The organism is Pseudarthrobacter sp. J1763, assembly GCF_050490295.1.
In the GTDB taxonomy this organism is placed as follows: domain Bacteria; phylum Actinomycetota; class Actinomycetes; order Actinomycetales; family Micrococcaceae; genus JBNPEO01.
The window spans coordinates 1-115,343 of the sequence record NZ_JBNPEN010000008.1 but is presented as its reverse complement, the minus strand read 5'-3'; the positions used below and the strand labels follow the sequence as shown (position 1 = coordinate 115,343).

Below are 115,343 nucleotides of genomic sequence, written 5' to 3'. Positions count from 1 at the left end.
AACTGGGTTTCCTCCAGCCACACGGGCTCTGCAGTCCGTAGAGGAGATGGCCATGGCTGGCACTTCCAACAGGCTGACGTCTTGACGACCAAGGTTATGGAGTTCGTGTCCGGGCCGTGTGACTCCCACAAAGTGAGCCAAGTTCCACAACTCGTTGACGTCTTTCCAAGACAAAATCTGCGCCATTGCGTCTGCTCCAGTGATAAAGAACAGGTCCGCGTCTGGCCGTAAACGGGACAAATCCCGCAAAGTGTCAATGGTGTACGTGGGGCCAGGGCGGTCAATGTCCACCCGACTTACCGTAAAACGTGGGTTTGCCGCCGTAGCAATCACGGTCATCAAATAACGGTGCTCGGCTGGACTTAAGTCCTTTTTGACCTTTTGCCAAGGCTCACCGGTAGGAACAAAAACTACCTCGTCCAAGGCAAACTTGGCTGCAACCTCGCTGGCTGCCACCAAGTGACCGTGGTGGATGGGGTCAAAAGTTCCACCCATTACACCTAGGCGAAAGCGGCGTTGTTGCTCTACCACTGGGGAAGCTCAGTGGCCGTGGTGTTCGTTGTGGTTATTGGGGTGCTGACGGTGCGGATCCTCGGATTCCTCCACAACATCATGGCGGTTACCCAAGTTCGTGTAGGAGAGGGTCACAAACATCATCACCAGCAGTACTGCGAACATGCAGATTCCAAAAACCCACGGTTCAGCCAAAAGCGGTGCAGGCTCTTCGTGGGCAACTTCTGCGGCAGCCAGGACGGTAGTGGCAAGCTGAGTCAACATTTTGACCCCTTCTGTTCCAAGAACTTCATTGGGCGCGCTAGCAACCCGGACACTTCATGCAGTCCACAAGCAGAGTGCGTTCCGCTCAAGAGACGTCTCCCATGTTACCGCGTGCTCAGGCGCGGATTTGGCCCTCACCTTGGACTATCCACTTTGTTGTGGTCAATTCACCCAAACCCATAGGGCCACGAGCGTGAAGTTTCTGCGTAGAGATGCCAACTTCCGCGCCTAAACCAAGTTCACCGCCGTCCGTGAAACGCGTAGACGCGTTAACAATCACGGCTGCCGAGTCGATCTCTGCGATGAATCGTTCAGCGTTGGCCAGATCGTTGGTCAGAATTGCTTCAGTGTGTCCAGTGGTCCAACGCCGAATGTGATTCAGCGCTTCATCCATGGAATCAACCATTCCCACGGCGAGGTCCAGATCCATGTATTCGGTGCCCCAATCGTCGTCGTCCGCGGGACTCAAGTCATTCCCCGCAGGCAACAAAGGCATCACGCGTTCGTCCACGTGCAGTCTTACACCGGCGGCGCGCAAGGCACGAGCTACGGCGGGGAGGACCGTGGAGTCTTGGTGCACCAGCAGCGTCTCAACCGTGTTGCACACGCTGGGACGCTGAGTTTTGGCGTTGAGGAGTATCTCCACAGCCATATCCTCGCTAGCCGAGGCATCAATGTAAATATGGACGTTGCCCTCCCCCGTTTCAATCACAGGAACTGCGGCATTTGTCACCACTGACTGAATGAGTTCGCGGCCACCTCGAGGAATCAACACATCAACCCGGCCCCGGGCCCGCATCAAAACGTCAGCGCCGGCGCGGCCGTACTGATCCACGGATTGAACAGCATCGGCAGGTAGTCCCACCGAGTCCAAAGCCTCACGCAGCACGGATACCAGCACTTGGTTGGTCTGCGAAGCAGCGCTACCACCTCGCAGGATCACGGCGTTGCCTGATTTTAGAGCCAAGCCAGCAATATCTACCGTCACGTTAGGACGTGCCTCGTAGATAGCTGCAACTACACCTAGGGGAACATTAACCTGACGCAAGCGCAGGCCGTTAGGAAGAGTCTGGCCACGCACCACGTTTCCTACGGGATCGGGCAGACCTGCAAGGTTTTCCAGGGCCGCAGCCAACGCTTTGATGCGGTCAGTGTTTAGGCTCAAACGGTCCAGCATGGAAGCGGAAATCCCCTTGGCTTTGCCGTTTTCAACGTCTACGGCGTTAGCTTCCAGGATGGCCGGTGCTGCCTCCACAATGCTGGCTGCAACTGCCCGCAAGCCCTTGTCTTTCCATGCCCGGTTGGCCCGTGCCATACGCCGACCAGCCAGCCGTGAACGGTCCGCGATGGCGTGTACCGCTGCCTCCAACTGCACTGGATCCAAAGCGCCGGGCAGCTCAGAGCTATCTTGACGCGATGAATCTAGGGAAATGTCAGCAGTTGTCATAACCCAAGTTTAGAACAAAGCGCAGTCTAGAGAACCACCAGGTCATCAACATGAACAACTTCGCGTTGATATTCCGGACCAATGCTTTCCGCAAGCTCCATAGTGGAGTGGCCCAGCATTTGGGGAAGCTCGTGAGCCGAATAATTGACCAGCCCACGAGCAACCACTTCGCCGTCCTTGCTGGCCAACTCAACTGGGTCGCCAGCTTCAAAGTCCCCAGTGACTGCAACAATGCCAGCCGGAAGCAAAGACTTGTGCCTATCGCGGATCGCGCGGACGGCGCCGTCGTCCAAGGTGAGGCGCCCACGAACGGATGCCAAGTGGGCAAGCCAGAGCAAACGGATGGGTTTGCGCGAGCTACTTACGGCGAACCACGTTCCAACATCCTCCCCAGCAAGGGCGGCACGAGCATTTGCCGTGGAGGTCACCAGGGCGTTGATACCGGATCCAGCGGCGATACTTGCTGCCTCGATCTTGGTTGCCATCCCACCGGTACCAACGCCTGCGGCGCCGGTTTTGCCGATGACCACTTCTGCAAGATCCTCGTAGGAATCAACACGCTCAATACGTTGCGCGCCGTCCTTGGGTGGGCCATCGTAAACGGCGTCTACGTCTGAGAGCAGCAAAAGGGCATCAGCACGGACCAAGTGCGCTACCAAAGCAGCAAGCCGGTCATTGTCACCAAATCGGATCTCATGAGTGGCCACCGTGTCATTCTCATTGACCACCGGAACTACACCAAGGTGCAGCAGCCGGTTGAGCGCACGGAAGGCATTGGCGTGCTGCGTGCGGCGAACTAGATCCTCGGCCGTCAAAAGAACTTGACTGACGTTGATTCCGTGCGCGCCGAAGGCATGGGTGTACTTGGCCATAAGCCGGCCCTGCCCCACGCTCGCCGCTGCTTGCTGGGTAGCAAGATCGCGGGGCCTGCGGACTAGGCCAAGCGGCGCCAAGCCCGCGGCGATGGCACCAGAAGAGACCAAAATGATTTCGGCTCCCGCATTTTTGCGTTCCGCGAGTGCGTCCACCAGCGCGGTCAGGGCAGATTCGGAAATACCACCCTTGATACTGGTCAGGGAGGACGAACCTACCTTAACCACAATGCGGTTGGCCGCAGCTAAAACTTCTCGGCCTCTGAGGCCCTGAGGACTAGTGCTCATCCCCGTCGGCAAAATCGTCATTGTCCAGTGCGCTCTCGGTCAACGGTGCAGGTGTACGACGGCGGTTCGTGGACTCCGTCCAAATTCCCGCCCTACGCTCGGCTTCTAGCTCAGCACGTGCTGCCGCCTTCGCGTCACGACGTTCGATCTGCTCTTCACGCTTCTGTGAACGGGTGGGGCGATCGCCAATGTCGGCAATACGAACGTCAGTACCGCGAGGTGCGGCAAGAAGTTCTGCACCGGCCATCATGGTGGGCTCCCAGTCGAAGACAACGCCGTCGTCTTCACCAATAACCACTGTGTCACCAGGGGTGGCACCCATCTTGAACAGTTCAGTTTCAATACCGAGCTTGGCCAGACGGTCACCCAAGTAACCAATAGCTTCTTCGTTGGTGAAGTCAGTCTGCTTGACCCAGCGCACAGGCTTGTCGCCCAATACGCGGAACAACGGCTCGAGGTTCTTCTCTTCACGACGGATCTTAAAGCCAGACTCGTTGACTGCGCGCGGGCGCAATACAGGTGCCTGAACCTTGGGCGGCGCAGAAGCTAGTGCATCCCGAGCGGCCTGAACGATCTCTGCCATGGCAAAGCCCAGTTGACGCAAGCCTTCGTGACTGGTGGCCGAGATTTCAAATACCCGGTAGCCCTTGGCTTCAAGCTCGGGGCGAACGAACTCTGCCATGTCCTTACCGTCAGGCAAGTCAACCTTGTTCAGAGCAACAAGCTTGGGGCGTTGATTGAGGGGAATCACTTCGCCGTCTGCGCCTGCGTAGCTCATGTCTACGGCGTAACGGTCAAGCTCTTGTTCAATGGTTGCCAAGTCGCTGAGCGGATCGCGGTCAGCTTCAAGCGTTCCGCAGTCCAGAACGTGTACCAGTGCAGCGCAACGCTCAACGTGGCGCAGGAAGTGGTGTCCCAATCCCTTTCCTTCGCTGGCGCCTTCGATGAGGCCCGGGACGTCTGCAATGGTGAAGCGAACGTCACCCGATTGGACCACGCCCAGGTTCGGGACCAAGGTAGTAAAGGGGTAGTCGGCAATCTTGGGCCGGGCCGCGGACATCGCAGCGATCAGGCTGGATTTACCGGCCGAGGGGAAACCAACCAACGCAATATCTGCAATGGATTTGAGTTCTAGAACGATGTCTCGAGCGTCGCCCTCAATACCCAAGAGTGCAAAGCCGGGCGCACGGCGCTTTTGTGATGACAGCGAAGCGTTACCCAAACCACCCAGACCGCCTGCTGCGGCCATGTATTCGGCGCCAATACCTACCAGGTCAGCGAGTACTTCGCCGTCCTTGTTTTTGACTACCGTGCCGTCTGGTACGGGCAGGATGAGCGTCTCACCGCTCTTTCCGCCGCGCCAGTCACCCATACCCGGTCCGCCGTTGCTGGCGTGACGGTGGGGTGCGTGGTGGTAGTCCAAAAGCGTTGTGGTTTGGCCGTCAACGCGAAGAATCACGTCACCGCCATCGCCACCATTACCGCCGTCGGGTCCGCCCAAAGGCTTGAACTTTTCGCGGTGGACGGAAACACAACCGTGGCCGCCGCTACCGCCGGATACGTGAAGTACTACCCGGTCTACAAAGCTGGCCACGTGGATCTCCTCAATGCTCTAGAACTCAATACCCTGCGGGCACCTTGTTCGATTCTAATGCTGTTAAAAGCACAGTGGAGCGGACCCGAGGGCCCGCTCCACTGGCAAAAACTATTTATTACTCTGCGGCAGCAGCAGCAACAATGTTCACTACGCGACGGCCACGGCGAGTACCAAACTCAACCGAACCTGCCTCGAGTGCGAACAGGGTGTCGTCGCCGCCACGTCCCACACCGGCACCCGGGTGGAAGTGGGTGCCACGCTGGCGAACGATGATTTCGCCTGCAGAAACAACCTGGCCGCCGAAGCGCTTTACACCCAGGTACTGGGCGTTGGAGTCACGACCGTTGCGAGTGGAGCTCGCGCCTTTTTTATGTGCCATTTGAAATGCCTACCTTTACGACTATGTGAAAACCTGGAAGCAACCCGAAAGTTACTTGATACCGGTGATCTTTACCTTGGTCAGTTCCTGACGGTGACCTTGGCGCTTCTTGTAGCCGGTCTTGTTCTTGAACTTCTGAATGACAATCTTCGGGCCACGGAAATCTTCTAGGATTTCAGCAGTAACCGTAACCTTGGCCAGGTCAGCTGCAGCAGTGGTGAGCTTGTCACCATCTACCAAAAGCAGTGCGGGCAGCTCAATGGTGCTACCTGCTCCACCGGCGACGCGGTTAAGGGTTACGTAGTCTCCAACGGAGACCTTCTCTTGGCGGCCGCCGGCGCGGACAATCGCGTACACCACTTGGGAACTCACTTCTCTCGACGTTTCTTACTAAAGTTTGCGTGAAGGATCTGCATTGAATGCTGTTGACCCTTGCTGTGCCTCAACGCCGTGGAACTCAAAAGAGCTCCGTGTGGGAATCCGTGGATAAATACCACCAGGATCAAACCCAAGTGTTGGCGTAAGCACCGAAGAACTAGAATACGCTAATTCCGCTACTCGCTGCAAATGAGGCTGGCTTCGACACGCTTCCCGTGGTAGACACCACATTCTTTCCGGACCTAATCCGTTGGCCGAAGCCAACTTTCATCCGAGTGCACGTCGAAACCGCGCTTGACTATTCTAGCCTGACTCTATGGCCAGAAACCTATCCGTGGCGGCGTGGCGCGTCGAAGAATTCCACCTCATACTGGCAAGCCGCCGCAAAAGCAGTCTTCATAGCTTCCCGCTCGGGCGCTGAAGCACGAACTGCAGCCTCATCCGCCAGAGTAATTGCCGTCCGGGTTGCCTCGGCAAATTCCTCATCCGCATAATTCTTTAACCATTGGGCATAGGGATGTGTGGCCGGCTCCCCCGCATCACAAAATTGTGCGTAGAGTACTGCGCCCACCTCGGCATAAAGCCAGAAACACGGCAGAACTGCCGCAACCACCACGGGATAGTTGCCCTGGGCAGCAGCCGCATCCAAATGATCCAAATAGGTCTGCGTTACGGGCCCGGGTGGGGTGATACCGATTGGAGAGCCGACGAAACCACCATCTGCGTAGGAGGACAACCAGTTGCGGTGAAGTTCTGCTTCGACCTCAATGCACTGAGCAGCCGAATGAGCCCAGAAGTCTTTTGCCCCTTGGTGTGGCGCAAGCTCGCTGGCTCTTTGCAACACCCGTGAATACCCGTTGAGGTACAGGGCGTCTTGCGAGAGGTAATAGGCGAAGTCTTTGGCACTCAAGGAACCATCGCTGAGCTCCTTGATGAAGCCGAGCTTGTAGATGGCACTCAAGGACTCCGCTGCGAGCCGCCACCACTCACGAGCGTGCTCCCCCGCCGTCCCGTTCGGTGTTGACGTGGGTTGATGACCGCTCCAAGCCTGGCCATTCCATAGGGCGTGAAAGTGGTTCACCGGTCCGTGGCCGCTCCCAACGTTGAGCTGGTCGGCACTTTCAAGGGCGTCAACCAGCCATGATTTGGCTTCCCGAACAGAAAGTACCCAATCCTGCGTGGAGACAAAGATGGTGGCTAAGGCTGAGGAGAGGGAGCATCCGGTCCCGTGGGTGTTGCGAGTATCTACCCGCGCCGATTCAAAGAGCACCACCTCTTCGGCAAGAAAACCAACGGTGTTGATTAGTGCGTCAGGGCATACCGGACCGTCCAAATGGCCGCCTTTGACCAGCACCGTAGAACCCAGTTCTGCAGCTAAGCGCTTTCCTTGCTCGAGGGCCTCCGCCCACGATTGCACCACAGGCTCGCCTAAAAGCGCTGCCAGTTCAGGAATATTAGGGGTGATCAAATCCGCCAACGGTAAAAGCTCACGCATGGCTGCTTCGGCGTCCGGATCCAATAGCCGGTCACCGCTGCTGGCCACCATAACAGGATCCAGTACGACGACGGCTGGCTGCGTTCTCGTCAACCAAGCAGCGACCGTACGGATCACCTCAGCGTTGCCGAGCATCCCGATTTTGACGGCGTCAACGTCAATGTCAGCGGAAATCGATTCAAGCTGTTGATTCAAAAAAACTGTTGGTGGCACGTGCACACCCTGAACACCTCGAGTGTTTTGTGCCGTGAGCGCGGTGATCACAGCCATTCCGTAGCCGCCGTTGGCTGCAATACTTTTGAGATCTGCTTGAATTCCTGCCCCGCCCGAAGGGTCTGAGCCAGCAATGCTTAACACCCGTGGAATCCGCTGTTGCCCATTGTGTGCCGTCTCAGGCGTCGAGGCAGGATGATCCGTTAGGGCAAAGTGGTGCGGAAAAATGCTGGGCTGAGTCAATTCTGTTGCCATTCCGTGGAACCCCTTCAAGATTTGCCCCCAATCTATAGCAAAAGAGGAGCACCCCTAGCAGGGATGCTCCTCTTGTGACGCTAGCTCAGAACCAGCCCCGAACCTCTAGAGTTCCGAGCCCTTAGAGTTCAGAGGCCCTAGAGTTCAGAGGCCGGGACACCAACACCCAAGATCACCGGTGCTTGCTTAGCCGGCGCTTGAACGCTTTTGGTGAGCTCTTGAGCTTCAGGTGCCTTAGCTTCGTGAGTTCCGGAGCTTGCTGGTGCAACATTGCTCTGGAGCTCGACGTTTGTTTCCAACGCTGCGCCCTGTGCACGGCTTGCGCTACGGCGACGACGTCCACGACTGGTGCTGCTACCAACGGGTGCTGCCACAGCTGTAGCCGGTTCGTCAGTAGCTGCTTCGACGTCTGCCGGTTCAGTGGCCGCAGAGTCATTACCGCCAAGCGTAGCGAAAGCTGCGTTGAGCACGTCCAAACTCAGAGCCGGTGCAGCACTGACTGCCGCTGCCGTGCTTGTTGCCACCGGAATGACTACTTCTTCACCGTCAAAACGAAGCACAGCGCGAGCGGCACCTTCGTTCTCCACAGCTTCCGTGCCCTTCTCAGCGCTTGTCGCCTGAGTAGCGGCAGTCGCGTCGCTCTCATCAGCGTCGGCGCTATGAGCGTCCGCGTTATGAGCGTCGGCGCTCTGGGTATCGTCGTTATGAGCATCCTCGTTATGAGCATGGGCTGCGTGAGCTGCAGCGGCGATGTTAGCCAGCGCGTGGCGAACCGCTTCAGCCTTAGCCTGGCGATCCTCGTCAAACTCTTCTTCAACCGCTACCGGGTTCGCCGGGATCAGTTCGAGCTGCTGCTGTTGCTGCTGCTCGCCTGCCACGTTTCCACCCTTGCCACGACGACGGCGACGTTCGCTCCGTACGCTGGGCTGCTGGTTTTCCGAGCGGCTTTGATCCCGATTCTGCTCACGGTTTTGATCACGCTGGGCCTCCCGGCTGTGATCCCGGTGCTGGTGATCAGCGGACGAGGTGCTGGAACGGCGGTGTTCAACGGGTTCGTCGTGAGTAACCACACCACGACCGTCGCAGACCTCGCACTGCTCACCGAATACCTCAAGCAAGCCTGTGCCCATACGCTTACGCGTCATCTGCACTAGGCCCAATGATGTCACTTCGGCCACCTGATGCTTAGTCCGGTCCCGGCCCAAGCACTCAACCATACGACGCAGCACGAGGTCGCGGTTAGACTCCAAAACCATGTCGATGAAGTCGATCACAATGATTCCACCGATGTCACGCAGGCGAAGCTGACGAACAACTTCCTCAGCGGCTTCGAGGTTGTTCTTTGTCACCGTTTCTTCAAGGTTTCCGCCACTGCCGGTGAACTTACCAGTGTTGACGTCCACCACGGTCATGGCCTCGGTGCGGTCAATGACCAAGGAACCACCAGAGGGCAAAAAGACCTTACGGTCCAGAGCCTTGTGGATCTGCTCATCAATGCGCCATGCGGAGAAAATGTCCCGGTCCTCGGTCCACTTTTCCAAACGACCCACCAAATCCGGCGCCACGTACGTAACGTAGGCCTCAATGGTGTCCCACGCTTCTTCACCGGAGACGATCAACTTGGAAAAGTCCTCGTTGAAAACGTCACGCACTACCTTGATGGTGAGGTCAGGTTCGCCGTAGAGCAGTTCAGGAGCAAGGATCTTGGTGGAGGTGGCTTGTGACTCGATACCTTCCCACTGAGCGCGCAGACGATTGATGTCATGCGTGAGCTCTTCCTCAGAAGCACCCTCAGCAGCCGTGCGAACAATAACGCCCGCGTTTTCCGGCAAACGGTCCTTCAGAATGCGCTTGAGACGGTTACGCTCAACGTCCGGGAGCTTACGGGAAATGCCCGTCATTGAACCGCCCGGCACGTACACCAAGTAGCGGCCCGGCAGCGAAATCTGGCTCGTCAGTCGAGCACCCTTGTGCCCTACCGGGTCCTTGGACACCTGAACTAAAACGGAATCGCCGGACTTCAAAGCATTCTCAATGCGGCGAGCTTTTCCTTCGAGATGAACTGAATCCCAGTTGACTTCGCCTGCGTACAGGACAGCGTTACGGCCACGTCCAATGTCCACAAATGCAGCTTCCATGGACGGCAAAACATTCTGCACGCGGCCCAAGTAAACGTTGCCAATCAGCGAGTCCTGCTGCGTTTTGGAGACAAAGTGCTCTGCCAATACGCCGTCTTCGAGGACGCCGATTTGAATCCTGTCGTCGCGCTGACGAACAATCATTTGGCGGTCTACGGATTCACGGCGAGCCAAGAACTCGGCTTCCGTGATGACTTGGCGGCGACGGCCAGTCTCGCGAGACTCCCGGCGACGCTGCTTCTTAGCTTCCAAACGAGTGGAACCCTTGACACTGGTAACCCGGTTTGACGGTGCAGACTCAGTGACGGCACGCGGAGCACGCACACGGGTCACCGTGTTGGGCGGATCGTCGTCTCCACCACCGGTCAACTCAAGATCCTGGTCACCGCGGCGGCGACGCCGACGCCGACGTGAGGTCACGCCGTCGTTATTGCTGTCGTTGTCCGGCTCAACCTCTTCCTCGTTGGGATCCTCAGACTCGTCCGTGTCCGGATTCTCAGAGGATTCGTTCCGGGAACCACCGCGGGAGCGGTTGCGGCGGCTACGGCTACGACGACGACGGCGTGAACCGGCGTCGCCCTCTTCCTCGTCGAGGTCCTCAGCTTCATCAATGTCGGCACTGACCTCGGCGGGGGTGCGAACAACCACGCTCAAGTCAGGGGCCTGGAAAATCACCGAGCTCGCCGAGACGGGCTCCATAAACAGCGAAGTAATAGACGGGGCAGGTTTCTCTTCTGCCGGAACTGCTCCGTCCTCCGTGGTGACAGACGGCGCAGCTTCCTTGACCTCAGGTGTTGCCGTTCCAGCTGGCTGGGTTTCCTCGGTGAGCTGGGGTTCTTCGGCTGGGTGGGAAGCTGCCTCATCGGTGACTGGCTTTTTGCTGCGCGAATTACGTGAGGTGTTGCGTCCTGAATTTCGGCGACTAGCTCCTCTGGTGGTGGCTTCAGCAACCGGTGTTTCAGACACAGTTGCATCAGACACAGGTGCTTCTACAACAGGGGCTTCAACGACGGCGGCTGAAGCTTCAGGCTCTGAAACTTCAGGCGCAGCGGCTTCTACAGTGGCTGCTGCGCGGCTGGCGCGTTGGCGGCTAGCGGCCGGTTGGGCCTTCATTTTGGTGGTGCGGGTGCGGCGGGCCGGGGCAGCAGTTGCGGCTTCCGACGTCGAACTTTCTACCTGCACTGGTTCCACTGGCGCTGCTTCAGTGGTTGGCTGAGCCGCTGACTCACCCGGAGCAGCTGCTTTACGTGTCCGGCGAACTGGTGCTTTGCGGGTCCGTTTGGGCGCTGGCTCGGCGGTAGCTTCCGCTGCATTCGTTACAGCGGCCGGTGTAGCGTCGATTGCTTCGCTGGCGTCAGCTTCAGAGGTACTAGTGGCTGCTGCGGCTGGCTTGCGGCGGCTACGCGTGGGGCGCTTTGCGGGCGCTTTGGCTGATTCATTGGTATCAGCGTTGGTGTTTTGCTGTGGTGCTGACGTTGATTCGTCATTACCCGTTGTTATTTGGTCACTGTCCATAGTGGCAATACTCCTGCCCCGGTAGCCGCCCCACAGCCAGCGCCCCATAGGGCCAATAATTGTCAAAACCCGCAGGCGTTAACGGAAGTCAGTGGTTTGTCTTTGGGTTCGCACCATCATCTGGGTGCGGCAAGTCCCTAAGACCGTCAATCGCATCACAACCCGCCATGTCACGTGTAGCAAACTTGCCACGTGCTATAGCCAGGTGCCGCCTGATGGCTATCAGGTCCGTTGCTAAATCCAGAGGATTCGCGTGCGGACCGATTCTTCATCAGCAGTCTTCTTGACGTATTGCCGGACTGGAGACCGAGTGTGGATCGGTAACCAGACAAGCACATTCTCTCACAAGCCGAACGCTTCAGCGCGTCACGGCACGGTAGCCGGCGCCCTAGCCCAGAACACTATTCAGGGAAGTGCCCATCTACGGGCGCTACAATCACCGAAGGTAATCCCAACGAAGGACGAATAACCCATGCCCTCCCCAGCACCACAAACCATTCCCACCATGACTCGAGACAAACCGTTTGCTTGGCTTCTCCTGATCACCGGAATCGTCGGATGGATCGCCTCGGGCTGGTTGGTCTTGGAGAAGCTCGAAGTACTCAAAGACCCTAACCACATCACAGCGTGCGACGTTAGCCCTTGGGTTTCCTGCGGCCAGGTGATGAAGACGTGGCAGAGCTCATTGTTCGGCTTCCCCAACATGTTTATTGGGATTGTGGCTTTTGCCATCATCATCACCACCGCCATGGGGATTCTGGCCGGAGCCAAGTTTACGCGTTGGTACTGGCTTGGCCTTCAAGCTGGCGTAACGCTTGGATTCATCTTTGTTTGCTGGCTCTTTAGCCAAGCGCTCTACGTAATTGGAATTCTCTGCCCGTTCTGCATGGTGGTCTGGGCCATGATGATCCCCATGTTTATTTGGGTGACCACCCGGAACCTGATACACGGCGTGATCCCCGCACCTGCCGCGCTGACCAAGTTCCTCGGCGAATGGGGCTGGGCCGTTGTGGTACTGCTGTACGTCGGTGTTATTGCCGCTGTGTTCTTCCGATTCATCGCCGTCTTCATCGGCACCTCCGGCTACTGAGCCAAGAACTTCATAAACAAAAAAGCTGTGGCCGGGGACAACCCGGCCACAGCTTTTTAGTGGAAAGTTTTAGGAGAACCAGATGCCGATCTCGCGCTCGGCTGACTCTACTGAGTCCGAGCCGTGAACCAAGTTCTGCTGGACCTTCAGGCCCCAGTCGCGGCCAAAGTCACCACGAATGGTGCCCGGCGCTGCTGTGGTTGGATCAGTGGTTCCCGCCAAGGAGCGGAAGCCTTCAATAACGCGGTGGCCTTCAAAGATCGCTGCCACTACCGGGCCGCTGAGCATAAATTCAACAAGCGGCTCGTAGAACGGCTTGCCTACATGCTCCTCGTAATGCTGCTCCAACAATTCGCGGCTCGCGTTGACCTTCTTGAGCTCCACAAGGGTGTAACCCTTGGCCTCGATGCGGGCCAGGATGGCGCCGCTCAGGTTGCGTGCCACACCGTCGGGCTTGACGAGTACTAGTGTGCGTTCAATGCTCACAATCGCTCCAAAAGTTGGGTTTGGGATATCAACAAAAGCTTACGTGCTTTCAGCCACTTCTTGCTTAGCTGGCTGCGGTTCCGCCGGGTGCTACGTCGCGATGTTCGGCATCCCACGCGGCCTGCTCACGCTCGCGTTGGGCGTTCTCAGTGTCAATCCGGATGCCCGTCCGAATGCCGTACCACCATGCCACAGCAAACAGAACACCCACCACAAACATCATTGGCTCAACAAAGCCGGTGAGAATCAACACCACTTGAAGCAGCCACCCCAGCGCAACGCCCCAGGGCTTACTCAAGAAAGCACAAGCCACCACCATAATCACGGCCACAGCAATACCAACCGTGAGGATCAAAGCGGGGTTGAGTTCATTGCGCTTGAAACCAAACACCACAAGCGTGGCAAAGAACGCCACAAACGCCTCAAGCAACAACACGGTAGAGGCAAACATCACTTTGGTGGAACGCCGTTTTTTAGGCATTCCGGGGCGCCACTCGCGCTGAGCCTTGGTCAACTTAGCCATAACCTATTCCCCTGCCTTGGCGAGGAGCATCCTAGCCTCAGCAACTAGCGTGATTGAACCAGTGACCAACACACCGCCAGCCAAATCCTCATTGGATTCAGAGCGTTCAACAGCCCACTCAATAGCATCGTCCAAAGACTCAGCAATCTTGACGTTCTCTTCACCAAAGCCAAGGTCAATTGCCAATTCAGCGAGTTCCCCGGCCGGAATCGCACGCGGTGAGGTGGACTGTGTAAAGCAGATCTCGCCCAATAGCTCGCCCAAAGACTCACGCAATTGCTTGAGGATTTCCTCGGCATCCTTCTCGCGCAGAACACCCAAAACCACCACTAGCTTGCTGAAGCTAAAGGCCTCCGTGATGGCCTCTGCACTAACTCGAATTCCTTCAGGGTTATGGGCAGCATCCACGATGATGGTTGGAGCTGTGCGAACAACTTCTAGACGCCCTGGAGAAGTGACGTTTGCAAAGGTTTCCGCCACAATCTCAGCATCCAGTTCACGCTCTCCGGCACCAAAAAACGCTTCAAGGGCGGCAACGGCCACCGCAGCATTTTGCGCTTGGTGCGCACCATGGAGTGGCAGAAGAATGTCTTGGTAGCGGCCAGCGAGGCCTTGGATGGAGAGCACCTGACCACCAACGGCGATCTGGCGGGACTCCACCCCAAACTCAACACCTTCAAAGCGGAACGGGACGTCCACTTCCCGCGCTTTTTCCAAAAGCACTTGGGCTGCTTCAACGTCTTGAACGGCGCTAACCAAAAAACCACCAGGCTTGATGATGCCAGCCTTCTCAAGGGCAATGTCCTGCGTAGTGTCGCCCAAAAGATCGGTGTGATCCAAGGAAATTGGTGTGATCACCGAGACTTGGCCATCACCAACGTTAGTAGCGTCGGTGATGCCGCCAAGACCCACCTCAATAACGGCCACATCAACCGGCTGATCGGCGAAGATAGCGAAGCCCAGAATGGTAACGCATTCAAAGTAGGTGAGTTTCGGCTCGCCCTTGCCATCCAATTCGGCATCAACAATGTCCAAATAGGGGTGAATCTCATCCCAAATTCGCACAAAGGTTTCATCGGCTACCGGCTCGCCATCAATCGAAATGCGCTCCGTCACTTTGGCCAGGTGCGGACTCGTGTACCGTCCAGTACTCAAGCCATGCGCACGCAAGCCGGATTCGATCATGCGGGCCGTAGAGGTCTTTCCATTGGTGCCCGTGACGTGGATGATCGGGAATGCCTTGTTAGGCTCACCCAAAACCTCCATGGCCCGGAACAACGGAGCCAAACGCGGCTCCATTTTGTTCTCCGGGGCACGGCTCAACAGTTCTGCGTAGACACTCTCTACTGAGAATTCGTCGCTCATACCTTTACCTTCTCCACTACAACGTGCGCGTCACTTGCATCAGAGCTGTTGGAAGAATCCGCAACAACCAGCTCCCACTCCTCGGTGAGAGTCTCAACCTTGACCAACTCAGCGTTAGATTCAAGCGCTGCGATAACTGCTGCAGCGGCTGTCACAGTGGTGCGGATCCTGTCGCTGACGTTGAGGTCAGCATCCTTACGGGCCTGTTGGATTGTGCGAACCATGTCACGAGCAAGTCCCTCAGCTTCGAGCTCCGGGGTCAGCTCGGTGTTCAGCACCACGAAGCCACCACCGGGCAGTACTGCAACTGCTTTGCCCGAACCCTCACCAGCGCCGGCCACCACCGTTTCTAGCGTGTACTCCTGCGGTTCAAGTTCCAAACCACCCGAGGTAACAACACCGGCGTCGGACACTGACCAGTCCCCCGACTTGGAACCCTTGATGGCGAGCTGAACGTTTTTGCCCAAACGCGGGCCCGCGGCCCGTGCGTTCACCACCAGTTTCTGCTCGATCCCAAACTCTTCAGGGGAGGCAGTCTCCGCGTCCAGAAGCTTGACCGAACGGATATTCAACTCTTCCCCGACGACGGAGGCAAAGTCGCCCAGTGATGCAGCGTTGGGTGCCACCACAGTGAGTTCCTGGAGCGGCAAACGAACGCGCAACTTCGCGGCTTTTCGCAAGCTCGAACCAACCGAACAGATCTGCTGGATGCGGTCCATAGCCTGGACCAAGTCAGGCTTGGCCGGGAACAAATCAACGTTGGGCCAGTCCGTGAGGTGAACCGAACGGCCACCGGTGAGTCCACGCCAGATCTCCTCAGTCACCAGCGGCAACAGCGGGCCAGCAACACGGCACACGGCTTCCAGGGCCGTGTACAAAGCGTCAAAGGCGTCAGTGCTCTCGTCAAAGAACCGCTGACGGCTACGGCGCACATACCAGTTGGTCAGCATGTCCAAGTAGCTTCGCAGGGCATCACACGCCCCTGAAATGTCGTAGCTGTCCAGAGCCTCGGTGACATCGCGGACTAGGTCCCCGGTGTTGGCCAACAGGTACTGATCCATCGTGTCTTGGTAGCCGTCGTAGCGCAGCTTAGCCTCGTAGCCAGCGCCACCATTGGCAGCGTTGGTGTACAGGGTAAAGAAGCTGTACACGTTCCACAGCGGCAAGATCACTTGACGAACACCGTCGCGGATACCCTGTTCGGTCACTACCAAGTTGCCGCCACGCAGGATGGGGCTGGACATCAAGAACCAACGCATGGCGTCTGAACCGTCACGGTCCAGAACCTCTGAAACGTCAGGGTAATTCCGCAAAGACTTGGACATCTTCTGACCGTCGGAACCCAGCACAATGCCGTGGCTGATGACATTGCGGAAAGCTGGACGGTCAAAGAGCGCAGTGGAGAGGATGTGCAGCATGTAGAACCAGCCGCGAGTCTGTCCGATGTACTCCACAATGAAGTCAGCCGGGTTGTGAGAATCAAACCAATCTTGGTTCTCAAAGGGATAGTGCACTTGGCCGTACGGCATGGATCCGGAATCAAACCACACGTCCAGTACGTCCTCAACACGACTCATCACGGACTGACCTTCTTCTGGCGTGCGCGGGTCATCCGGGTTGGGGCGAGTCAGCTCGTCGATGAAGGGACGGTGCAGATCGGGCTGGCCCTGGTGGTTGAGCGGGATCCGGCCAAAGTCAGCTTCGATCTCAGCCAAAGAGCCGTACACATCGGTGCGCGGGTACTCCGGATCAGAGGACTGCCACACGGGGATGGGGCTGCCCCAGAAACGGTTACGGCTAATTGACCAGTCGCGGGCGTTGGCCAACCACTTGCCGAACTGGCCGTCCTTGACGTTATCCGGGATCCAGTTGATCTCCTGGTTGAGCTCCACCATACGGTCCTTGAAAGCCGTGACGGAGACGTACCACGAGGACACCGCGCGGTAGATCAGGGGGTTACGGCAACGCCAGCAGTGCGGGTAGGAGTGCTCGTAGCTGGCCTGGCGTACCAAACGGCCTTCAGCGCGCAGCAAAGCGGTGATGGGTTTGTTGGCCTCGAAGACCTGCAAGCCCACAATCTCGGCAAGCGGGCCGTTAGCAAAAAGTGGCAAGAACTTTGCGCCCTCATCTACCGAGAGCACCACCGGAATGCCAGCCTCTTCACAGACCTTCTGGTCATCTTCACCATAGGCAGGAGCCTGGTGAACAATACCCGTACCGTCGGTGGTGGTGACGTAGTCAGCCACGAGGATCCGCCAAGCGTTCTCGGTGCCGTACTTCTCGGTGTCCGCGAAGTCGTTCCACAGTGGTTCATAACTGATTCCGGCGAGGTCTGCACCACGGTGAGTTGCCGTCACGGCGGCAGTCGCGGCAGCGCCGTCGTCGTACCCCAAATCCTTGGCGTAAGCGCCCAGCAAGTCAGCGGCGATCAGGAACTTAGCGTCAGCTGCAACAGCGGAGGCCTTAACACCGTTGGGGCCGGCCGGCACCACTACGTAATTAACCTCAGGCCCGACGGCGAGGGCCAGGTTGGTAGGCAAGGTCCAGGGTGTGGTGGTCCAGGCCAAGGCGAGAACCCCTGCGAGCTCTTGGGAGAGCGCCGAACTACCAGCCTTGAGCGGGAAAGTCACTGTGACTGTCTGGTCCTGACGGTCCTTGTAGACGTCGTCATCCATCCGCAGCTCGTGGTTGGACAGCGGTGTCTCGTCCTTCCAGCAGTACGGAAGGACGCGGTACCCGTTATACGTCAGTCCCTTTTCGTGGAGCTGTTTAAATGCCCACAACACGGACTCCATGTACTCAACATTGAGTGTTTTGTAGTCGTTTTCGAAGTCAACCCAGCGGGCCTGGCGGGTGACGTAGTTCTTCCATTCATCCGCGTACTTCATCACTGAGGAACGGCAAGCATCGTTGAACTTGTCGATGCCCATGGCCACGATCTGGGTTTTGTCAGTCATACCCAGTTGCTTCATGGCTTCGAGCTCAGCAGGCAAACCGTGGGTGTCCCAGCCGAAGCGTCGCTCCACCCGGCGGCCTCGCTGAGTCTGGTAGCGGCCCACGAGGTCTTTGGCGTAACCGGTCAAAAGGTGACCGTAGTGAGGCAGGCCGTTGGCGAAGGGCGGGCCGTCATAGAACACAAACTCGTTGGTTCCAGGAGCTTCCCCGTCCAGTTGTGCAGGGCGCTGATCGATACTCGCTTGGAAGGTGCCGTCTTGGTCCCAGTACTTGAGGATCCGCTCTTCGATGTGCGGGAACTTCACTGAGGTGGACACGCCTGAAGCGTCGGGGGAAGTGGTGGCCTTGGGATACTTTGGCATCTCTAACATCCTGGTATGAGCAACGTGACTGACAGGATGCAAGGACGAATTTGTTTCTCAGCACTTGGCCAAAATACAGAACCGCGGTACCACCTCGCTTACCAAACGTGCGCCCCGGGGGAAGCGCGTTTGGCCGCTCATTATCTGCTGTAACGGGCTTACCCGTCCGGTTCTACTGACATCCACGCATAAAAGATGTTCTGGTGTGGTTGTGTTCTTCCGGAAGCTCACCGGTGATGGCCGGGTCAATGCTTGTATTACTAGTCTAACGGCTAGCTAGGATTTGCGGATCACCTTGTGATTGGCGGCTTGTGCCACCGGCCGGATGGTGATCAGATCCAAGTTGACGTGGTGCGGCAAAGACACAGCGTGCTCAATAACTTCGGCAACGTCGTCCGCGGTCAGTGGCTTATCCACGCCGGCGTAGACTTTCGCGGCAGCACCGGCGTCACCCAAGCGGTTGAGCGAAAATTCCTCGGTCTGCACCATACCTGGCGCAACTTCAATCACGCGCACGTTGTGCTCGGCTTCTTCGAGGCGCAACGCACCGGTCATGGCGTGCTCAGCGAATTTGGCGGCGTTGTATCCGCCGCCACCCTCATAGGCTGACTGCGCCGCAGTTGAGGTGAGGTTCAAAACGGTGCCCTCGCCGTTTTCACGCAGCATCGGCAAAAACGCACGTGTGAGCTTCATGGTGCCCACCACGTTGACTTGGAACATCCATTCCCAGTCTTCCGTTTTCGCGTTGGCAACACTGTCAACGCCGCGGGCACCGCCGGCGATGTTGACCAAAGTATCAATTCCTCCCGCTTCGGTGACCTGTGCCAGCAAAGCTGCAATTCCGGCGTCGTCAGTAATGTCCAGACTTACGGGAACGGCGCCGGTTTCAGTGGCCAGCGAAGCGAGACGTTCTGCGCGGCGCGCTACAGCGAAAACGCGCCATCCGGCAGCGGTGAGACGGCGGACTGTGGCCTCACCAATTCCCGTGCTTGCACCGGTTACTACTGCCGCTCTACCGCTTGCTGCCAAAGTCATGATGCAAGCCTAGCGCGCAAGAATTCACTCAAAACAATTGCATGGTTCACGTCTGGATTTTTTGCCCCATATAACAACGTCACGTGCTCACCGTTGCGGACATGCGCCAGGAGAAGGTCGACGGCGGCACTCTGCTCCGGAGCTTGACTCAACTCGTGCAAGTACTGGCTTTTGAAATCAGCGAAGCGATCCTGCATGTGAGCGAATTCCTTGCGTAGCAGTGGTGACGGCGCAATCTCCTTGAGCCAGAGATCGAGTTTGGCGCGTTCCTTACTCACGCCGCGGGGCCAAAGCCTGTCTACCAAAACCCGCGTTCCATCCTCATCCGCGGCGGGCTCGTAGACACGCTTAACCACCAGTTCTTGGCCCAAGTCACTCATGTTCGGATGCTACTGCAAATGGCGGCTACAGAACATGAAAGAATTGACCCATGGCTGAAGACACGCAGGGTACAGACACGCCCACCACCGCCCCTATCAATGTTCCAGACAAGCCCGCTTTGGAGGGTTTGGAGACCAAACTTTCTCAGCGTTGGCTGAGCGAAGGAACGTACAACTTCGACACCGAGACCACGCGCGAGCAGGTCTACTCGATTGACACTCCCCCGCCAACAGCATCAGGTTCACTCCACGTGGGCCACATGTTCTCTTACACTCAGACGGACGTGTTGGCTCGCTTCCAGCGAATGAACGGCAAAAACGTTTTCTACCCGATGGGTTGGGATGACAACGGTCTGCCTACTGAGCGCCGCGTGCAGAACTACTACGGTGTTCGTTGCGATCCTTCAGTGCCCTACAACGCCGACTACCGCCCGCCCGCGGTCGCTGCGAAGAACCAGCGCGACTTTGATGTGGTGTCCCGCCGAAACTTCATTGAACTGTGTGAAGAGCTCGCCGTTGAGGACGAGAAGATCTTCGAGAACTTGTTCCAGACTTTGGGGCTTTCCGTGGACTGGAAGCTCACTTACCGCACCATTGATGATGTCTCCCGTGCTGTGTCTCAGCGCGCTTTCTTGGCGAACCTGAGCACTGGCGACGCTTATATGGCTGAAGCCCCCACGTTGTGGGACGTGACGTTCCGCACCGCTGTGGCTCAAGCTGAGCTGGAAGACCGCGAAGTTGCTGGCGCTTACTACCGCTATCCGTTCTTCACCGAGGACGGCGAGAAGATCTTCATCGAGACCACTCGCCCGGAGCTCCTCGCGGCTTGTGCTGCATTGGTTGCCAACCCGGATGACGAGCGCTACAAACCGTTGTTCGGCAAAAAGGTCACCTCACCGATCTTCGGCGTAGAAGTAGAAGTATTGGCTCACCCGCTGGCCAAGGCGGACAAGGGTTCCGGCATAGCCATGGTGTGTACCTTCGGTGACCTGACCGACGTCACCTGGTGGCGCGAACTTCAGCTGCCCACACGCGCCATTATGGGCCGCGACGGCCGCATCATCGCCGAGGTTCCCGAATGGATCACTGAGCCTGCTGGACGCGAGGCTTATGCCTCAATTGCCGGTAAAACCGCGTTCTCAGCCAAGGAAGCTGTGGTTGAACTCTTAACCGCTGCGGACCTGCTGGACGGGGAACCGAAGAAGATTATGCACCCGGTGAACTTCTTCGAAAAGGGTGACAAGCCGCTCGAAGTGGTTACCTCGCGTCAGTGGTACATCCGCAATGGTGGCCGCGACGAGGACCGCCGCGAACGCCTCATTGGCCGTGGCGAGGAGATCGATTTCCGCCCGGCCTTTATGCGTTCACGTTACGAAAACTGGATCTCCGGCCTCAACGGTGACTGGCTAGTTTCCCGCCAGCGCTTCTTTGGTGTTCCCGTTCCAGTTTGGTACCCGCTGGATGCTCAGGGTAACCCGAACTTCGATAGCCCCCTTGTCCCCAGCGACGAGATGCTTCCCGTGGATCCCGCTGCCGACGCAGCTCCCGGTTATACCGAAGATCAGCGCAACGCACCCGGTGGTTTTATTGGCGACGCAGACGTGTTGGACACTTGGGCAACGTCATCCCTGACACCGCAGATTGTGGGTGGCTGGAGCCGCGACGAAGAACTCTTCTCCAAGGTTTACCCCTTCGATCTGCGTCCTCAGGGCCACGACATCATCCGCACCTGGCTGTTCTCCTCCGCAGTGCGTGCCGATGCTTTGCAGGGCTCGGCTCCGTGGAGGCACGCCGCCATCTCCGGCTGGATCCTGGATCCAGACCGCAAGAAGATGTCCAAGTCCAAGGGCAACGTGGTGGTTCCTACGGACGTGCTCAACGAATACGGTTCTGACGCTGTCCGTTACTGGGCAGCCTCGGCCAAATTGGGGGCGGACACCGCTTACGAGATTGCACAGATGAAGATTGGCCGCCGCTTGGCGATCAAGCTCCTGAACGCTTCCAAGTTTGTGCTGAACCTGGGCGCCACCGAGAACTCCGTTTTGGGTAACGATCTCTCAGTAGTCACCAACCCCTTGGACCGCGCACTGCTCACCCAACTGGCCAACGTCACGGCGGCAGCCACGGCGGCCTTCGAGAAGTACGACTACGCCCGCGCTTTGCAATTGAGCGAATCGTTCTTCTGGCAGTTCACCGATGACTACGTTGAGCTCATCAAGGACCGCGCCTACGGTGCTGCAGGCGAGGCCGAACAAGCTTCAGTATTGGCTGCCCTAGCCACCACCTTGGACACCTTGTTGCGACTCTTTGCTCCCTTCTTGCCCTTCGCCACCGAAGAGGTTTGGGGCTGGTGGCGCACCGGTTCCGTTCACCGCGCAGCATGGCCCACAGCCTTGCAGGGTGTTGACGGAGATCTGTCCATGCTTGCCACCGTGGGACTGGCGCTCAGCGGTGTCCGCAAGGCGAAGTCCGAGGCCAAGGTGAAGCAACGTACCGAGGTCCTCTCAGCGACGATCACCGCGCCGGAGCAGCTGGTCAAGCAACTCGAAGCAGGGCTGGTTGACCTCAAGGCCGCCAGTAACGCCCGGGAAATCATGCTCGTTGCAGGCGAGGGTGAACTGAGCGTCTCGGCTGTTGAATTGGCCCCGGCCGAGGAAGCCGCACAGAGCTAGGCACACTAGACAAAACCCCGCACCGTTAGTTCGGTGCGGGGTTTTTGTTGTGCTCAGCTTTATTTGATCAAGGCTTTTGGAGTAGTGTTCCAGCGGACGTCTTAGTCGAAGGACGGCATCTCGGTCCGGCTGCGCTTGATCTCAAAGAAGTACGGGAACTGCGCCAAGGTGACCGTAGCGTCCCAGATCTTGCCCGCCTCTTCACCCCGCGGAATACGGGTCAGCACGGGGCCAAAGAATGCAGTGCCGTTGAAAGACACCACCGGTGTTCCAACGTCCTGGCCCACAAGCGAAATGCCGGACTCATGGCTAGCCCGCAACGCATCGTCATACTCGTTGGAATCAGCAAAGCGTGCCAAGTCAGCCGGCAGTCCGGTGCTGGCCAGGGCCTTGCTAATCACGTCAGCGTGGTCTTTGTTGCCGTTGTTGTGAATTTCCGTGCCCATGGCATCGTAGAGCGGCTTGATGTACTCGGCGCCGTGCAATTCCTGAGCTGCGATGATGACACGAACTGGTCCCCATGCCTTGTCCATAAATGCGCGGTACTCTTCGTCCAAGTCGCGGCCGTCATTGAGCACAGCCAAGCTCATTACGTGCCAATTGGTGGTGATGTTGCGGACACTCTCCACTTCGCCGATCCACCGCGATGTCACCCAAGCAAAGGGGCAAACCGGGTCAAACCAAAAATCGGCAGTGTTGGATTCTGGAAGAGTCAAAACAGCTCCTGGGTTCAGTTCTTCACCACCAAAAAGCGGTGCGGGCACGACGGCGTTGACCTCCGTCGTCGTCAATCACAGCAAAAGATTACGCGGACTTATTCCGCCGTTTGGCCACCACATCATGGGCGATCAGCGTGGGCTGGGCCTTGTTCAGAACAACATCCTCGGTGACAACTGCTGTAGCGATGTCCTCACGGCTGGGGAGGTCAAACATCACCGGCAACAGCACTTCTTCCAAAATGGCGCGGAGACCACGAGCACCGGTCCCCCGCTCGAGTGCTTGATCAGCGATCGCGTCCAAGGCGGCGTCTTCAAATTCAAGTTCCACACCGTCCAGCAAGAACATTTTCTTATATTGCTTGATCAGTGCGTTCTTAGGCTCCGAGAGGATCTGGATCAGCGCTGTGCGGTCCAAGTTGGAGACGGTCGTGATCACGGGAAGCCGGCCAATAAACTCAGGGATCAGACCGAACTTGAGGAGGTCCTCGGGCATAACCTCCGCGTAGGAATCCACTTGGTCCCGTGCTTCATTGAGCGGGGCACCAAAGCCAATTCCCTTACGGCCCGAGCGCGAGCCAATGATCTCTTCCAGACCGGCGAAGGCGCCAGCCACAATAAAGAGCACGTTGGTGGTGTCGATCTGAATAAATTCTTGGTGCGGGTGCTTGCGCCCACCCTGCGGCGGAACCGAAGCAACGGTGCCCTCCAAGATCTTCAAAAGTGCCTGTTGAACACCTTCTCCTGAAACGTCACGGGTGATGGAAGGGTTCTCAGATTTACGCGAGATTTTGTCAATCTCATCGATGTAGATGATTCCCTGCTCAGCCTTTTTGACGTCATAGTCTGCGGCTTGGATCAGCTTGAGAAGAATGTTCTCAACGTCCTCGCCCACATAACCGGCCTCGGTGAGCGCCGTCGCATCGGCTACCGCGAACGGAACGTTCAAGCGGCGGGCAAGGGTTTGTGCAAGATAGGTCTTTCCACAACCGGTGGGGCCGATCAGCAAGATATTGGACTTGGCGATCTCAACGTCGTCGTGATGGCCCTCGGCCAAAGCGCCGCCCTTAGGAGCATGACCGGCCTGAATGCGCTTGTAATGGTTGTACACGGCGACGGCGAGTGAACGTTTGGCTGGTTCCTGACCAATAACGTATTCCTGCAGGAAGTCGAAAATCTCCCGCGGCTTAGGCAACTCGAAGTTTCCGAGGTCCGCTACTTCCGCGAGCTCCTCTTCGATGATCTCGTTGCACAATTCGATGCATTCGTCACAGATGTAAACACCAGGGCCAGCAATGAGCTTGCGCACTTGCTTCTGGCTTTTGCCACAAAAGGAACACTTCAGCAGATCCGTGCTTTCGCCGATCCGAGCCATAAATGAATCCCTTCGTGTACTACTGCTATTTACCGTCCACCTCGTAGACGACTATTTCTACTCTAAGACACCATGACGCGGGCGTCTGGTAAACAAACGCCGGTGGAGTCCAGATGAAGGACGCCACCGGCTTAAGTTTTTACAGTTCTTACTTGCTGATCGCCGTCGGCTTGATCTTCCGGGTCTCGAGAACCTGGTCAATCAGACCGTAATCGAGGGCTTCTGCCGCCGTCAGGATCTTGTCGCGCTCAATGTCATTGTTGACCTGCTCCGAAGTCCGGCCGGAGTGCAGGGCAAGAGTGTCCTCAAGCCAGGTGCGCATACGCATTACTTCGTTGGCCTGGATTTCCAGGTCAGAAGCCTGACCTCCCTGACCACCTGAGAGTGCCGGCTGGTGAATCAAAACGCGAGCGTTCGGCAGTGCCAGTCGCTTACCCGGAGTACCAGCTGCGAGCAGTACCGCTGCAGCCGATGCAGCCTGACCCAAGCACACCGTCTGAATTTCAGGGCGGATGTATTGCATGGTGTCGTAAATTGCCGTCATCGCGGTGAAAGAACCACCGGGCGAGTTGATGTACAAGGTGATGTCGCGGTCTGGGTCAGTGGACTCAAGGACCAAGAGCTGGGCCATGATGTCGTCTGCCGAAGCGTCGTCAACCTGAACACCGAGGAAGATGATGCGGTCCTCAAAGAGCTTGGTGTAAGGGTCTTGGCGCTTGAAGCCATAGGGTGTGCGCTCTTCGAACTGCGGCAATACATAGCGGCTCGTCGGCAAGTTGCCAGCGGACCATCCGAAGTTGTGGTTCATGTTCATTACTCCTGAATCTAAAAGTTTCGCTTCGGACGGTTACTTAGCAGCCGTACCGCCGCCACCGGATACCGTTCCAGCGCTTGCGGAGATCTTGTCGAAGAAGCCGTAAGCCAAGGCCTCTTCTGCTGTGAACCACTTGTCGCGGTCATTGTCCTTGAGGATGGTCTCCACGGTCTGGCCAGTCTGGTCTGCAGTGAGCTCGGCCATAACCTTCTTCATGTGCAAAATAAGTTCGGCCTGGATCTTAATGTCAGAGGCGGTACCGCCAATGCCGCCGGAAGGCTGGTGCATCAGGATACGAGCATTCGGTGTGGCGTAACGCTTGCCCTTGGTACCAGAGGACAGCAAGAACTGTCCCATGGAAGCGGCAAGACCTGTTGCCACTGTGACAACGTCATTCGGAATGAACTGCATGGTGTCGTAGATAGCCATACCGGCAGTCACTGATCCACCAGGCGAGTTGATGTAGAGGTAAATGTCCTTCTCAGGATCCTCAGCCGAGAGCAACAGCAATTGCGAGCAAATGGCGTTGGCGTTCTCGTCACGAACCTCTGAACCAAGCCAGATGATGCGCTCCTTGAGCAGGCGGTTGTAGATGTAGTTATCCTGGGCGGCCGGATCTACGCTGGCCATCCGGGGGCTGGATGCTTGCTGTGTCATGAGTGCTTACCTCTCGCTGGTGATGCTTTCATCACGAAAATTCACTACTTGGACACTAACTGTTTTGACCGCGCATTTGTTCGCCAAAAAGCCCCTGTTCGCTGACGGCGCACGATTGGCCAAACACAAAAGTGCCGCCCCAGATCAAAGGATCTGGGGCGGCACTTTAGACCTAGAAGGAACTAGCCTTCCACAGGACTACTAGAACTTGGCGGATGCAGGATCATCCGAGGCAACAGTCTCAGACTCTTCGCTGGCCTCATCAGTTGCCTCGGCTGCAGCAGCCTCAGCGGCGATCTCTTCACCGGAGCGTACAAAGTCGCTCAGGTCAACAGCGTTGCCTTCGGAGTCAGTAACCTCAGCCTTGCCCAAAACAACTGCAAGAGCCTTGCGACGGCGAACTTCAGCAACCATCATCGGAACCTGGCCGGACTGGTCGATCATCTGAGCGAACTGGTTCGGGTCCATGCCGTACTGGCTTGCAGTGCTCACGATGTAGTCGATGAGCTCGTTCTGGCTGACACCAACTTCTTCCTTGTCAGCAATGGCGTCAAGGATAACTTCGTTCTGGAAAGCACGCTCCGTGTTGGCCTTGACCTCTGCGCGGTGCTCTTCGGTGTCGTGCTCGGTGTCGCCGTGTGCGTTCTCAGAGGAGAAGTGGGACTCGAGCTGCTCTTCAACAACAGAAGCCGGAACCGGAACCTCAACCAGCTCAACGAGCTTGTCCAGGACCTTGTCGCGAGCCTCTACGCCCTGCTCAACAATCTTGGACTCAGCAGCCTGCTTGGCCAAGTCTTCGCGCAGTTCAGCGAGGGTGTCGAATTCGGAAGCCAGCTGAGCAAAGTCGTCATCAGCGGTGGGAAGCTCGCGCTCCTTGACAGTCTGGACTACAACCTTGACCTGAGCTGCTTCACCAGCGTGCTCGCCGCCTACCAAAGTGGTGTCGAAGATTGCGTCTTCGTCAGCGGACAGGCCGGTTACGGCCTCATCGAGGCCGTCCAGCATGGTGCCCGCACCGACCTGGTAGGAAAGGCCGGTTGCTGAGTCAACATCTTCGCCGTCGATGGTTGCGGTGATGTCGATGGTGAGGAAGTCCCCATCCTTAGCGGGACGGTCAACGGACTTCAGGGTACCGAAACGGCCGCGAAGTTCGTCCAAAGCGGTGTCGACGTCTGCGTCGGAAGACTCGGCTGCAGCTACATCAACTTTGATGCCTGCGTAGTCCGGGAGTTCGATTTCCGGGCGAACATCTACCTCTACGTGGAACTTCAAGACGCCATCGGTGGAGGTGGGGTCCGGAACTTCGGTGATTTCAACCTCAGGGCGGCTCAACGGACGGATTGCGGTTTCTTCGACAGCAGCCTGGTACCAGCCGTTGAGGCCGTCGTTGATGGCTGTCTCCAACACGTAGCCACGACCCACGCGCTGGTCAATCATTTTGGAGGGAACCTTGCCCTTACGGAAACCCGGAACCTGAATCTGGTTTGCAACAGTCTTGTAGGCCGCGTCAATGCTTGGCTTCAATTCCTCAAAAGGAACCTCAACGTCAAGCTTGACCCGAGTGGGCGTGAGGTTTTCGACAGCGCTCTTCACAGCGTAGAACTCCTGATTGGTTTCTGGGATAAGGTTCTGCGCCGCCGGACCGCAATCCGATACCGGCGGCAATAATGCCTCGCAGAGTCGGGGTGACAGGATTTGAACCTGCGACTTCCTGCTCCCAAAGCAGGCGCTCTAGCCAAGCTGAGCTACACCCCGTAAGTGCACAGGACAGTCTACGGGCAATTTGGCCGCAAATGCACATCTGTGTTCTACGAGCATCAACTTTACACGGTAAAGCAGCTTGCTTTGACCCATCCATTGCGTCCCAGCGAGAGCGCTACAACGCCGCTTCGAGTGAAGTCAGCGGAAATACCGGAGGATTTCAGCGGCTGCGTAACAGCCACACCATCAGAGTGGATTTGCGCGGGAATCTGAGACGTTGCTATGCTCAGGGGGTTGCCGCGAGCCAGGCTCTGGCGCTCGGGGACGTAGCTTAATGGTAAAGCCTCAGTCTTCCAAACTGATTACGCGGGTTCGATTCCCGTCGTCCCCTCTTTTGCCTTATCGAATCGTTGAGATAATGCAGTATTGAGTAACTTGAATTACTCGTTCAATAGTCATTCCGGTTTATCCGGGATGACTATTTTCGTTTTTCGGCTCGTCTGCGCACGATCCTCCGCCCTTGGTTTCAGCTGGCACAAGTTTGAGCTGGCACACGTTTCAGCGGGCAAAAGGGTTTACGCCCCGTAGTCAGCGGCGTAGCTTGAGGATTGCAAACTCATTGGATTCTGTGGCCCGGGGGTCGCCATGTCTTCGCTTGGAAAACTTACTCGCACACTCACCACCCTTGGCACAGCTATGCTCTTGAGCGCAGGGTTCATAGCCGGCCCTGCCATGATCAGCACCGCAGAGGCCGCATCAGCCGGACCAGCCGCCATTGCCGCCGTCTACGCCAAGCCGGGTGTTGCCAGCAGACTCGGCGCCTCGAAGGCCCCCACCGCATGTAACTTGGTGAACTCCGGCTGCTATCGTTCCTTCACCATGGGGATCATCATCTGGAGCTCCAGCACCGGTGCGCAAATAGTGCACAGAGGAGCCATCCATACTCGTTGGGTGGCAGAGGGCTCAGAACACGGTACTTTGGGCTACCCCACCACCGCTGAATACTGCGGCCAGCGGAATTCAGGCTGCTATCAAAAATTTGCCAAAGGAAGCCTGTATTGGAGCGCCGCGTCTGGGGCAGTCCCCGTCCATGGCGCCATGTTGACACGCTATGCCTCCCTCAAGCTACACAACGGCTTTCTCGCTTACCCCGTTGCCACACAGAACTGTCGCTTGGTTCGCGGCGGGTGCAAGCAACAATTTCAAGGCGGTGTGATCTGGTGGCAGTCCGGGACCGGCGCGTGGAGCACTCATGGTGGTGCGATCCAGACAGCCTGGATCAACCAAGGCGGCGAGAAGGGCCGCCTTGGTTACCCCAAGACCAACGAGAACTGCACCAACGGCTACTGCAAACAGAGTTTTGAAGGCGGATACGTCGACTGGACTGCAAAGGCTGGGGCGCGCACGCATTTCAATGCCGCTGCTGCCCCCAGCGTGCCTGTGATCAACAAACGCCGTCCGCTCTCCCCCATCACTTATGGGCCGGCAGCCACTATCAACGTCTACGGTGCCACGATGGAGCGCACTGCTGGTTTAGCTATGCAGCGACTCATTGCTGCCGCCCGTGCCGCTGGTGCTGGAATGACAGCGGTTAGTGGTTACCGCAGCTACGCCACGCAGAAATCGCTCTACTACAACTATGTGGGCATGTACGGTCAGGCACAGGCTGACCTGATTTCAGCCCGGCCTGGTTATAGCGAACACCAAACCGGGCTGGTCCTAGACATCGGCGATTCGAGCGGCCAGTGTGGGCTGTTGCCGTGTTTTGAAAACACCCGTTCCGGTGCTTGGGCAAAGGCCAATGCGTGGCGGTACGGCTTTATTGTTCGCTACCCCAACGGCTATACCAACATCACCGGATATTCCTACGAACCATGGCATTTGCGATACGTAGGCACGCCATTGTCTACGGATATGCACATCCGCAAGATTCCCACACTTGAACAACGTTTCAGCTTGCCAGCAGCTCCCAGGTACTAAAACTAGTGCTGGCAGCTAGGGCACCAGTAGAGTTTCCGGGCGGCCGCTTCAGTGAGTGCCACAGCTGTGCCGCACTTTCTGCACGGTAACCCGATGCGTTTATAGACAAAGTGGGAGTCTTCTGGCGCGGCAAGGCCGTCAACCGCCAGCAACTCAGGTGACCAAAAGTCCGGTGGTGTGGTGATAATCCGCCCGTCCTTGACGCCGTCGGACATTAACCGTGTGGCATCTGCCCACAGCGCCGAGGCGGCGCTTTCACTCACCTCGGTACCTGGCACAAACGGATTAATACCGGCCCGGAACAACAGCTCTGCCCGGTAAATGTTGCCGATACCCGCGACCACACTTTGGTCCATTAACAACTGTCCGACGGCGGTACGTCGCCGCCGGAGACCGCCCACAAACCGCTGTTCGTCACCAGTTTGACCATGCAGCCCCGTTTGGCTGTGCAAGGGATCTGGCCCCAGCTTGGCCCGGCGCTCCGAGGCTTCCGGTTCAGTAATAACATCACAACGGCTGGCACCGCGCAGATCCGCCCAGCCGTGCTCAGAGACTAACCGGACACGAATAGCACCCCGCGGTTCTGGTGGCCCCTTATAAGGAGCACTGGACGTGTCCTCAAAAGATTCGCTCTCACCGATTTTCCGCGGCGCACCGATACTTGAAGCACCACTGAAAGTGGCGTCACCACCAAACTCCCAAGCACCGTAAAGTCCCAAGTGCACGTGCAAAACCAGCTGGTTCTCGAAGCCCAAAAAGAGTTGTTTGCCGTGCGCTTGAGCGTCCACTAGACGCTGGCCGTCAAGGAGTCGCGCGCCGTCCTTGAACCTGCCCTGCGGGCTGGAGGCGGCTAGCTGCTCACCTGCAAAAACGTCTGCAAACTGAATGGCCAAGCGTCGGACTGAATGCCCTTCAGGCACTAAGCGATGACCTCGCCAGTGGTCTCATACTGGGCAATCTTGCCGATTCGGCGCATGTGGCGTTCGTCGTGGCTGAACGGTTCTACCAAAAACGCTTCAATCAGTTGAGTAGCTTCCTCAACAGTGTGCTGACGCCCACCAACCGCAATAACGTTTGCGTCATTGTGCTCGCGAGCCAGACGTGCCGTGTCCAGATTCCAAGCCAGCGCTGCACGGATTCCCTTGACCTTGTTTGCGGCGATTTGTTCGCCATTACCGGATCCGCCCAAAACAATTCCGAGGGCGTGGACTCCGGCGCTTTGATCAGCAACCACTGCGAGCGCAGCGTTGATGCAGAAGGCCGGGTAGTCATCCAATGCGTCATATTCGGTGGGTCCGTGGTCAACCACTTCGTAGCCTTTGGCACTGAGGTGGCTCATGAGGTGGGCGCTAAGCTCCATCCCTGCGTGGTCAGTGGCAATGTGTACGCGGGGTGTGGTGGCAGTTGAAGTCACGGAACAATCCATTCGTTGAAGCCTGTGGTGTTGGTCTATAGCCTACTAGCGCCAAGCATTCAGATGCGCGGCGAGGGATTCTGCGTCCTCTGGTGTTTTGGTGCCGAGGACAGCGCTGCGTCCATCTGTGAAGTTCAGCATCACTCCAGCTCCGCTGCTGACCAGGATGGAGCGGCTGTTGTGGTGTAAGCGCGGCCCCCACCCGCCGTGATTGTTGGCATCCAGTGTTGTAGCCGTGGCCGAGTCGAGATGGCCTGCTTGGGTTTTGAGAAACGGCAGCACCCCGGCAATACGAATCTGCAGACGATCCTGATCCGCATAAATGCGGTAGAACAAACAGGCCGCAATCACTAGCGCAACCACGACCAGTAGCCCCGAAAGCCAGGGAACCAGCGGGACAAGCAGGGCTGCTGGCATCAAAAAACCAATCCCCAGCATCACAAAGATTGAGCTGCGCGCATGAACCCAAGATGACCATTGGTCATCTTCTGCTTCTGGATTCGCTTCCAAAAGGAGTTCACGTTCCAGTGCGCGGTCATCCGCTGGGCTCCATTTCTCGTCCGGTTTGTAGAGCATGCCCATCACCAGCGCGAGGGTCACGGCGGCTCCACTACCGAGCAGCAGCACCATGGTGTCAACGTGGGAGTTGCGGGCATCTGCCACATTGAGCTGGCCTACCAGTCCGGCGGCAAAAACTGTCACCAGGAAGAGGTCAGCAGCAATCCCTAGGGCCATCAGTATTCGTCTCATGACCACTGGTCTGGCTAGCGAGACGGTCTGCAAAAGCAGTGCCACCCCCACTAGAAGGATCGTGCCAACAGCCACCAGCATGTATGTTCCAAAGGGCACAAAAGCACGCGCGCCAGCACCGTCCCACATGATGGCTACGGGTGAGGGCAGCCTCGAGGAAAGGCTCGAGGTCGCAATAACAAACGCCGCACTCAACACCACCGGAAACCCGATGGCAAAACGCAGTGCACGGTGATCCCAGCGGGGTGCGCTGTTGATGCTTGGAGAGCTCATATGTCCACGTTATTCCAGCCGGGCTTGCTTGGCGCCCGATCAATGAAAGAATGATTTCATAGTGCCGCAGATCACTTGACTACGGCCCCACTCCCACTATTGGAGGAAGCCTTAATGCCAGGAATGAATCTGACCCGCGAGGAAGCCCGCGAGCGCGCCGAGCTACTGAACGTGGAGCAGTACAACGTCACGCTCGATTTGAGCCGCGGCGACCGTGTTTTCGGTTCCACCACGGTGGTTCGGTTCAAAGCAGTGGCTGGTTCGTCGTCGTTCATTGATGCGGTGACCGATTCCGTTGCCTCGGTAACGTTGAACGGCCGCGAGCTGGACCCGTCGGTGGTTTCCGATGGTGTGCGGATTGCTTTGCCTGATTTGGCTGCCGAGAATGAACTGACCATTGTGGCTGAGGCTCCGTATATGAACACCGGTGAGGGCCTGCACCGCTTTGTGGACCCCGTGGACTCAGAGGTATACCTCTACACACAATTTGAAGTCCCGGACTCTCGCCGCATGTTCGCCGTGTTTGAACAGCCCGATCTCAAAGCATCTTTCCAGTTCACCGTTACGGCGCCTTCCTACTGGAATGTCATCTCCAACTCCCCCACTCCAGAGCCAGTAGGCGCCGAGGCACGGGCCGACGGCGTTGCTTACTCAACGTGGGAGTTCGCACCTACCCGGCGTATTTCCTCATACATCACGGCGTTGATTGCCGGTCCATATGAGGGTGTTCACAGCGAAGTCACCAGCGCGGACGGCCGCACCGTTCCCTTGGGCGTGTTCGCCCGCAAGTCACTCATGCAGTACCTCGACGCCGAAAACATTTTTACGTTGACCCGCCAAGGCTTCGAATTCTACGAAAAGCAGTTCGGCACCCCGTACCCCTTCGAGAAATACGACCAGCTTTTTGTTCCGGAATTTAATGCTGGAGCCATGGAAAACGCTGGTGCCGTGACCATTCTTGAGGGCTACGTATTCCGCGGAAAAGTTACTGGTGCTCAGGTGGAACGCCGCGCCATTACCGTCCTGCACGAACTTGCACACATGTGGTTTGGCGATCTGGTCACCATGCGTTGGTGGAACGATCTGTGGCTCAACGAATCCTTTGCCGAGTACATGTCCCACTTGGCTGCTGTGGAGAATACAGAGTTTGAAGGCGCGTGGACTACTTTCGCTTCCGTGGAGAAGTCTTGGGCCTACCGCCAGGACCAGTTGCCCACAACGCACCCGATTTTCGCTGACATCAACGACTTGCAGGACGTTGAAGTGAACTTCGATGGCATCACCTACGCTAAGGGCGCATCAGTGCTTCGCCAGTTGGTTGCGTGGGTTGGACCGGAAGAGTTTATGTCTGGTGTGCGCGAGTATTTCCGCAAACACTCGTGGAAGAACACTGAACTCAGCGATCTGATGACCGAGTTAGAAATTTCTAGCGGCCGCGACCTGGATTCTTGGGGCAAACTCTGGCTTGAAACCGCTGGTGTTAACACACTCACACCTGAAATCACCGTTGACGCTGATGGCACCATCACCGCCTTTGACATTGTGCAGAGCGCGACGGCGGATCAGCCAACCATCCGGCCGCACCGTTTGGCAGTGGGCGGCTACTCCCTTGATGCCAAGGGCAAGCTGCGTTCGGTGAGCCGGGTGGAGCTGGACGTTGACGGCGAGCGCACGTCCGTCACCGAGCTGATCGGTACCAAGCGTGCCGAACTGATTCTGCTCAATGACGGCGACCTCGCCTACGCGAAGGTTCGCTTAGATCCTGAATCATTGACAGTGGCTAAGGCACATCTAAAGGACTTTGCTGATCCGTTGCCGCGCACCCTGGTATGGGCCTCGGCTTGGGATGCAGCCCGCGACGGCGAAACACCAGCACGTGAGTATGTTGACCTGATCTTGGCCAACATCGCCCACGAGTCTGATTCCTCAGTAGTTATGGTTCAGTTGCGGCAGCTTGTGACCACCTTGACCTTCTACGTTGCTGCCGAGCACCGGGCTGCAACCAAGGAGAAGGCGGCGGGGGCGCTTTGGGATCTGGCACGGGCGGCTAAGGCTGGTTCGGATCACCAATTCCAGTTCGTCAAGAACTTCGCGCTACTGGCCAGCAACAGCACTCACTTGGATACTGTTGCAGCGCTCCTTGAAGGCACGGAGTCTCTGGAGGGCCTAGACATTGAGCAGGACCTGCGGTGGGAACTGCTGACCTCTTTGGTGGTTGGCGGGCGCTTAGGCGAAGCGGACATTGCCGAAGAGCTCACACGAGACAACACGGCAAGCGGCCAGAATGCTGCAGCTTTGGCCACGGCGGCTATCCCCACAGCCGAGGCCAAGGCCAAGGCGTGGAACTCAATTGTTGTTACTGGCGAGCTTTCCAACGCCTTCCAGGCCTCAGCGGTCAGCGGCTTCACTCGGGTACCAGACGTTGCTTTACTTGAGCCGTTTGCCGGCAAGTACTTTGCCTCGATCGAGGGAATCGTGAAGAACCGCACACTGGCTCTGGCACAGCAAATTGTGGTGGGCCTTTATCCCGCACAGCTGACCACTCAGGAAACCGTGGACGCGTCAGATGCTTTTATCGCTGGCCTCAGCGCTGATCAGGCACCGTTGCGTCGCATGATGCTTGAGAACCGCGACGGCGTTGCCCGAGCTTTGCGAGCCCGCGCGGCTGACGTCTAGGCCGCCTGACGGCTGACTTATCAGGAGCCGCTGGCCACTGGAATCTTCCGGCGACCAGCGGCTCTTAGCGTCTGGCTCTTGGCATCTGGTGATAGTTCTAGACTGTCCCCATGAGTCTTGATCAGCACCACTATGCGGCAACCGTAACTTGGACTGGTAATCGTGGAACGGGAACCTCCTCCTACCGCGACTACGGGCGGGATCATGACATTGAATTCGCGGGGCTTCCCACTCTCAAGGGATCGGCCGATCCCACGTTCCGGGGCGATCCTCACCGTTATAACCCGGAGCAGCTCTTGCTCGCGGCACTGGCTCAATGCCACATGCTCTCCTACTTGCATGTTGCGGCTCAGAATGGTGTGGTGGTCACCGCTTATAGCGACCGCGCTGAAGGCGTCATGCGATTGAACCGTGATGGCAGTGGCGAGTTCACCTCAGTAACCCTTCATCCGCAGGTAAGCGTTGCTGACCCGGCCCACGCGGAAATAGCGCAGTCTTTGCATACGCGGGCCAATCAGTTGTGTTTTATTGCCCGCAGTGTAAATTTCCCCGTACATCACGAGCCCACCACTGACGTAGCTTCGGCTCCCGTCCAGGGCTAGGACTGGTCTCCAATTATCAGGATGTGCCTGGGCGAACGCCACGGCGCTAGGGTTGATATTGGACGGGTTCTCCCCGCCCGGCGAACACAAGACTGAAGACAAACTTGAGGAGTTGCTGCCCGGAATGCATTCCGTACTCAAAGCCGAACAAATGACCGCTCTCGGTGCCGCATCCGCTGATTTTGTGGGTGCAGTGATTGCGATCGTTGCTGGACTTCTGGTGTGGGCGATAGCAAGATTTTTGATCGCACGCATTACCAAACGGGCGGCCAACGGCACGGAGTTCTTCAAGAAGCGGCATTTTCGCTGGGCAGCTCCGGCGCTACGTGCGCTTGACCACGAGCGTCGGGTTCAACGAGCAGAGACCATTGGATCGTTGCTCAGCAGCGTTGTTGGCGTTCTTATCTCGATCATTGTGATCATCTACGTTTTGCAATCCCTAGGTGTAAACATTGCTCCCCTACTCACCAGCGTGGGCATTTTGGGTGTGGCAATTGGTTTTGGTGCCCAGCAGTTGATCCGAGACTTCCTCGCCGGAATTTTTATCACCATTGAGGACCAATACGGCATTGGGGACCTTATCGAGACCAGTGAAGTAGTGGGAACTGTTGAAGCGGTGGGTCTCCGCATCACACGCGTTCGTGGCGAAGACGGTGCTGTCTGGTATCTGCGCAACGGCGAAATCCTCCGAGTGGGTAACCGTTCGCAAGGAACCTACTCCCCGGTGATTGAAGCCACAGATAACCAACCCCATGAAGGACAGAAGGCCAGCGAATGAGCCAGCAATTGCCAATCCAACCTCAAGGAACCCCTGCACGGCCGAACCTGATGCAAAACGATCCGTTCAGCAAGCCTGGGTACACCGACAGCTTCTACGATACCGTTGGCGGGCACCCCACCTTTGTGAAGTTGATCGACGTTTTTTACGACGGCGTGGCCGATGACGAGCTGTTGCGACCCATGTATCCGGAGGAAGATCTAGCTCCCGCCAAGCGCCGCTTTTTGATGTTCTTGGAACAATACTGGGGCGGGCCCACAACGTACGGCGAGGAACGTGGCCACCCCCGATTGCGTATGCGGCATATGCCCTTTGAGGTCACGCCCGAGGCGAAAGACCGATGGCTCAAGCACATGCACCATGCCATTGATTCTTTAGAGCTTTCGCCACTGCACGATGCAACCCTGAGGGATTATATGGACCGTGCTGCGTTGTCCATGGTTAATGCTGCAGCGCCGCGCACCAACACGTGACCCTGAGGGCTGCTCAGTCGCTGCCACCTGCCAGAGCTGAGCATGCTCAACTCTGTGCCGGGTACCAAGAAGCCCAGCGAGAAAGCGGCGAACGCAGCGCCGAGCGGTAGCTCACTCGTTTCCGAGAGTGGCCGGCTCCACACTGTGGCGCGGGCATTGTTCACGATTAGCGCCCCAGGCTGATCGGGGATGATCTCGGCAACCTCTTTCATGCCCGCCATAGCCAGGGCTTTGACGTCCTCAGACATTACGGCGCCCTGGGGCGTCCACGGACCGCGAGGTGCTGACACGCCAGCCCACGACGCAGCGGCTGTGACAACGGGAAGCGGCAATTCGACGTCGTTCTCCCCCAGCCGCGCCAAACGGTCCAGGACAGCCGAGATCGGTACGGTGATGTCCACTTGGGCATCAGAGGTGAGCGCCATCGTGCGTAAACCCAAAATAGTCGGGGTACCTTCTCCCAACAGCGTGGGTTTCAACACGCATACGTAGCAGGCCAAAACCCGTCCTTGAGCGAAGAGACGTACAGCACCGTCATCTACGGCTCGGGCGCGGGCCATGTAAGTCTGCAGGTCCCGAAGGTCGCCAGCATCGCTAAAAATCAAGGATTCGGATGGCAATTTCTCGTCGATTGGCACTATAGGACTCTAGCCGAGTACAGCAGCCAGACGCGAAGTAGGCCGTAACCAGCGTTCGAGGAACCGGGGATTTACGGGCAATCAGGAACTTTTGGGTAATCACGCACTTTCGCGTCATTAGCCGCGGCGGCGCCGGAACGGTACCGGCTCCCCGGACCAAACACCCAGAGCGTGGCGTTGGGCCGGCGTCAAGCGCACCGGCCGGCCGGATTCGCGATTGACCAAAACCATCGACGAACTCGCCAAAGCATAAGTCTTCGACCCATCAGCCTCAGCCACTGAGTAGCCGAATTCAAAACTCGATCCACCCATAGCTGTCACCCAAATATTCACAAAGATTGGCTCGGTGCGAAAGTGCAACGGCAACAGATATTCGATCTCGTGTCGGCCAACAAGCGTGAAGTTCTCCACTCCCACTAAGTCGTCAAAGGTGTCCTCTTCGGCGGCGCCATTACCGGCTGCCTGCCCCAGCGTTTGATGGATGAGCTGAACGCGTGCATCCTCCAAATAGGAGAGGTACGTAACGTTGTTTACGTGCCCATACGAATCAATGTCGCCAAACCGAATTTGGATGGGGAAGCTGAGACCTTGGTGTACTTGATCAGTCATCCATCCATTTTGGCAGTTCGCCGGGCGCTATTTGAGCGGGTTGAACACTGCCGTCTAAAGTCGTTACATGACCGAGCCCATCTCAGCACCACATTCCTCCGCCGCGGACAGTCAAGAACAGCAAACCGAGAAACTGTTGGACTTGCTTTCTCTACGGGGCTTAGAAGGAGCCCGCACGGATGAAGACATCTTTGTTGGGGACACCTACGAGCAGCCACGTGGCCGTGTTTTCGGCGGTCAAGTCCTAGCTCAATCCATTGCTGCTGCCAATGCCACAGTGGACCCTGAACGGCTGGTTCACTCGATGCACGGCTACTTCTTGCGTCCGGGCAACGCTGACCAGCCCATCACCTTTGGCGTTCAGCGTTTGCGCGATGGGCGGTCATTTTCGGCCCGACGTGTGCATGCGTACCAAGAGGGGGTGCCCATTCTCTCCATGATCGCCTCCTTCCAGGTCGAGGACGAGGGTGTGGAGCACCAGTCACAGATGCCTGACGGTGTGCCGGACCCGGAGTCTTTGCCCACGACGGCCGAACTGCTCAGTAAGTTCGATCACCCGGTGGCTCAGCAGTGGTCCTTCGGGCGCCCCTTCGACATTCGCCACGTGGACACACCTCTGTACCTCTCGGGTGGAACTGAGGCTGTGGCCACCAACGCCGTATGGATGAAGACCTTTGGCCCCATGCCAGAGGACCCTGCCCTGCACCAAGCTGCACTGGCCTACGCGAGCGACTACACCCTTCTAGAGCCGATTTTGCGCGCCCATAACCTCAGCTGGATTACGCCAGGAATGAGTGTGGCCAGCTTGGATCACGCCATGTGGTGGCACCGCCCGGTCAAGGTCGACGAATGGTTGTTGTATGTTCAAGAGTCGCCCAGCGCTCAGGGTGCTCGCGGCCTGGCCACCGGAAAAATCTATTCGAGAGACGGTATTCATGTGGCCTCAGTAGCCCAAGAAGGAATGCTGCGTATCCCCGGCCAAGGTGCTAAGGGCTAAGTCAGGCAAAAGAAAAGAGTTCGACGGCGGCACCCTCTTTGGGTGCCGCCGTCGAACTCTTTGATTCGCTTCCCCGGACGGCGTGTCCAGGGGGCGTTGAGGATCTAGTCGCGAGTCAAACGACGGTGGGTCACGCGATGCGGACGGGCAGCATCGGCACCCAAACGCTCCACCTTGTTCTCTTCGTAAGACTCGAAGTTACCCTCGAACCAGTACCAGTTGGCCGGGTTCTCTTCAGTGCCTTCGTAAGCCAAGATATGGGTTGCTACTCGGTCCAAGAACCAGCGATCGTGGCTGACCACCACTGCACAGCCGGGAAATTCAAGCAATGCGTTTTCAAGGCTGCTTAGGGTTTCCACGTCGAGGTCGTTAGTGGGCTCATCGAGGAGCAACAAGTTGCCACCCTGTTTGAGTGTCAAAGCCAGATTCAGACGGTTGCGCTCACCACCGGAGAGAACACCTGCCTTCTTCTGCTGGTCCGGGCCCTTGAAGCCGAAGGCGGCCACGTAAGCGCGAGATGGCATTTCTACATTGCCCACCTGGATGAAGTCCAGGCCATCGGATACAACCTCGAACAGTGTTTTGTTCGGGTCAATGCCGCCACGGCTCTGGTCAGCATAAGAAATCTTGACAGAATCACCGATCTTCAGCTCGCCGCCGTCGAGGGGTTCAAGTCCCACGATGGTTTTGAACAGCGTGGACTTACCAACACCGTTGGGGCCAATAACACCAACAATGCCGTTGCGCGGAAGCGTAAAGCTCAAACCGTCAATGAGCGTCCGGTCATCGAAGCCCTTTTGCAGGTTCTTTGCTTCGAGCACCAGGCTGCCCAGGCGCGGTCCCGGCGGGATCTGGATCTCTTCGAAGTCCAGCTTGCGGGTACGGTCTGCCTCTGCAGCCATTTCCTCGTAACGTGCCAGACGTGCCTTGGACTTGGTTTGGCGTCCCTTGGCGTTGGAACGAACCCAGTCGAGTTCGTCGGCCAAGCGGCGTGCCAGCTTGGCATCCTTTTTGCCTTGAACTTCCAAACGAGCGCGCTTCTTCTCCAAGTAGGTGGAGTAGTTGCCCTCGTAGGGGTACAGACGGCCGCGGTCCACTTCACAAATCCACTCAGCAACGTGATCAAGGAAGTAGCGATCGTGAGTGACTGCCAATACGGCGCCCGCGTAGCTGCTCAGGTGCTGCTCGAGCCACAGCACCGACTCGGCATCCAAGTGGTTAGTAGGCTCATCGAGAAGCAACAGGTCCGGCTTCTGCAACAAAAGCTTGCACAGCGCCACACGGCGGCGCTCACCACCGGAAAGGACTGTCACGTCAGCGTCTCCGGGCGGGCAACGCAGAGCATCCATGGCCTGCTCGAGCTGGGAATCGAGGTCCCATGCGTCGGCGGCGTCAATGGCCTCTTGAAGCTTGCCCATCTCGTCCAGCAGAGCATCGTAGTCTGCGTCCGGGTTGGCCATTTCCTCGGAGATCTCGTTGAAGCGCTGGATCTTTCCGTAGATCTCCCCAACGCCTTCCTGGACGTTACCCAGAACGGTCTTCTCTTCGTTCAGCGGCGGTTCCTGCAAGAGGATTCCCACTGAGTAACCGGGGCTGAGCCGGGCCTCTCCGTTGGAAGGAGTGTCCAAGCCGGCCATGATCTTGAGGATGGTCGACTTACCGGCGCCATTAGGCCCAACAACACCGATTTTGGCACCGGGGAAGAAGGACATGTTTACGTCGTCGAGGATTACCTTTTCGCCAACGGCCTTACGGGCCTTGGTCATCGTGTAAATAAATTCCGCCATGGGTACAAATCTAGTGCGTGGCCGGGTGGTTCTCATATTCGGGGCCATATTGAACCCGCGGAATTTACCGAACGGTGGTGGCGTCTAGTGTTGGTCTCCCAGGAAGCACTTGCCGTTGGCTAGCGCCTTGACCACGCTGGTGGTCACCGTCTTGTCCCGAACTTGGACGTACACGCACTGGGAATCGGCTCGGACGGCCGCCGTGAGCGCGTCCGCCGCCAACCCCGTTGGCGTTGTGCTTTGTGAGATCTCTACCGCCGAGGTTGCAATGCCCTGCGCCACAATGGCACTTCGCAAGGCGACAGTGGTGGCTGTGGAATCGGCTTCAGTGGAAGTTATGCCAGCCTCCTGAAGCTTGGTCAACATTGCACTGACGGCTGGCGAATACGTTGTCGCAATTTTTGGTGAAGCTGAGTTGGGCTGCTGCGCTTTCGCTTGGCCAGAACTTTGGGGACCCGCTATGGCACGGTTTGTGGCGTCCATGCCCGAGTCATCGTTGGACGGAGCCGAGGGAAACACGGAACAGCCAGCCAAGACAACCGCGGCCGCGACGGCTGTGGCTGAGGTACCGATGACCCTCAGCCTGCCCGTGAGGTTCATGGCTGAGCCCACCCTGTGCGGCCGCGAACGTGTGTTCATAATGCTGACATTCTGCCATGCTCCCTCGACTCCACGAGGACTTGCGCTGCCTTCTAATCCCCTTGCGGATCCCGCGAGGTATCCCGGTTGGCTCGGAGATTTGCTACCGGCTGCCTTCCTCTCACGCGCCAGCCATAGCAAGAGTCCTCTTATTCGCTTTGGTGGGAACGGCGTCGTTCTCTGAAGAAGGTTCTGTCCCGTCACCGGACGGATCTGTGCCCCCATCGGTGTCTTCAGGCAACTGCTCATCAAGCAGTTCTCCCCCGTCCCCAACGGTCCCCACACCTTCAACGTGAACAGGTGCCATACCACCAACCCCTTCAGCCGAAGCAGGCGTAGCACTGCTGTTGCGGACATAGTTTGCAGTGCCCCATGCGAGGTCGTGCCCAATGGCGTCGGCATCAATTTCGGCCTGGTGGTAGAGCTTGCCTTCATGTTCCCACTGCCGGAGTTTGAGTTTGCCGACCACCAGGACGCGGTGGCCCTTTTTGACGCTGCACACCACGTTGCCTGCCAAATGGCGGTAGGCAGAGATGGTGTACCAATTTGTTGGACCATCCACCCAGACACTGTTTTCCTTGTCGAAGCGCCGCTCCGTGGTGGCAATCCGGAAATTGACCGTTGGTGTGCCACCGGTAGTGGTTCCGGAACGGGGTTCTGTGGCTACAAAGCCGCGGACTGTAATGGTGTCACTCATGAATATCTCTCCTCGTTAGTTGCGCCGAAGTTGGCTCCTCCAGACTGTGGCCAATTCCGTTGGTGCGGGAGAGAAAAGTGACGCTATGTGGACAACTCGCCCAAATTCGTGGGTGTGGAGGAAAAGTGAGAGCGCAGTTGGAAGCCTGCTCGCTGTTAGGATTAATGGCGCTGCCCCAGTAGCTCAGAGGATAGAGCAGCGGCCTTCTAATCCGACGGTCGGGGGTTCGATTCCCTCCTGGGGCACCATGTGATGTAGCGGGACATAGTTCATATATGTCCCGCTCCATCATTCACAGAGAGAAACCCCTGGCTTCGGCCGGGGGTTTTTCTCTTTCACCGCACTGGTTCCCGGGTAGGTTTCCGGTGCACTGGTCTTCCGCGCGTGTGCACCACAGCTCAGTTTTCAGCGTTGACGCCTGCCCATCTAGCCAAAATTGCCCTACTTTCCGGGGGCTGCAGTCTGAGTCCATCGCCAAAGTTGAGCCACCGTGTACGCCGTCCGCACTGGTTTCCGGGTAGGTATCCGGGACGCTGGTTTCCGCGTCCAGTATCTGGGCCACCAAGGCGGCGGTTGCTTGCGAGGATCAACGACAACCGCAATAGCCGGGCGGTTGGGTGAAGCGTGAGTTATTTCGAGACAGGCTGAGGCGAAACCGTTTGAGGTTTGCCAAAGAGGTTCTTGGTGCGCGGGTCAATAAAGATCAAATACAACGCAAAGAGCAGTGCGATAACTGCCGCCGCGTTCCGGGCCAAGGCCAGAGCCAATCCCAAGTCTTCGGTCTGCAAGTACGGGAAAACGTCCAACTGATCCGAGATGGCGTAAACCATAAAAAACGAGACCATAAAGTACAGCGCTTTGACCTGCCAGTCTTGCCGAATGCCCGTGACTGCGAATAGCGGAATCAGCCAGACGACATACCAGGACTGAATCATCGGTGACAAAACCACCACTGCAGCGAACGCCAAGGTCAGGCGGCGCATGAGGCGATCGTGGTCGCCCTTGAAAATCTGCCAACCGATAATGCCCATGGCCACGACTTTGCCAAAGGTGTAAACCCATCCGGCCATGGCCCAACCATCGAGTTTAAAGACGTTGAAGATGGAAGCGACGATGAGGCCCAGCAGACCAATTGGCGCGTACCAAATCCACACACTGCCCGGAGCGCTCAGTCCGTTGATCCAACCAAAGCCGAATCCGTTGACCTTGCCCATGGCCCACAAAAGTGCCAAGGAGATCCCGGCAGTGAGGAACCAGTACCAAAACTTTCTAGGCCACGAAGCATTCTTCCCGGCCCACAAAAGTCCTAGGAACGGCAAGAAAATAACGGTTATCGGTTTGACCGAGATGGACAGCGTGACTAGCACAATGCCGCGAATGGCGCGCTTGGTGGCGCAGTAGTACAAACCAGCAAGTGCCAGACCTACCATCAGCGCATCGTTGTGAGCGCTGGTGATGAAGTTGGTCAGGAATAAGGGGTTAGCCACGGAAAGCCACAGCGCCCGGTGAGGGTTTACGCCGTGCAACTGCGCCAACTTGGGAACGTAAATAATGCACAGCACAATGCCAACAAGGGCTACCAGCCGGAAAAGCAAAATGCTCATTTCTGGCTGTACGTGCGTTACCCAAACAACAAACTGTTCGATCCACAAAAACAGCTGGCCGTAAGGTGTTGGGGCCTCGGTCCACATCTTGTCTGCACCAAGTTGGTAATAGTTAGACAGTGTTGAGATGCCGTTTTCGTAAGGATTGAACCCTTCGATCATCAGCCGCCCTTGGCCAATGTAGGCGTAGACGTCGCGGCTGAAGAGTGGAACGCTGACCATCATCGGCGCTCCCCACAGTGCCACCGCTTGCAGGGTGGCCTTTCGGGCTTGGAGGCCCCAGATGTTCACACGCTGTCCCAGCCGGAGCCAAGCACGGACCAACAACATCCCGCCAACTGCCAGCAAGACGATTGAGAGACCCACACCAAAAGCTTCTGTACGCATCCAAATAAACAGAGGAACGCGTCGCAGTTCAGAGACGGGGGCCAACCAACCGACCCCAATTGAGCCAATCAGTAAAAAGATAGAGCCAATGAAACCGGCAATCAGAGGCGAACGTGCATTGTCCACCTCTGGAATTGGGGTCACCGGAGCATCCACATCCTTGATGGGGGCAGCGGGTACCGGCTTGCTCATCAATCATCTCCAAATGTCTCTACGTGCAGTGTCCAAGCCGAGATGACCTCGGCGCGTCACAGCGCAAGGGGCACATCCCCAGAAGGCAGGCCGGCAGTACGGAGATTTTACCACCGGAGCACCAGCAAACTGGGTCAAACGGTACGCTAAGAAGCGTGCCTATATCTAACGAACGAATCGTCTGGATCGACTGTGAAATGACGGGGCTCAGCCTCGAAAATGACGCATTGATCGAAGTTGCTGCCCTAGTTACAGACTCTGAACTCAATATCCTCGGCGAGGGTGTGGACGTTGTTATCAAGCCGGATGATGCGTCCTTGGCTCAGATGAACGACTTTGTCCGGAACATGCATACCCAATCAAAGCTCCTCGACGAGCTGCCCCAGGGTAAAACCATGGCTGAGGCGGAAGCCGAAATCATGGAGTACATCGAACGCTGGGTGCCCGAACCGGGGAAAGCCCCACTGGGTGGAAACTCAGTTGGTACTGACCGAACCTTTTTGGCCCGTGACATGCCAGCCGTCGTCGAGCACTTGCACTACCGCGTGATTGACGTCAGCACCATCAAAGAACTCTCTCGCCGCTGGTTTGCTCGCGCATATTTCCAGTCCCCTGCTAAGAGTGGTGGTCACCGCGCCCTAGGTGATATACGCGATTCCATCAACGAACTTCGCTACTACCGCGAAGCTGTTTTTGTACCCCAGCCAGGGCCGGATACGGCCACGGCAAAGGCCATTTCCCAGAAAATCTCAGACACAGCAGAGTAATTTGAACCACAATTGCAGGAATTTTTGGCCTAAAACGCCAAAGTGGCACTTAGCACCCCTGTACAGCAGGTAAGCTATTTGTCGTTGCCTTTTCGGCCCCGTCTCGATGGGGATGAAGTTGAGGCACATGGTGGGCGTAGCTCAGTTGGCAGAGCGCCTGGTTGTGGTCCAGGAGGTCGCGGGTTCGACCCCCGTCGCTCACCCCACGGGAATCTAACAGTTCCCCCGAAGGCCGCACTGGAATTCCAGTGCGGCCTTCGTTGTTCCCGTTCGCACTAGCACCGAGGATTCAACGGAAATGACAGTCCAGCCAGTCACCATTTGGGGCGAGCCAGTTCTGCACCGCCGGGCGGCAGAGGTCACCGAGTTCAACGACGAACTGCGCACCATCATCGCCGATATGTTTGAAACCAACGACGCCGCGAACGGTGTTGGGCTCGCAGCACCGCAGATTGGTGTGGGTTTGCGCATCTTCGTCTACGACTACGAAAACGACGACGACGTCCCCGCTCGCGGTGTGGTGGTCAACCCAGTTCTGACCACGTCAAAAGTCTCCGGCGCAGCTCCGGACCCGGACGACGAAGTTGAAGGCTGTTTGTCCTTCCCCGGCGAGCACTATCCACTCAAGCGGGCCGAATGGGTTCGAGTGACGGGCTTCGACGGTGACGGCAATCCGGTGAATTTTGAGGCCACCGGTTGGTTTGCTCGCGTTATGCAGCATGAATATGACCACCTGGACGGCTATCTTTACGTCAACAAGCTCAACGATCGCTACGCGAAAAAAGCGATGCGTCACGCTAAAAAGGCTGGTTGGGGTGTGCCCGGTCTGACCTGGATGCCGGGTGTTGACGAGGATCCCTTCGGTCACTAGGCAGCCGTGTGACCTTCGGCGGGGCGCTGCTGCTCTAGGCTGATGGAATGATCGAACGCCAGGAGCTTTTTGACCTGCTCGCCATCAGCCCCGAGGATCAGAGCGGATGCAACACTTTGTTGAACGCTTCACCGTCTCGTGGCACGCTCGTTGCCTTGGCAACCTTGCGTTCACGCCTAGGGTCCTTCGCTAGGGGCGGCGCGGAAGTTTTCCTCAGGGAGGGTTCCCCGAGAGCGCTAGCCCCCAGTGAGAGCGACTGGACATCTGCGTTGTTGCTTTTTGCCCCAGAGCTTTTGGACCATCATGCCGCGCTTGGTATTCCGCAAGAGATTTCCCAAGCAACAGTGGCAGATCTTGGTTTGAACTTGGCGATCAACCGACGCGTTCACGGGCGCTTTGGGCTCGAGACTTGGTCATGGCTAACGCTGCACGCAGCGGGGAATCTGTTCCGTGTAGGGCGTTTGCAATACCACCTAGTCCCCAGCGAGGCGCCGCCAACAGCCGGCAAACCAACCCGAGCGTGGGAACTAGGCATTCACATCCCAGAGGACGGAAGCCTCTCCCCTGCAGCTGTGGGCGCCAGCTTGGAGCAAGCCGTTGAATTCTTCGTGCGGTATTTTCCTGACAAAACCGTGACGCAAGGGCGTTGTGTCTCTTGGCTATTGGACCCCGAACTCGCGAAGCGACTCCCGGGGAGCAATATTGCCAAGTTCGCTCAGCGCTTCACCCTCGAGCGCTTGGACGGTGACTCGCGTGACGCCGTGTACTTCACGTTCCGTCAACGTGGCCTCGACGGACTCGAGCGGTTGCCGCGAGACACCGCCTTGCAACGTGCCGTCCTTGACCACTTGAACGACGGCGGCTCTTGGCAAGTGGGCCACGGATACTTGGATCTTGTGGCTGGTTAGGGATGCACCGTTCGTTGCGCTGGGCACTTGTTGAGGACAGCCGCCATGGCATCGTGCTCAGCAGGAGTAACCCACAAGTGATAGGCGAACTTCACTGAGATTTGCCGTGCAACGTAATGGCAGCGAAATCGCTTATTGGATGGGAGCCACGAGGCAGCATCGGAGGCGCTTTTCTCCTGGTTGGCCGGACCATCTACGGCAATAAGGTTCACCGGGTCATTGGCTAAGGAAGCGCGCTGTCCGGGAGTCAACAATTGCGCACCGGTTTGCCACGCATCGGATAGGGCAACCACATGGTCAATTTGCACACTCTTACTGCTCTGACTGCCTCGTTCAAAGAAGATGGTTGTGCCAGTGTAGGGATCACTCAGTAGGCCCGATGCCACTTGACACTTGGATGTGAGCGAGCTCTTGGTGAAGCTGACATTCAAAAAGTCCCGGCGGAGTACGTCATTGCGCGTGTCACAACCGTTGCGGTCCACATCCAGCCAGGCTTGACCAAAATTCTCCCGGTTATAGCCAGTACTCGGCGCACGTCCTTTAACCTCTAAGAGCGCCAAAACTTCCGTAGCCGAAGCGTCCTGAATAGCTCGCGGTGGAGTCACTTCTTTCATAAACGCTGCGTCGCGCACAGGTGCTGTTTCCGGCCCCGTGGATTGCGCATCAGCAACGGCGAATTGGCCGGCAACAAAGAACCAAATGATCGTGCCCATCAATACCGCAGCAAAAACTGACACCGCTATGGCAGCGAACAATGACCTCCGCTGGCGTCTGCGGTAGGTTCTCCAATTAAGTGACACTCTGGCTCCCGAAAAATCAACGAACGATTCGCTGAAGAACTAGAGCCTACGCGGGTGCTCAGACAGACTGACTTTTATCCACAGTGTTGCCAGCAAAAGCTGGTGAGGAGTAGTCGATGTGGAGGACAAGTCATGAACAACGAGTCCTCCACATCGAGCTAACTTAACTAGAGGCTAGTTTTCTTTTTGAACCCGCTCTAGGTCAGTCTTAGCGGTAGCCAAAAGCTCTTCCAACTGGCTGACACGTTCGGGGCTCACGTGACCATCGGCCACACCAGCTTTAGCCTCCGCTAACAGGCGCAAAGCTTCTTTGTGGTTGCTCTGCGCAACGTCGAGTGCATGTTCCAAAGTTGTTTCATGTTCCATATCTCCATGGTGCTCACTTTTGGTCACAAACACCACAGCCACACGGGCCAATTCTGATCTTTCATGAATCGGCCAGCTACACCACTGGATACGCTGGCGGGTTCACGCCTGCCATTTCCTCCATCACACGAACAACCTGGCAGCTGTAACCAAACTCGTTGTCGTACCAAACGTAGAGGACAAGGTTGTTCTCGGTGGAAATGGTTGCAAGACCATCAACAATTCCTGTCCGGCGCGATCCCACAAAGTCAGTGGAAACTACCTCGGGGGAATCGATGTAGTCGATCTGTTTACGCAAGGGCGAGTGCAAGGACATGATCCGGAGGTAGTCGTTGACTTCTTCCTTGGTGGTGGCCTTTTCCAAGGTGAGGTTCAGGATTGCCATAGAAACGTCTGGTGTGGGTACGCGGATGGAGTTACCGGTCAATTTACCCACAAGTTCCGGGAGGGCCTTGGCAACGGCCTTCGCCGCACCCGTCTCGGTGATAACCATGTTCAACGCCGCTGAGCGTCCGCGACGGTCTCCCTTGTGGAAGTTGTCAATCAGGTTCTGATCATTCGTAAAAGAGTGCACTGTTTCAACGTGCCCGTGGACCACTCCATAACGATCGTTAATGGCTTTAAGCACAGGGGTGATCGCGTTGGTGGTGCATGAGGCAGCAGTGATGATCCGGTCTGAATCGGCAATGCTGCCGTGGTTGATGCCGTGGACAATGTTCTTCAGCTCGCCCTTACCGGGCGCCGTGAGAAGTACCCGTGCCACACCTTTGCTCTGCAAGTGCTGAGAGAGCCCCTCAGCATCGCGCCAGCGGCCGGTATTATCCACCACAAGCGCGTCATGGATGCCGTAGGCGGTGTAGTCGACGGCGGCTGGGTTATCGGCGTAAATCACCTGAATTCCCACACCGTTAGCGGTGATGGTATTTGCTTCTTCGTCCACTTGGATGGTGCCTTCAAAAGACCCATGGACTGAATCACGGCGCAGCAAACTGGCACGCTTGGACAGGTCATTCTCGGCACCGCGGCGGACCACTACGGCACGCAAACGAAGCCCATGACCGCCACCAGCCTTTTCAATCAACAGACGTGCCAGCAAGCGGCCAATGCGTCCAAAGCCATAGAGCACAACGTCGGTGCTGGTGCGCCTGTCTGCGCCACGCTGGCCAACTACTTCAGCCAGTTCTGCTTTCAGAAAATCTTCAAGGGAACGGCCCGCCCCGTCAGTGTGGAACTTCTCGTTGAGCCGTGCAATATCAATGGCGGCAGCGCCCAGATCCAAGCTGTCCAGAGTTTGCAGCAGTGGCAGTGTTTCCTCAAGCGGAAGCTCGGCTTGGCTCATGCGGCGAGCGAAGCGGTGCGCCTTGAGGATGTTCATTGTGGACTTGTTAATGAGGCTACGACCGTGGATGCTAGTCACCACATTGTTGTCCCGGTATAGGCGGCCAATCACCGGGATCATTGCCTCGGCGAGGGCTTCGCGGCCCTTCCATTGCTCGAACGAATCAGACGTCTGGGTCACAGAACAACCTTTCATACGGGTACGTCGTCGTACCCACTTTCTTGCCGCGAGCGCCGTCGGGCATCAAAAAACCGCCGGCTGCGAACGCAGACCCGGCGGGAGAACATCTACGTTCATTACCATCCTAGGGTGGCTTACGGAGGCCCCACGACACCTGGCGGGTGACTTCACTCACACACGGCTGGTGGTTGGATGGGTTGGCCTATGAGCCGGGTTCTGTCATCCGGCGCAGTTTCCCGCACCAGAGTAGCGATCATCCATCTAGGACCGTTGTTACCAACGGCCTCGAGCAGCCTACCCAAACGCTCGGGCGAGCAGCCCTCAAACGCGTTCTGTCTGGCCTTGCTCCGAGTGGGGTTTACCTAGCCTTCCCGGTCACCCGGGAAGCTGGTGGTCTCTTACACCACCGTTTCACCCTTACCTCCAGTGCTGTGAACAGCACGGCGGCGGTCTATTTTCTGTGGCACTAGCCTGCGGGTTTCCCCGAGTGGGCGTTACCCACCACTCTGCTCTGCGGAGCCCGGACTTTCCTCGGCGCTTGTTCTAGGAACAAACAACGCGATCGCCCAGCCAACCCATCCGCGAACCAGTCTAGTGCCCACCACGGTGCGGACCTGCACGGTTAGGATCTAACGGTGCTGATTTTGCTTCCACCCTCAGAAGGTAAAACCCCGCCAGTCTCCGGCGAACCCGTCCAATGGGATGAATTGGGGTTCCCTGACCTCAACCCGGACCGCGCGCACGTACTTGACGCTCTGGGAACGGTGAGTGCACATGAGGATGCGCTAGCGCTTCTCGGCGTGGGAGCTTCCTTGGTGTCCGACGTCGACCGAAATACCCGCTTGCACCGGGAGCCGGCCGCCCCGGCCCACCAGATTTATTCTGGCGTTTTGTACGATGCCTTGGGTTACGCCCGGATGACTCCGGTACAAAAACGACGCGCGGATGAGACAGTGCTGGTCATTTCCGCTTTGTGGGGTGCTTTGCGTTTCACCGATGCGGTACCTGCCTACCGTTTGTCCATGGGCACGGCGCTGCCAGGCTTGGGCAGGATGTCCAGTTTTTGGAAACCACGGCTGAGCGCGGTACTTCAGGATTTGCCGGGGGCCGGGTTGATGGTGGATTGCCGTTCGAGTAGTTACACCGCGGCGTGGCCAGCACCACCGGCGCGTACCGTCGTCGTTAATGTATTCACCGAAGCAGCAGGAAAACGAACGGTAGTCAGTCACTCGGCTAAACACACTCGCGGTGAGTTGGCCAGGCACTTGCTAACGCGCCGTGGCTCTGCCCCCGAAACCCCCAAATCGCTCTTGAAGGCTGCGTCTACTCGGTGGCGCTGTGAGCTGCTTGAGGGTTCAGAGCGCAAACCTCACGCGTTGAACATCATCCTCTAACTCCGTTATATTTCGACGGCTGGTCTAATTCCATTCAGCGGAGCGGACCAGAACGCAACCGGAGTCAGGGCAGAAAACTACCTCGTCTTCGGGAGCGTTTTTGATCTCGGCCAAGTCGCCGGGGCTCAATTGCATACCCGAACCTTCTGAGCGGCCGTGGAACAAGCGGGCAGCGCCTACACCTCGCTTGGCGAGTGTTTTCTCATAAATAGCCAGAAGTGCCGGTTCAACAGTGGCTGCGAACTCTTCCCGGCTGGAGGTGACAGTTGCCCGCTCAGTGGAGATAGCGGCCAACTGTCCGTCCACGTCAGCGCGGATTCCGGTCAGCGATTCGGTGATCTGATCAACGATCTGCTGCTGTGCTTCTTGTTTTTCTTTGAGCCCTTCAAGGCGCTCCATTACTTCTAGCTCAACGTCTTCAAGGTCCGAGCGGCGGCGGTTCAAGGAGGCGATGTCCGTTTGAAGCGCCATCAGGTCTTTGGACAATCCGGTGCCGCTATTGAGCTTGGCTTCGTCGCGAGAAATACGAGTAGCCACAAGTTCAACATCGGCTTCAGCCTTTTTGAGCTCAACGCTGGCGTCGTGAACGGCAGTTGCGGCGGCGGTCTGCTCGCTTCGGGCTACAGACAACGCAGAATTCAGATCAACCAGCCGGGGGTCTGCTTCTAGTGTGCGGCGTTGGTTCTCCAATGACTTGAGCCGGGCGTCAAAGCCCTGAAGTTCAAGTAGTTTCAACTGTTCTGCTGCGGGTGCCTTGGCCACACTTACCTCCTATTAACGCCGAGTAGGTCCTCGTACGCTGTATCGACTCTAGCGCCTGAGCTGCCCAGCTGCTGCGCTCTGCTAGGGCGGTTCCCGCACCTGCTCGGTTTAGCCCGGCGTCAGAATGAAGTCCCACGGATCGCTATTGGTGGTGCTGACTTCAATTTCAACGTTGTGGCCCTGATCGGTTAATACGTTTTCGAGCGCCTGAGCCGCCACCGGAAGCCACAGCCATTCTGAGGCAAAGTGCGAGACGTCAATCAGGTACGGCCGATCATTGGTGGCGTTCTCGCGGGCCTCGGACGCGGGGTGGTGACGCAAGTCCGCTGTGATGTAAACATCGGCACCTGAGGCGGTAACGGCGTCGAACAGGCTGTCTCCAGCACCACCGCACAAGGCGACGCGGCGAATCAGCCCGTCCCGGTCCCCGGCCACACGAACACCGCCTGCCACGGCCGGCAGCAGCCCATAAACCTTTGCAGCAAAATCGCCCAAACTCATGAGGTCCTCAAGGTCCCCCACCCGGCCAATACCTTCTTCGGGGAGTCCTTGGGTCGCTGCGCTGAGCGGTTCCACGTCTTGGAGGCCAAGCGCATCCGCCAGAACATCGGAAACACCTCCGACGGCGGCATCACCGTTGGTGTGGACCGTCAGTAGAGCCGTTCCAGACTCAATCAAGCGGTGCACGGCACGGCCCTTGGCGCTGACGGCAGCCACCGAATTCACGCCTTTAAGTAAGAGCGGGTGGTGAGTGATCAGTAGGTCAGCGCCAGCCGCGATGGCGTCTTCGATCACAGCAGAGGTGGGGTCAACGGCGAAGCAAATCTTTTTAATTTCTTGGCCCGGGTGTCCCGATACCAGCCCTACTTTGTCCCACGACTCGGCCAGAGATTCGGGCCATAGCTCTTCAACGGCCAAGAGGATTTCGCCGAGCGTTGTAACGCGCTCTGGGTCCTGGGTCACAGATTCCATAGCCTTATTTCTACAGTATTTTCCCAGTTCCGCAGCATTTCTCAGTGGCTTTGGGGGCGCTGGGGAATCTTCTGGGCCCTCTAACCATTAAGAAGACCATGGAGACTTTTGTTTTGGCTGGTGGCTGCTTTTGGTGCCTAGACGCCGTGTATCAAAAAACGGTAGGCGTGCAATCGGTAATTTCGGCGTATACGGGCGGCGCCATGGAGAATCCTGACTACTACAGCGTGTGTTCTGGGACCACTGGTCATGCCGAAGTAGTGGCTGTGACTTTTGATCCCGAACAGGTTCCTGAGGACGTCATTTTGGACATGTTTTTTGCCCTGCATGACCCCACTACTTTGAATCGCCAGGGCTATGACGTAGGCACCCAGTACCGGTCCGCCATGTTTTATAGCTCCCCCGAGCAGCGAGAGCTTTTTGCCGCGGCGATTAACCGAAACCAAGCCCTGTGGTCAGCGCCAATCGTCACTGAGTTGACCCCGCTGGGCGTGGTGTACGAAGCCGAGGCAATCCACCAGGACTACTTCGCAAAATTCCCCGAGCAGGGCTATTGCCAAGTGATCATTAACCCCAAGCTCGCCAAAGCTCGGAAATATTACTCTGCATGGCTCCGCGCTTAGCACTCACCAGCCAGCATCGCTAAGCTGACCCCAGTATTTCTACCGAAGAGATAGGCAAAGATTCATGGCACGGATTTACGACGACGTCACTCAGCTGATCGGCGGCACTCCCCTCGTGCGCCTGAACCGCCTCACCGAAGGCCTCGAGGCCACCGTTGCGGTCAAGCTTGAGTTCTACAACCCGGCGAACAGCGTTAAGGACCGTATTGGTGTGGCGATTGTTGATGCCGCCGAGAAGTCCGGCGCGCTCAAGCCCGGCGGAACCATTGTTGAAGGAACTTCCGGTAACACCGGTATTGCTTTGGCTCTTGTTGGTGCTGCTCGCGGTTACAAGGTTGTCCTGACCATGCCTGAGACCATGTCCACCGAGCGTCGCGTTATGCTGCGTGCCTATGGTGCTGAGATTGTCTTGACCCCCGGTTCCGAAGGTATGCGCGGCGCCGTTGAGAAGGCTCAGGAGATTGTGGCCAACACGGAGAACTCCGTTTGGGCTCAGCAGTTCGCCAACCAGGCCAACCCTGAGATTCACCGCACCACCACCGCCGAGGAAATCTGGGCTGACACTGACGGTGCCGTTGACATCTTTGTTGGTGGCGTTGGCACCGGCGGAACCATCACCGGTGTGGGCCAGGTCCTCAAAGAACGCAAGCCCAGCGTGCAGATCGTTGCCGTTGAGCCGAAGGACTCCCCCATCTTGAACGGCGGATCCCCGGGTCCCCACAAGATTCAGGGTTTGGGCGCTAACTTCATCCCCGAGGTTCTGGACACTAACGTCTATGACGAAGTTCTTGACGCAACCATTGAAGACTCCGTGGCTACAGCCCGTGCCTTGGGAACTCAGGAAGGTATCCTCGGCGGTATCTCTTCTGGCGCGGCAGTTTGGGGCGCTTTGGAGCTTGCTAAGCGCCCGGAAAACAAGGGCAAACTGATTGTTGCAGTGGTTCCAGACTTCGGCGAACGCTACATTTCAACAGTCTTGTTCGACGACATCCGAGGCTAAATATTTAGCACTGCAAGACTCCTCTGCTGTAGAAAGGTCCTTGTGACTTTTTTCGCAAGACTCAAAGAAGATCTCGACGCCGCCCGGTCCCACGACCCGGCGGCTCGAGGTTCTTTTGAGAACTTTTTCGCCTACCCCGGACTACACGCCATTTGGGTACATCGCTTGACTCATCGCATGTGGCAAAACCCTGCGCTACGGTTCCCCGCTCGGCTTTTGTCCCAACTGGCACGCTTCACTACCGGAATTGAGATCCACCCTGGCGCCACCGTTGGCCGGCGGTTTTTTATTGACCACGGTATGGGGGTGGTCATCGGCGAAACAGCCGAAATCGGTGAAGACGTGATGATCTATCAGGGAGTTACCCTGGGCGGCCGATCGCTAGCCAAGGTCAAGCGTCATCCTACGATCGGCAATCGGGTGACCATTGGTGCCGGCGCCAAAGTATTGGGCCCCATCTATATTGGTGACGATTCAGCGATTGGCGCTAACGCCGTCGTAGTTAAAGACGCACCGGCCGAGTCCATTCTCACCGGAATCCCCGCTACGTCCCGGCACCGTGACGCAACGCGTGAACGGAAACCCGCGGTGGACCCGGCCGAGTACTACTACATTTAGCGCTTGGCGCGGGCAAGCCGCGTAAACACCATCCATAACAGCGAGTCAAAAGCCCGGTCAGGCAAAACTTGGCGTAGGAACAATATGGCCTTGGCTCCCTTGCCTACCGGATAGCGGGTTTTGGGGCGGTTTGCCGTGGCAGCATGCACGATTGCTTGGGCCACCACGGCCGCAGGCGTTGACATGGACGTCCCGGATGTTGAAGCCAAGGCTGCAGCAACTATGTTCGCTTGTTTGCCGTAGGGGCCGTCAGCTGAATTTTGGGTCAAGCTTGCTGCAGCAATTTTTCCCCACTCACTCGCTGTGCCTGCTGGCTCAATGATGGAGACCATAATCCCGTGCGGTTTGAGCTCTAAACGTAGAGCGTCTGACATGCCTTCAACGGCGAATTTGGTGCCGTGGTACCACGATCCAAGAGGTTCATACATTTTGCCGCCGATGGACGAAACGTTAATAATCCGTCCGTGACCGGCCTTGCGCATGCTGGGCAAAACGAGTGCTGTTATACGGGCCAGCCCAAATACGTTCACCTCAAATTGACGCCGCCCCTCGTCCAGCGGCACCTCTTCGAGTGAGCCGAAGGTTCCGTACCCTGCATTGTTGACCAAAACGTCGATCCCGCCTTCCGCGTCCACAATCTGCGCAATGGCACCGGAGACGGACTCTTCATCAGTGACGTCTAAGGACAAAACGTGGATCCCAAGCTCGGCCAAAGGCGCCATCAGTTCGGTGCGGCGGGCACCTGCGTAGACGCTAAAGCCTTGCAGCTTCAACGCCTTAGCTGCCTCGAATCCAATGCCCGTTGATGCGCCGGTAACAAGTACGGTTTTGCTTTTCATCAGATTCCTAAGGAGTCATGGGATAGTGCCTTAACCATAGAGGGAGACGCCCGGTTTGGACGTCTCCCTCTAACAGTCTTAACGGACTGACAGTGCTTAGAACGCAGTGCCCTTAGTGAGTGTCAACGGCACTGATCTCGCTCTTGTCCTCGCCCCACAAAGTGTGGAAGGAGCCTTCAGCATCAACACGGCCGTAGGTGTGCGCACCAAAGAGGTCACGCTGGCCCTGGATTACAGCGGCCGGCAAGCGCTTACGGCGCAAGCCGTCGTAGTAAGCCAACGACGACGAGAAGACCGGAACCGGAATACCCAACTGAACAGCCGTGGAAACCACGCGGCGCCAAGCCGGGAGTGCATCCGCGATGGCCTTGGTAAAGGCCGGTGCGAAGAGCAGGTTGGCTGGCTTCTCTTCGGCAGCGTAGGCGTTGGTGATTTCCTTGAGGAGTTCAGCCCGGATGATGCAGCCACCGCGCCACAGTGAAGCAATCTGGTCCAGCTTCAAATCCCAGCCGTATTCTTTGGCAGCCGAGGTCAACATGTCTAGGCCTTGGGCGTAGGAGACCAACTTGGAGGCGTAGAGAGCCTGACGGACATCATCAACGAAGGTCTCCGGAACGTTTGCGTCCAGTTGACCAGCGGCCAAGAGTTCTTGGCCCAGCTTGCGCTGTTCGGACTGCGAGGAGAGTGCGCGGGCGAACACCGATTCGGCGATACCCGAGGTGGGTGAGCCAAGTTCCAGGGCAGAGATGACTGTCCAACGGCCGGTGCCCTTTTGACCTGCTGCGTCTACTACAACGTCAACAAAGGGCTTGCCGGTCTTGGCATCTACATGACCCAGAACTTCGGCGGAGATTTCGATCAAGAAGGAGGCGAGCTCACCCTTGTTCCATTCGGCGAAGATCTTGGACTGTTCGCCCGGCTCAATGCCGGCCCCGGAGCGCAAGAGGTCATAGGCTTCACCAATTACCTGCATGTCGGCGTACTCAATGCCGTTGTGAACCATTTTCACAAAGTGGCCTGCGCCGTCGGTGCCAATCCATGCACAGCACGGCTGACCGTCTACGTGGGCCGAGATTTTCTCCAACAGCGGACCTAGCGCATCGTAGGATTCTTTGGAACCACCGGGCATGATGGACGGGCCGTTAAGGGCACCTTCCTCGCCACCCGAAACACCAACGCCCACAAAGTGCAGGTCCTTCTCTGCGAGGGCGGCCTCACGGCGGCGAGTGTCCTCATAGTGCGAGTTACCGGCGTCGATCACGATGTCACCGGGCTCCAGGAGTGGAACCAGCTGGTCAATAACGGAGTCCACCGGCTTGCCAGCCTTGACCATAATCAGCACGCGACGAGGCTTCTCGAGCGAGTCAACGAGTTCTTGAAGCGACTCAGTGCGAACAAAGTCACCTTCGCTGCCATGCTTTTCCAGCAAGGCATCCGTGCGCTCTACTGAGCGGTTGTGCAAAGCTACGGTAAATCCGTTGCGGGCCAAATTGCGGGCCAGGTTGGCGCCCATGACGGCCAATCCAGTTACGCCGATGTGTGCAGACATCTATCACTCCGATTCGTTGCAGGTTTAGTGCAGCTTGTTAGGGTCAAAACAGATTTTTGTGTATTTCCACACTATGGGTGACGGACAGTACGGGAAAGTAATGACCACTTTGCGGGCAAAGTTACTTTTTTGGAAGCGAATTTCTAGCCGGGCGCTCCATGCCTCGCAGCTAGGATAAAAACCACAACGTTGACCTCTCCTCCGTCACAAGCGAAAGTCTTTGCCTCTAATGCCTCGTAAAGCAGCAACTAGTCTTCACCACCGCGCGATCGAAAACCTCGGTCAGCGGATTGTGGACGGTTCACTGCCGGAAGGGCACGTGATGTTAGCTGAGCAGCTGGAAACTGAACTGAACGTCTCACGTTCCGTCATTCGCGAGGCTGTGCGGGTTCTGCAGTCTTCCGGGTTAGTGGAGACCATCAAACGAGTGGGCATCCGCGTTTTGCCTGCATCGTTCTGGAACCCCTTTGATCCACTGGTGATTCGTTGGCGTTTGGCGAGTGCTGGACGCGGAGCCCAGCTACGTTCTTTGGCTGAACTCCGGACTGCTGTGGAACCCATTGCTGCCGAGTTGGCTGCTGCTAACGCACCGGAACAGCTCAAGCAGGAGTTGTTAGACACTGCCGATGAGCTTTTGGCTGTGGGCAAGAGTGGCGACGCCGCAGCCGCCTTGAGCCTAGACATTCGTTTTCACGCGCTGATGTTGGCAGCATCCGGCAACCCGATGTTTGCCCGTTTGGCGGACCAGGTTGCTGAAACATTGAGTGGCCGGACGTCCCACGGGCTTATGCCAGAGCAAATAGGTTCCCAGGCGCTCCACCTACACGTAGACGTAGCCCAAGCGATTTGGAACGGCGACTATCAGGCCGCGCGCACGGCCTCGGAGAGCATTATGCGTCAGGTTCTGCACGAGCTCTCCCCGAGTTTGGCGGATCAACCGCGTTCCTTCGGGCAGAACTAGGTCCCTAGTTTTAGGTCCAACTGCGGGCCCGGGGCGGCAGCTGTAATAAAACGCAACATGACTGGACGTGGTGGGACGTCCGGTTTCCCTTTGGCAAAAGTTCACTGTATATTCATTTTCAGGCGCTCGACCGTGGTATCCCCCAATAACCACGGCCGAGCGCCTTTCCAATTTAAGCGCCAGCCATAGGCGCCTGGCAGACCAAAAGTGACTAACCCTACGCTGCCAACTCTTTGTTGCGCTGACTTCCGTGCCGTTCGCTGCGGTCCAACTCGGGCCGCACATGCCAGCTTCCGCCGAGCTGATCACGTTCTAACTCCACCGTACGAAGAGCCGAGTTATTGTTGCGTCCCAGACGGATCTGCAATTGCCACACCTCAACATCCATCCGGCTCAGCCCTCGCGGCATCCGCCGGCTCTGTTCCCACCAATTAACCCGCTCAAACCAACGCACCGGTTCCTCCTGCACCAACCACTCGCGCTGCTCCAGAACAAGGGTGTGAGGTTTTCCGTTGCTATCGGTGTGCACCACTGCGTATCCCATGTCCCCGAGACTAGAAGGAGGCTACGACATTTAAGCGCGTAGTTGGGAACGCTGAGAGGAAAAGAAAAAACCCCGCAGCTTCAGGCTCTAAAGCCTTGAAACTACGGGGTTTATCTTGGTGGGTCCTACCGGGATCGAACCGATGACATCCACGGTGTAAACGTGGCGCTCTACCAGCTGAGCTAAAGACCCTTGATGTTTAGTGCGTTTTCCCGCCCCAAGCAACGAACAATTACTTTACCTGAAAGTAGACCCACTTGGCGAATCGAGGTCTCCGAGCGTGTCGGCGAGCCATTCCAGGGCCTCACTTGTACCAACATCCAACTTGAGCGTGGCCAGCGAATCGCCTCTGGTTTCCCCTCGATTGAGGATTACTACCGGCTTGTTTTCCTTGGCCGCTTGCTTCACAAAACGAAGCCCACTCATTACCGTCAAAGAGGAACCAGCAACAAGCAGCGCCTGTGCCGCATCTACCATGTCCGCGGCGCGTTGAACTCGCTGTTTAGGCACACTCTCACCAAAAAATACAAAGTCAGGTTTGAGCATGCCGGAACACACCGGGCAGTGAGCAATCACAAAGGACTCAAGTAGCTCCCGGTCCTCAAGCTCAGCATCCGCATCCGGAGCAATAGCCCCAGCGCCGCGAGCTTGTGCTTCCGCTTCGAATCCCGGGTTGAGTGCCTCGAGTAACTCTGCCACGGTGTTTCGGGAGAATAATCTGCGGCAGTTCAGGCAAACCACCTGATCGTAGCGGCCATGAAGGTCCACCACATTCTCACTGCCGGCACCTTGATGCAGGCGGTCCACGTTCTGTGTAATAACGCCACCCAAGAGGGCTAAGCGTTCTAGCCGCGCTACGGCCCGGTGCCCAGAGTTGGGTTCAGCGTGGCGCAAATGACCCCACCCCAAATGATTGCGCGCCCAATAACGTTGCCGTTGCGCCGGGACGGCAACAAACTCTTGATAGGTGATGGGTGAGCGCGGCTGTGCGTTAGGCCCGCGATAATCCGGAATTCCAGAATCTGTGCTGAGCCCAGCGCCCGTCAGGAGGACAAATCTGCGTCCCGCTAGCTGCTCTAGCAGCGAGCGCTCTTGCTCAGCGTTTGCCAGAACTGTCACGACTGTAGGCCTTAGCCCAGTTCAGCGAGCGCCGCACGGTACTGGGAAAAGTCACGCGCTTCCCCACGAGGCTTGATGACCACGTAGCGGATCACTCCTTCGGCGTCGATGACAAAACTGCCACGGACCGCCATGCCGCTTTCGTCGTCGAACACTCCGTAGAGGTCCGCAACGGCCCCATGGGGCCAAAAGTCAGCGAGCAGCTGGAAGTCGAAGCCTTGGGCTTCGGCGTAAGCGCGGGCCGCGAACTTGCTGTCCACAGAAATGGCTAGGACGGTGGCCTCGCTGTCATTAAAGATGCTCAGATTGTCCCGAATCTCACACAGTTCACCCGTGCAGATTCCAGAAAAAGCAAAAGGATAAAAAACAACGACGACGGGCGCCCCGCGCAGCGCTGACAAGCGAACCGGTTCGCCAAATTGGTTCACCAGCTCGAAGTCTGGTGCCACTTCACCGACCGCGGGCGCCTTGGAGAAATCGCGGCTAGCAGGAGATTGTGCCTCCGTGGGCACTACTTCTTCTTCCTAAAGACCAGACGCGTGGCGCTCCAGTCCTGAGAGACTGCCACGCTCGAGGTGCAGTGCAATCCAGCAGTAGGTGCGGCTTCTTGGATTTCTGCGGGGGTCACATAACCGTCACGGCCGGACTTGGGTGTCAAAACCCACACAACACCGTCCTCGCCCAAAGTGGTCAACGAGTCAACCAAAGCATCAACTAGGTCACCGTCGTTCTCGCGCCACCAAAGGATAGCTGCGTCAACAATCTCCTGATCGTCTTCATCCAGAAGAGCGGAGCCTATGAGGTCCTCAATATCCTCACGTAGATCGAAGTCAACGTCCTCGTCGTAACCAAACTCTTGGATGAGATCCCCATCCTTGAAACCAAGTTTGCCTGCGACGTTAACATCTGTGCCGGCGTCGGCCTCGCTCACGTGTTCCTCCTCATTGCTTACTGCTGCTGTAAATCAGAAATTCCATACAAATACCAGTATTCCCTACGGGACCAAGACGGGTACAGACGCGCCGTAGCGGCCAGGACAAGTGGTGATTTGCGTTACTACTACCCAACACCCATTGTGGGGTAGCTTCAAGCTCCCCTGCCCCGCCACGCCCTAAAGTTAGGGCGATCCGGTTTTGCCACACTAGAGCGCCGAGGGTCTACGAGTTAGTTGAAATGGTTGTTCCTTTGTCACAGCTACGCAACTAAACGTCTACCGGGCTAGAGTAACTGTGGAACGATTCTGCCACCGGGCTGCAATAACGGTTTGAGGGCTAAACGACTCGTTGCACAAGACCTCCCGGTTCACCTGACCGGGGTGAATATAGCCAATGGCGCCAGCAGCACCGCAACCATCGTTGCCGGCCTGGACGGCGCACAAAGAGAGGTTGGACGTGGCTGCAGGAGAAGATACCTCAGACATCCTCAGCGGGTTGACTAACCAGCTGCCTGATCGGGATCCAGAAGAGACCGCCGAATGGATTGAGTCCCTGGATACTCTGATTCAGGAACAGGGCACAGAACGCGCCCAGTACATTATGCGTAGCTTGCTCCAGCGTGCAGGCGCCCAGTCTGTGGGCGTGCCGATGGTGACTACCACTGATTATGTGAACACCATCCCGGCGGATCAGGAAGCAAAGTTCCCCGGAAACGAAGAATTTGAGCGCCGCTACCGCGCTTACATGCGCTGGAACGCAGCCATCATGGTGCACCGCTCCCAGCGTCCCAACATTGGAGTGGGTGGACACATCTCCACCTACGCCGGTGCCGCCACCTTGTATGAGGTTGGTTTTAACCACTTCTTCCGCGGCAAGGACCACCCGGGCGGTGGTGACCAGGTGTTCTTCCAGGGTCACGCCTCCCCCGGTATGTACGCCCGTGCCTTTATGGAAGGCCGCCTGAGCGAAGAAGACCTCGACGGTTTCCGTCAGGAGAAGTCCAAGGAAGGTCACGCACTTTCCTCCTACCCGCACCCGCGCCTCATGCCGGAGTTCTGGGAATTCCCCACAGTGTCCATGGGTATCGGTCCCATGAACGCGATCTACCAGGCTCAGTCCAACCGTTACCTGCATAACCGCGGTATCAAGGACACCTCAGACCAGCAGGTTTGGGCGTTCTTGGGCGACGGCGAAATGGATGAGCCTGAGTCACGTGGCCTCCTTCAGCTGGCCGCGAATGACAAGTTGGACAACCTGAACTTCGTTATCAACTGCAACCTGCAGCGCCTTGACGGCCCCGTCCGCGGTAACGGCAAGATCATGCAGGAACTCGAAGCTTTCTTCCGTGGTGCCGGCTGGAACGTCATCAAGGTTGTTTGGGGTCGAGAGTGGGACGACCTCTTGGCCAAGGACAAAGACGGCGCCTTGGTAGACATCATGAACACCACGGTTGACGGTGATTACCAGACGTACAAGGCCGAGTCCGGTGGCTTTGTACGTGAGCACTTCTTCGGCAAAACGCCGCAGACCAAGGAACTCGTCGCTGATCTCACTGACGATCAGATCTGGGGCCTCAAGCGCGGTGGTCACGACTACCGCAAGGTCTACGCGGCCTACAAGGCAGCTACGGAATTCAAGGGCAAGCCCACCGTCATCCTGGCCAAGACGGTCAAGGGCTACGGTCTGGGAACTCACTTCGAAGGCCGTAACGCAACCCACCAGATGAAGAAGCTCACGCTTCAGGATCTGAAGGACTTCCGCGATCACTTGCGTATCCCGATCACGGACGAGCAGCTTGAAGCTGACCCATACCAGCCTCCGTACTACCACCCAGGTAACGATGCTCCGGAGATCAAGTACCTCCAAGAGCGTCGCGCCGAATTGGGCGGTTACGTACCTGAGCGCCGCAACAAGCACAGCGAGGTTGTTTTGCCCGGGGCCAAGGCCTACGAGGTAGCAAATCGCGGTTCCGGCAAGCAGCTTGCAGCCACCACCATGGCCTTTGTGCGTTTGCTCAAGGACTTGATGCGTGACAAGGAATTCGGCAAGCGGATTGTTCCGATCATCCCGGATGAGGCACGCACCTTCGGTATTGATGCGTTCTTCCCCACCGCGAAGATCTACAACCCCAACGGCCAGAACTACTTGTCCGTTGACCGCGACCTCGTTTTGGCTTACAAGGAATCCATCTCCGGTCAGATCGTCCACGCCGGTATCAACGAGGCTGGCTCGGTTGCAGCATTCACCGCTGCTGGCACCTCCTACGCCACCCACGGCGAGGCGCTGATTCCGGTCTACGTGTTTTACTCGATGTTTGGTTTCCAGCGCACCGGCGATTCGTTCTGGGCTGCTGCTGACCAGATGACCCGTGGCTTTATCATCGGAGCAACTGCTGGCCGCACCACCCTTACGGGTGAAGGTTTGCAGCACGCTGATGGTCACTCACCGCTTTTGGCCAGCACCAACCCGGCAGTGGTCAGCTATGACCCCGCCTATGGCTACGAAATCGGCATCATCGTCCGTGATGGTCTTGAGCGTATGTACGGTCCGGACTCCGCGGACCGCAACCTGATGTACTACATCACGGTTTACAACGAGCCGATCCTCCAGCCTGCCCTCCCGGAAGACTTGGATGAGGAAGGTGTCCGCAAGGGTATCTACCTCTTGGCTCCGGCCAAGATCGACGGTCCGCGCACGCAGATCCTTGCCTCCGGCGTTTCTGTTCCTTGGGCTCTGGATGCTCAGCGAATTCTCGCCGAAGACTGGGGAGTATCTGCCGACGTTTGGTCCGTGACCTCTTGGAACGAACTGCGCCGCGACGGTCTGGCCGCTGAGGAAGAAGCATTCCTCAACCCAGGTCAGCCTGCTCGTGTTCCGTTTGTTGCTCAGCAGATGGCCGGTGCCACTGGCCCGATCGTTGCCGTGAGCGACTACATGAAGGCTGTGCCGGACCAGATCCGTCAGTTCTTGCCTAACGAGTTCGCTTCCTTGGGTGCTGACGGCTTTGGTTTCTCTGACACCCGTGCTGCTGCTCGCCGATTCTTCAAGAACGACACTCACTCGGTAGTGGTTCGTGCTCTGGAGATGCTGGCTCGCCGCGGTGAGGTTGACGCTCAGGCGCCTGCCCAGGCCATCGAGAAGTACCGTCTCTTGGATGTCAACGCTGGTACCACCGGTAACGCAGGCGGCGACTCCTAAACACTGGACGTACCGTTCCACGTACGACGGCGCCCCTCACCATTTGGTGAGGGGCGCCGTCGTTGTTTGAGGTACTTGCCAAAGGTCCACCTCACGCCAAGACAAGAACACCACCCTGCCACCAGCCGCTGCGGCTGCGGCTGTAGAGTCCAGACAACTTTGACTTCCCCAGACGCCTAACCACTGTGATCTAGACGGCATCGAGTTGTAGCGTTTATACAAATGGAGCTTCGTCACCGATAAACGTATGCTCGTTGTATGGCACAGAGCAGCACCGGAACCACAGCACAGACTAAGTCCCTCAAAATGACACCGGAAAAGGCTGAAACTCTCAAAAAGCTCAACGCGAGCATTGGACAACTCTCAACTACCACCATGCGCCAGCTTGAGCACTCACTGCCGTGGTACGTCAGGCTCAGTTCTGACGAACGCTCAGCCCTGAGCCTCGTGGCGCAAAACGGTATAGCCGCCTTTGTCACGTGGTATGAGAAACCAAGTTCGCCGTCGTGGATCCTCTCAGACGTGTTCGGCAATGCCCCCACCGAGTTAACCCGCTCCATTAGTTTGCAAAAGGCCTTGCAGCTGATTCGTGTGGTTGTTGAAGTGGTGGAAGATCAAGTACCAGTGCTGGCCCCGGAGGCTGATCAGTCAGCCCTCCGCGAAGCCGTTTTACGGTACTCACGAGAGGTGGCATTCGCCGCCGCCGACGTCTACGCACGGGCTGCTGAAACCCGCGGATCGTGGGACACCCGGCTAGAGGCCCTGATAGTTGATGCCATTTTGCGTGGTGAAAACACTGACGCATTGCGGTCCCGAATTGCCGCTTTGGGTTGGCGTGCCCAAGAACGATTCGCTGTGATGGTGGGCAACACACCCGTCGAACCCAGCGCCGGCTACGTTAATGACCTACGAAGAGCAGCTAGCCGATTTGCCCAAGACGCCCTGGTAGGGATTCAGGGAGAGCGCCTTATATTGATTCTGGGTGGCGTCACGGACCGGGACACCTCCTACGCGCGTTTGAGCGAACTCTTCGCACCCGGCCCCGTAGTTTACGGGCCGGAAGCGTCATCCTTGGTAGAGGCCAGCATCTCAGCGCAGGCCGCCTTCGCGGCCCTCACAGCAGCCAAGGCCTGGCCCTCGGCGCCACGGCCCGTAGCAGCGGATGATCTTCTCCCCGAGCGCGTTATGTCCGGAGACGATGCCGCCCGAAGGACACTCATCCGGACCATTTACCGGCCCCTAGTGGCAGCCTCCAATGGTCTCATTGAGACTCTAGGAAGCTACATTGAGCTAGGTCACTCGCTAGAAGCAACAGCCCGTGAACTGTTTGTCCACGCCAACACTGTGCGCTACCGGCTCAAACGGGTCTGCGACGTAACAGGCTGGGACCCGCTACTCCCCCGCGAGGCTTTTGTCCTACAAACTGCGCTGGTTATGGGACGTTTGACTGTCCCGCTCAAGGCCACGCCCGAGAGGCACAACAGCCGCTCGAGCTAATAACTCGTTGTAGACTTCCTACAAACCGACCCAGTGAGCTTGGTGTGCCTAAACACCGGTGAATCACACGGCAATTTGGAAAGCTGGTTACGTGCTTGCAATCGTCTGCCCCGGACAGGGCTCTCAAACTCCCGGATTCCTTGCTCCATGGTTGGAGCTGGACTCCGTAGCTGAACACTTAGCTACGCTAAGCGAGACGGCACAGATTGATCTCAAAGCTCACGGGACTACCTCTGACGAGGAAACCATCAAGGACACGGCAGTGGCACAACCGCTGATTGTGGCCGCTGGTTTGATCACCGCACAAGCACTCTTCGACGTCGACATCACCACCCTGCCCGTGGTCCTCGCCGGTCACTCGGTGGGAGAGATCACGGCATCGGCACTTGCTGGAGTGTTGACCCAGAGCGAAGCGATGACGTTTGTTCGCGAGCGTGCCAACAACATGGCCACAGCGGCAGCCGTGACACCCACGGGCATGACCGCCGTCGTCGGAGGTGATCCCGCTGAAGTACTCGCAGCGATCGAAGCATCCGGCGCAACCGCAGCCAACGTCAACGGCGCGGGCCAAACTGTTGCAGCAGGAACCTTTGAACAGCTCAAATACCTAGCCGAGAACCCTCCGGCCAAAGCACGCGTTATTCCGCTCAAGGTGGCTGGCGCATTCCACACTTCTCACATGCAGCCTGCCGTTGCTGCGTTGGAGGCGCTGCGCCCCTCACTGCAGCCGAAAAATCCCGGCGTCAAGCTGCTCTCCAACTTCGACGGCCAAGAGGTGACTGACGGCAACGCTGCCGTGGCCAGCCTTATTGCGCAGGTTTCCCGCCCGGTGCGTTGGGACCTGTGCATGCAGACGCTCACTAACTTGGGTGTAACGGGCGTGATTGAACTTGCTCCTGCTGGCACCTTGGCTGGCTTGGCTAAGCGCGGCATGCCTGGTGTGCCCACCGTTGCAGTCAAAACTCCTGATGATCTTGAGAAGGCTCTTGCCCTCTTTGCCAGCGATCCTAGTGCTGCGTCAACGGCTGGCTCAGGACATCATTCAACCGCCAGCGACTCTCCGGTCAGCACAGAAGGAGCATCGGCATGAGCACCCCGGTTTTGAAGCAGAGCAAGACTCACGAGAACTCTCGCATCTTAGGCATTGGCGCTTACCGTCCGGACGTTATTGTCACCAACGACGACGTCTGCCAGTGGATTGATTCCTCTGACGAGTGGATCCGCCAACGGACCGGCATCATCACACGTCACCGCGCTAGCGCCGATGTCAGTGTGATTGATATGGCTGAAGGTGCTGCACGTGAGGCCCTAGCTAAAGCTGGCATTGAAGCCTCGCAACTTGGCGCAGTCATCGTCTCCACCGTGACCCACCCCTACGCAACTCCTTCGGCAGCCGCCGCACTGACTGATCGACTGGGAGCCACTCCGGCCCCTGCCTACGACATTTCGGCGGCCTGTGCTGGCTATTGCTACGGGATCGCTCAGGCCGATGCGCTGGTTCGCTCCGGCGCTGCCGACTACGTATTGGTAGTTGGAGCAGAGAAGCTTTCCGATGTGATCGACAATCACGAGCGCACCATTTCTTTCCTTTTGGGTGACGGTGCTGGCGCAGTTGTTGTTGGCGCCTCCGAGGAGCCAGGCATTGGTCCCTCGGTATGGGGTTCAGACGGCAGCAAATGGACAGCCATCGGTATGACCCACTCCCTCGACGAAGTCCGCGCCCTTGGTGAGACGGCGCGCACCTCTGACCAGAGTGACGATGAGGCAGTGCTTGCCGCCGCACAGACTGTTTGGCCTACTCTGCGTCAAGATGGACAGACTGTTTTCCGCTGGGCTGTATGGGAAATGGCAAAAGTTGCGCAGCAGGCCTTGGACGCCGCAGGCATTACCGCCAGCGATCTTGCAGCGTTTGTTCCGCACCAGGCTAATATGCGCATCATCGATGAGATGGTCAAAAAGCTGAAGCTGCCTGAGTCAGTGGTGGTGGCCCGGGACATTGCCGACGCCGGTAACACCTCGGCTGCCTCCATCCCCCTTGCAACGCACCGCTTGCTGCAGGAAAACCCCGAGCTCAGCGGCGGGCTGTCACTTCAGATTGGCTTTGGCGCGGGCCTTGTTTTCGGCGCTCAAGTTATTCGACTTCCCTAAAGATTTTTACCCCAACAAGCCGCAACAGTGGTTTGAAACATTCCGGCACTGACTGCCGGCAACAAAAGAAAAGGAGCCGACATGGCTAGCAACGAAGAGATCCTGGCCGGCCTGGCTGAAATCGTCAACGAAGAGACCGGCCTCGCCCCTGAGGCAGTCGAGTTGGACAAGTCGTTCACGGACGACTTGGACATCGACTCCATCTCCATGATGACCATTGTGGTCAACGCAGAAGAGAAGTTCGGCGTACGCATCCCGGACGAAGAGGTCAAAAACCTCAAGACCGTTGGCGACGCAGTTAACTTCATCTCCGGCGCACAGGCATAATTTTCGCCTTAGCTTGTTCTAGGCGTAACGCGGAACCGGTCATCACAGCACCCCAACGGTTGTGATGACCGGTTACCTCACCATTTTTCAAGACTGCTCAGCGCTATGACGCTGACAAAACTCCAAGAGAGTGATTCCATGGCCCGCAAAGTTGTCATCACCGGCCTGGGCGTCACAACGCCCATCGGCGGAGACGTCCCCACCATGTGGAAGAACGCCCTTAAAGGCGTCTCTGGTGCCCACACCCTCGAAGACGACTGGGTGGCCCGCTACGAACTTCCCGTCACCTTTGCTGCCCGGTGTTCGACGCCGGCACTAGAGGTATTGAGCCGCGTTGAAGCCAAGCGTATGGACCCGTCCACTCAGTTTGCTGTTATCGCCGCTCGCGAAGCCTGGAAAGACTCTGGAATCACCGAAGTAGATCACGATCGCCTTGCCGTAGCCTTCGCTACCGGCATCGGTGGTGTGTGGACACTTTTGGACGCTTGGGACACATTGCGCGACCGCGGCCCCCGCCGTGTGCTGCCGATGACTGTCCCCATGTTGATGCCCAATGGCGCAGCAGCGGCTGTGAGCTTGGACTTGGGTGCACGCGCAGGTGCGCACACCCCCGTCTCAGCTTGTGCTTCCGGTACGGAAGCCATGCACATGGGTCTGGACTTGATTCGTTCGGGTAAGGCCGATGTTGTGATGTGTGGTGGCGCTGAAGCCGCTATTCACCCCATGCCTATGGCTGCGTTCGCTTCAATGCAGGCTCTTTCAAAGCGCAACGATGATCCTGAGCACGCGTCTCGCCCCTATGACCGGGACCGCGATGGTTTTGTGATGGGTGAAGGCGCTGGTGCTTTGGTCCTCGAAGCCGAAGAGCACGCCCTGGCCCGCGGTGCACGCATTTACGGCGAGCTTGCTGGCACCTCCGTTACAGCTGACGCCTACCACATCACTGCCCCGGACCCTGAGGGTCTGGGCGCAACGCGAGCTCTCAAGGCCGCAATGTTTGACGGCCGTATCCAGCCTGAAGACGTGGTCCACGTTAATGCTCACGCAACGTCCACCCCAGTGGGTGACAAGCCTGAGTACACAGCGCTTCGCAATGCATTGGGCAAGCACCTGGATGACGTTGCGGTCTCCGCTACGAAGTCCCAGATGGGCCACCTTTTGGGTGCATCGGGTGCTGTTGAGGCTGTTCTTACCGCGCTTGCCGTCTACGAGCGCAAGGCGCCGGTAACCATCAACTTGGAGAACCAGGATCCTGAAATCCCGCTCAACGTTGTCACTACAGGGCGCGATCTGCCTGCTGGCGACATCGTGGCTTTGAGCAACTCCTTCGGTTTCGGTGGCCACAACGCGGTCATCGCGGTCCGCAGCATGTAATTGGCTGGTAGGCCCCGATGAAGGGCTGGCAGCAGCGAACATAAGGGAAGGCTCGCACCATGCGGTGCGAGCCTTCCCTTTTTCCCCGGCTATGAGGTAATTAGCAATCTGAGTTATGGAGCTTTGGCAGGGTTTAGCTGGCCGGGCTGAGGTGGCCTAGCCGACTTGGTGCAGCCAGCGCACAGGTGCGCCTTCAGCTGCGTGACGGAACGGTTCGAGTTCTTCATCCCATGCTTCGCCAAGCGCCAAGGAAAGCTCGTGGTACACAGCCGCAGGTTCCCCAGCGCCGTGCTCGTAGGCGTAACGAATGCGGTCCTCGGAAACCATGATGTTGCCGTGCACGTCTGTGACGGCGTGGAAGATGCCAAGTTCGGGAGTATGAGACCAGCGTGCGCCATCAACGCCAGCGCTTGGTTCTTCGGTCACTTCGTAACGGAGGTGGGCCCAGCCGCGAAGCGCGGAGGCCAATTGCGCACCGGTACCGGGAGCTCCTGCCCACGACAGTTCGGCGCGAAACATTCCGGGCGCAGCAGGCTGAGCGGTCCACTCGAGATCCGTGCGTTGATCAACCACGGACCCGATGGCCCATTCAACGTGTGGGCACAGCGCAGTTGGGGCTGAGTGTATAAATAATACGCCCCGTGTCATTGCAGCAGACATTCCATCCTCCATAGCCGTAGGTACGTCTTCCCCAACGACCTGCACAGCTATGAATGTGTTACGAACTGCTCTTCCAGCCTCTTAGGACCAGGCAGATGAAATTATGTTCTGAGTCCAACGCTGCGGCTTCAACCTCAGCTTGAATCTTTTAGACTCTTGACCATTGTGCCCCACAGCACCAAATTACGCCAGTGGAACTACAGCGCAGGTATTCCCGCGGCCAGTTTCAGCCTATCCAGGCTCGTTGGCTGCCGCTAGGCGCGCGGGTGGGCTTGTTGGTAGCTCTGACGAAGCCTGTCTACAGACACATGTGTATAGAGCTGCGTTGTGGCGAGACTGCTGTGGCCTAGGATCTCTTGTACAGCGCGAAGGTCGGCCCCGCCGTCAAGTAGATGGGTAGCAGCAGAGTGGCGCAGCGCGTGGGGTCCTGATGCTTTGGTGTCCCCCAGCTGGGTGAGTTGTTTGTCTACAACATCGCGGATTTGCCGTTGATCAACGCGTTTGCCTCGGGCGCCGAGGAAGAGCGCTGCTCCACTGCCTTGAATAACGAGTTTGGGGCGGCCGCCGGTGAGCCATGCTTGGACGGCTTGGGCTGCTGGCGCGCCATAGGGCACGGTCCGTTCCTTGTTGCCTTTACCCAGCACACGAAGGGTCCTGCGTTCGGCGTCCAGATCGTCAATGTCCAAACCGGCAAGTTCGCCAACGCGAATGCCTGTGGCATAAAGAAGTTCAATCATTGCTACATTGCGCAGTGGGAGCGGATCACCGTTCTCAGCCGTGTGCTGGGTGTTTTCCATCAGACGGCCCACTTGGTTTTGAGCCAGCACGGCGGGCAACGACTTGGAGCGTTTGGGAGCCTTAAGCCGAAGCGATGGATCCGTTTCAATCAGTTCTTCGCGCATAGCCCAATGGCAAAAGCTGCGCGCCGTAGCTGTGCGGCGGGCCAGCGTGTTGCGAGCAAGGCCTGCAGCGTTCTGCTCTCCCAACCAGGACCGGAGTGTGCTCAGCTCGATGTCTTTGAGCTCAGAAATTCCCTCAGCAGCTGCGAAGCCGAGCATGCTTTGCACATCAGAAAGGTAGGCACGGACGGTATGGTCTGAACGGCCGCGCTCGGCAGCAAGGTAGCGGCCGAATCCGTCAATAACGTGTTTGTACGGATCGGTTGGAGTTTCTGGCACACCACCACTTTGCTCCGCGCGTCCCCTGTCTTCAAGCCACCTCGCCGCTCAGTTACCGCCACAATCCACCGGAAGACTTTATTGGGACGCTTTGCTTCGCTTCCAAAGCCCGTTGTTGGTTTCGGCAAGCCCCAACAGTTGAAGGCGACCCAGCCCAGCTCGCACTCCCGTGGCTTCTAGGCCAGCAACAATGCAGAGTTTTTCTATGCTGGTTCCGGCACGCAAGGGCAAGGCATCTAAAATGATCAGGTCCTCTAGGCTGAGTCCGTCTTGAACTCGTGATTGTGCCAGGGCCCGTTGTGGGTCGGCAGAGTCCCTCCCGCTGGGCGAGAGTAGCTCAATCACTTCGGCAGCGTCGGTAGTCAGCACTGCGCCGCCGTCGCGAATCAAGCGATGACACCCCGCGCTGTTGGCCGAATGAACCGACCCCGGTACTGCAGCCACTGCCCGGCCAAGGCTCTCCGCATGATGGGCAGTGTTCAGGGCGCCGGACCTCCAACGAGCCTCAACAACCACCGTGGCTCCGGATAAGGCCGCTATTAACCTGTTCCGCTGTAAAAAGCGATAGCGAGTCGGTGCCGAGCCAGGAGGAACCTCCGCTATGACGGCTCCCTGACGCGAAATAGCCCGCAGTAAGTCTTCGTTACCTGCTGGGTAAAAGCGGTCTACCCCACCTGCCAGAACTGCAACAGTAGGAAGCGCAGATCTCCCAGCTGCGAGCGCCGCACGGTGCGCGTGGGCATCGATGCCATAGGCACCGCCAGAAACCACACAGTAACCCCGGCTGGCCAGAGCGTGGGAAATTTCTGCAGTCACTGATGCGCCGTAACTAGTGCTGTCCCTAGAGCCAACCACCGCCACAGTGTTTTCCAGATCCGGAAATTGCTCTCGATTTCCGCGCCACCATAAACACAAGGGTTCGTGGATATCGAGGTCGCGTAATTGTTCGGGCCAGATTTCATCCTCTGGGATCAGCACACCGCCCCCGAGTCGCTCTATGGTGTTCAGATCCCGTTCTGGTGCCAGGTCCGGCACTCTCGCTGCCCACCGTTTGATCGCCGAGCTCAGTCCTTGCCAACCTGATAGATGATTATGCTCATCAAGAAGCATTGCCACATCTTTTTCCAGTCCCGGGTCGCTGGGCTTCTTCCCTGTTGCAATTTGAAGCGCCACGCATGGCCCTGCCACCCGTACTAGTGCCATTCCGGCAGCGTCTTGTGGTTCCATCAGCCTGGATAAGGATGCCCGGGCCAGGACGAGTTCTTTGGACATTGATTTTCTCCTTATGCTGCGGACTCGGCTTGGCGTAGGCTCAGCGCTTGGCCAACGTCATTAGGGGTGGGGGTGGCCCGCTGATCCAAATCAGCGATGGACCAGGCAATGCGCAGGACCCTGTCGTAGCCGCGGGCCGAGAGAATGCCGCGCTCCAAGGCAGCATCAAGAATTCGTGTGGCATCGCCGGGCAACTTGAACACTCCACGCAGGAGCGAGCCTGGAACCTGCGCATTGGTCTCATATCCATACGGCGCTAACCGCTCATGCTGGCGGTCCCGCGCTTGTTGCACTCGAGCTGCCACCACTGCACTGCATTCGGAGGTCCCTGCTTGGCCAAAGTCAGCCAAGGACAAGCGCTCAACCGGGAGCTGAATGTCTACGCGATCCAAGAGTGGACCAGACATTCGTCCGAAATACCTCCTACGGGCCAGCGGGGTGCAGTTGCATTCGAGGCCCTTACCACTGGCCTTTCCACACGGGCAAGGGTTCGCGGCTAGCAGCAGTTGAAAGCGTGCCGGGTACGCTGCAGCGCCTGCCGCTCGATGGATGACTAGTTCACCGCTTTCAAGGGGCTGACGAAGGGCATCCAGGACCTTACGGTCATATTCGGGCGCCTCGTCGAGAAAGAGCACACCTCGATGCGCCCGGGACGCAGCACCGGGCCGGGGCAAACCAGAGCCACCGCCAATGATGGCCGCGGAGGTGGCAGTGTGGTGTGGGTTCTCAAAGGGCGGGCGCCGAATAAGTGCGTTAGTGCGGCTCGGTACTGCCGCGAGTGAATGTATTGCTGTGACCTCCATGGCTGCATCGTCATGAAGGTCCGGCAAGATCCCCGGAAGCCTCTCGGCGAGCATTGTTTTTCCGGCACCGGGTGGGCCCATCATCAAAAGGTGATGGGCCCCTGCTGCAGCAATCTCCAAGGCCTGCCGCGCTTCGAACTGGCCAGCTACGTCGCTCATGTCTGGAACTACCATCGATCCATCACTGAGGACCTCTTCCTCGGCGTCGCTCTCTGGTGGCAAGTCCAAAAGTAGATCTTTGGGGTCAGCGCCCATATCCAGGGCCAAGCGTGCCAACGTAGGGTAGCTCAGGACATTCGCACCGGGCACCAGCGCAGCCTCGTCAGCGTTCGCGTCAGCCACCACTACGTTGGGATGACCGGCCTTCACTGCCGCCATCACTGCTGGCAGAATCCCGCGGACTGGTCGCAGCCGTCCGTCCAATCCCAGTTCGGCAATAAACACCGTGCCGTCAATGGCGCGGATGTCCCCGGCCGCTCGAAGCGCGGCCATGGTAATTGCGAGATCGAATCCAGATCCGCGTTTAGGCAGAGACGCTGGGATGAGGTTGACGGTAATTTTGCGTCTGCTCAGGGGAATTCCAGAGTTGTGGGCTGCGGAGCGGATTCGTTCCCGAGCCTCGTTGAGAGAAGCGTCGGGCAGGCCCAGGACCACGAATTGGGGAAGTGTTTGGCCGATGTCAGCTTCCACCTCAACGAGGTACCCATTCAGACCTACGAGCGCTACCGAGAAGGCGCGGCCCAAGGTCATCTAGCCCACCCCTTTGAGGTGTTCAATGATGGGGTCCGATTCACCGTCATCCATCACGGCGATGGCGTCCAAGCGTCTCAACGGCAGATGGAGCGCATTGGAATGCGCCCATTCCCGTGCCAAGCGGTGCAGCCGTGCCAGCTTGGCGGGTGTGACGGCTTCGAATGGATGGCCGTAATCCAAGTTGCGGCGGGTCTTGACCTCGGCAATAACCAGGGTGTCCCCGTCCACTGCCACAATGTCGATCTCGCCGGCCGGGCATCGCCAGTTTTGATCGATGACCCGAATTCCGTGTTGTTCTAGGTAGCTTGCTGCGATCTCTTCGCCGCGTTGCCCCAAAATGTCTTTTGCTCTCATGATGTACCTCCGCCATTAGCTTCGCGGGGAAGCCCAGACGGTGGGAGAGCCAAAGTGCGCTATGTGGGTAACTTGGCCAAATCAGTACTTGTGGAGGAGCAGTGTGTCGGACAACCAGCGGCTGCTTTTAGTTACTGGGTTTAGTTACCCAGATCGCCGTCCTTAGGAACTTGAAGCTCCTCGTTGCGCGGCAACTCTTCAACGTTGACGTCTTTAAAGGTGATAACGCGGACGTTTTTTACAAAACGTGCAGACCGGTAAACATCCCACACCCAAGCGTCTTGCAGCGTCAGGTCAAAATACACTTCGCCATCGGCGCTACGGGCTTGAAGATCAACGTGGTTTGCGAGGTAAAAACGCCGTTCGGTCTCCACTACGTAGCTAAAAAGCCCCACAACATCCCGGTATTCGCGGTAGAGCTGAAGCTCCATGTCGGTTTCGTAGTTTTCAAGATCTTCGGCGCTCATGAATCCATCTTGCCCCACTGGACCGGGCTGTGCATCTCAGAGCAAACGCCAAGTCTTCCGGTGGTAGTCAGTAGCACCGTGTTCGCGGATGGCATCCCGGTGTGCAGCCGTCCCATAGCCCTTGTTTCCTTCCCAACCATAAGCTGGCAATTCTCCATGCAATTGTGCCATTAGCCCGTCTCGCTCTACCTTGGCAAGGACGCTAGCCGCCGCCACACTCAGGCACGTCATGTCAGCTTTCACCAGTGTGTGAACGGGTGCCGTGACAGCGCCTAGTTCGGCCCAAAGATCAGCATCGTTCGGCGCGGGGTCAATGCTAAAGAGCGTTGTTTCTGGTGTGCTGAACCAATCGTGGCTGCCGTCGAGTAGGACGACGTCCGGCACCACTAGATCCCCGCTGAGTCTGCGCAGTGCACGCATTCCGGACAGTCGAAGTGCAGGAACAATGCCTAGTTGGTCTATTTCAGCAGCGCTTGCATGGCCCACCGCTGAACCCACAGCCCAGTCATTAATTTCGGCTACTAGCGATTCACGCCGGACCGCAGAAAGAAGTTTGCTGTCCCGGACCTCGGCCAGAAGCTCAGGCGGATTATGCAGATCAATAACCACAATTCCTACACTGACCGGTCCGGCCAACGCGCCCCGTCCCACCTCATCCACTGCAGCCAAGTAGCGGACGTTATCGGTTCGCAGCGAGAGTTCGTGGACCAATGTTGGCGCCACACCTCGAGCCATCTACTGGCCCGAGGAAGTCAAGGGGGCGGCTGCGCTCTGCGGTTTGGCAGCCGGTACGTCACGGAAAACTTCCGAGTAGTTGTCTAGGACCCGAATCCTGTTCAAAGGCCAAGCGATCACTGTTGCTTTACCTTCAACGTCGCTCAGGTCAACAAAACCGGCACCGTCGCCGTTTTGGTGCGCCCGGGAATCAGCCGAGTGGTTGCGGTTATCTCCCATCACCCATACCTTCCCGGCCGGAACAGTGATGTCAAAGGGTTGAACCGTGGGGACTTCGTTTTGGTTGACGTATTTCTCGTCAAGAGGCGCACCATTGATAGTCAGTTTTTGATCTGCGTTGCAGCAAATCACGTGATCGCCGGGTAACCCGATAACGCGCTTAACAAGGTGTTGCTGCGTATTGTCCGGCATCAAGCCAATAAAGGTCAGGCCGTCCTGAACCCACGTGAAGGGGCCTGTTGGTTTTTCGGCTGCTGCTGGCAGCCACCCTTTGGTGTCTTTAAAAACGACGACGTCACCGCGTTCAAGGGCGAAGGGCCGTGGCACCAGGAGGTTCACGAAGATCCGGTCCTGAACATCAAGGGTGTTCATCATGGATTCGGAGGGGATAAAAAATGCCCGAAACAAAAAGGTTTTGATCAAAAAGGACAGCAGGACCGCTATGACCACGATGGTGCCGATTTCCTTGAGCCACGCAAGCACGGGATGCAAAGGCTTTTTGACCTTAGCGGCAGGCTCCACGGTGGGTTCCTCTGCTGCAGGTTCCTCGATGTTCTGAGGCATTAGTGTCCGTCCTTTGTTGTTGCGTCCGCTGACTGTGTCCGGGGCAATGTAGTCAATCTATCAAGGGGCCAAATGATGGATATAGGCCGGCCAATGACCCTGGATTCTGGCACCATTCCACCACCGGGAGCTCCAAGAAGGCTGCGTGAGTCAGCTGATACGGACCGGTGGTCCCCCATCAGCCAGAGCCGGTTCGCTGGCACGATGACGTTGAATTTTTCTCTACTGGGCTGATCGCTGGGATAAAGGTATGGCTCGTCTAGCGGTACTGAGTTGACGGTGATTTTTCCTGCGTTGTTGCAGCAAATCACGTGGTCTCCCGGCAAGCCAATGACCCTTTTGACGTAGACAGTATCGCTGCCTGAAACACCCAGCCACTGGCCCAGCGAGGAGAAAGCGTCGCTAAGTTGTCCGCGTCCACTGTTCAACGGAGCAAAGGAGCCCCGCCCGTCGAAAACCACCACGTCTTGGCGTTGAATTCCTTGAGAAGCGAAATCCACGCGTGAGACCAACATGCGGTCTCCGCTATCGAGTAAGGGCTCCATGGAGGCCGAGGGGATGTAATAGACGTCCACCCAGAGTGTGCGGACCAGCGCGCTGATCAGAATGGCAAGAACAATTCCGAGAGCAAAAAAACGCCAGCCCAGTTGTCTGGGCTGGCGTTCTTTGCTGTTCATTCAACGTTCCTTGCTGTGCTGGAGCCGCAGGCGCCTCCAAGGCAATGGGCCGCATCCTGAACGGGCTACCCGGCCATTGGCCGGGTTTGCCTTACTTGCCGGTGCTGAAGTCGCGCTTTTCCTTGATCTTCGCAGCCTTACCGCGCAGTGCACGCATGTAGTAAAGCTTGGCGCGACGCACGTCACCCTTGGAGACGAGCTCGATCTTCTCGATGATCGGGGAGTGTACCGGGAAGGTACGCTCTACGCCGACACCGAAGGAAACCTTGCGGACGGTGAAGGTTTCACGAACGCCGTCGCCCTGGCGGCCAAGGACGAAGCCCTGGAATACCTGAACACGAGAGTTCTTACCTTCGATGATGTTCACGTGCACCTTGATGGTGTCACCCGCGCGGAACTCGGGAACATCATTACGCAGCGATGCTGCATCTACGCTATCGAGGATATGCATTAATCCACTCCTGGTGAACGCCACAGGTCATTCACTTTGGGTCACGGCAATGAAGCCTGCATATGTGCAAGAATTCATTACCGAAAATCATGTTTGCCACTCGTTTCACTGCTTGAAACGAATGGGGCATCTCACTGTTGGCCGCACTCCCCCCGTGGCAGGTGGGGGCCCAGTAGACACAAGGACTAATTCTGCCATATTGCGGGCAGACAGGCGAATCTTAGCGCTGCGGTCCAAACTCACCAGTGCGCAATTTACCGTCGACGACGGCGTACCCTAGTGCCCCTAAAGCCTCACGATCAGCTCGTGGCAAGTTTGCGGCGTCGAACGTTTCCATCAGGTCCGGGCGGCGCTCCGCCGTCCTGGAGTACTGCTGGTGACGGCGCCACTGAGCAACCTTGCCGTGATTGCCGCTCAAGAGAATGGCCGGAACCTCACGTTCACGCCACTGTGCCGGTTTGGTATATACGGGATACTCGAGCAATCCGTCCGAATGCGATTCCTCCACGAGGGACTCCGGATTACCTACAACTCCGGGCAAAAGCCGGCCGATAGCCTCAACCATAGCCAGTACAGCTACTTCACCGCCGTTAAGGACGTAGTCCCCCAAGCTCACTGGACGCACATCGTAGTGGTCTGCTGCCCATTCAATAACTCGTTCGTCAATGCCCTCGTAACGCCCGCAGGCAAACACAAGGTGCTCCTCCTCAGCGAGTTCGTAAGCCATGGCCTGGTTGAAACGTGCACCAGCTGGGGAGGGAACAATAAGGACCGGCTTCCCTGCAGCACTTTCGGGCTGGAGCACTGACTCGAGGGCAAGAGCCCAAGGCTCAGCCTTCATCACCATTCCGGCGCCGCCACCATAGGGGGTGTCGTCAACACTGCGGTGTTTGTCAGTGGTGAAGCTGCGCAGATCGTGGACGGCAAGTTCCAGCGTCCCCTCTTGGCGCGCTTTACCTAAAAGAGAGAGCTCAAGCGGTGCAAGATACTCGGGGAAAATGCTAAAGACGTCTATGCGCATTTATTCGCCTTCGCGGTTTAGTTCAAACAATCCATCCGGCGGAGTGAGCAGAACAAAACCATCCGCCACGTTGACCTCAGGCACAATCTGTTCAACAAACGGGACTAACACTTCCTCACCGGCAGGCGTTTCGATGGTCAGCAAGTCTTGGGCCGGCAGGGTAGTTAGCGCTTTGACAGTGCCGACTTTCTCATTGCCAACACGGGCCTCGAGTCCTACGAGTTCGTGCTCATACCAAGCGTCAGAATCGTCGCCATCTTCGGCGAGCTCCTCGGTTTCAATAAACAGCTTGGCGCCACGGAGCGTCTCGGCCTCGTTGCGGCTGACGATCTCGTCGAAGCCGAGCAGAAGGATGTCTTTGTTCCAGCGTGCGCTAAAGACGGTCAGCGGGCCCAAATTGGCCGGCTCCACAATGAATTCAGTCTCGGGGACAAACCGATCTTCCGGGGCGTCGGTGAGTACCTGAACGGTGACTTCGCCGCGAATGCCGTGGGGTTTGCCGATTCGAGCTACCTGAAGCTTCATTGTGTCCTCTATGTCTAAAAAATTGTGGCCGGGATTATTGGCTGTGGCTCTAAAACAGTCCGGCCCCTCCACCATATTCGGTGGAGGGGCCGGACTAAAGCCAGTTCAAAACTGTGCGTAGCTACTCGTTAGCGACGACGGTCGGTATCAACGACGTCAACTCGGACTTGCTCGCCATCGGCGAGGGCGTTCACTACAGTGCGCAATGCACGTGCGGTGCGGCCCTGACGACCAATTACGCGGCCAAGGTCCTCTTGATCAACGCGCACCTCGAGGGTATCCCCGCGGCGGTTGTTCTTGGCGGTAACTTTGACGTCTTCAGGAGAGTCAACGATTCCGCGAACCAAGTGCTCGAGAGCTTCTGCCAGCAATTTACTCAGCCTCGGTGGTCTCTGCCTCGGCGGCGGGAGCCTCTTCAGCTTCTTCAGCCTTCTTTGCCTTCGGGGTGATGGCTTCCGGAATGATGACGGAACCCTTCTCCGGAGCAACGAATGCTTCCTTGGCAGCCTTGGTCTTCAAGGTGCCTTCCTGGCCGGGCAAGCCCTTGAACTTCTGCCAGTCACCGGTGATCTTCAAGATCGCGGCAACCTGCTCGGTGGGCTGTGCGCCCACAGAAAGCCAGTACTGTGCACGCTCGGAGCTAACCTCGATGAACGAGGGCTCTTCGGTGGGGTGGTACTTACCGATTTCTTCAATGGCACGGCCGTCGCGCTTGGCGCGGGAGTCCATTACAACAATGCGGTAGTACGGTGCGCGCATCTTACCGAAGCGCTTAAGGCGAATCTTTACGGCCACTTTTGTGGTCACTCCTGTTTCTGAAACGGGGTGAATCCGCGGTTCTGCACCCGTGGGGCGGGCCATACTTGCGGTTTCGGAAGGACAAGACGTCACGCAGAGAGAGGGGCCGCGCGCATCGAGTACCTGTCCATTATGCCAGAGCCTGGACTATTTTGCGAAAGGTCCCCTATCCGGCGCGTTTTGGGTGGGACGGAAGGTTCTAAACAGCAAAAACGTACAGCTGGGTGCGGCTGGCTTCGTCTACTTCTGCAGCAAGCTTGGCCAGAGCCCGCACATGGCCGGCGGCAGCGTCGGCGTCGAACGGCATGTCCTCTTGCCCAGCCCACGTGGTGGACACTTCCTCGAGGACGTCACCTTCGCCTTCACTCTGGTAGGTCAAGAGTTCAGCCAGGACACGCACCATTGGCGCGGGGACGGCGAGCAAGGAGTCAGAGTCCACGTCAACCATGGAGAGCTCAAAGTCGGCTCCCCCGGCGTGCACTGCCGCGCCGGCCACGTCTCCGAGTTGTTCGATCTCATAGTCGGAGATGTTGGGGATGCGGACGGCCCCGACGTAGGAGGCAACCAAGGCCGCACCGTTGCTGGCAGCTTCGAGGGCTTTTGCGTGTTTGAGTGCTGCGTCGTGAGTGGCTACAAATACTTCAGTGAAGCTGGTGATTTCCGGCACGATTACCTCGCTGTAGTGCTGCTCAATGGGACTAGGCCTCCGCTTTCACGGTGCCAGCTTCAGCCTAGCCCAGCGTGCCTCAAGATTTAGCGCACCGCAACGCGGATTTGGTTCTTCCACGGGTCTTCGAAGCGAAGTTCGGCACCGGTGTGGTGTGAGGCGTAGCCGGCAACCTTGAGCCGATCTGCGAGCGCACCGAGGTCATCGCTGGCGGGAACTTCGATGAGAACTTCGCCCAGGCCCAGGGTGTCCTTGCGGGGACCGGCACCTCGGCTGTTCCAGACGTTCATGGCCATGTGGTGGTGGTATCCGCCGGCGGATACGAAGAGTGCTTGGCCGTGCCAACCTGCGGTTCGTTCAAAGCCAAGGGTTTTGACGTAGAACTGTTCGGCTTTGGCAACGTCTCCCACTTGGAGGTGGACGTGGCCCACGCCTGCGTCTGCTTGGCGTTGGTTCTCGAGGGATGCTTCGCTGAGGTGATCGTTGAGGTACTGCTGCGGCGGCAGGGCGACATTGTCCATCACCACGTTCGCTCCGTCCCATTTCCAGGACTCGCGGGGCTTGTCGAAGTAGAGCTCAATTCCGTTGCCTTCCGGGTCAGTGAAGTAGAAGGCTTCGCTGACCAGGTGATCGGCGCTGCCTACAAAAGCTTGCGGCTCAAAGTTGGCTGCGGTGGCTACGGTTGCGGCGAGCGAGGGCTGGTCTTTGAACAGGATTGCCGTGTGGAACAAGCCGGCTTCGCCGCGGGAGGGCAGTTGGAGTCCAGCTGCCGGGGCGAGGTGAACTACCGGGGTGGCGCCGCGGCCCAGGTACAGTCCGCCGTCTTGTTCGGCCACAACGTCTAAGCCCAAGGCCGTCTGGTAGTACTTGGACATCATTTTGAGGTCGCCGACCTTGAGCATCACCGTGCCCATATTCAGCTCGGCGGGCAAAAGGTCTTGGGTGTTTGCACCAGTGGACACGGTATCTCCTGACGTGGATCGCAACGGCTCTCGTTGTGGGTTCACTCTATTAAATTACTTGAAGCTTCAATTTATTCCAAGTGGATGGCGATTCCTTGTGGTAGCTTCGTCTACGACCACACGGGTGCCCATGCATGGGCTGAGATCAGGCTGACGCAGCTTGCGACCGTTGAACCTGTCCGGGTAATGCCGGCGAAGGAAGTGAGCAACACCTTGAGCACCACAAATTCACAGCACAGCTCTACCCAAAACGAGTCACCAACGCCCGTAATGAGCCTCGCGTCCCACTCTTTGGCATATATTTCCGACGCCGAAAGTGGCATCCGTGTCCCCGTCACCGAAGTGGCTTTGGACCCGTCCCCCAACGGCGCGGCCAACCCGCCGCTTCAGCTGTACCGAACAGCCGGGCCAGGAAGTGACCCGGTACTGGGCTTGGAACCGTTCCGGGCTCCGTGGATCTCCGAGCGCCAAGACACCGAGGCCTACACCGGGCGGGGCAGGAACCTGCTCGACGACGGCAAGTCGGCTCTGCGGCGCGGCGCCGCCTCCGCAGAGTGGAAGGGAACCCGGCCCGTGCCGCGTCGGGCAGTTGCCGGGCGCACCGTCACACAAATGCACTATGCGCGCCAGGGACTTGTAACCCCGGAGATGAAGTTTGTGGCGCTGCGGGAAAACTGCGAAGTGGAATTGGTCCGCAGCGAAGTAGCAGCTGGCCGAGCCATCATTCCTAACAACATCAACCATCCCGAGTCCGAGCCGATGATCATTGGCAAAGCGTTTTTGGTCAAGATCAACGCCAACATTGGCAACTCTGCGGTGACCAGTTCCATTGCCGAAGAGGTGGACAAACTTCAGTGGGCCACCCGCTGGGGTGCTGACACGGTGATGGATTTGTCCACCGGCGATGACATTCACACCACGCGCGAGTGGCTCATCCGCAACTCCCCCGTTCCCATTGGCACCGTGCCGATCTATCAGGCCCTGGAAAAAGTCAACGGCGAGGCAAACAAGCTCACGTGGGAAATTTTCCGGGACACGGTGATTGAGCAGTGCGAGCAAGGTGTGGACTACATGACCATTCACGCCGGTGTGCTGCTTCGCTACGTACCGCTGACCGCAAACCGCGTCACCGGGATCGTTTCGCGCGGCGGCTCGATTATGGCCGGTTGGTGCCTGGCACATCACCAAGAGAACTTTTTGTACACCCACTTTGACGAGTTGTGTGAGATCTTCGCCCAGTACGACGTGGCCTTTTCGCTCGGCGATGGTTTACGGCCAGGCGCGACGGCGGATGCCAACGATGCAGCACAGTTCGCCGAGCTGGACACTCTCGCAGAATTGACCCAACGCGCCTGGGAGTTCGACGTCCAGGTTATGGTGGAAGGGCCTGGCCACGTGCCGTTCCACTTGGTGCGGGAGAACGTGGAACGCCAGCAAGAGCTGTGCAAGGGTGCCCCGTTCTACACACTCGGCCCCCTTGTGACGGACATTGCGCCAGGTTATGACCACATCACCTCGGCCATCGGCGCCACCGAGATTGCCCGGTACGGTACCGCGATGCTCTGCTATGTCACCCCCAAGGAACACCTGGGTCTGCCTAATAAGGACGACGTTAAGACGGGTGTGATTACGTACAAGATTGCAGCTCACGCAGCGGACTTGGCTAAGGGCCACCCCGGCGCGAATGAACGTGACGACGCCCTGTCTAAGGCGCGCTTCGAATTCAGGTGGCGCGATCAGTTTGCCCTGTCGCTGGACCCCGAAACTGCAGAGTCTTTCCACGACGAGACGCTGCCAGCCGAACCGGCCAAGACCGCGCACTTCTGCTCCATGTGTGGGCCTAAGTTTTGCTCCATGCGAATCAGCCAAGACATCCGGGACACCTACGGTTCGGCCGATTCCCAGGCAGCGATTGCTCAAGCGCAGGAAGGCATGCGAGAGAAGAGCGCCGAATTTATGGCTTCCGGTGCCAAGGTCTACTTGCCGGAGCTGGAACTGCCGGCTCAAAACTAGAACGGATGGCCGCCGCTGTAACCGATTAGGGCGGAGCTCGGCGCCAAATGGCGCCGAGTCTGAGCCCTAGCGAGGAGACTGTTTCCGCAGGAAGGACTTCAGTAGCCCGGCGGCTTCTACGCTGTCCTGCGGGCGGTGAGCACCCGGCGTCGTACGGTGAACGGCGCCGGTGCCCACCAAATACTGGGCCACTTCCTCAAATACTGGTTCCCAACCGCCGGTGATCACCAGAGTGGGGACGCCGGGGACAATGTGAACCGGCGCCTCCCAGGGGCGGAGCTCATCCTTGGAATGGGCCGAAAGGTATGCGGCAGTGGCTGGCAGTTCGGCGGTGAGCGAGAGGCATGCCGGTTCAAAAAGCGCCAGGGATGAAACAAGTTCCGGGTGCTCGAGGGCCACGTACATGGCGTCGGCAGCACCCTCGGCGTGGGCCACGAGATGGCCGCCGTCTTCAAGGGCGCTCGCTACCGCGGCCTTGCGCTGCTCCCAGGAATAATCACTCGGGGCAGCTTTGAGGAACAATGCATCAAAATCAAGGGACAGGCCATGCTGGCGGGGCCAAGCTTGCGCGCCGGAAGGCCCAGTACCAGGGACGAAAACTACGCGCGACTTTTGCATTACTCCACCCTAGAACACTGCTCTGACATTGGGCCGAAGGCACAGAAATGGCCCCGTCCATCAAGTGAACGGGGCCATCTAGATGCTGGAAAACCCAGTGACTATTTGCCGAGGAACTTATCGAATCCCTTGGGCAGATTCAGTGCCGAGGGGTCAAAGTCGGCGCCGGGCTGGCCGAATGATGCACCGCTCGGTGCGGCCTTTGCAGCGTTGGCACGCTTGGCCTCGGCATCGCGGAGTTCCTGCGCAGCCTTGGCCGGGTTACCGGAGCGAGCCTTCTTCTTCGGTGCGTTCTTGCCGTTTTTACGCGCCGTGCCGCCACCGGGGCCACCCATGCCGGGAATGCCAGGCATTCCGCCACCGGCTGCCATCTTCTTCATCATCTTCTGAGCCTGCGAGAAACGCTCCAACAGGCCGTTGACCTCGGAAACGTGAACACCGGAACCGCGAGCAATACGTGCGCGACGGGACCCGTTGATGATCTTCGGAGCCACACGCTCGTGAGGAGTCATGGAGCGAACAATTGCCTCAACACGATCAATCTCGCGCTCGTCAAAGTTTTCGAGCTGCTGACGCATCCCTGCAGCTCCGGGCATCATCATTAGCATCTTCTTCATGGATCCCATGTTGCGGATCTGCTGCATCTGAGCCAGGAAGTCATCAAGGGTGAAGTCTTCTTGATCGGCGAACTTCTTCGCCATTCGAGCTGCTTCGTCTTTGTCCCAAGACTTTTCTGCCTGCTCAATAAGAGTCAGGACGTCACCCATGTCCAAGATGCGCGAAGCCATACGGTCCGGGTGGAACAACTCGAAGTCGTCAACACCCTCACCGGTGGATGCGAACATCACGGGCTTGCCAGTCACGGAAGCTACCGAGAGTGCTGCACCACCGCGGGCGTCGCCGTCGAGCTTGGAGAGGACAATACCGGTGAAGTTAACACCCTCGTCGAAGGCCATCGCCGTGTTAACAGCGTCCTGACCAATCATCGAGTCAATAACAAAAAGAACTTCGTTCGGGATGATCGCCTGACGGATCCGGCGAGCCTGATCCATCATTTCGGCGTCAACACCGAGGCGGCCTGCGGTGTCCACAATTACGACGTCGTGAAGCTTCTGACGTGCTTCTTCAACACCGGCGCGGGCCACCGCAACGGGGTCACCGGCAGGCTGATCCAATTCGGTGGAAGTGGCGCCCGGGTGGGGTGCGTAAACCGGAACGCCGGCACGCTTACCAACAACCTGGAGCTGGGTGACTGCGTTGGGGCGCTGAAGGTCACAGGCCACCAGAAGGGGGCTGTGGCCTTGGGACTTGAGCCACTTGGACAGCTTGCCCGCGAGGGTAGTTTTACCGGCACCTTGGAGACCGGCCAACATGATGATGGTGGGTCCGGTTTTGGCCAACCGGATACGGCGGGTCTGACCGCCCAAGATTTCAACGAGCTCTTCATTGACGATCTTGACGATCTGCTGGCCGGGATTCAGGGCAGCATTGACCTCGGCGCCAAGCGCACGTTCTTTGACCCGTCCAGTGAATTCGCGGACCACGGACACTGCCACGTCAGCGTCAAGGAGGGCACGCCGGATTTCACGGACTGTTGAGTCAATGTCCGCTTCGGTGAGACGGCCCTTGCCGCGCAGGTTCTTGAAGGTTGCTGTCAACCGGTCAGAGAGTGAATTGAACACGTGCCGCGCACTTCTTTCAGTGGATTCCCAGGAGCATGTTGGAGCCGTCCGCAGCCTGTAGCGCTGGAACAGCGCTTTGGTTGCCTCGCGAGTGCGGCCCCGGTTTTACTCGGTGCCAACATTTGCGACACGACTCGACTATCTAGGGTACCAAGTCCGGCCCTTGCAGTGGCATGCTGGCTGTGTGACTAGTTCAACGGCCGGACGTGGATCCGGAACATCGACCGTCAAGACTCTTCTAATCCTCGGCGCTTCAGGGGATCTGACCGGCAGGCTGCTGCTTCCCGGGCTTGCGCGCCTAGTGGCTTTGGGCCGCGCACAGCAACTGCGACTTGTGGGCGCTGGCTCGGATGCGTGGACTGCCCAACAGTGGCAGGACCGGCTCACTGAGTCCTTTAAAGAAGAGACCGCATCTGCTGACGCTGCCGGCAAAAAAGCTCTCAAGGCCATCGCCGCGGACAGCACCTACCACCAGGTTGACGTCACCAAAGATGGACCTCTTGCGGAGTTGTTGAATTCCCTCGATGGTCCCGTGGCTGTTTACTTCGCCCTCCCACCGCACGTCAGCCAGCTCGCCTGTGAGGCACTCTCCCCCGATGAAGTCCCTGAAGGAACTCGTCTGGTCATGGAGAAGCCCTTTGGTTCCTCAGAGGAGTCGGCCCGTGAGCTGAATGAAACTCTGCGTGAGCTGGTCCCCGAGGATCACATTCACCGTGTTGACCACTTCTTGGGCAAAGCCACCGTGCTGAACATTTTGGGTTTGCGCTTCGCCAACCGTTTCTTGGGGCCGGTCTGGAACCGCGATCACATTGAGAAAGTCGAGATCATCTTTGATGAGGATCTCGCCCTTGAAGGCCGTGCCCGTTATTACGACGGCGCAGGTGCTTTGCGTGACATGATCCAGAGCCACTTGCTCCAGATCATGGCCCTGCTGGCTATTGAGGTTCCGTCCACTTTGCACGAACGCGATCTCCGAGAAGCGATCAGCACCGTGCTGCGCGCCAGCAGCGTCAGCGCCCCCTACAAAAAGTCCACCCACCGGGCCAGGTACACGGCCGGGACCTTGGATTCTCGAAAGATCCCGGACTACGCCTCCGAAGAAGGTGTTGACCCAAAGCGGTCCACCGAAACCCTCGCGGCAGTCACAGTGGGAATCGCAAACGCACGTTGGGCAGGTGTGCCGTTTATTCTGCGCTCCGGAAAAGCAGTTGGCTCCAAGCGCAAGGAAGCGGTTATCACCTTCCGCCCCGTGCCGCACTTGCCCGAAGGCTTCTCCGGCGTTGATACGCCGAACAAGTTGCGGATCGGTTTTGGACCGGACACCCTCAATTTCGACATCGACGTCAACGGCCCCGGCGATCTATTCAGCCTGGACCGCGTCACGCTGACCAGCGAGCTGAACGCCTCCGATCTGCTCCCTTACGGTGAAGTTTTGGATGGTGTGCTGAGCGGGGATCCACTGCTCTCGGTACGTGGCGATATTGCCGAGGATTGCTGGCGGATCGTGGAACCCGTGCTGAAGTCGTGGGAAGCCAACAAGGTGCCGCTCGAAGAATACGCAGCCGGCAGCGATGGCCCCGAGGGCTGGCCTGGCGCACCGGACAGGGACGAGCCGGTAGCAACCAGCACGTCCGCTAAGCCGGATACTTCGGCAGCGAAGTAGAACAAATCAGCAGCGATTAAAACAAAAAAGTTCGACGACGTCCGGCCGGTGAGCGGGACGTCGTCGAACTTTATTTTTTGAGCCTTTAGACAAATCTGGCCGGGCCGCTAAAAGCGACCCGGCCAGTTTTATTTTGCTGTTTTATGCCTAGATGGCCGCGGTACCGCGTTCACCTGTGCGGACACGAACTGCTTCGTAAACATCGATGGTCCAGACTTTTCCGTCACCGGCGCGGCCGGTGTTGGAGGAAGAAATCAATACGTCCAAGATGTCGTCTGCCTGATCATCGGTGGCCAAAACTTCCACTCGAATCTTGGGCAAAAGGTCCACGTTGTATTCTGCGCCACGGTACACCTCGGTGTAGCCGCGCTGACGGCCATAGCCGCTGGCCGCGCTCACCGTAAGTCCTTGTACCCCATAGGCCTCGAGGCCTTCGCGGATAGCTTCTAGCTTCTCCGGCCGGACAATTGCGGTGATGAGTTTCATGCGTCTACCTTTGCCTTTCCGGTGTCTTCGCTCTTACGAGCGTCGTCGTGGCCCTTGATGATTTCGTGGAGCGGCTGGAAGCTTCCGCCGCGTCCGCTGATACCAAACTCGTATGCCGTCTCTGCGTGCTGGCTCAAGTCAACACCAACTACTTCTTGCTCTTCACTAACACGGAAGCCCATGGTCTTGTGGATTGCAAGCGCAATGATGGTGGTCATGATGGCAGAGAATGCGATGGCAACTCCTGCTGCTGCAAGCTGTGCCCAGAGCTGAGCGAAACCGCCGCCGTAGAAGAGACCGCCACCAACACCGTCGGTGGGCAGAGCGATGAAGCCCAGGGCCACAGTTCCGATGATGCCCGAAACCAGGTGGACACCAACTACGTCGAGTGAATCGTCATATCCGAACTTGAACTTCAGGCCTACTGCGAGCGCCGAAGCTACACCGGCAACTACACCCAGTGCCAAGGCACCAAGCGGGCTGACGTTTGCACAAGCCGGCGTGATGGCAACCAGACCAGCTACTACACCGGAAGCGGCACCCAAGGAGGTGGGGTGGCCGTCGCGGATGCGTTCAATAATGAGCCAGCCCAACATACCTGCTGCGGGTGCTGCCAAGGTGTTGACCCAGATCAAACCGGCCTGCTCTGCGGTGGTAGCTGCACCACCGTTGAAGCCGAACCAACCGAACCAGAGGATTGCTGCACCCAACATTACGAACGGGATGTTGTGCGGGCGGTGGTTGGGGTCCTTGCCGAAGCCCTTGCGGTTACCGATGATCAGAACGAGGATCAGGCCGGCAACACCAGCGTTGATGTGAACAACTGTTCCACCAGCGAAGTCGATGGCCGGGCCAAGAGCCTTGCCAATTGCGCCGTCGGGACCGAAGAGGCCACCACCCCAGACCATAAAGGCGAGCGGTGCGTAGACCAAAGTGACCCAGACCGGGACGAAGACTGCCCAGGCGCCAAACTTAGCGCGGTCGGCGATTGCACCGGAGATCAGTGCAACGGTGATGATGGCGAAGGTTGCTGCGAAGCCAACCTTGATGAGGCCATCGGGGGTGTTGATGCCGTGGAGACCGAAGGTAGTGAACGGGTTACCGAAGATCTGCCCGATGCCTTCCCCACCGCTCATTGATGAGCCCCAGAGGACCCATACAACACCAACGAGTCCGATTGAGATGAAGCTCATCATCATCATGTTCAGTGCTGCTTTGGCGCGAGTCATACCGCCGTAGAAGAATGCCAGGCCGGGCGTCATAAAGAGCACCAGAGCGGCTGACACCATTAGCCATACGTGACCGGCTGTGAGTTCCATGGCCAACGTCCTTTCCTTGCAATGGGGAGTGCGTACGCGGTCTAAACCGCCTGAATCAACGCCTATGCGTTCTGGGATTAAGTTTTGGCTGGCCGTGTTTCGGTCTATTCGGAATTACATGTCGGCTCTGTTACGGATTTCGGCTCGGCGTAAATGATGAGTGTCCGTTTTGTTTCGCTTGTGTTTCGTCTCACCCCTTCTGCGGCATTTTGGCTGCGATGGTTAGGATGATTTCAGTCCGCCCCTTGCCCCTAGTCTTTGGAGCACCCTGATGACCCCGCCTTCCGGCGCCCGTGAAGAAAACAGCCCGGTTTCGCAGCCGTCCAACGCCAGTAATGGCCAGGCGCCATCGGCGCCACAGCCTTCCAAGCCCAAGTGGCGGTGGATTATTGGGGCTGTGGCTGCTCTTGCTGGAGTGGGGTTAACATTGGTGTTTACTGGCGTTTGGGCGCCCAAGCAGGACAATCCCGCATCAATAGACACACCCTCAAGTAGTGGAACCACCAGCCGCTCAGTTGCCACTCCCACGCCGACGCCTACTGTGCCGAAGTCTCCCTACTATCAGCAGCTTTCGCCGCCAGCCGACTCGCCTCTGCAAAAAGTGGCGCCGCTGAACATCACCGTTGCTGCCACGAAAACCGGAACGTCGTTTAAACCCGGGGACACGGGTCTTTCGCTCGAAGCTACGGATCTGGCGGATCAGGAATTCAACGCGAACAATTCCACGCTGTTGAACATGCTCTCGGTGATGGACAAGCCGTTTTTGCGTTTTGGCGGTAACTCCGTGGACCGTCGATTCTTTTGGACGTCCAAAAAGGAGTCCATGCCTGCCGGGTACAAGGGCATCGATGGCCACCCAGCTCAGGTGGTGACACCGGATGACTTGAAACGTGTGATGGGTGTGTTGGACAAGGTGGACGGCACCATCCTGATCACCGTCGACTTGGGCCACTTCAACCCGGACCGGGCCGCGGATTTTGTGAAGAACGCTTCCGGTATTTTTGGCAAGCGCCTGGTGGGTTTCACCGTGGGCAACGAACCTAACGGCTTTGCCAAAACTGACCTTCGTCCGGCCAGCTATAACGTCGACGCGTTTTTGACGGAGTTCAAAGCGTACGCTGACGCCATCGCCGCGGTGGCGCCGCAAGTTCCCGTGGTGGGCCCGGGAACCTACACCGAATCTTGGTGGGAACCGTTCCTGCAAACCCCCACAAAGCAGAGCAAGATCCTCTCTTTCCACCACTACCCGCTGTACAGCTGCGACGGCTCGGTGGCCTCCAACAAGCCCACCATCGCGAACCTAATGAGCACCGCATTGGATACGGACATTGCGAATTACCACGCTGAGGCGATCCGGCTGGCGAAGCGGTACAACGTCCCCGTGTGGCTGTCTGAAACAGGTGTCTCTGCCTGCCCTGGCTCCAATCCCACCACCAAGGTTCACGCCTCCGCGCTCTGGGCTACCGAATATTTGTTGAGTTCAACCCGCCGCGGTGCCGAGCGTCTAGCCCTGCACAGTTCCTTGTCTACCTGCATTGGTGGCCCGCCGATGTCCCCGATTTGTAGCGGCGGTAAGTACCTGAAGCCCGACGGCGTCTTCTCACCGCGTGCGAATTACTTTGGAATGTTGATGGTCGCCAACATTGGCAGCGGTGACTACCTCAACCAGACGGTCACTGGTGGCGGCCTCACTACCGCTTTCAGTCTGCAGATGCCCAACGGCAGTACCACCGTGGTGTTGGTCAACGAGAATGACCCCACCAAGTCGGCGCAAGTTGCAGTTAGCCTCAAACTCCCCGCGAAGGCCGTGAATGGAACTATGACCCAAATGACCGGGCCAAGTTACAGTGCGGAAGACAAAACCCGGATTGATGGTGGCACCGGCGCACCCGTCCCACTAGCCGAGCGTCAGCTGGTCCCCGGGTTCAAGAAGGCCCAGAACGTGCAGAGTTTCAACATCACAGCCGGCACGGTGACGGTGTTGAACTACAGCTACAAATAAGGTTTGCGCTTAAAAGAAGGACGCCCTCCCGGACAAAAAATCCGGGAGGGCGTCCTGTTTTCTAGAACAAGATCCTTTAGTTCAGGAGCGCGTCCACAAAGGATTCGGCTTCGAACACTGCCAAGTCATCGGGACCTTCGCCGAGTCCGATCAGCTTGACTGGGACACCGAGTGTCTTTTGGATCGCGACCACAATGCCACCCTTGGCCGTGCCGTCCAGTTTGGTCAGCACAATGCCGGTGATGTTCACTACCTCGGAGAAGACCTTGGCCTGTGTGAGTCCGTTCTGCCCGGTGGTGGCGTCCAGGACCAGGAGTACTTCGTCAACGGTGGCGAGCTTTTCGATGACTCGCTTGACCTTGCCAAGTTCGTCCATCAGTCCAACTTTGTTCTGGAGCCGGCCTGCGGTGTCCACCATTACAACGTCCACTTCGCCTTCAATACCTGCCTTGACCGCTTCGAAGGCGACCGACGCTGGGTCTGCCCCGTCGACGTCGGACTTTACAGTGGGCACACCAACCCGCGCACCCCAGGTGGCAAGCTGTTCGGCGGCCGCGGCGCGGAAAGTATCCGCCGCGCCCAAAACTACGTCTTTGTCTTCGGCCACCAGGACGCGAGCGAGTTTTCCAACGGTGGTGGTTTTTCCAACACCGTTAACACCAACCACCATCATGACTGCCGGGTTTCCGTCGTGGCGGGTGGTGGTCAGGCTGCGGTCCATGGTGGGGTCAACGAGCTTGATGAGTTCTTCGCGCAGCATGGCTTTGACCTGCTGGGGGTCGCGGCTGCCCAGGATGCGTACGCGTTCGCGCAGAGCGTCAACCAAGGCCATGGTGGGTTCTGTTCCGAGGTCTGCGAGCAGGAGAGTTTCTTCAACTTCGTCCCAGACATCCTCGTCGATCTTGTCAGAGGAAAGCAGCGCCAAAAGACCCTTGCCCAGCATGTTGTTGGACTTCGAGAGGCGTTCGCGAAGCCGTGCCAACCGTCCAGCCACCGGCGAAGGAGTGTCTACTTGGATGGTTTCCAGCCCGGAAGCGTCGTCCGGAACGTCAACAGCAACGTCTGATTCGTCCAGCGGCGGGGCATCAACCGGCGCCGTCGCAGTAGCTGCCGGAGCAGAATCCGTGCGCTCCTCGACTGCTACGGAGGCGGGCGGATCGTTGGAGCCGCGCGTTGTTGAGTAGTTCTTTGAGCTCTTGCGCGACTTGAGCAGCACCGGGATGGAGAGCCCAACAACCGCGATGGCACCAATGACGTACAAAATTATGGGGAGGATCTCATTCACCCTCTTAGCTTCTCATAGCAAAAACGTGAAAAACTTCTAGAACCATGAGCCAAGCCAGTAGCACTCCCCCGCGTTCCGCCTCAAAACCCCGACTGGTGCTGGGGCGTGAGATCCGGGTACTGGTTGCTGCAGCCTTTTTCATCGCCCTCGGCTACGGCCTAGTTGCCCCGGTGTTGCCACAGTTTGCGCGCAGTTTTAACGTCGACGTCGGTGCAGCAGCTGCGGTGATCAGCGTCTTCGCCCTGGCCCGTCTCATTTTTGCCCCAAGTGCTGGTTCTTTGGTTGAGCGCTTTGGTGAGCGGGGTGTGTACATCACCGGAATTTTGGTGGTGGCCGCCTCCTCGGTGGCGTGTGCGTTCGCTGCAGAATATTGGCAACTTCTTCTGTTCCGCGGTTTGGGCGGCCTGGGATCCACCATGTTCACGGTTTCTGCCATGAGTTTGCTGGTTCGTTTGGCACCGGACGGTGGACGCGGACGCGTCACCAGCGCCTACTCTGGCGCGTTTTTGCTCGGCAACATCACCGGCCCGGTCTTTGGTGGAATTTTGGGCCAGTTCGGCCTCCACTTGGCATTTCTGGTTTACGCCGGAACCCTCGTGATCGCCGCTGGCCTGGTGGCTTACTTCTTGCGGCCTTCGGCCTTGGCGCCAGTTCTAGTACCAGTGGACGACGCCGGCACAACAGTTCCCGGGTCTGCTGAAGAACCGCTGGGGGCAGCTGCGCCGTTGGCTGCCGGTCCTGCCGCTCCGGCGGCTGGCACCCCTGCCACTTCAGCGGCTCCGGACGCTCCCGCCATGACACTTCGCGAGGCCTTGGGGCTTCGGACCTACCGGGCCGCCCTGGCCTCTGGTTTTTCAACTGGCTGGTCCTCCTTCGGGGTGCGAATGGCACTGGTGCCGCTCTTCGCCGTCGTAGTTTTGGATGCCGGGCCGCAGACCGCTGGTGCTTCCTTGGCTGTGTTCGCCATTGGCACCGGGCTTGCGCTGTTCTTTGCCGGGAAGTTGGCTGACTCGTGGGGCCGGCGACCCATGATGATCCTTGGTCTGACCGTCAACGGTTTGGCCATGGCAGGTTTGGGGTTCTCCACCTCGGTGCCGGTGTTTGTGATCCTGTCAGCGGTGGCCGGTTTCGGCTCGGGGTTGTTTAGCCCGGCCCAGCAAGCGTCCGTGGCAGACATCATTGGTTCGCGACGCAGCGGCGGCAAGGTTTTGGCCACCTTCCAAATGGTTCAGGACTTGGGAACCATCATTGGCCCGATCGCCGCTGGTGTGATGGTGGACTTGTGGTCCTACGGTCCGGCGTTTGCGCTAGCTGCGGCAACCTCGTTGCTGGCTGCGGCCTATTGGTTACGTGCTCCCGAAACTCTGGAGACCGCGACCCGTCCGGCCATTCTTCGGCGCAAACCCGCAGGCAACTAACCCGCTCACCAACAAACAGCACGGCTCAAGCTAGCGCGGTTCCAGTCGCTGACTAATCACCGTGGACACACCATCGCCACGCATGGTCACGCCGTAGAGCGCGTCGGCCACTTCCATGGTGCGCTTCTGGTGGGTGATCACAATGAGCTGGCTGGATTCGCGGAGTTCTTCAAAAATGGTGATGAGCCTGCCGAGGTTAACGTCGTCCAGGGCGGCCTCCACCTCGTCCATCACGTAGAACGGCGAGGGCCGCGCCTTGAAAATCGCCACCAAAAGGGCCACTGCAGTGAGCGACCGCTCGCCACCGGAAAGCAGCGAGAGCCGTTTGATTTTCTTACCGGCCGGGCGCGCCTCAACCTCAATACCAGTGTTCAAAAGATCGTCCGGGTCGGTCAGGATGAGCCGGCCCTCGCCACCCGGGAACAACCGGTCAAAGACGTGAATAAACTGCTCGGCAGTGTCCTCGAACGCCTGAGCGAACACTTGCTGAACCCGCTGGTCCACTTCTTTGATGATCTCCAGCAGATCTTTGCGGCTCTGTTTAAGGTCTTCGAGTTGGCTCGCCAGGAACTGGTGACGTTCTTCAAGGGCGGCGAATTCTTCCAAAGCCAAGGGGTTGACCTTGCCCAGAGAGGTCAGGTCTTTCTCGGCGCGTTTGAGCCGGCGCTCTTGCTCGGAACGAACATAGGGGGCGGAGACGGTTTCACCCTCAGGGTCCACGGACTCAATATTTTGGTCAGGACCGTACTGATCAATGAGCTGATCAGCTGAGATACCGAGCTCGTCAATGGCCCTGTTTTCCAACGCCTCAATACGGAGCCGCTGCTGTGCTCGAGCCAACTCGTCCTTGTGAACCGTGTCAGTAAGTTCTGCCAGTTCACGAACAAGATTCTCGTTGGCTGCACGTGCTGCAACAAGTTCTACTTCACGGGCTGCTCGTTCTTCTTCAGCCAAGTCCCTTCGCCGGGCGGCAGCGTCCATGGAGGTCTCCACTAAAGCAATGGTTCCCTGCGCCGTCTGGGCTACGGCTCCCGCGCGTGCGGCCGAACGTGCTCGGATCTGGGTCCGACGTTGGGCTTCTTCACGCGCCTTGCGTTCGGCAACCGCAGCACGTTCCAGGGACTGCGCCCGGTTACTGACGCCGGCAAGTTGCTCCTCGCCACTTCGCAGAGCCAAGCGTGCTTCCACCTCGGCCGCACGTGCGGCGGTGGCTTGCGCGGCCAAGGCCGCACGCTGTTCCGCAGATGGTTCTTCCTCGTCCTGAGTGCCCGGGTCCTCCTGAGCGGCATCGAGGCGTTGCGTGGCTTCTTCGAGGGCAGCCTGTTCGCGCACAAGGTTGGCCTGGGCCGTTTCCAAAGACGCGGAAAGACGTTCTTGCTCGCCAATGGCCGAGCGTAGTTGCGAGTTCAGCTGGCCAAGTCGCTCGGCCACTGCGGCAAATTGGGCGTCTGAATCATGCAGCTTGGCCAGAGCGGAGTCAGCCCGGTCCTGTGCCTGGGTTTTTCGCGAAGTGAGCGAGGCCTGCGAAAAACGATAGCGCTCAAGATCAGCTTGGATGGCGGCGAGCTGCTTTTGGGTTTCGTCGGCTGCGGACTGGGTTTCCAACAACGACGGTGCGGCACCGGAACCACCGTGAGCTCGGGAAGCCGTGAGCAACTCCCCCGACGGAGTCACGGCCGTCAGCTCCGGACGTTCGGCAATAACGCTCGCGGCGGCTTCCAGAGAATCCACCAGGACAGTGTTTTCCAAAAGTGCGACGACGGCCTGACCGGCTTGAGAGGATGCGCTCACAACGGTGTTCGCCCAGTTAGCACCGGCGGGCAGAGGTCCGGAGGATTTTTTAGAACTGGTTTTGCCTGTTGCTGTGTCAGGTGCTTTTCCGGGAGCCCCGGAACCGCCGGCGATCAGCAGCGAGGCTGTGCCGGCGTCGTCCGTTTTGAGTTTTTCCAAGGCCGTTAAGGCGGCTTGAGCGTCAGCAACTACCAGTCCACCGGCAATGGAGCCGAGCGCCGCGGCGATGGCCGCCTCATGCCCGGAGGTGATTTTGACCGAGGCGGAAACCTCGCCGAGCAGCCCTGCCGCACCGTGTTCTAGGAGTGCCGCGGTGCCGTCTTTACGGTTCAGCCCCAGGCTGAGCGCTTCGAGTCGGGCGGCGAGGGCAGCCCGCTGTTGTTCGGCGGCGCTGGAGTTTTCGGCGAGTTGACGGCCTTCTTCATTCAGGGCGTCGAGTTCATTGGCGGCCGTCTCGTATTCGGCGTCGAGATCTTCTTCCCCGGCTTCGGCCCCGGCAACCTGAGATTCGAGGGCAGCAAAATCCAGTTGTGCTTTGGTGCGGCGCTCCTCCCCTGCCCGGAGCGATTCGTGCAAACGGCCCACTTCGGCCGCTGCGGATTCCATCCGAGAACGGGCAGAACCAAGGTGACCGGCAAGCCTTGCGAGCCCTTCGCGCCTGTCCGCGGCAGCCCGGAGCAGCGCGGTGAATCGTTGCTCTTCCGCGTTGGCGTTAGCTTCGGCTTGGGCCCGGTTTTCGACGGCGGCGCTCAGGGCTGCGGCGCGAATTTCCAGTTCGGTGGTGAGATTTTGCTCTTCACTACGCAGACGGGCGGCTTGTTCTTGAAGCTGTTCGGGGTCTCTGCCACCAAAACTTGGGCCGGACTCGCTGCCCAAGAGGCGTTGCCGATCCTGGGCGAGCTGGGCAAGCGAGCGGAACTTCTCGCGCACTGCTGAGAGCTGGTACCAAGTGTCACGCAGCGCGCCCAATTGTGGTGCGGCTTGCGCGGCTGCCTGTTCCAGAGTGTTTTGAGCAGCGCGGGCGTCCGTGAGGCGTCGCTCAACCTCGGCCCGGCGTTCCTTCAGCGCCGTTTCATCAGCGACCTCTTGAGCCAAAACCGAGCTCAGCTGCACTAGATCATCGGCCAAGAGTCTGGCTTTGGCATCGCGGACCTCGAACTGGACACTCTGTGCCCGGCGGGCAACTTCGGCCTGTTTGCCAAGGGGCGTCAGTTGCCTGCGGATTTCGCTGGTAAGGTCGCTGAGCCGTTGCAGGTTAGCCTGCATGGCGTCGAGTTTGCGGACCGTGCGTTCTTTGCGGCGGCGGTGTTTGAGAATTCCGGCGGCCTCTTCGATGAAACCGCGGCGATCCTCGGGGGTGGCGTGAAGGACGCGGTCCAGTTGCCCCTGACCCACAATCACGTGCATCTCCCGGCCCAAGCCGGAGTCGGAGAGGAGCTCTTGAATGTCCAAGAGCCGGCACGGCGCGGAGTTGATGGCATACTCGCTGCCACCGTTGCGGAACAGTGTGCGGGAGATGGTGACTTCGCTGTAGTCGATCGGCAGGGCACCGTCGGTGTTATCGATGGTGAGTTGGACGTGCGCACGGCCCAGCGGCGGGCGGCCGGCGGTACCTGCGAAGATGACGTCTTCCATCTTGCCGCCGCGCAAAGTTTTGGCGCCTTGTTCGCCCATCACCCATGCGAGGGCGTCCACCACATTGGATTTGCCGGAACCGTTAGGACCCACGACCGCCGTTACGCCAGGCTCAAAGTCGAAGGTGGTTGCGGAGGCGAAAGACTTAAACCCCCGGACGGTTAGGCTCTTGAGGTGCAAGGTGGTCCGGATCTCCTGGCGGTGCGGTCTGAAATTCCGACGTCGATGTGTCGGCGCGGCGTGTACGTCCAATCTATCCGGTGCTAGGCACATTTCCGGGCAAATTCGCCTTAGTACTAGGACATTCCTATGCCGTTATCTCCGGCTGAAGCACAAGGGTCGGGATAGGCTTTTGCCACAACGACCAGCCCGTTTACCTCAGGTGCGGGCTGAATTTCTTTTCCAGATGGAGAACAGAACCATGACACGAATCCTCATCGTTGGGGCTGGAGCAACCGGCGGAGCTCTCGGAGCACGGCTGGTTGCCGCGGGCAGGGAGGTGACGTTTTTGGTTCGCGAACGGCGCACGGCCCAACTCGCAGCTGATGGTCTGCGTTTTACGGCTTCGGGTCTGGAGGTCAGCCACACGGTTCAGGCTGTCACGGCTTTAGATAGCGCCGGCGAATTTGATGTGGTGATTGTTGCGGTCAAGGCACCGGCCTTAGAAGCGATTCTTCCTAAACTGGCTCCCGCCGTTGGTGCGAACACCCAGATCATTCCCTTGCTGAACGGTATGGCGCACATGGATCTCCTCGAGGGTGCTTTTCCCGGACGCGTGATGGGTGGAATCGTAAAAATTGTGGCGACCTTGGACGAGTCCGCCACCGTGGTTCAGATGACTCCCATGAGTAGCCTGACAATTGGTTCGCTTGATTCCACTCCCGTCCCCGCGGAAATTGTTGAGGCCCTCGATGTTGAAGGGATCGATCTGGAAGTCAGGGAAAACATCGTTGCGGGCTTGTGGGAGAAGTGGGCATTCATTGCTGGCGCGGGTGTGATCACTTGCCTGTTCCGCGGGAGCATCGGCGACATCCTGGCAGCTGGCGGCAAGGAGCTAATCCTTCGAGCAGTCGAGGAATGCGAATCCGTTGCCCGCACCGCCGGCTATCCTGTCAGCGAAGCAGGCCACCAACTATCTCTGACGTTGTTCACTCAAGCTGGTTCCGGCTTTACCTCCTCGCTCTACCGCGATCTTCAGCACGGTGATCCTCTTGAGGCGGAGCACATCCTGGGTGACTTCGCCGCCCGGGCGAAGGCTCTCGGCGTCGACGCTCCCCTGCTCGACGCCGCAATTCTCCAGCTGCGCACCCACCATCAGCAGAGCCTGGCGGCCAATAAGATGTAGCCCAAAAAAACTAACGGCCCCGGCGCAGTGAAGCGCCGGGGCCGATAGTTGAGTTACCTAGCGTTTGTTCGATTGTTCAGGAACAGAGGATCCGACTAGTAACGCTTAATCGTGCGGTAGTACGGATACGTAGAGGTAGGAACTTCTACATAGCAACCAGCGTTATAGGCGGCCTGCCAAGCGCCGTTTTTAGTGGCCCCTGAGGATGAGTAGTAGAAGTTGACTTGGCCAGCGTAGAAACACAGCCTGTTCCACGTATTCTTGCCGACCACTCCGTCCGTCGAGAGGCCAACCCACCCCTGGAAACGGCGGGCTTGCGTATCCGTTGCAGGCCCAAAGCTGTTGTCAACGGTGAGGCCATAGCCGCCATAGGATCGACCGTATTGGTAATTGATCCCATTGAGCATCCGCTGGATGTTGCCGATGCAGCTCGCGTAACCGCCACGCGAATATTGATAAGCGGTACAACCCTGGCCACTTGTGCCCGAGTACGCTTCCGCCGACGAGGCCGGAATAATCATGCCAGCCCCAGCTAGGGAAACCGCTAGGGCTCCGCCGGCGATTAGCCGTTTGATCCTTCCCATGTTGTACTCCTTCGTTTGGATATTCGAAGGGCCCCCGGATGAGCGCCCGCTTTGCGCAGATCGCACCAGGGTGCACAACATAAAAAGACCAATCCCCCAGTTGCGTTCGTAACGCACAAAATTCAGAGTAGCTAGAGAATTGCCGCTTGTCAGTAGTTAAACAAAACTTTGGATAAATTCAGTGCGGAAGGCGGTTCTCACATCTTTGGACTACAAAGAATTAGCGAATTCGTGGATTCATCCAAGTCGCGCCACGAGCTGGGCGAAGGCGCAAGGCTACGAAGTAACTACGGGCCCGCCCCACCCCTCGTAGTCGCCGCCAAATTTGTGGAATACGGTAAGCACTTCTTCAGTGAACTTTTCGACGGTTTCTGGGTCCACAGGAGTCACCTTGTGGGCCTCTAAAAGAACATATCCCCGTCCCTCGCTGATGCGAGTTTCGTAGCCCAACGAGGCTAGCTCCAAGCTGGCATCAGTTGCTGACTGCTTTTCCGGAAATTCCCCGCTGTGATCTACCTTCCGGGGCGTGCTGAGCCGGTCAGACATGCTTCGTCGTTGTTGCAGCTGTTGCACTGTAAGCTTCCGCTGTTGAGCGAGTTCTTGGGAAAGTGTTGTCATGGCCCAAAGACTACTGGCCGGTAGGAACCGAGTTGGCGGAAGCGCGCCGTGAGTCCCGACGACTTACCTTAGAAACTGGGCCGGGCGTGGCGGCGATTGCGCCCCACTGCACCAGTGACATATCAGTAGTGGTAACGGGCCTGGAGAATGACCAGATCGTCACCGTCTACCAAGTAGACCAGCCGATGCTCCACGTCGATCCGTCGCGACCAAGACCCCTGAGCCCCGTATTTCAGCTGCTCGGGCTTACCAATGCCGGCAAACGGTTCTCTCAGGCAGGCATCGATCAGCAGATTAATCCGCTTGAGAATCTTGCGGTCGGCTGTTTGCCAATGCTTGTAGTCGTCCCAAGCGGCTTCGTCCCAGACGAGACGCACCTAGAGCCCCTCGTCTAACCTGTCGAGCTCGTGGATTTCGGTTTTACCCGTGGTTGCGCGCTCGTAAGCGTCCAGAAGACGGCGAGCGTTGGCCGGGGAACGAAACAGGTAGGCAGTCTCCTGCCATGCCGCATACTCGTCCGCCGGCATAAGAACGGCGTTACCTTTCCGGGATACGATCTCCACCGCATCATGGTCTGCGTTAATCCGCTCAATCAAAGGAAAGAGGGTCTTACGTGCCTCACTGGCGCTTATGGACATAACGTCATCCCTCCAATTCCTTGACTCGTACCCAATTATGGTACCACTTACCAAATCGGACGATATTCAAAAAACGCTGGCGACCAACGCGGTACTCGCCATTACGACAACCCTGCCATGGATTTGGACGAGCTGCTTGACCCTCTGATCGACCGGGGACTGATGATCGACGACCGAGATCGTGCCCTTCGTCTCCTAGTCTTAGACGCGCTCGAACGCATCGAGGTCGCCGTGCGCGCAGCCCTGACGGATCACATGTCAACGACTTACGACGATCCTCACTGGTACTTAGATGCCTCGCACTTTAGGGACCCCGGCAGGCATGCACAGCTCCTCAGGATCGTCAGGGAGACCTGCGATGCGCGCCTTAGTGGAATGCCGGATAGCGGACAAGACTCGCTGGTCCACCGCTCAGCCCTCGAGCATTACCGCATCACCTACGGCACGCCCGAATTGCCGCCGTCGTGGCTCATGGTTGAGACCCTTACTGTTGGACAGCTGGCCAGCACCTTTCGGAACCTCCGACTCCGAGCCGATCGAACTGCGATTGCCGGTCGAATAGGACTGACAGCTCGTCTGCTCGAGTCGTGGTTGCAAACCTACGTCCGGGTCCGGAACGTATGCGCCCACCACGGGAGGCTGTGGAATGTAGGACTTGGCGTCTACCCGGCTATCCCGACTTCGAGTTCACTTTCCTGGCTTGAGCGAGAGAACGCGCTGCCCGAAAGTGCGAGGAAAAGGCTCTACCCAGTCCTCGTCTCGCTGCAAACCGTCCTTGGCACCATCTCGCCGCGAAGCTCTTGGGCCAGAATGCTCTACGATCTGATCGGGCAAAGGCCGGCGATGAACCGCCGTGCCATGGGCATTCCGGAAAGTTGGGCCGAGGATCCGTTCTGGCAACGTCACCTCCGCTAGCCGACGGTGACCGCGTTGATTTGCGAGGCGCCGCTTTTCAAAAGCATTCCGTCGGTACCAACCATCGACTAACGTTTCCGCTGGCACATCGGGCAGAAGTGGCTGGACCGATTAGTGAACTTCTCCCGGACAACGGGCGCTCCGCAGCGGTCGCAGGGCCGGCCGGTTCGCCCGTAAACGTTTAGGGAACGGGAGAAGTAACCGGAGGCTCCGTTGACGTTGACATACAACGAATCAAAGCTGGTCCCGCCGGCGTCGAGTGCTTCCGTCATCACTTCACGGGCGGCCTCAACAATAGTCTTTGCCGACTTTTTGGTCAGAGAATCTGAGGCGCGCGCATAGTGCATTTTGGCTCGCCACAGTGCCTCGTCAGCATAGATATTGCCGATTCCGGAGATCAGCTCTTGATCCAACAGGGCGCGTTTGATGGCGGTTCGTTTTGATTTGAGTCGGTGGAAGAACAACTCGAAGTCGAATTCTGGATCCAGCGGGTCACGGGCAATGTGCGCCGCCTGCTCGGGGATCAGATGTGTGAAGAGTTCGACGCCGTCACTCACCTCTGGTAACAAAGGCGCGGCTTCGGTCTGCCAACGGCCACCGGCACCACCATCGGCCGTGGCAACGAGCGGCGAGAGCGCAAGGCCACCGAAGATTCGTTGATCCACAAAGCGCAACTCCCCCGGCATTCCCGGCCGCGGGCTGAGGTTCAGCCGAACCTTAAGATGCTTTTCGTCCGCAGCCTCGGAGTCCTCCACAAGCAACTGCCCGCTCATTCCAAGGTGCGCCACAAGCGCGAGGCCAGAAGGCGCTGGAGCAACGGCGGCCGCGGCAGGCGCCGTCGTGCTTTCACCTATAGCCAAAGACGGAAAACTGAGCGGCATCCACAGAAACTTGCCGCGACGAACCGCAGCGGTAACAACGGCTCCAGAAAGTTCGGCAGAAAAGTCGCCCAAGAGATGCCGGCGAAGTGATCGTGGGTCCAGGACGTCCACGTTTTCCACGGTTCGTCCCACAACCCAGCGTTGGAGTCCGCGGCGAACTACTTCGACTTCGGGAAGTTCAGGCACGCAAGTACTTAGGCGTTAGTCCCAGAAACGGAAACCGAACCAGCTGGCGTGACACCGTCAACGGCGGCCGGGGCCAGCGATTTCCAGGTGTCTGCAGCGGCTTCCTGTTCGGCTTCCTTTTTGGAATTGCCAGAACCCTTGCCGTACGCGTTCCCACCGATCATAAGAACTGCGTCAAAGGTGCGGGCGTGGTCCGGACCGGAGCCGGTGACCTCGTAGTTGATGGTGCCCATCTGGCGTGCGGCGGCGAGTTCCTGGATGTTTGTTTTCCAGTCAGTACCGGCGCCAAGGGCTGCAGCGTCGTGCAACAGGGGACCAATGAGGCGCATCACCAATTGCCGTGCTACCTCAATACCGTGAGTGAGGTAGGTGGCACCGATGAGTGCTTCCATGGTGTCCGCCAAAATGGAGGACTTGTTTTTACCATTTGTGAGCTTCTCGCCTTGGCCCAACAGAATGTAGTCACCCAAATTTAGGGTGCGCGCAATCCCGGCAAGAGCTCGCGTACTGACTACGGCTGAGCGGCGTTTAGCCAGCTCACCTTCGGGCAGTTCTGGGTTGTCCCGGAACAGCGCGTCGGTTACGGAGTAGCCCAAAATGGAGTCGCCTAGAAATTCCAGACGCTCATTGGTGGGCATGCCGCCGTTTTCATAGGCATACGAACGGTGTGTCAGAGCAAGACGAAGCGTCCCGGCGTCAATAGTGACACCGAGACGCTCCAGAAGCTCTTCAGTTGAAGACGTCATGATCAGCCTAGTGGCAGATTAGACGTCAGCTACCTTGCGGCCCTTGTATTCAAGGAACAGCGCGGTGCCTGCAGCGTCAGTTACGACCTTTGCCTGGTGCGGCAGGCTGTAGGACACGCGGCCGTTTTCGACGGTCTTTACCAGGTTGGGGGCAGTTGCCTTCCACTGGGACCGGCGGGCGCGGCTATTTGCGCGGGACATTTTCCGCTTGGGAACAGCCACGGCTAACTCTTTTCTCTCTTAGTCCAACACTTATCAGTCAGTTTTGCCGGTTTTGCCTTGCAGATCTGCGAGGGCAGCCCAGCGAGGATCTAGGACCTCGTGGTGGTGCCCCGGATCATCCTGCAGGCGCGCTCCGCATTCGGAGCACAGACCCTGACAGTCTTCCCGGCACACCGGCTGGAACGGCAGGGTGGTTACCACTGCGTCCCGCAACACCGGTTCAAGATCGATTGAATCGTGCTCGACTCGACGTTGCTCTTCATCTTCATCCTCAGACAAGGACGCATTGTCCTCGTAAAAGAAAAGTTCTTGCACATTGACCTGTTGGTCATACGCAAGGGGATCCAGGCAGCGGCCGCATTCGCCAACAATCTCGACGTCTACGGTTCCCGATACCAAAATTCCTTCGTGTACGGCCTCCAGTCTCAAGTCCAACTCGATATCCGAGCCTTCTTTGACACCAATGAGTGCCACACCAAGATCACTTGGTGCGGGTACATGCTCCGTCAGTGTTCGCATAGTGCCCGGACTGCGTCCGAGGTCCTTGACATCGATAGTCAGGGGCGAACTGAGATCACGCTTAATGGGAACTCCTGGTTGAACATATGACCGACGTACCATCTTAGCCTGAAGTCATTGGTGGACTCAAACCGGGTGGTCCGGACAAGCCGGGCCGCAAGATGGCACCGAAACAGTCTACCCGTGGTGGGACTACTTAGGTGCAGACTCGCCAGCGCTGAGCCGTTTGAGCACTGCTCGCGGTATGAATTCGGACACATCCCCGCCGAGTGCGTGCACTTCTTTGATCAGAGTTGAGGACAAATGAAGATAGTGCCCCTCGGCCGGGATAAACACCGTTTCCACTCCGGAGAGCTTTCGGTTCATGGTTGCCATGGGCAGTTCGTAGTCAAAGTCGCCGGAGGAGCGCAGGCCCTTAACGATTGCTGTTGCCCCGCGGCGGCGGCAATATTCGGCAAGGAGCCCCTCACCCATGGGTTCCACCACCACTCCGCGGAGTGCCGAGAGCGTCTCGCGAGCCATGTCCAGCCGGTCTTGAAGGTCAAAGCGATACTTCTTGGCAGGGTTGGTGGACACCGCAACGATCACTTCGTCAAACAAACTTGTGGCACGTGCAATGACTTCAAGGTGTCCATTGTGGATGGGGTCGAAGGACCCGGGGCATACTGCGCGGCGCATAGTGAGAACTTACCCCATTCCGGGGCCGGGATACCATGGCACCAGACTGGGCGATTAAGGGCTGAGCGATCATGGGCTGGGCGATCAAGGGCCCGGCAACCAAAGAATGGGAAACGGTGGGCAAGATGGTGGACGAAGGTTCCGGGGCTATGCAACCGTGGCAGCGCACTGCAATGGGTGCAAACCTTCTCTCCTTTGACGGAAGTTCTCCCACCGGTAGTTTGGGAGTCACTATTTTTGAAGAGATGACCTCTCTTGCCACTGCTACCGGTGCTATCAACTTAGGTCAGGGTTTCCCGGACGAGGATGGTCCGGAAGTGATCAAGGATGCGGCTCGTTTGGCCATCAGCAACGGTGCTAATCAGTATGCGCCCGGCAAGGGCTTTTTCAACTTGCGTAGCGCCATTTCCCGGCACCAGCAACGCTTTTACGGGCTAATTCCGGACCCGGAAACGGAAATCATTGTTACCACCGGCGCCACCGAAGCCATTGCGGCGAGCATCCTGGCTTTGGTCTCCCCCGGCGATGAAGTTATTACTTTTGAGCCTTTTTATGATTCTTACGGCGCCATGATTGCTCTGGCCGGCGGCAAGCACGTTACGGTCCAGCTGAAAGCGCCGGAGTTCCAACCAGACTTGGATGAGCTGACCGAAGCTTTCTCAGACCGCACCAAAGTGGTTCTGCTGAACAATCCGCACAACCCCACGGGCGCGGTTTTTGGCGCGAATATTTTGGAGCGTTTGGTTCAGTTAGCCCACCAGTACGACGCCGTGATCATCAGTGACGAGGTTTATGAGCACCTTGTGTTTGGGGCTGAGACAGTTGTGCCAGCCCATGTGCCCATCGCTACGGTGCCGGGAGCGGCTGAGCGGACGCTGACGATTTCTTCAGCTGGCAAGACTTTTTCTTTGACCGGCTGGAAGGTTGGTTGGCTCATGGGCCCGGCAGATTTGGTTGCCGCGGTGCGCACTGTCAAACAATTTATGTCTTACAGTTCAGGTCCCCCGTTCCAGAACGCTATTGCTCAGGCCCTAGAACTTCCGGATTCGTATTACACCTCGGTGGCAGCCACACTCAAAGGCAAACGGGACCTGCTGATTACCGGGCTCAAGGCAGCTGGGTTGGCTCCATACACTCCGGCTGGCACTTATTTTGTCAATGCTGACGCCACGCCTTTGGGTGTCACAGATGCAACAGCGCTGGCCCGCGCCTTGCCTGAGCTGATTGGTGTTGCGGCCATACCGGTAGGTGTCTTCTGCACCCCTGAGGGTGCCAAGAACTATCAGAGCCTCTTGCGCTTTGCCTTCTGCAAACGGGAAGAAGTCATTACCCAAGCCGTTGATCGCCTCGCGGGACTCGGTTCAGCGATCAGCACCTCAGGTCTGCTTGGAAGCCTCAAGTGACAGCTCGGCGCTTTCTGCGAGGAATTGGACTGCACGCGAGCATCGAAGAGGACGGCTTCACTCCCGGTGCGTATGTGATGAGCATTGGGGATGCCGAACAGTCACATGTGAACATGGGCCACCCTGAAGAGATTTTCTACGAGTACTTGCGCCGAATGGGCAATGTGGTTGACCTTCTGGCACCTGCTGGCCAGCCGATCCGCGCCCTGCATTTGGGAGCCGGAGCATTGACGTTGGCGCGCTACATTCAAGCTACCCGGCCCGGATCTATCCAAGTTGCCGTGGAGTTGGAACGCGAGCTTTTGGACTTTGTTCTGGACGCTCTCCCCTTGCCCGCGGGAACTAAACTCACCACCCGAGTAGGTGACGCACGGGCCGAGCTCGCTGAGCTTGCCGCAGCGGAGAACGCAGAACTTTTTGACTGTATTGTGCTGGACATTTTTTCCGGCCCTGAGGCTCCGGAACATATTGCGTGCACGGAGTTTTACCAAGAGGCTGCAGCGATGCTGGCTCCCGGTGGTGTGCTGTTAGTCAACGTTGGCGACGAACCTGGATTAACTCTGGTGAGGAGCCAGGTTGCAGCAATGCGTAGGGCCATCACTGATGTTGCGGCTACCGCGGAGTCAGGAATGTTCGCCGGACGCTACCCAGGCAACATCATCTTGCTAGGGACCACCACAGCTTTCCCACCGGAGTGGAGCCCCGCACTGGTGGCTGCAGGTCCACACCCGGCAAGAGTGCTGACCGGGGTGGATCTGGACCCCATCAGCGACTAGTAGCTGCTTACGTGGGGCTAGTCGGTAGGCGTGGGCTCGGCGAACCACAACACTGTCTCGCCATACTTCTTCTCCGAGAACCTCTCGAGCCCCTCGGGCCAGATGGGTTCGGGTGAGCGCGAGGAGCGTTCCAGCACCAGCACTCCGCCTTGGTCTAGGTGCGGGGCCAATTTGGCAAGGACAGCGGCTAAGGGTTCCTCTTCTAGCGGGTAGGGAGGGTCCATCATCACCAGATCCCAGTGTGGCCCGTGTTCGGGGACCCGGTCCAAAAATGATTCGACCTTGGAACGGTGCACTGTAACGACTTTTTTGCCTATAGCGTCGTTGACCATGGTTGCGTTGCGCTGGCATACAGCTGAGGCTTTGTCATTGAATTCAACAAGTTCCACCACAGCAGCTCCACGGCTGGCACTCTCAAGTCCTAGGGCGCCGGAGCCTGCGTAAAGGTCTAGGACCCGGGCGCCGGCGATAATGTCAAAGGCATCAAGGCGTGAAAAAAGGGCCTCTTTGACCCGGTCTGTGGTGGGCCTTGTGGCTGATCCGGGCACGCTGGTCAACGGCGATCCACCGGCTGCGCCGGCAATAATCCGGCTCACGCGGCACTCACTGCCAAGGCAGTAGTTCCAGCGAGTATCACCATGCGTTTAGCCTCGCTCAAGGAAGGCCTCCTTTTCCGGGTTCAAATAATTTTCAATCGCTCGGGCCAGATTGGTGTGCCTCTCCAGCGAAGGATCGTCAGCAACAATACTTTGTGCCTGTTCACGTGCTCGCTCAATAATGTTGCCGTGCTCCAGGACCCGCAAAAACCGCAGTGTGGAGCGTCCGCCAGACTGGCTTGCACCAAGAATGTCGCCCTCACGCCGGAGTTTCAGGTCCTCGTGTGAGAGCTGGAACCCATCGGTGGTGGAAGCGACTGCGTCAAGCCGTTGCCGGCTGGGGTGCCCTGGTTCGAGTGAAGTCACCAGCAGGCACGTGCCCGGCAGCCCGCCACGTCCCACACGGCCACGGAGCTGGTGCAATTGGGAGATGCCAAAGCGGTCGGCATCCAGAATGATCATCAGGGTGGCGTTGTGCACGTCAACGCCCACCTCAATCACCGTGGTGGAAACCAACAACTTGACCTGATTCGCTGCGAACGCAGCCATGGTGGACTGCTTTTCTTCGGGCGCTAACCGTCCGTGAAGTGGAGCCATCGGCACTTCTGCGAGCGCGGGGTTCTCAGTCAAGTGTTCGACGACGGCACTCACCGAGGCGAGCTGGCGCCCGCCGTTGTTCTCGCCGTCCGGTTCGGTAGCGGAGGGTGAGAATTCGCCCGGTGTGAAGTCGCCGTCGTCGTTGTCACCGATCTTGGGGCACACCACATAGACCTGGTGCCCAGCGTCGATTTCTTCGCGTGAACGCTGCCATAAGCGTTGGGCCCAGGTGGGGTTTTCTGCCAGTCCCACCACGTGGGTAGTGATGGGCGCGCGTCCCGCGGGCAGCTCATCAAGGATGGAGGTCTCCAAATCACCGAACACTGTCATGGCTACCGTGCGCGGGATGGGAGTAGCTGTCATCACCAGCAAGTGCGGAGGTTTGTGGGCTTTGGCACGGAGAGCGTCGCGCTGTTCAACACCAAAGCGGTGCTGCTCATCCACCACAATCAGTCCGAGGTCAAAAAAGACCACGTTCTCGCTCAAGAGCGCGTGAGTGCCGATGATAATTCCCGCAGTCCCGGAGGCAGCGTCAAGGAGGGATTGCTTCCGGGCCGCGGTGGGCATGGAGCCTGTCAACAGCGCCAGCTGCACGGTGGGTGTGCTGCTGAGCCCGCCAAAAAGTCCGTCCGCCGCGAGTGCGCCCAGGGTGCGGCGGATTGAGTCGAAGTGCTGCGCGGCAAGAACTTCGGTGGGCGCGAGTAGTACGGCTTGTCCCCCGGCATCCACTACTTGAAGCATGGCCAAAAGCGCCACAATTGTTTTACCCGAGCCCACTTCGCCTTGAAGGAGCCGGTTCATGGGGTGGGCGCGTTCCAACTCATGCGCCAGTGTGGCCGCAATGGACTGTTGGCCGGCGGTGAGCGTAAACGGCAAATTCGCTGTGAACGTCTCTAACAATCCACCGCCAATGGCTTTACGGCTGGTGGCCTCTTGAGCTGCCACTTCAGCCCGGCGCCGGGCCAACGCGGTTTGCAGGACCACTGCTTCTTGGTAACGAAAACGCGCCTGCGCACGGGCCCAGTCAGCGGGTTCATTGGGTGTGTGAATGAGCCGATACGCCTGAGCCAAGGGCAACACTTTGTGGTGGTTTCCTTGGTGGTTTGTGGATCCGGAGCTCTCTGCTGCTAGGCCGGCTAGTGGATCCGGAATCGCGTCCAAGTCCATCACTTCAAGGAGGGCCACCATCAGTTTTTGGATGGCCCAGGACGTGAGCTTAGCGGTGGCCGGGTAGATCGGGATGGGCTGCTTGGCTAAGGCTTCGGCGTCCAGTATTGAATTTGAAACTGTTGAATTTGAAGCTGTTGAATTTGAATCGCCTGTCCCGTGCCCGGGTGACTCTTCAATCACTAAAAAGTCAGGATTTGTCAGGCTCAGCGAATTGGCATAGCGAGTCACTTTGCCGGAAAACATGGCCAAGGTGCCGGGCACAAGCTCATTGCGCGCACGGAAGCCGTTGAAAAAACTGACCTTGAGCGTCGGGGTTGCTTGAGCTACCAGTTGGAGTCCGGGGCCTTGATCATCCGCAATGATCACGTCCGTCAGGGTTCCTTTGCGTGCGCGCATGTGACGGGTGTTGCTGGAGATGACGCGCGCAATGAGTGTGACGTCTTCGTCCAAGGGGACTTCAGCTATTGGGGTGAGTTCCCCGCGGTTGAGGTAGCGGCGTGGGAAGTGGTGCAGTAGTTCACCAGCGGTGGTGTAGCCAAGATGTTTTTCCACCATGGTGGCGGCGCGTTTGCCCAGCACCCGGTCAAGGCTTTGCGAGGTGGGGTCCCCGCTCATACCGCCGATTCTCCGCCCACGTGGCCTGAATCCGAGTCAGCGCCGGCCAATTGTGTCAGTGTCACGTTAGCCGGTGTCCCAAGTGAGTTGATCAGGGCCAGCGCCGGGCCGGGATCCGCAACGTGGACATGTACCCGCCAGCGATAGTTGCCGGTTTGGGCATCAGATTCGCCCACGGGCGACATAATTACCGAGTCGCCCATCTCATCCAGGCGCAAGCGCAGCGTTGCGGCGTCCAACGGCGAAAGGTCGATGGTGCACATAACTTCAGTGCCGTCGTCGTCCGGCATTTGGTTGTGAATGTGCGGGTAGTCGGTGTTGTACCCATGGAGGTTTTCTAGGAGATCATCTTGCAAGCCAACGCCAAGGATGGTGGAGCGTAGCGCGTCCAGGATCAGGAGCATCCCCACTCCCCCGGCGTCAACGATTTTGGCCGCATTCAGGGCTTCGAGCTCGTTTTCGGTTTGAACCACCGCCGTCAGGGCGGCGTCCACGGCGGCGTCCAAAGCAATACTGAGGGCGTGGTTGCTGTCGTCACCATTTTGCGCGGCATCCGCGTCAGCTGCGGCGCTCGCGGCAGCTTCGAGCACGGAGAGCATGGTTCCGGGCACTGGATCGCTGAGCGCTGACCAGGCTCGGATTTGTGCACGGTTCAGTGCGGTGGCCAATACTGAAGCGCTGAGCCGGATGTGTCCATGGAGCGGTTCGGCGAAGGCACCGAGAAATACTGAGAACAAGGTTCCGGAGTTGCCGCGTGCGTTTTCCATGGCGGCCCGGCCGGCCCGGTTGATGAGGACACCGAGGTCAGTGGTTTCGGGGCATTCTTGAATGCCTTGGGCCGCGGCTCGAACCGTTTGGTAGAGGTTGGTGCCGGTGTCCCCGTCAGCTACCGGGAAAATGTTGATGGCGTTGAGCCTGTCGCTGTGGTTGCCCAAGGTGACTTCGGCTTTGCTCAACCACCGCTTCATCGCTTGCGCGTTGGCGGTAATTTTATTCTGCAAAGTGATCCCATCCTGCACTGGAAATTCCCGGGCTGCCGATTGCTGTCCCGGGAAGTACAACTCGGGCTGTGTCCCCCGGCGCAACGGCCACAATTGAGCCTATCGCAGCGAAGCCCTCTGGCAGCGGAACTTCGGGACCGAACGTGGCTAGAAGTCCGTGGTCCTCCCCGCCGCGCAGGATCCATTCCACGGGGTCCACACCCAAGAATTGCCCGGCGGCCTCCAGTGGGGCACGGCGAGAATTGAGCGCAGCGGCGTCTAAGTGGACCGCGACGCCACTCGCTTTCGCGAGCCGGCCACCATCGCGTAGAAGAGAGTCAGAAATGTCCATCATGGCGGTGGCCCCTGATGCGGCAGCCATGGGCCCTGCGGCGAGGGGAGGTTCGGGGCGGCACTGGAGGTTGATGAGGTTTTGGAACTCGGGAGTTCCTTGGTTGTGGTCGGCTGCTGATTCAAGGGAAGTTGCTGACTCAAGTAGTGCTGTTTCCAGCAGTGCAAGCCCGGCAGCTGCGTGTCCCAGCCGGCCAGCTACTGCCAGCACGTCCCCCGGTTTTGCTCCGGAGCGGAGAACTGGTGTGGCACCTGCGAGGTCGCCGGTAACGGCTGCTGTGATGGAGAGTTCCGCGCCGGCGCCAAGGTCTCCGCCCACCACGGAGCAACGGGTGGCGCCCAGGGTAAAGAGCGCGTCACTGAGCCCCTCAGCGAGTCCTTCCACCCACACCACCGGGGTGTGTGGCGGAAGGGTGAGGCTAACAACTAGAGCTGTGGGGACTGCGCCCATCGCGTTGATATCGCTGAGGTTTTGAGCGGCGGCTTTCCATCCGACGTCGTACCCGGTGGTTTGGTAGCCGTTGGGCCAGTGCAGCCGGAAGTCTTGGTCCTGGGTTTGGGTATCCACACTGATGACTAGCCGCCCGTCTGGGGCGCTGATGATGGCGGCGTCGTCGCCCGGTCCCAACAGCGGAACAGCCGTGGATTGCAGTGCCTTGTTGTGCAGTCGCGGGAAGATCCGTTCGAGCAATTGCCCTTCGGAGAGTTCAGAGACGAGGAGTTCTTGTGTGGCCACGGTTCTACGCTACCGCCAGCATAGGATGGCATGGTGGCTCGGGCATGGGAAAGAACGCTTCTGCGTGTGGGGATTGCCGTGCTCCTGTGCACATTCTTGTGGCTATTTGTTGCTGCCCAGCTTTTTGTGTTTGTGCCACAAGGTCATCCCGGGAAAGTGGACGCGGTAATTGTCCTCGGCGGCCGTAGCGATGAGCGTTTGCCGGCGGGGATGAAGCTTCAAGAGTCCACTGGGGCACCCATGCTGGTGCTCTCCAAAACAGGGCTGCTGGGAAACGTGGAAGCGGACATGCTGTGTGATACGCGCAGTAATCCCAGTTCCTCGTTTGAGTGCTTCACTGCCGTTCCGCTGAACACTCGCGGTGAGGCAGAAGCCATTTCTGAGTTGGTACGGGTGCATGGTTGGAAGCACATTGCGGTGGTGACCTCGAAGTATCACGTGACTCGTTCTGGGGAGTTGCTCCGCCAATGCACAGTGGCTGACGTGACAATGGTTTACAGCGAACCTTCCTTAGGTGTGTTGGGCTGGGCCTGGCGGTTGGTGGTTGAAAGTGCCGGGACCGTTGATGTGATGATGCGCCCGGAGTGTGATTCCCCGCGCTAAGTAGGTAAGAATTAGCTGAGCTTTGTTTGTTGACTAGAGATTTAGGTGGTGAGGCGCTAGTGGAGCAGGACCCTTCTCAGGCATGGCTGGCGCCCCGGCATCTTAGGGCTGGCCGTGGGATTGTTGACTCGAGCATGTTTGCACCGCACGGGACCGTGGCCGGCCACGCCACGTCAGCTAGGAGGTCCAAAGTGATAAACGTCCGTAGCGACAAGTCAAAGCACGAAAGGGGCAAAGCCGTCAAGATTCAGGCCCGGACAATGCGTGTTCGACCAGCAGCCACCCCATTGACTGATTCTGTTAACGCTCGCGAAATAGCACACCGGCGGAAGCGTCGAGTGGCGCTTCTAATAAGTAGTCTCGTAATCGCCAGCATTCCACTGTTGGGATTCGCCCTTTACGTGTCGCTGCAGTGACCATCTCGCCCCCTGTGGCGCATAAGATTGCTCAACGTTCATAAACGCACATGGGGTAACAATGCCAAAGATCATGCCAATATTCGGTACTCGTCCCGAAGCCATCAAAATGGCTCCGATTATTAGCGCTTTCCAGAAGGACTCGGACTTTGAATGTGTAGTCACAGTTACTGGCCAGCACCGCGAAATGCTAGACCAAGTCAACGACTTGTTCGGCATTGAACCCAACTTCGACCTGAACATCCTCAGCCAGGGCCAGACGCTCTCCGACATCATGACCCGCACCATGACCGGACTGGACACACTTTTTGACCTAGTGCGTCCTGATGCAGTGATTGTTCAAGGTGACACCACCACTTCCACTGCTGCAGCCATTGCCGCCTTCTATCACGGGATCCCGGTGGTCCATGCGGAAGCTGGCCTGCGCAGTGGCGATTTGTTCTCGCCCTTCCCTGAAGAAGGCAACCGCAAACTTACTACCCAAATCGCCAGCCTCCATCTCGCACCCACAAGCGTCAGCAAAGCCAATCTTTTGGCCGAGGGAGTCAACGCTGCTGACGTAGTGGTTACAGGAAATACTGTTATTGATGCGCTCCTCACCACCGTTGGCAAAACGATCCCGTTCGCGGATCCTCAGTTGGAGGAACTGGCAGCGAGCGGCCGCCGTATCCTGTTGGTAACAACGCACCGCCGCGAGAACCAGGGCGATGCCATGCGCGGTGTAGGCCGCGCTCTGGCCCGCATCGCTGATGCTGAGCCCGACTTGGTAATTGTCCTGCCGGCGCACAAGAACCCTGTAGTTCGTGAAGCTGTTTTGCCGGCTCTTGAAGGCAAAACCAACGTCATTGTCACCGAGCCACTGGCGTACGGTGAGTTTACCCGTATGCTTTCCCTCGCTCACATTGTCCTCACCGATTCCGGTGGAGTCCAAGAAGAAGCACCTAGCCTAGGCAAGCCGGTACTCGTAATGCGCGACAACACTGAACGGCCCGAAGCCGTCGACGCAGGAACTGCAACGCTCATCGGCACCGATGAAGCGCGCATCGTCATTGAAGTCGACCGACTACTCAACGATCAAGCCGCCTATGACGCCATGGCCAACGCAGTAAACCCATACGGCGACGGAAACGCCTCGGCTAGAAGCGTCGCAGCTGTAGCCGCGTTTCTAGGAATAGGCCAACGGATGCCTGACTTCGGAAAACCCTAGCACTGCCCACCAGCGGCGGTAGACGGCTCTCCGTGGTTCGTGGTGAAACGGGTTCCGTGTCTTGAAAGCTGAAGGGCTCGTAGCCCTGCTGTGATGGATGTTCTCTACGCATTCATCAAGAGTCAGGAGCTACGAGCCTTGATCGAGCCTACTTCCCCGCGCCCCGATGCTGCCACCGCCATTTTCAACCTGCCCGACTACCGCGTCACAGACACTGAGATCCTCACTTTCGGGCAGCGACGGGTCAGCGTTGAAGCCACTGCCGAGTCCGGCTGCCCATCCTGTGGTGTGATCAGCACCCGCGTGCATTCCCGCCGCCCACAACGTCTGCGCGACATCCCTGTCGCCGGCCCAGTCGAAGTGATCTGGGCCAAGCGGAGATTCTTCTGCGATGAGTACCTTTGCCCGCGGCGGACATTCGCCGAGGAGACCGCCCAGGTCCCGCGCCGCGCTCGGTCCACCCGCCGGCTCCGCGATGCCCTCGTGGCCGCCGTCATTGGATCCGGAAGGGCCGCCGCGGAAGCGGCCTCCTCGTTCGGTGTCTCATGGTGGCTGGTCCAGCGGGCTCTGGATTCCGCGGCGCTGACCCTGCCTGATGTTGATGCCCTGGCACCCCGGATGCTCGGCATCGATGAACACCGCTACCGTTCCGTGCGGTTCTTCCGCGACCCTTCCACCAAGGCCTGGAAACGCTACGAACCCTGGATGACGACCATTGTTGATCTGGACACCGGCCAGGTGCTCGGGATCGTGGACGGCCGCGACAGTGAGGGCGTCGGAGAATGGCTGTTCGCCCGCCCGCTTCAGTGGCGTCTGGGCGTGCAGGTCGTCGCGATCGACCCTTCCGCCGCGTTCCGCAAGGCCCTGCGGATGTGGCTCCCTCGCACCGCGGTCTCGGTCGATGCGTTCCACCTCGTCAAGCTCGGCAACGACATGCTCACCGAGGTCCGGCAACGTCTCACCCAGCAGGTCCATGGCCGGCGGGGACGTTCCATCGACCCGGTCTGGGCCAACCGGCGCCTGCTCCTGCGCGCCGGGGAATCACTCTCTGACCGGGCCCGGAACAGGCTCAGCACCGTGTTCGCAACCGACGACGCCACCGGAAAATTGCAGGCCGCATGGCTGGTCAAAGAGCAGCTCCGGACGCTGCTCGCCACCGGATCCCTTGCCGACGCGGCCGCCGCGAAAGAGCGCCTGCAGGCCCTGGTCGAACGCGCCGCTCAGCCGGAAACGAACCGGCTCTGGCGCACGGTCTGCCGGTGGTGGCAAGAGATTGAAGTCCTCATTGTCACCGGCGCGACAACGGCGAAAGTGGAAGCTAACAACACCGCGATCAAGCACATAAAAAGGACAGGCCGCGGATTCACCAACGCACGCAACTACAAAACGCGTATTCTGTTGCGCAGTGCCGCCAGAACAGCGGCATGAACATTCACCACGGCAGAACATTCACCACGAACCGTGAAGAGCC

The 115,343-nt window shown here is 58.1% G+C and carries 108 protein-coding genes, 5 tRNA genes, 1 other RNA gene and 1 riboswitch (1 of these 115 running past the window's edge); of the genes, 36 read left to right on the top strand and 78 right to left on the bottom strand.

The annotated features are described in order from the left end of the window. From nadD to ACQQCD_RS09945, 9 genes are all read right to left on the bottom strand, one after another. Positions 1–531, bottom strand: the 5' portion of a protein-coding gene (gene nadD / locus ACQQCD_RS09985; protein WP_430268229.1) for a nicotinate-nucleotide adenylyltransferase. The gene continues 126 nt to the left of window position 1, outside the view; 531 of the gene's 657 nt are visible here — the first part of the coding sequence; it begins with the start codon at positions 529–531; the stop codon falls past the left edge of the window. 9 nt (positions 532–540) lie between these two features. Then, positions 541–777: a hypothetical protein gene (locus ACQQCD_RS09980; RefSeq protein WP_430268228.1), complete on the bottom strand. Its 237-nt coding sequence runs from the start codon at positions 775–777 to the stop codon at positions 541–543. 115 nt (positions 778–892) lie between these two features. Then, a complete protein-coding gene (locus ACQQCD_RS09975) occupies positions 893–2,224 on the bottom strand; it encodes a glutamate-5-semialdehyde dehydrogenase (protein WP_430268227.1) in 1,332 nt (443 codons plus the stop codon). 26 nt (positions 2,225–2,250) lie between these two features. Continuing rightward, entirely contained in the window at positions 2,251–3,384 is a 1,134-nt protein-coding gene (proB, locus tag ACQQCD_RS09970) for a glutamate 5-kinase (protein ID WP_430268226.1), read from the bottom strand. After that, complete coding sequence (gene obgE / locus ACQQCD_RS09965; protein ID WP_430268225.1) at positions 3,374–4,978, bottom strand: GTPase ObgE; 1,605 nt, start codon at positions 4,976–4,978, stop codon at positions 3,374–3,376. The genes proB and obgE overlap by 11 nt, the downstream gene beginning before the upstream one ends. A gap of 118 nt (positions 4,979–5,096) precedes the next feature. Continuing rightward, positions 5,097–5,360: a 50S ribosomal protein L27 gene (gene rpmA, locus ACQQCD_RS09960; RefSeq protein WP_430268224.1), complete on the bottom strand. Its 264-nt coding sequence runs from the start codon at positions 5,358–5,360 to the stop codon at positions 5,097–5,099. A 51-nt stretch (positions 5,361–5,411) separates the two neighbouring features. Further along, the gene (gene rplU, locus ACQQCD_RS09955) at positions 5,412–5,720 is read right to left on the bottom strand and encodes a 50S ribosomal protein L21 (RefSeq protein WP_430268245.1); all 309 of its coding nucleotides are present in this window, start codon (positions 5,718–5,720) and stop codon (positions 5,412–5,414) included. 346 nt (positions 5,721–6,066) lie between these two features. Continuing rightward, the gene (locus ACQQCD_RS09950) at positions 6,067–7,701 is read right to left on the bottom strand and encodes a bifunctional hydroxymethylpyrimidine kinase/phosphomethylpyrimidine kinase (RefSeq protein WP_430268223.1); all 1,635 of its coding nucleotides are present in this window, start codon (positions 7,699–7,701) and stop codon (positions 6,067–6,069) included. A 137-nt stretch (positions 7,702–7,838) separates the two neighbouring features. Continuing rightward, positions 7,839–11,354 (bottom strand): Rne/Rng family ribonuclease, encoded by a 3,516-nt coding sequence (locus ACQQCD_RS09945; RefSeq protein WP_430268222.1) that lies wholly within the window; start codon positions 11,352–11,354, stop codon positions 7,839–7,841. A gap of 472 nt (positions 11,355–11,826) precedes the next feature. Here ACQQCD_RS09945 and ACQQCD_RS09940 point away from each other — a divergent pair, with 472 nt between their 5' ends. Beyond that, positions 11,827–12,444, top strand: a complete 618-nt coding sequence (locus tag ACQQCD_RS09940) for a vitamin K epoxide reductase family protein (protein WP_430268221.1) — start codon at positions 11,827–11,829, stop codon at positions 12,442–12,444. 69 nt (positions 12,445–12,513) lie between these two features. On the opposite strand, the gene ndk is transcribed toward ACQQCD_RS09940, so the two are convergent. The 6 genes from ndk to ACQQCD_RS09910 all read right to left on the bottom strand — a co-directional run bounded on the left by ndk (position 12,514) and on the right by ACQQCD_RS09910 (position 19,550). Further along, a complete protein-coding gene (ndk, locus tag ACQQCD_RS09935; protein WP_430268220.1) occupies positions 12,514–12,930 on the bottom strand; it encodes a nucleoside-diphosphate kinase in 417 nt (138 codons plus the stop codon). 64 nt (positions 12,931–12,994) lie between these two features. Further along, positions 12,995–13,453, bottom strand: a complete 459-nt coding sequence (locus ACQQCD_RS09930) for a DUF4233 domain-containing protein (protein ID WP_430268219.1) — start codon at positions 13,451–13,453, stop codon at positions 12,995–12,997. A gap of 3 nt (positions 13,454–13,456) precedes the next feature. Continuing rightward, positions 13,457–14,818: a bifunctional folylpolyglutamate synthase/dihydrofolate synthase gene (locus tag ACQQCD_RS09925; RefSeq protein ID WP_430268218.1), complete on the bottom strand. Its 1,362-nt coding sequence runs from the start codon at positions 14,816–14,818 to the stop codon at positions 13,457–13,459. Beyond that, positions 14,815–18,135 (bottom strand): isoleucine--tRNA ligase, encoded by a 3,321-nt coding sequence (gene ileS, locus ACQQCD_RS09920; protein ID WP_430268217.1) that lies wholly within the window; start codon positions 18,133–18,135, stop codon positions 14,815–14,817. The genes ACQQCD_RS09925 and ileS overlap by 4 nt, the downstream gene beginning before the upstream one ends. 276 nt (positions 18,136–18,411) lie before the next feature. Further along, the gene (locus ACQQCD_RS09915) at positions 18,412–19,170 is read right to left on the bottom strand and encodes an SDR family oxidoreductase (protein ID WP_430268216.1); all 759 of its coding nucleotides are present in this window, start codon (positions 19,168–19,170) and stop codon (positions 18,412–18,414) included. Beyond that, positions 19,167–19,550, bottom strand: coding sequence for a DUF488 domain-containing protein (locus ACQQCD_RS09910; protein WP_430268215.1), 384 nt, complete (start codon positions 19,548–19,550; stop codon positions 19,167–19,169). The genes ACQQCD_RS09915 and ACQQCD_RS09910 overlap by 4 nt, the downstream gene beginning before the upstream one ends. A 50-nt stretch (positions 19,551–19,600) precedes the next feature. On the opposite strand from ACQQCD_RS09910, the gene valS reads away from it, so the two are divergent. Then, positions 19,601–22,222, top strand: a complete 2,622-nt coding sequence (gene valS, locus ACQQCD_RS09905) for a valine--tRNA ligase (RefSeq protein WP_430268214.1) — start codon at positions 19,601–19,603, stop codon at positions 22,220–22,222. A gap of 101 nt (positions 22,223–22,323) precedes the next feature. Here the strand turns inward: valS and ACQQCD_RS09900 are convergent, their stop codons facing one another. The 6 genes from ACQQCD_RS09900 to ACQQCD_RS09875 all read right to left on the bottom strand — a co-directional run bounded on the left by ACQQCD_RS09900 (position 22,324) and on the right by ACQQCD_RS09875 (position 27,539). Continuing rightward, entirely contained in the window at positions 22,324–22,938 is a 615-nt protein-coding gene (locus ACQQCD_RS09900) for a DsbA family protein (RefSeq protein ID WP_430268244.1), read from the bottom strand. Between the two features lie 88 nt (positions 22,939–23,026). Then, on the bottom strand, positions 23,027–24,313 hold the full coding sequence (clpX, locus tag ACQQCD_RS09895; protein WP_430268213.1) for an ATP-dependent Clp protease ATP-binding subunit ClpX: 1,287 nt from the start codon (positions 24,311–24,313) through the stop codon (positions 23,027–23,029). A gap of 148 nt (positions 24,314–24,461) precedes the next feature. Beyond that, positions 24,462–25,121 carry an ATP-dependent Clp protease proteolytic subunit gene (locus ACQQCD_RS09890; RefSeq protein WP_430268212.1) on the bottom strand — a complete coding sequence of 220 codons (660 nt, stop codon included), beginning with the start codon at positions 25,119–25,121 and terminating at the stop codon, positions 24,462–24,464. A gap of 39 nt (positions 25,122–25,160) precedes the next feature. Further along, on the bottom strand, positions 25,161–25,757 hold the full coding sequence (locus tag ACQQCD_RS09885) for an ATP-dependent Clp protease proteolytic subunit (RefSeq protein WP_430268243.1): 597 nt from the start codon (positions 25,755–25,757) through the stop codon (positions 25,161–25,163). A gap of 228 nt (positions 25,758–25,985) precedes the next feature. Next, positions 25,986–27,377 (bottom strand): trigger factor, encoded by a 1,392-nt coding sequence (gene tig / locus ACQQCD_RS09880; RefSeq protein WP_430268211.1) that lies wholly within the window; start codon positions 27,375–27,377, stop codon positions 25,986–25,988. A gap of 87 nt (positions 27,378–27,464) precedes the next feature. Next, a tRNA-Pro gene (locus tag ACQQCD_RS09875) sits at positions 27,465–27,539 on the bottom strand. A gap of 266 nt (positions 27,540–27,805) precedes the next feature. On the opposite strand from ACQQCD_RS09875, the gene ACQQCD_RS09870 reads away from it, so the two are divergent. Continuing rightward, a tRNA-Gly gene (locus tag ACQQCD_RS09870) sits at positions 27,806–27,876 on the top strand. Positions 27,877–28,130: 254 nt separating this feature from the next. Continuing rightward, positions 28,131–29,465 carry a D-alanyl-D-alanine carboxypeptidase family protein gene (locus tag ACQQCD_RS09865; RefSeq protein ID WP_430268210.1) on the top strand — a complete coding sequence of 445 codons (1,335 nt, stop codon included), beginning with the start codon at positions 28,131–28,133 and terminating at the stop codon, positions 29,463–29,465. A gap of 2 nt (positions 29,466–29,467) precedes the next feature. Here ACQQCD_RS09865 and ACQQCD_RS09860 read toward each other — a convergent pair whose 3' ends face one another. From ACQQCD_RS09860 to ACQQCD_RS09850, 3 genes are read right to left on the bottom strand one after another with little or no spacing between them, the layout of a single operon-like run. Further along, positions 29,468–30,385, bottom strand: coding sequence for an Fpg/Nei family DNA glycosylase (locus ACQQCD_RS09860; RefSeq protein ID WP_430268209.1), 918 nt, complete (start codon positions 30,383–30,385; stop codon positions 29,468–29,470). Beyond that, positions 30,385–30,879 carry a ribose-5-phosphate isomerase gene (locus ACQQCD_RS09855; protein ID WP_430268208.1) on the bottom strand — a complete coding sequence of 165 codons (495 nt, stop codon included), beginning with the start codon at positions 30,877–30,879 and terminating at the stop codon, positions 30,385–30,387. The genes ACQQCD_RS09860 and ACQQCD_RS09855 overlap by 1 nt, the downstream gene beginning before the upstream one ends. Before the next feature lie 45 nt (positions 30,880–30,924). After that, positions 30,925–31,902 carry a hypothetical protein gene (locus ACQQCD_RS09850; RefSeq protein ID WP_430268207.1) on the bottom strand — a complete coding sequence of 326 codons (978 nt, stop codon included), beginning with the start codon at positions 31,900–31,902 and terminating at the stop codon, positions 30,925–30,927. 114 nt (positions 31,903–32,016) lie between these two features. Here ACQQCD_RS09850 and pepN point away from each other — a divergent pair, with 114 nt between their 5' ends. The 4 genes from pepN (at position 32,017) to ACQQCD_RS09830 (ending at position 36,431) form a co-directional block, all read left to right on the top strand. Then, entirely contained in the window at positions 32,017–34,578 is a 2,562-nt protein-coding gene (gene pepN, locus ACQQCD_RS09845; RefSeq protein ID WP_430268206.1) for an aminopeptidase N, read from the top strand. A gap of 110 nt (positions 34,579–34,688) precedes the next feature. Continuing rightward, on the top strand, positions 34,689–35,180 hold the full coding sequence (locus ACQQCD_RS09840; RefSeq protein WP_430268205.1) for an OsmC family protein: 492 nt from the start codon (positions 34,689–34,691) through the stop codon (positions 35,178–35,180). A 151-nt stretch (positions 35,181–35,331) separates the two neighbouring features. Continuing rightward, positions 35,332–35,958 carry a mechanosensitive ion channel family protein gene (locus ACQQCD_RS09835; RefSeq protein ID WP_430268242.1) on the top strand — a complete coding sequence of 209 codons (627 nt, stop codon included), beginning with the start codon at positions 35,332–35,334 and terminating at the stop codon, positions 35,956–35,958. Beyond that, positions 35,955–36,431 carry a globin gene (locus ACQQCD_RS09830; protein ID WP_430268204.1) on the top strand — a complete coding sequence of 159 codons (477 nt, stop codon included), beginning with the start codon at positions 35,955–35,957 and terminating at the stop codon, positions 36,429–36,431. Before ACQQCD_RS09835 ends, ACQQCD_RS09830 begins: the two co-directional genes overlap by 4 nt. Here the strand turns inward: ACQQCD_RS09830 and ACQQCD_RS09825 are convergent. Then, positions 36,371–36,991, bottom strand: a complete 621-nt coding sequence (locus ACQQCD_RS09825) for a hypothetical protein (protein ID WP_430268241.1) — start codon at positions 36,989–36,991, stop codon at positions 36,371–36,373. The two genes, ACQQCD_RS09830 and ACQQCD_RS09825, sit on opposite strands and share 61 nt — an antisense overlap. Before the next feature lie 195 nt (positions 36,992–37,186). Next, complete coding sequence (locus ACQQCD_RS09820) at positions 37,187–37,678, bottom strand: acyl-CoA thioesterase (protein WP_430268203.1); 492 nt, start codon at positions 37,676–37,678, stop codon at positions 37,187–37,189. Positions 37,679–37,745: 67 nt separating this feature from the next. Here ACQQCD_RS09820 and ACQQCD_RS09815 point away from each other — a divergent pair, with 67 nt between their 5' ends. Beyond that, on the top strand, positions 37,746–38,675 hold the full coding sequence (locus ACQQCD_RS09815; RefSeq protein WP_430268202.1) for an acyl-CoA thioesterase: 930 nt from the start codon (positions 37,746–37,748) through the stop codon (positions 38,673–38,675). Positions 38,676–38,779: 104 nt separating this feature from the next. On the opposite strand, the gene ettA is transcribed toward ACQQCD_RS09815, so the two are convergent. The 3 genes from ettA to ACQQCD_RS09800 form a co-directional block, all read right to left on the bottom strand. Then, complete coding sequence (ettA, locus tag ACQQCD_RS09810; RefSeq protein WP_430268201.1) at positions 38,780–40,462, bottom strand: energy-dependent translational throttle protein EttA; 1,683 nt, start codon at positions 40,460–40,462, stop codon at positions 38,780–38,782. An 84-nt stretch (positions 40,463–40,546) separates the two neighbouring features. After that, positions 40,547–41,101 (bottom strand): DUF6993 domain-containing protein, encoded by a 555-nt coding sequence (locus ACQQCD_RS09805; protein WP_430268200.1) that lies wholly within the window; start codon positions 41,099–41,101, stop codon positions 40,547–40,549. A gap of 121 nt (positions 41,102–41,222) precedes the next feature. Next, positions 41,223–41,798, bottom strand: a complete 576-nt coding sequence (locus ACQQCD_RS09800) for a single-stranded DNA-binding protein (RefSeq protein WP_430268199.1) — start codon at positions 41,796–41,798, stop codon at positions 41,223–41,225. Between the two features lie 172 nt (positions 41,799–41,970). Here ACQQCD_RS09800 and ACQQCD_RS09795 point away from each other — a divergent pair. Then, positions 41,971–42,046 (top strand) — tRNA-Arg (locus ACQQCD_RS09795). Between the two features lie 381 nt (positions 42,047–42,427). On the opposite strand, the gene mptB is transcribed toward ACQQCD_RS09795, so the two are convergent. Then, complete coding sequence (mptB, locus tag ACQQCD_RS09790; RefSeq protein WP_430268198.1) at positions 42,428–43,981, bottom strand: polyprenol phosphomannose-dependent alpha 1,6 mannosyltransferase MptB; 1,554 nt, start codon at positions 43,979–43,981, stop codon at positions 42,428–42,430. 155 nt (positions 43,982–44,136) lie between these two features. Between mptB and orn the strand changes: the two genes are divergently transcribed. The 4 genes from orn (at position 44,137) to ACQQCD_RS09770 (ending at position 46,527) form a co-directional block, all read left to right on the top strand. Continuing rightward, complete coding sequence (gene orn, locus ACQQCD_RS09785) at positions 44,137–44,748, top strand: oligoribonuclease (RefSeq protein WP_430268197.1); 612 nt, start codon at positions 44,137–44,139, stop codon at positions 44,746–44,748. Between the two features lie 130 nt (positions 44,749–44,878). Beyond that, positions 44,879–44,954 (top strand) — tRNA-His (locus tag ACQQCD_RS09780). Between the two features lie 92 nt (positions 44,955–45,046). Continuing rightward, positions 45,047–45,619, top strand: coding sequence for a peptide deformylase (gene def / locus ACQQCD_RS09775; protein WP_430268196.1), 573 nt, complete (start codon positions 45,047–45,049; stop codon positions 45,617–45,619). A 47-nt stretch (positions 45,620–45,666) separates the two neighbouring features. Beyond that, positions 45,667–46,527, top strand: coding sequence for an acyltransferase domain-containing protein (locus ACQQCD_RS09770; RefSeq protein ID WP_430268195.1), 861 nt, complete (start codon positions 45,667–45,669; stop codon positions 46,525–46,527). Here the strand turns inward: ACQQCD_RS09770 and ACQQCD_RS09765 are convergent. The 4 genes from ACQQCD_RS09765 to rnpB form a co-directional block, all read right to left on the bottom strand. Further along, positions 46,524–47,327, bottom strand: a complete 804-nt coding sequence (locus ACQQCD_RS09765; protein WP_430268194.1) for an HNH endonuclease family protein — start codon at positions 47,325–47,327, stop codon at positions 46,524–46,526. The two genes, ACQQCD_RS09770 and ACQQCD_RS09765, sit on opposite strands and share 4 nt — an antisense overlap. 174 nt (positions 47,328–47,501) lie before the next feature. Next, entirely contained in the window at positions 47,502–47,693 is a 192-nt protein-coding gene (locus ACQQCD_RS09760; RefSeq protein WP_430268193.1) for a hypothetical protein, read from the bottom strand. 76 nt (positions 47,694–47,769) lie between these two features. Continuing rightward, entirely contained in the window at positions 47,770–49,227 is a 1,458-nt protein-coding gene (locus ACQQCD_RS09755) for a glyceraldehyde-3-phosphate dehydrogenase (RefSeq protein ID WP_430268192.1), read from the bottom strand. A gap of 174 nt (positions 49,228–49,401) precedes the next feature. Next, positions 49,402–49,790: RNase P RNA component class A (gene rnpB, locus ACQQCD_RS09750), an RNA gene on the bottom strand. Positions 49,791–49,847: 57 nt separating this feature from the next. Between rnpB and ACQQCD_RS09745 the strand changes: the two genes are divergently transcribed. Further along, on the top strand, positions 49,848–50,606 hold the full coding sequence (locus ACQQCD_RS09745) for a YaaA family protein (protein WP_430268191.1): 759 nt from the start codon (positions 49,848–49,850) through the stop codon (positions 50,604–50,606). Positions 50,607–50,630: 24 nt separating this feature from the next. Here the strand turns inward: ACQQCD_RS09745 and ACQQCD_RS09740 are convergent, their stop codons facing one another. Both ACQQCD_RS09740 and ACQQCD_RS09735 read right to left on the bottom strand, forming a co-directional pair. Further along, positions 50,631–51,368: a zinc ribbon domain-containing protein gene (locus tag ACQQCD_RS09740; RefSeq protein WP_430268190.1), complete on the bottom strand. Its 738-nt coding sequence runs from the start codon at positions 51,366–51,368 to the stop codon at positions 50,631–50,633. Between the two features lie 108 nt (positions 51,369–51,476). After that, the gene (locus tag ACQQCD_RS09735) at positions 51,477–52,340 is read right to left on the bottom strand and encodes a Nif3-like dinuclear metal center hexameric protein (RefSeq protein WP_430268189.1); all 864 of its coding nucleotides are present in this window, start codon (positions 52,338–52,340) and stop codon (positions 51,477–51,479) included. A 98-nt stretch (positions 52,341–52,438) separates the two neighbouring features. Here ACQQCD_RS09735 and msrA point away from each other — a divergent pair, with 98 nt between their 5' ends. The 3 genes from msrA to epsC all read left to right on the top strand — a co-directional run bounded on the left by msrA (position 52,439) and on the right by epsC (position 54,581). Then, positions 52,439–52,963: a peptide-methionine (S)-S-oxide reductase MsrA gene (msrA, locus tag ACQQCD_RS09730; protein WP_430268240.1), complete on the top strand. Its 525-nt coding sequence runs from the start codon at positions 52,439–52,441 to the stop codon at positions 52,961–52,963. Positions 52,964–53,027: 64 nt separating this feature from the next. Continuing rightward, positions 53,028–53,963, top strand: a complete 936-nt coding sequence (cysK, locus tag ACQQCD_RS09725) for a cysteine synthase A (protein ID WP_430268188.1) — start codon at positions 53,028–53,030, stop codon at positions 53,961–53,963. Positions 53,964–54,005: 42 nt separating this feature from the next. Then, positions 54,006–54,581 carry a serine O-acetyltransferase EpsC gene (epsC, locus tag ACQQCD_RS09720; protein WP_430268187.1) on the top strand — a complete coding sequence of 192 codons (576 nt, stop codon included), beginning with the start codon at positions 54,006–54,008 and terminating at the stop codon, positions 54,579–54,581. Here the strand turns inward: epsC and ACQQCD_RS09715 are convergent. Together ACQQCD_RS09715 and gndA are read right to left on the bottom strand one after the other, a co-directional pair. Further along, positions 54,578–55,420 (bottom strand): oxidoreductase, encoded by an 843-nt coding sequence (locus tag ACQQCD_RS09715; RefSeq protein ID WP_430268186.1) that lies wholly within the window; start codon positions 55,418–55,420, stop codon positions 54,578–54,580. The two genes, epsC and ACQQCD_RS09715, sit on opposite strands and share 4 nt — an antisense overlap. 112 nt (positions 55,421–55,532) lie before the next feature. Beyond that, complete coding sequence (gene gndA / locus ACQQCD_RS09710) at positions 55,533–56,969, bottom strand: NADP-dependent phosphogluconate dehydrogenase (RefSeq protein ID WP_430268185.1); 1,437 nt, start codon at positions 56,967–56,969, stop codon at positions 55,533–55,535. Between the two features lie 229 nt (positions 56,970–57,198). Here gndA and ACQQCD_RS09705 point away from each other — a divergent pair, with 229 nt between their 5' ends. Next, the gene (locus ACQQCD_RS09705; RefSeq protein WP_430268184.1) at positions 57,199–57,930 is read left to right on the top strand and encodes a FadR/GntR family transcriptional regulator; all 732 of its coding nucleotides are present in this window, start codon (positions 57,199–57,201) and stop codon (positions 57,928–57,930) included. 217 nt (positions 57,931–58,147) lie between these two features. On the opposite strand, the gene ACQQCD_RS09700 is transcribed toward ACQQCD_RS09705, so the two are convergent. From ACQQCD_RS09700 to ACQQCD_RS09680, 5 genes are all read right to left on the bottom strand, one after another. Beyond that, a complete protein-coding gene (locus tag ACQQCD_RS09700; RefSeq protein WP_430268183.1) occupies positions 58,148–58,474 on the bottom strand; it encodes a hypothetical protein in 327 nt (108 codons plus the stop codon). A 116-nt stretch (positions 58,475–58,590) separates the two neighbouring features. Beyond that, positions 58,591–58,666, bottom strand: a tRNA-Val gene (locus tag ACQQCD_RS09695). 45 nt (positions 58,667–58,711) lie between these two features. Beyond that, the gene (locus ACQQCD_RS09690) at positions 58,712–59,593 is read right to left on the bottom strand and encodes an NAD-dependent protein deacetylase (RefSeq protein ID WP_430268182.1); all 882 of its coding nucleotides are present in this window, start codon (positions 59,591–59,593) and stop codon (positions 58,712–58,714) included. Positions 59,594–59,604: 11 nt separating this feature from the next. Continuing rightward, positions 59,605–60,105, bottom strand: a complete 501-nt coding sequence (locus tag ACQQCD_RS09685; protein WP_430268181.1) for a peroxiredoxin — start codon at positions 60,103–60,105, stop codon at positions 59,605–59,607. Beyond that, a complete protein-coding gene (locus tag ACQQCD_RS09680; protein ID WP_430268180.1) occupies positions 60,105–60,524 on the bottom strand; it encodes a DUF3052 domain-containing protein in 420 nt (139 codons plus the stop codon). Before ACQQCD_RS09680 ends, ACQQCD_RS09685 begins: the two co-directional genes overlap by 1 nt. Positions 60,525–60,984: 460 nt before the next feature. On the opposite strand from ACQQCD_RS09680, the gene aceE reads away from it, so the two are divergent. The 6 genes from aceE (at position 60,985) to fabF (ending at position 69,072) form a co-directional block, all read left to right on the top strand. Continuing rightward, entirely contained in the window at positions 60,985–63,726 is a 2,742-nt protein-coding gene (aceE, locus tag ACQQCD_RS09675) for a pyruvate dehydrogenase (acetyl-transferring), homodimeric type (protein ID WP_430268179.1), read from the top strand. Between the two features lie 258 nt (positions 63,727–63,984). After that, positions 63,985–65,223, top strand: a complete 1,239-nt coding sequence (locus ACQQCD_RS09670) for a PucR family transcriptional regulator (protein ID WP_430268178.1) — start codon at positions 63,985–63,987, stop codon at positions 65,221–65,223. A gap of 91 nt (positions 65,224–65,314) precedes the next feature. Beyond that, positions 65,315–66,313 (top strand): ACP S-malonyltransferase, encoded by a 999-nt coding sequence (locus ACQQCD_RS09665; protein ID WP_430268177.1) that lies wholly within the window; start codon positions 65,315–65,317, stop codon positions 66,311–66,313. Further along, a complete protein-coding gene (locus ACQQCD_RS09660) occupies positions 66,310–67,371 on the top strand; it encodes a beta-ketoacyl-ACP synthase III (RefSeq protein WP_430268176.1) in 1,062 nt (353 codons plus the stop codon). The genes ACQQCD_RS09665 and ACQQCD_RS09660 overlap by 4 nt, the downstream gene beginning before the upstream one ends. 81 nt (positions 67,372–67,452) lie before the next feature. Then, a complete protein-coding gene (locus ACQQCD_RS09655) occupies positions 67,453–67,698 on the top strand; it encodes an acyl carrier protein (RefSeq protein ID WP_283560914.1) in 246 nt (81 codons plus the stop codon). A gap of 138 nt (positions 67,699–67,836) precedes the next feature. Further along, complete coding sequence (fabF, locus tag ACQQCD_RS09650; protein ID WP_430268239.1) at positions 67,837–69,072, top strand: beta-ketoacyl-ACP synthase II; 1,236 nt, start codon at positions 67,837–67,839, stop codon at positions 69,070–69,072. A gap of 156 nt (positions 69,073–69,228) precedes the next feature. On the opposite strand, the gene ACQQCD_RS09645 is transcribed toward fabF, so the two are convergent. The 16 genes from ACQQCD_RS09645 to ACQQCD_RS09570 form a co-directional block, all read right to left on the bottom strand. Then, positions 69,229–69,732: a DUF3145 domain-containing protein gene (locus tag ACQQCD_RS09645; RefSeq protein WP_430268175.1), complete on the bottom strand. Its 504-nt coding sequence runs from the start codon at positions 69,730–69,732 to the stop codon at positions 69,229–69,231. 254 nt (positions 69,733–69,986) lie between these two features. Continuing rightward, positions 69,987–70,910: a tyrosine recombinase XerC gene (locus ACQQCD_RS09640; RefSeq protein WP_430268174.1), complete on the bottom strand. Its 924-nt coding sequence runs from the start codon at positions 70,908–70,910 to the stop codon at positions 69,987–69,989. A gap of 78 nt (positions 70,911–70,988) precedes the next feature. Further along, a complete protein-coding gene (gene dprA / locus ACQQCD_RS09635) occupies positions 70,989–72,182 on the bottom strand; it encodes a DNA-processing protein DprA (protein ID WP_430268173.1) in 1,194 nt (397 codons plus the stop codon). Positions 72,183–72,193: 11 nt separating this feature from the next. Beyond that, positions 72,194–73,735, bottom strand: coding sequence for a YifB family Mg chelatase-like AAA ATPase (locus tag ACQQCD_RS09630; protein WP_430268172.1), 1,542 nt, complete (start codon positions 73,733–73,735; stop codon positions 72,194–72,196). Next, positions 73,736–74,092 carry a YraN family protein gene (locus ACQQCD_RS09625; RefSeq protein WP_430268171.1) on the bottom strand — a complete coding sequence of 119 codons (357 nt, stop codon included), beginning with the start codon at positions 74,090–74,092 and terminating at the stop codon, positions 73,736–73,738. 140 nt (positions 74,093–74,232) lie between these two features. Beyond that, complete coding sequence (locus tag ACQQCD_RS09620; RefSeq protein WP_430268170.1) at positions 74,233–74,559, bottom strand: DUF2469 domain-containing protein; 327 nt, start codon at positions 74,557–74,559, stop codon at positions 74,233–74,235. Positions 74,560–74,595: 36 nt separating this feature from the next. Continuing rightward, positions 74,596–75,282, bottom strand: a complete 687-nt coding sequence (locus tag ACQQCD_RS09615) for a ribonuclease HII (RefSeq protein ID WP_430268169.1) — start codon at positions 75,280–75,282, stop codon at positions 74,596–74,598. Positions 75,283–75,294: 12 nt separating this feature from the next. Beyond that, positions 75,295–76,077: a signal peptidase I gene (gene lepB, locus ACQQCD_RS09610; RefSeq protein ID WP_430268168.1), complete on the bottom strand. Its 783-nt coding sequence runs from the start codon at positions 76,075–76,077 to the stop codon at positions 75,295–75,297. Beyond that, positions 76,077–76,754 carry a signal peptidase I gene (gene lepB, locus ACQQCD_RS09605; RefSeq protein ID WP_430268167.1) on the bottom strand — a complete coding sequence of 226 codons (678 nt, stop codon included), beginning with the start codon at positions 76,752–76,754 and terminating at the stop codon, positions 76,077–76,079. Before lepB (ACQQCD_RS09605) ends, lepB (ACQQCD_RS09610) begins: the two co-directional genes overlap by 1 nt. Positions 76,755–76,845: 91 nt before the next feature. Beyond that, a complete protein-coding gene (gene rplS / locus ACQQCD_RS09600) occupies positions 76,846–77,205 on the bottom strand; it encodes a 50S ribosomal protein L19 (protein WP_430268166.1) in 360 nt (119 codons plus the stop codon). 220 nt (positions 77,206–77,425) lie between these two features. Next, positions 77,426–78,226 carry a tRNA (guanosine(37)-N1)-methyltransferase TrmD gene (gene trmD / locus ACQQCD_RS09595; protein WP_430268165.1) on the bottom strand — a complete coding sequence of 267 codons (801 nt, stop codon included), beginning with the start codon at positions 78,224–78,226 and terminating at the stop codon, positions 77,426–77,428. Beyond that, a complete protein-coding gene (gene rimM, locus ACQQCD_RS09590; RefSeq protein WP_430268164.1) occupies positions 78,227–78,751 on the bottom strand; it encodes a ribosome maturation factor RimM in 525 nt (174 codons plus the stop codon). Positions 78,752–78,879: 128 nt separating this feature from the next. Then, a complete protein-coding gene (locus tag ACQQCD_RS09585; RefSeq protein WP_430268163.1) occupies positions 78,880–79,122 on the bottom strand; it encodes an RNA-binding protein in 243 nt (80 codons plus the stop codon). Between the two features lies 1 nt (position 79,123). Beyond that, positions 79,124–79,546: a 30S ribosomal protein S16 gene (gene rpsP / locus ACQQCD_RS09580; RefSeq protein ID WP_430268238.1), complete on the bottom strand. Its 423-nt coding sequence runs from the start codon at positions 79,544–79,546 to the stop codon at positions 79,124–79,126. 202 nt (positions 79,547–79,748) lie between these two features. Beyond that, the gene (locus ACQQCD_RS09575) at positions 79,749–80,216 is read right to left on the bottom strand and encodes a hypothetical protein (protein WP_430268162.1); all 468 of its coding nucleotides are present in this window, start codon (positions 80,214–80,216) and stop codon (positions 79,749–79,751) included. An 86-nt stretch (positions 80,217–80,302) separates the two neighbouring features. Next, positions 80,303–81,130: a VOC family protein gene (locus ACQQCD_RS09570; protein ID WP_430268237.1), complete on the bottom strand. Its 828-nt coding sequence runs from the start codon at positions 81,128–81,130 to the stop codon at positions 80,303–80,305. A 158-nt stretch (positions 81,131–81,288) separates the two neighbouring features. After that, positions 81,289–81,396: riboswitch (TPP riboswitch) on the top strand. A gap of 52 nt (positions 81,397–81,448) precedes the next feature. Here ACQQCD_RS09570 and thiC point away from each other — a divergent pair. Then, positions 81,449–83,191 (top strand): phosphomethylpyrimidine synthase ThiC, encoded by a 1,743-nt coding sequence (thiC, locus tag ACQQCD_RS09565; protein ID WP_430268236.1) that lies wholly within the window; start codon positions 81,449–81,451, stop codon positions 83,189–83,191. A 66-nt stretch (positions 83,192–83,257) separates the two neighbouring features. On the opposite strand, the gene ACQQCD_RS09560 is transcribed toward thiC, so the two are convergent. Next, positions 83,258–83,809 (bottom strand): alpha/beta fold hydrolase, encoded by a 552-nt coding sequence (locus ACQQCD_RS09560; protein ID WP_430268161.1) that lies wholly within the window; start codon positions 83,807–83,809, stop codon positions 83,258–83,260. A gap of 101 nt (positions 83,810–83,910) precedes the next feature. Next, positions 83,911–85,491: a signal recognition particle protein gene (gene ffh, locus ACQQCD_RS09555; protein WP_430268160.1), complete on the bottom strand. Its 1,581-nt coding sequence runs from the start codon at positions 85,489–85,491 to the stop codon at positions 83,911–83,913. A gap of 184 nt (positions 85,492–85,675) precedes the next feature. Here ffh and ACQQCD_RS09550 point away from each other — a divergent pair, with 184 nt between their 5' ends. After that, positions 85,676–87,154 (top strand): glucose-6-phosphate dehydrogenase, encoded by a 1,479-nt coding sequence (locus ACQQCD_RS09550; RefSeq protein ID WP_430268159.1) that lies wholly within the window; start codon positions 85,676–85,678, stop codon positions 87,152–87,154. Between the two features lie 147 nt (positions 87,155–87,301). Here the strand turns inward: ACQQCD_RS09550 and ACQQCD_RS09545 are convergent, their stop codons facing one another. Further along, on the bottom strand, positions 87,302–87,640 hold the full coding sequence (locus tag ACQQCD_RS09545; protein ID WP_430268158.1) for a P-II family nitrogen regulator: 339 nt from the start codon (positions 87,638–87,640) through the stop codon (positions 87,302–87,304). Further along, a complete protein-coding gene (locus ACQQCD_RS09540; RefSeq protein ID WP_430268157.1) occupies positions 87,637–88,959 on the bottom strand; it encodes an ammonium transporter in 1,323 nt (440 codons plus the stop codon). Before ACQQCD_RS09540 ends, ACQQCD_RS09545 begins: the two co-directional genes overlap by 4 nt. A gap of 271 nt (positions 88,960–89,230) precedes the next feature. Here ACQQCD_RS09540 and ACQQCD_RS09535 point away from each other — a divergent pair, with 271 nt between their 5' ends. After that, positions 89,231–90,961, top strand: coding sequence for a cellulase family glycosylhydrolase (locus ACQQCD_RS09535; protein ID WP_430268156.1), 1,731 nt, complete (start codon positions 89,231–89,233; stop codon positions 90,959–90,961). Positions 90,962–91,037: 76 nt separating this feature from the next. On the opposite strand, the gene ftsY is transcribed toward ACQQCD_RS09535, so the two are convergent. Next, positions 91,038–92,246, bottom strand: coding sequence for a signal recognition particle-docking protein FtsY (gene ftsY / locus ACQQCD_RS09530; protein ID WP_430268155.1), 1,209 nt, complete (start codon positions 92,244–92,246; stop codon positions 91,038–91,040). Positions 92,247–92,290: 44 nt separating this feature from the next. On the opposite strand from ftsY, the gene ACQQCD_RS09525 reads away from it, so the two are divergent. Next, positions 92,291–93,664 carry an MFS transporter gene (locus tag ACQQCD_RS09525; protein ID WP_430268154.1) on the top strand — a complete coding sequence of 458 codons (1,374 nt, stop codon included), beginning with the start codon at positions 92,291–92,293 and terminating at the stop codon, positions 93,662–93,664. Between the two features lie 30 nt (positions 93,665–93,694). Here ACQQCD_RS09525 and smc read toward each other — a convergent pair whose 3' ends face one another. Beyond that, positions 93,695–97,270 (bottom strand): chromosome segregation protein SMC, encoded by a 3,576-nt coding sequence (gene smc / locus ACQQCD_RS09520; protein WP_430268153.1) that lies wholly within the window; start codon positions 97,268–97,270, stop codon positions 93,695–93,697. Positions 97,271–97,511: 241 nt separating this feature from the next. On the opposite strand from smc, the gene ACQQCD_RS09515 reads away from it, so the two are divergent. After that, a complete protein-coding gene (locus ACQQCD_RS09515) occupies positions 97,512–98,435 on the top strand; it encodes a 2-dehydropantoate 2-reductase (RefSeq protein ID WP_430268152.1) in 924 nt (307 codons plus the stop codon). Between the two features lie 95 nt (positions 98,436–98,530). Here the strand turns inward: ACQQCD_RS09515 and ACQQCD_RS09510 are convergent, their stop codons facing one another. From ACQQCD_RS09510 to ACQQCD_RS09495, 4 genes are all read right to left on the bottom strand, one after another. Then, positions 98,531–99,019 carry a peptidoglycan-binding domain-containing protein gene (locus ACQQCD_RS09510; protein WP_430268151.1) on the bottom strand — a complete coding sequence of 163 codons (489 nt, stop codon included), beginning with the start codon at positions 99,017–99,019 and terminating at the stop codon, positions 98,531–98,533. Between the two features lie 276 nt (positions 99,020–99,295). Next, positions 99,296–99,637: a ribonuclease E inhibitor RraB gene (locus ACQQCD_RS09505; protein WP_430268150.1), complete on the bottom strand. Its 342-nt coding sequence runs from the start codon at positions 99,635–99,637 to the stop codon at positions 99,296–99,298. 122 nt (positions 99,638–99,759) lie between these two features. Beyond that, a complete protein-coding gene (locus ACQQCD_RS09500; RefSeq protein WP_430268149.1) occupies positions 99,760–100,014 on the bottom strand; it encodes a Txe/YoeB family addiction module toxin in 255 nt (84 codons plus the stop codon). Further along, positions 100,015–100,275, bottom strand: coding sequence for a type II toxin-antitoxin system Phd/YefM family antitoxin (locus tag ACQQCD_RS09495; RefSeq protein ID WP_430268148.1), 261 nt, complete (start codon positions 100,273–100,275; stop codon positions 100,015–100,017). It abuts the gene before it with no gap. 117 nt (positions 100,276–100,392) lie between these two features. Between ACQQCD_RS09495 and ACQQCD_RS09490 the strand changes: the two genes are divergently transcribed. After that, entirely contained in the window at positions 100,393–101,190 is a 798-nt protein-coding gene (locus ACQQCD_RS09490) for an Abi family protein (RefSeq protein ID WP_430268147.1), read from the top strand. A gap of 68 nt (positions 101,191–101,258) precedes the next feature. Here ACQQCD_RS09490 and mutM read toward each other — a convergent pair whose 3' ends face one another. The 5 genes from mutM to coaD all read right to left on the bottom strand — a co-directional run bounded on the left by mutM (position 101,259) and on the right by coaD (position 104,422). Beyond that, positions 101,259–102,257: a bifunctional DNA-formamidopyrimidine glycosylase/DNA-(apurinic or apyrimidinic site) lyase gene (gene mutM / locus ACQQCD_RS09485; RefSeq protein ID WP_430268146.1), complete on the bottom strand. Its 999-nt coding sequence runs from the start codon at positions 102,255–102,257 to the stop codon at positions 101,259–101,261. Between the two features lie 8 nt (positions 102,258–102,265). After that, positions 102,266–103,003 carry a ribonuclease III gene (gene rnc, locus ACQQCD_RS09480; RefSeq protein ID WP_430268145.1) on the bottom strand — a complete coding sequence of 246 codons (738 nt, stop codon included), beginning with the start codon at positions 103,001–103,003 and terminating at the stop codon, positions 102,266–102,268. 18 nt (positions 103,004–103,021) lie between these two features. After that, entirely contained in the window at positions 103,022–103,225 is a 204-nt protein-coding gene (rpmF, locus tag ACQQCD_RS09475; protein WP_430268144.1) for a 50S ribosomal protein L32, read from the bottom strand. Between the two features lie 33 nt (positions 103,226–103,258). Next, positions 103,259–103,786, bottom strand: coding sequence for a YceD family protein (locus tag ACQQCD_RS09470; RefSeq protein WP_430268235.1), 528 nt, complete (start codon positions 103,784–103,786; stop codon positions 103,259–103,261). A gap of 150 nt (positions 103,787–103,936) precedes the next feature. Next, complete coding sequence (gene coaD / locus ACQQCD_RS09465) at positions 103,937–104,422, bottom strand: pantetheine-phosphate adenylyltransferase (RefSeq protein ID WP_430268143.1); 486 nt, start codon at positions 104,420–104,422, stop codon at positions 103,937–103,939. A gap of 125 nt (positions 104,423–104,547) precedes the next feature. On the opposite strand from coaD, the gene ACQQCD_RS09460 reads away from it, so the two are divergent. Further along, entirely contained in the window at positions 104,548–105,825 is a 1,278-nt protein-coding gene (locus ACQQCD_RS09460; protein WP_430268234.1) for an aminotransferase class I/II-fold pyridoxal phosphate-dependent enzyme, read from the top strand. Beyond that, complete coding sequence (locus tag ACQQCD_RS09455; RefSeq protein WP_430268142.1) at positions 105,822–106,601, top strand: spermidine synthase; 780 nt, start codon at positions 105,822–105,824, stop codon at positions 106,599–106,601. Before ACQQCD_RS09460 ends, ACQQCD_RS09455 begins: the two co-directional genes overlap by 4 nt. 17 nt (positions 106,602–106,618) lie before the next feature. On the opposite strand, the gene rsmD is transcribed toward ACQQCD_RS09455, so the two are convergent. The 4 genes from rsmD to thiL are packed head-to-tail and all read right to left on the bottom strand — an operon-like array spanning position 106,619 to position 111,646. Continuing rightward, entirely contained in the window at positions 106,619–107,197 is a 579-nt protein-coding gene (rsmD, locus tag ACQQCD_RS09450; protein WP_430268141.1) for a 16S rRNA (guanine(966)-N(2))-methyltransferase RsmD, read from the bottom strand. A gap of 48 nt (positions 107,198–107,245) precedes the next feature. Next, on the bottom strand, positions 107,246–109,579 hold the full coding sequence (locus ACQQCD_RS09445; protein WP_430268140.1) for an ATP-dependent DNA helicase RecG: 2,334 nt from the start codon (positions 109,577–109,579) through the stop codon (positions 107,246–107,248). After that, a complete protein-coding gene (locus ACQQCD_RS09440; protein WP_430268233.1) occupies positions 109,576–110,547 on the bottom strand; it encodes a DAK2 domain-containing protein in 972 nt (323 codons plus the stop codon). Before ACQQCD_RS09440 ends, ACQQCD_RS09445 begins: the two co-directional genes overlap by 4 nt. 22 nt (positions 110,548–110,569) lie before the next feature. Then, positions 110,570–111,646 (bottom strand): thiamine-phosphate kinase, encoded by a 1,077-nt coding sequence (gene thiL, locus ACQQCD_RS09435; protein ID WP_430268139.1) that lies wholly within the window; start codon positions 111,644–111,646, stop codon positions 110,570–110,572. Positions 111,647–111,679: 33 nt separating this feature from the next. Here thiL and ACQQCD_RS09430 point away from each other — a divergent pair, with 33 nt between their 5' ends. From ACQQCD_RS09430 to ACQQCD_RS09420, 3 genes are all read left to right on the top strand, one after another. Then, on the top strand, positions 111,680–112,249 hold the full coding sequence (locus tag ACQQCD_RS09430; protein ID WP_430268138.1) for a YdcF family protein: 570 nt from the start codon (positions 111,680–111,682) through the stop codon (positions 112,247–112,249). Positions 112,250–112,726: 477 nt separating this feature from the next. Continuing rightward, positions 112,727–113,872: a non-hydrolyzing UDP-N-acetylglucosamine 2-epimerase gene (gene wecB / locus ACQQCD_RS09425; RefSeq protein ID WP_430268137.1), complete on the top strand. Its 1,146-nt coding sequence runs from the start codon at positions 112,727–112,729 to the stop codon at positions 113,870–113,872. A 138-nt stretch (positions 113,873–114,010) separates the two neighbouring features. After that, positions 114,011–115,300 carry an ISL3 family transposase gene (locus ACQQCD_RS09420; RefSeq protein ID WP_430268232.1) on the top strand — a complete coding sequence of 430 codons (1,290 nt, stop codon included), beginning with the start codon at positions 114,011–114,013 and terminating at the stop codon, positions 115,298–115,300. The last annotated feature ends 43 nt before the right edge of the window (positions 115,301–115,343 follow it).

Coding starts and splice junctions, on each gene's coding strand:
- ACQQCD_RS09980 (WP_430268228.1), bottom strand. CDS start 777: ATGTTGACTCAGCTTGCCACTACCGTCCTGGCTGCCGCAGAAGTTGCC.
- ACQQCD_RS09975 (WP_430268227.1), bottom strand. CDS start 2,224: ATGACAACTGCTGACATTTCCCTAGATTCATCGCGTCAAGATAGCTCT.
- proB (WP_430268226.1), bottom strand. CDS start 3,384: ATGAGCACTAGTCCTCAGGGCCTCAGAGGCCGAGAAGTTTTAGCTGCG.
- rpmA (WP_430268224.1), bottom strand. CDS start 5,360: ATGGCACATAAAAAAGGCGCGAGCTCCACTCGCAACGGTCGTGACTCC.
- ACQQCD_RS09950 (WP_430268223.1), bottom strand. CDS start 7,701: ATGGCAACAGAATTGACTCAGCCCAGCATTTTTCCGCACCACTTTGCC.
- ACQQCD_RS09945 (WP_430268222.1), bottom strand. CDS start 11,354: ATGGACAGTGACCAAATAACAACGGGTAATGACGAATCAACGTCAGCA.
- ACQQCD_RS09940 (WP_430268221.1), top strand. CDS start 11,827: ATGCCCTCCCCAGCACCACAAACCATTCCCACCATGACTCGAGACAAA.
- ACQQCD_RS09930 (WP_430268219.1), bottom strand. CDS start 13,453: ATGGCTAAGTTGACCAAGGCTCAGCGCGAGTGGCGCCCCGGAATGCCT.
- ACQQCD_RS09925 (WP_430268218.1), bottom strand. CDS start 14,818: ATGAGCGACGAATTCTCAGTAGAGAGTGTCTACGCAGAACTGTTGAGC.
- ileS (WP_430268217.1), bottom strand. CDS start 18,135: ATGCCAAAGTATCCCAAGGCCACCACTTCCCCCGACGCTTCAGGCGTG.
- ACQQCD_RS09915 (WP_430268216.1), bottom strand. CDS start 19,170: ATGACTTTGGCAGCAAGCGGTAGAGCGGCAGTAGTAACCGGTGCAAGC.
- ACQQCD_RS09910 (WP_430268215.1), bottom strand. CDS start 19,550: ATGAGTGACTTGGGCCAAGAACTGGTGGTTAAGCGTGTCTACGAGCCC.
- valS (WP_430268214.1), top strand. CDS start 19,601: ATGGCTGAAGACACGCAGGGTACAGACACGCCCACCACCGCCCCTATC.
- clpX (WP_430268213.1), bottom strand. CDS start 24,313: ATGGCTCGGATCGGCGAAAGCACGGATCTGCTGAAGTGTTCCTTTTGT.
- ACQQCD_RS09890 (WP_430268212.1), bottom strand. CDS start 25,121: ATGAACCACAACTTCGGATGGTCCGCTGGCAACTTGCCGACGAGCCGC.
- ACQQCD_RS09885 (WP_430268243.1), bottom strand. CDS start 25,757: ATGGCCAGCGTAGATCCGGCCGCCCAGGATAACTACATCTACAACCGC.
- ACQQCD_RS09865 (WP_430268210.1), top strand. CDS start 28,131: ATGTCTTCGCTTGGAAAACTTACTCGCACACTCACCACCCTTGGCACA.
- ACQQCD_RS09850 (WP_430268207.1), bottom strand. CDS start 31,902: ATGAGCTCTCCAAGCATCAACAGCGCACCCCGCTGGGATCACCGTGCA.
- pepN (WP_430268206.1), top strand. CDS start 32,017: ATGCCAGGAATGAATCTGACCCGCGAGGAAGCCCGCGAGCGCGCCGAG.
- ACQQCD_RS09840 (WP_430268205.1), top strand. CDS start 34,689: ATGAGTCTTGATCAGCACCACTATGCGGCAACCGTAACTTGGACTGGT.
- ACQQCD_RS09835 (WP_430268242.1), top strand. CDS start 35,332: ATGACCGCTCTCGGTGCCGCATCCGCTGATTTTGTGGGTGCAGTGATT.
- ACQQCD_RS09830 (WP_430268204.1), top strand. CDS start 35,955: ATGAGCCAGCAATTGCCAATCCAACCTCAAGGAACCCCTGCACGGCCG.
- ACQQCD_RS09825 (WP_430268241.1), bottom strand. CDS start 36,991: ATGGCCCGCGCCCGAGCCGTAGATGACGGTGCTGTACGTCTCTTCGCT.
- ACQQCD_RS09820 (WP_430268203.1), bottom strand. CDS start 37,678: ATGACTGATCAAGTACACCAAGGTCTCAGCTTCCCCATCCAAATTCGG.
- ACQQCD_RS09815 (WP_430268202.1), top strand. CDS start 37,746: ATGACCGAGCCCATCTCAGCACCACATTCCTCCGCCGCGGACAGTCAA.
- ettA (WP_430268201.1), bottom strand. CDS start 40,462: ATGGCGGAATTTATTTACACGATGACCAAGGCCCGTAAGGCCGTTGGC.
- ACQQCD_RS09805 (WP_430268200.1), bottom strand. CDS start 41,101: ATGAACACACGTTCGCGGCCGCACAGGGTGGGCTCAGCCATGAACCTC.
- ACQQCD_RS09800 (WP_430268199.1), bottom strand. CDS start 41,798: ATGAGTGACACCATTACAGTCCGCGGCTTTGTAGCCACAGAACCCCGT.
- mptB (WP_430268198.1), bottom strand. CDS start 43,981: ATGAGCAAGCCGGTACCCGCTGCCCCCATCAAGGATGTGGATGCTCCG.
- def (WP_430268196.1), top strand. CDS start 45,047: ATGACAGTCCAGCCAGTCACCATTTGGGGCGAGCCAGTTCTGCACCGC.
- ACQQCD_RS09770 (WP_430268195.1), top strand. CDS start 45,667: ATGATCGAACGCCAGGAGCTTTTTGACCTGCTCGCCATCAGCCCCGAG.
- ACQQCD_RS09760 (WP_430268193.1), bottom strand. CDS start 47,693: ATGGAACATGAAACAACTTTGGAACATGCACTCGACGTTGCGCAGAGC.
- ACQQCD_RS09755 (WP_430268192.1), bottom strand. CDS start 49,227: ATGAAAGGTTGTTCTGTGACCCAGACGTCTGATTCGTTCGAGCAATGG.
- ACQQCD_RS09735 (WP_430268189.1), bottom strand. CDS start 52,340: ATGGAATCTGTGACCCAGGACCCAGAGCGCGTTACAACGCTCGGCGAA.
- msrA (WP_430268240.1), top strand. CDS start 52,439: ATGGAGACTTTTGTTTTGGCTGGTGGCTGCTTTTGGTGCCTAGACGCC.
- cysK (WP_430268188.1), top strand. CDS start 53,028: ATGGCACGGATTTACGACGACGTCACTCAGCTGATCGGCGGCACTCCC.
- ACQQCD_RS09715 (WP_430268186.1), bottom strand. CDS start 55,420: ATGAAAAGCAAAACCGTACTTGTTACCGGCGCATCAACGGGCATTGGA.
- gndA (WP_430268185.1), bottom strand. CDS start 56,969: ATGTCTGCACACATCGGCGTAACTGGATTGGCCGTCATGGGCGCCAAC.
- ACQQCD_RS09705 (WP_430268184.1), top strand. CDS start 57,199: ATGCCTCGTAAAGCAGCAACTAGTCTTCACCACCGCGCGATCGAAAAC.
- ACQQCD_RS09700 (WP_430268183.1), bottom strand. CDS start 58,474: ATGGGATACGCAGTGGTGCACACCGATAGCAACGGAAAACCTCACACC.
- ACQQCD_RS09670 (WP_430268178.1), top strand. CDS start 63,985: ATGGCACAGAGCAGCACCGGAACCACAGCACAGACTAAGTCCCTCAAA.
- ACQQCD_RS09660 (WP_430268176.1), top strand. CDS start 66,310: ATGAGCACCCCGGTTTTGAAGCAGAGCAAGACTCACGAGAACTCTCGC.
- ACQQCD_RS09655 (WP_283560914.1), top strand. CDS start 67,453: ATGGCTAGCAACGAAGAGATCCTGGCCGGCCTGGCTGAAATCGTCAAC.
- fabF (WP_430268239.1), top strand. CDS start 67,837: ATGGCCCGCAAAGTTGTCATCACCGGCCTGGGCGTCACAACGCCCATC.
- ACQQCD_RS09645 (WP_430268175.1), bottom strand. CDS start 69,732: ATGTCTGCTGCAATGACACGGGGCGTATTATTTATACACTCAGCCCCA.
- dprA (WP_430268173.1), bottom strand. CDS start 72,182: ATGTCCAAAGAACTCGTCCTGGCCCGGGCATCCTTATCCAGGCTGATG.
- ACQQCD_RS09630 (WP_430268172.1), bottom strand. CDS start 73,735: ATGACCTTGGGCCGCGCCTTCTCGGTAGCGCTCGTAGGTCTGAATGGG.
- ACQQCD_RS09625 (WP_430268171.1), bottom strand. CDS start 74,092: ATGAGAGCAAAAGACATTTTGGGGCAACGCGGCGAAGAGATCGCAGCA.
- ACQQCD_RS09620 (WP_430268170.1), bottom strand. CDS start 74,559: ATGAGCGCCGAAGATCTTGAAAACTACGAAACCGACATGGAGCTTCAG.
- lepB (WP_430268168.1), bottom strand. CDS start 76,077: ATGCCTCAGAACATCGAGGAACCTGCAGCAGAGGAACCCACCGTGGAG.
- lepB (WP_430268167.1), bottom strand. CDS start 76,754: ATGAACAGCAAAGAACGCCAGCCCAGACAACTGGGCTGGCGTTTTTTT.
- rplS (WP_430268166.1), bottom strand. CDS start 77,205: ATGCATATCCTCGATAGCGTAGATGCAGCATCGCTGCGTAATGATGTT.
- trmD (WP_430268165.1), bottom strand. CDS start 78,226: ATGCGCATAGACGTCTTTAGCATTTTCCCCGAGTATCTTGCACCGCTT.
- rimM (WP_430268164.1), bottom strand. CDS start 78,751: ATGAAGCTTCAGGTAGCTCGAATCGGCAAACCCCACGGCATTCGCGGC.
- ACQQCD_RS09570 (WP_430268237.1), bottom strand. CDS start 81,130: ATGGGCACGGTGATGCTCAAGGTCGGCGACCTCAAAATGATGTCCAAG.
- thiC (WP_430268236.1), top strand. CDS start 81,449: ATGAGCCTCGCGTCCCACTCTTTGGCATATATTTCCGACGCCGAAAGT.
- ACQQCD_RS09560 (WP_430268161.1), bottom strand. CDS start 83,809: ATGCAAAAGTCGCGCGTAGTTTTCGTCCCTGGTACTGGGCCTTCCGGC.
- ACQQCD_RS09545 (WP_430268158.1), bottom strand. CDS start 87,640: ATGAAACTCATCACCGCAATTGTCCGGCCGGAGAAGCTAGAAGCTATC.
- ACQQCD_RS09540 (WP_430268157.1), bottom strand. CDS start 88,959: ATGGAACTCACAGCCGGTCACGTATGGCTAATGGTGTCAGCCGCTCTG.
- ACQQCD_RS09535 (WP_430268156.1), top strand. CDS start 89,231: ATGACCCCGCCTTCCGGCGCCCGTGAAGAAAACAGCCCGGTTTCGCAG.
- ACQQCD_RS09525 (WP_430268154.1), top strand. CDS start 92,291: ATGAGCCAAGCCAGTAGCACTCCCCCGCGTTCCGCCTCAAAACCCCGA.
- ACQQCD_RS09515 (WP_430268152.1), top strand. CDS start 97,512: ATGACACGAATCCTCATCGTTGGGGCTGGAGCAACCGGCGGAGCTCTC.
- ACQQCD_RS09510 (WP_430268151.1), bottom strand. CDS start 99,019: ATGGGAAGGATCAAACGGCTAATCGCCGGCGGAGCCCTAGCGGTTTCC.
- ACQQCD_RS09505 (WP_430268150.1), bottom strand. CDS start 99,637: ATGACAACACTTTCCCAAGAACTCGCTCAACAGCGGAAGCTTACAGTG.
- ACQQCD_RS09495 (WP_430268148.1), bottom strand. CDS start 100,275: ATGTCCATAAGCGCCAGTGAGGCACGTAAGACCCTCTTTCCTTTGATT.
- ACQQCD_RS09490 (WP_430268147.1), top strand. CDS start 100,393: ATGGATTTGGACGAGCTGCTTGACCCTCTGATCGACCGGGGACTGATG.
- rnc (WP_430268145.1), bottom strand. CDS start 103,003: ATGACGTCTTCAACTGAAGAGCTTCTGGAGCGTCTCGGTGTCACTATT.
- coaD (WP_430268143.1), bottom strand. CDS start 104,422: ATGCGCCGCGCAGTATGCCCCGGGTCCTTCGACCCCATCCACAATGGA.
- ACQQCD_RS09460 (WP_430268234.1), top strand. CDS start 104,548: ATGGTGGACGAAGGTTCCGGGGCTATGCAACCGTGGCAGCGCACTGCA.
- ACQQCD_RS09445 (WP_430268140.1), bottom strand. CDS start 109,579: ATGAGCGGGGACCCCACCTCGCAAAGCCTTGACCGGGTGCTGGGCAAA.
- ACQQCD_RS09440 (WP_430268233.1), bottom strand. CDS start 110,547: ATGAAGCGGTGGTTGAGCAAAGCCGAAGTCACCTTGGGCAACCACAGC.
- wecB (WP_430268137.1), top strand. CDS start 112,727: ATGCCAAAGATCATGCCAATATTCGGTACTCGTCCCGAAGCCATCAAA.